Below are 95,356 nucleotides of genomic sequence, written 5' to 3'. Positions count from 1 at the left end.
TAGCAGCAACAGAAACCCCACCCAAAAACGGTGGGGTTTCTGCGTTTACGCGCCCGGAAAACGCACTGCACCCCAGAACGCACCGCCCACCACACGGCAGACCCGGGCCCAACGACCCGTTGCCGCCTTCTCGCAGCAAACCGCTGCATTCCGTCGCCTCACAGCGCCAGCTGCAGCACCCCACAACCCGCCAGCGTCCCTGTCCACAGCAGATCGAAGTTCAGCCATTTGGTACGCAGCCCGCCGACGCCGAAGTGATCGAACGCAGCTACAGCGATTACACCAGTCGTCAACAGCATCGTCGCACTGTGCAAGCACAGCGCAATCGCCGCGATCGTCGCGGTGGGCCCAGCACCAAGGTACGCAGCTCCCGACGCGTGTGACAACGCACTGCATATCGGCATCAACGCCGGGATCAACATAAGTCCGGCGCCGTGCGAACCCGCCATCAGAAACGACCAGACCGTCAGCCCAGCAAAGCCCGTCTGCATGCCGACACGCGGTCGCATGCGATGACCGCGTAGCGTGTGCCATCCCGCCCAACCGATCAGCAGGCCCCCGCACACGCGATTCAACACCGAGTGGTCGATCACCATCCCGAGCGATAGCCCTGCCATTAGCATGCTGCCGGCGGCGAGCGCGTGTCCGAGAGCGATCGGTACCAGCGAGAGCAAAACCACCCGCCGGCTGCGTCGATACAGTCCTAACGCAACTGCGAACAGCCAGCCCATTGCCGGGTTGATCCCGTGAAAGGCGCCGAGGCCGGCGACGGCGAGCCATGACCACCATGTCGAGGTCGACAGATTCATCTTCGTCAAGGATAGCAGTACGAATCCGACGAACAGTCGCCGCCTTGCAGACGGATCTGATGGGGCCGATGACCTTCCGGCCACGCCAGGAAGAACTTGTCGTCGAATGACAGGCCGCCTTCCGCACCCGCATCGAGCTTGACCATCCAGCCGTCAATCCCGTCGGGGTAGAACTGTGGATCGACCGCGCCGTACAACGAGTTGGTGAAGTAGATTCGTCTGCCGTCGCGACTCACCTCGACCATTTGCGGACCGCCGTTGAGCGCACCATTCGATGCGCCAGGATGCGTCGCCCGCGAGACAATGCCGCCAATGCGCACTTTCCCCGTCAACTTTGGCGCAAACGGGTCGGACACGTCATATTGCAGCAGATCGCCTGTACCCCAGCAGGACACGTACAGAAAACGATCGTCGAGCGATAGATCGATGTCGGTCACAAGCGGCGGGACTGCGCCGAACGATTTGAGCACCGGTGGAAGCAGTGCAGGATCTGCAGGCTCGGCGGGAATATCGATGATCTTGCGTACCGCCCACTTGTCCTTGTCGCGATACCACGTCCAGATCGACGACGACAGGTCCTTCAGGCTGATCACGCAATTGACGAAACCATGGGCTTTGGTCGGATCGTGTGCCGGACGCAGTTCGAAGACGAGTTGATATTCCAGCCCGAAGTCGATCTCCTGCAGATGCTTGCGACGCGTGAAATCCCAGAAATGCAGGCGGCGGCCATAACGCGCACCGAGCAGAATCTCGGGAATCAGACCGTTCTCGAAGGTGTCCGGCGTACCCCATTCGCTGGTCACGAGCGTATCGTAGCCGAGGTGCCACCAGCCGTCGTAGGCCAACTGCTGCGATCCGCGGTCCACCTCCCAGCGCCCGAGCGGCTCGAAGCTCTCCGGATCCAGCAGGAAAATCCCGCCGGGTGCGCCGCCTTCCGCATTGCCGAGCGCCGTCACATAGATCCCGCCCGGGCCGCAATGCACCGTGTGCGGACGGCTATAGCCGGTACGGCTCGCGATCGTCGCCGGCTCGATCACCTTGACGATGGTCGGCTTGAGCGGATCGGGTTTGGTATCGAGGATATAGATGCGCGACGAGCGCAAGCCCGGCACGACGAGGTAGCGCCGCTCGGTATGTGGATGCGGTGCGTTAGGGCAAAGACAAGACGAACACGCATTCCAGCCGAAGTGATGCAGTTCGTCGCCGGCGTGCGGCATGGCCAGATTGCCGACGATGCGCGCATAGTCCGGGGAGGCCGGGTCGACGTCGACCACCGCGATCTCATCCGGCCGTGTGCGCTCAGGATCGAACGCAGCCACATAGGCGAGCTTTTCGGGTGGCGCTTGCGCAGCCAGGCGTGGCGATGGGTAAAAGCTCGGGTCCGGCTTCCAGATGCCCATGGTGCTCCTCCTCCGTATCTATGCGACTCGGGACGACACAACCAGCCATCAAGAACTGTACTTGTTTTAACCCGGACCCAAAGCTCGATATGGAATAAGCAAATTCGCGCTAGTCATGGGGTCGGGCGCCTAACGCTCAGACGCGACACAATATGGCGCACTGCGGCGTAGAGCGAAACCAGACACGTTCGATCCGCTAATCAAACGTGCCCGCGAGGCGTCAACCAAGTCAACCGGGCTTTAATGCTCCAGTTGCTGGCCAGGTTCCATGATAGCCCCCGGATGCCCCGGCAAGATGGCCTCGAGCGGATCGACCAGCCCAACCTCGGCGAGCAGCGCTTCATCGCGGGCAATCACCTTCGGCATATGCGTGCGGAGGAATTCGACCCACGTGCGAGTCTTGGCATCGATAAACTTGCGCGATGGGTAAAGCGCGTAAATATTCATCCGCTGGAGCGTGTATTGCGGCAGAACCCGCACGAGCGAGCCGTCGCGCAGTCCGTGGATCGCGGCGTAGAGCGGCAACATGCCGATCCCCATGCCTTCGCGAATCGCCACAACCAGTGATTCCGCGATATTCACCTGCACCGGCCCGCTGACCTGCATCAACTCGCTGCCGGTGGGTCCTTCGAGCAGCCAGTCGTTGGCCGGGAAGGCCGGCGTCTGCAGGATCAGGCACTCGTGATGGGCGAGATCGCGTGGTTGCTGCGGTGCACCGTGCGTGCGCAGATAGGCGGGAGATGCGCACAAAATATTGAACGTAGCGCCCAATGGCAGCGAAACCAGGTCCGAGTTGGGCAAGCTCGATGCCGTGACGACTGCCACGTCGGCGCTGCCTTCGAACAGGTCCGGCATGCGCTGCGACAGGGTCAATTCGACCGTCACCTCGGGGTGGAGCGCGCGATAGCGCGAAATCGCCGGCAGCACGTAATGCTGTCCAATACTGGCGAAGCTATGCATGCGTAAGGCGCCGCTGGGCCGTTCGTGCGCGCAACTGGCTTCTTCTTCGGCCGTGTCGACGTCCGCGAGAATCTGCTGGCAACGCTTCAGATAGCGTTCACCCGCCGTCGTAAGCGCGAGGCGCCGGGTGGAGCGGTTCATCAAACGGGTTCGCAGGTGGGTTTCGAGTTCCGAGACCGCGCGCGACATGGCGCCGGTGGTCGAGTTGAGCGACTGCGCCGCAGCCGTGAAACTGCCGGCGTCGACCACACGGACGAACACCCGCATATTTTGTAGCGTATCCATCAGACCTTCTTGTTCGACGTATTCGAGAGAGAACCCGTATTGTCCGCCTGTCCGGCATCCCGATTGTTGTTCGATCTGGAATGGATGTTCCCGGCTTATCGCATTAATGCATGCCGCTGAGGCTCCTACAATCGGCCCCTTGCCAGCCGGTGCGCGCAGTAGGGCGTCCGGTGCCTAGTCGAATTCGAGTGACCATCCGGGGCGCGGTTTTCTTGCCATGAAACGCCAGCATCTGATCCAAGGCACGTCCGACCCGCGTCGGCGCTGGGCCGTGATGCTGCGTGCCACCGCAGCGGCCGGCCGTGACTGGGCGGCGAGCGACGGCCTCATCTGGCTGCATCTGTTCAAGACCGTCACGGCGGCGCTGCTCGCGCTGGGCATCGCCATGCTGCTCGACCTGCAGCAACCCCGCACCGCCATGACGACAGTGTTCGTGCTGATGCAGCCGTTTAGCGGTATGGTGCTCGCAAAAAGCTTTTACCGGATCATTGGGACCGTGGTGGGGACGCTTGCCGCACTCGTGCTGGGGGCGGTGTTCGTCCAGCAGCCCGAGCTGTACATGATCGGGCTGACATGCTGGGTAGGGGCCTGTATTGCTGCGGCAGTCCGGTATCGGCATTTTCGATGGTACGGCTTCGTGCTGGCGGGGTACACCGCCGCTCTGATCGGCGTTCCGACGGTCATGGAGCCGAACGCGTTGTTTCTCGCTGCGCTGACGCGTGCCTCGGAGGTCGCGCTCGGCATCGTGTGCTCGAGCGCAGTGAGTGCGTTGATCGTGCCGCAGAGGTCGAGCCTCGCGCTGCAGCGCGGCTTGCGCAAAAGATATCTCGATTTTACTGCGTTCGCCGCGCAGGTGCTGGGCGGCAAGATAGAGCGGGGTGTGTTCGAAGCGCGTTTTGCCGACCTGGTGGATGGGATTGTAGGCTTCGAGGCGACCCGCACGTTCGCGGCATTCGAAGACCCACGGATGCGCTCGCGCAGCCGGAGCCTCGCGCGCCTGAACAGCGAGTTCATGGATGCCTGCGCCCGTCTGCATGCGCTGCGGCAATTGATCAAGCGGGTGCAGACGGGAGGCCTCTACGCGGTCATGCAGGCCATCACGCCGTATTTCGAAGAGCTGTCGCGCCTGTTGGTCCGCCAGACCGCCAAGGCCTGCGACACTGCCCACGCGGCTCACGTCGCTGTCGAACTACGCGCCTTTCAGGCGATGCTGCCGCGCCGGGTGCGCGAGACGCGTCGGCCGCTGGAAACGACAGCGCCCGATCTGCTGGCCGATTTCGATACATCGGCCGAACTGCTGTATCGCTTCGTCGACGAATTCATCCGCTATACGGAAACCTACGCGTCGCTGGAGCACGGCAAGCCTGTCAAGGAGCGGCAGGCCGTACGGTACGTCAGCAAAACGAATCGGTTTGTGGTCGGGCTTACCTTTTTGCGCACGGTGGTCGTGATGGCGATCGTCGGCGCCTTCTGGATCGAAACCGATTGGCCGAGCGGCGGTTTCGCCGTAATCGGCGCGGCGCTCGCTTGTGCACTGACTTCGACATCGCCCAACGCGTCGAAACTGACCTTGCAGATGTCCGTCGGCGCAATCTTCGCGACGATGACGGGCTATCTGTTCAGTTGCTACGTCTATCCGAACATCGACGGCTTTCCGCTGCTCTGCGCGACGCTTACGCCGGTGCTGGCATTGGGCGCGTTCCTCGCGATGCGTCCCGGTGTCTCCGGTTATGGCGTGGGCTTCTCGGTGTTCTTCTGTTTGCTGGCCGCTCCCGACAATGTGGTGATTTACCAGCCCGATCTGTTAATCAATAACGGCATCGCGATTGTGGCAGCGATGCTGGTGGCGTCGCTTGCATTTGGCGTGATTTTCCCGGCGCAGATGCCATGGCTGATCGGCAAAATCAAAGGCAGTTTGCGCGCACAAGTGGTTCTTGCATGCTGCGGCGATTTGCGCGGCCTGAATCAATATTTTCAGTCGAGTACCCACGACCTGATGGCGCAATTGCGCGTGCTGTTGACGAAGCGCTCGCGTCAGCATCGCGATGCACTGCGCTGGATGCTGGTGACGCTCGAAGTCGGACACGCTGTCATCGACCTGCGCAACGAAGCCGCACACGCGGTCTACGCTGGGGCACTCGACCCGCGCTGGCTTAGCTGCCTCGAGCAGATGCGCGCCGATGTCTCAAGCCTGTTCGAGCAGCCGGGACCGTGCCCTCTGGCGCGGGCGCTGGCGTCGGTGGGCGTGACGATCGAGGCCGCGCAGACGCTTCTGCAAGCCGTTCACCCAGATCGCGAGCGGCGCCATGACATGCAGCGAATACTCGGCTGCCTGCATTTCATTCGTACTGCCTTGCTCGATAAAGACGCACCGTTTAATGCCAATGCGCGTTAATCCAGATCGCATGGCGATCTTTCTGCCAGATGGAAAGATCACTTCCAGTTGCGGCCGTTTATCTGTGTACGTGGCGGTCATATAGTTTTGTCACTGCCTCGCCGCCGCCAATCCCCAAGGGACTTCCTGCGTGGCGTAATCGTAAGCACTGGAGAAATAGATGAAAGCATTGAAGCTTGTTCTGATTGCCTGTTCCTTGTCTGCCGCTGTAGCTCATGCACAAACCGCGGCGCCTGCTGCTGAGGGACAACAGGTTGCCCAGACCACTGAGCAGCACGCGAACGGCACGCTTCAGCAAGGCCGCATGACTGCGCCGGCGAAGAAGGCTGCCGAGTGCGTGGGACCCGTGAGCTACTGCACGCTCTTTTTCGGTAGCTAAAGACAACAACACTAATCCGTCGTGACTTTTTGCGCGACGCATGCCTCGTAGCGGCGCTCTCCATCGCGAGACGCCGCTTGACGCACGACAACCCTACTGCTGATCTAGCCGCGCCGAAGACGTGCGCAACAGTAGACTGGACGGTTGATCATGGAGAGACTCAGTAGCATGTACGAAGACCGGATTCGTTGTGCCGCGGTGCGCGGCAAAGTGACGACAGCCGCAGCCGCGGCGTCGCTGATTCAGGATGGCATGCGCGTCGGCGCGAGCGGTTTCACGCGCGCGGGCGACGCGAAGGCCGTGCCCGTGGCGCTGGCCGAACGCGCCCGTCACGAAGGCAAGCCGTTGCGCATTACCTTGATGACCGGCGCATCGCTTGGCCATGACGTCGATCGCATGTTGACCGAGGCGGGCGTGCTGGCCCGCCGCTTGCCGTTCCAGGTCGACAAGACCTTGCGGGATGCGATCAACCGCGGCGAAGTGATGTTTGTCGACCAGCACCTGTCCGAAACGGTCGAGATGTTGCGCGCCAACCAGCTCGGCAAGCTCGACATCGCCATCATCGAAGCGGTGGCGATCACGGAAACCGGCGGCATCGTGCCCACCACCTCGGTGGGGAATTCGGCCAGCTTCGCGATCCTCGCCGACAAGGTGATCGTCGAGATCAACCTCGCGCAACCGCTTGAACTCGAAGGGTTGCACGACATCTGGATTCCGGGCCGCCGCCCCAATCGCGAGCCGTTGCCGATCGTTCATCCGCGCGATCGGGTCGGTACGCCGGCCATCGAGATTCCGCCGGAGAAGATCGCCGCCATCGTCATCACGAACAAGCCGGACAGCGCGTCCACGGTTTTGCCCGCGGACGAGGAAACGGAGCGCATCGCCGGCCATCTGATCGAATTCCTGCAGCATGAAGTGTCGCGCGGGCGCATGCCGGCCCGTCTGCCGCCATTGCAGGCCGGCATCGGCACGATTGCCAACGCCGTGCTGGCAGGCTTCGTCAAGTCGCCTTTCGAGGCCTTTGAAATCTATTCGGAAGTGCTGCAGGACTCGACCTTCGACCTGATGGATGCCGGTAAGGTCACGTTCGCCTCGGGCGCCTCGATTACGCTTTCGGCCGCGCGCCATGCGCAGGTTTTCGGCGAGCTGGAGCGCTACCGGGACCGTCTGGTGTTGCGCCCGCAAGAGGTCAGCAACCATCCCGAAGTGATCCGCCGCCTCGGTCTGATTGCGTTGAATACCGCGCTGGAATTCGATCTCTATGGCAACGTCAATTCAACGCATGTGGGCGGCACGCACATGATGAACGGCATTGGCGGCTCGGGCGATTTCGCGCGCAATGCTTCGTGCGCGATCTTCGCGACGAAGTCGATTGCGAAGGATGGACGGATTTCCAGCGTCGTGCCGATGGTGCCGCATTGCGACCACAATGAACACGACGTGGATGTGGTCGTCACGGAACAGGGTTTGGCTGATCTGCGCGGGCTCGCGCCGCGTGAGCGGGCCGTGTCGATCATCGAGAAGTGTGTGCACCCGCTGTATCGCGAGATGCTGCGCGATTACTACGAGGATGCCTTGAAGCATGGCGGGCAAACGCCTCACCGTCTGGAGCGGGCATTCTCCTGGCATATCCGCCTGAACGAAACCGGCTCGATGCTGGAGCCAAGCGCCGCGCGGACTTGATGGCTCGCACGGCGCTCAGGTAAGACAGCGCGCTTCAGGCGACGGGGCCGCCTGAAGCGTGAAGCGCTAGGCGCCTCGCTTGAACAGCCGGATGATAAACAGCAGAATGACCGCGCCGATCACCGCCGTGATGATCGAGCCGATCCAGCCGCCGCCGAGCGAGATGTGCAGAATGCCCGCGAGCCAGCCGCCGATGAACGCGCCGACGATCCCGACAATGATGTCGACGATCAACCCGAACCCGCCGCCCTTGACGAGCACGCCCGCCAGCCAGCCGGCGATCGCGCCGATGATGAGCCATGCAATGATGCCGTGTTCCATAATCAAGACTCCATGGTTGAGCGTGAAAAATTCACGGTGACAGAGCTTAGTCCAACGGGTTAGAGCCGTCCATATTCGGGATATGGATTTAACAATGTCTGAATGTATTGCGGCGGGGCCAGCCATGAGGCTGGCGAGAGGACGGAACAGGACGCAGCATGGCGGCAGCCGCCACGGCGGATAGGCAGAGACATCCAACGCGCAGTCGCTCGGTTCATTTCTTTCTCGGTCTCGGGCTGCACAGGCATACGGTTCATCGGTCGATACGGCGCACTCTACCATCGCTGATAGGGGACGCCGGCCGGTGTTTCGTCTACGGTTGTTATAGATGAAGCCGCCGCAGGGTGCAAGGCGCACCGCGCCGGTATGCGGGTTGGGCCGCGCAGCAGGGGCGTGGCGGCTGGCGGCGCTACTCGGGCGTCGGTTCCGCTTCTTTGGCGATCCAGCTTACGCTCGAGACGGTCGTTTCCATGCTGATGCGGCTTGCCATCAATTCGAGCTTCGACTGGTCCTTGGGGTGCAGTTTCAGGGTCGCGGTGACGCGGATGCGGCCCGGCTGCTCCGGTGCATCTTCGCTTGTAAGGCTCTGAAACGACAGGGGGGTCGAGTACATCGAATTCGACAGCGCCGTGCGAATGTGAATTTCGTCCTCTTCGCGGCAGACCACGGTCAGCACGTATTCGCGCACGAGGTCGGCGTTCGACACCGGCGTGGCGTTGATGGTGCGGCTGACTTCGCGCAGCACGGTATTCGTCAGCAACACGATGCCCGTGCCGGCCAACGCCGGTCCGAAGTGTCCCGCACCGCACAACACCCCCACTGCGGCCGAACACCACAAGGTGGCCGCGGTGTTGATCCCCTGGATGGAGCCCTTGTCGCGCATGATGACGCCGCCGCCGAGGAAGCCGACGCCGGACACCACATACGCGGCGATCTGCGTGACGCCCGCTGTGCCGTTGCCGGTCAGCACGCCTAGCGTGACGAACAGACAGGCGCCGCTCGCGACCAGCGTGATGGTACGCAGGCCGGCCGTGCGCTGGCGCATTTGCCGTTCGATGCCGATCGCGACACCGCAGGAGAACGCGGCGAGGAGCCGCCAAACAAATTCAAGCGTCATTGGATTTGTAGTCAAGGCGTACTCAGACGCATAGTTTGAACCATACGCGTGACAGCATCGCTAACGATCCGCGAGGGCCAACGCGTGACGAGGCGCGCGGGCTTCCGCTCGCGGCGCGAATGCTACGGCCGTTGCCAGGCTTCGAGCCAGGCAACGGCGAATTGCAAGCGACAAGTGCACGGGGATCACTACGGCGCGCACCGTCTGGCCGGATGGCAAGACGGCGGCAGGGATTAGGCTGGCGCGGCGAGCTTGCCGATCAGGCGATTGAGTGAATCGAAGATCGATAACTGCTACTGTCCAAGATGGAGATTCCGGTTAGACGTGTGGACGGATTTTAGGCAGTGGCACGACACGAAGTCAACCGGCGTGTTGCGCCGTGGGCAAGTCGAGCATGAGCCGGGTCCAGGCTTGAGCGCGCACCTCGCTGCGCAGCGTCGCGTTGCCTGCGACGATGCGACGGGCATCGGCGGCCGGCAGCAAGACCTCCACCGAGTCGAATGGCCGGCGCCAGTCGCCGGTCCACTCCACCATGACGGTGAGCGTTGCGGCGTCGCTTGCGACGCTGACCTTCCAGCAACCGTATGCGCCGCTGCGCCAGGCCTCCGATTCGCCGTCATCCTCGAAGCATTCGCCTTGTGCGACGCCCACGCCCCGATGCGGCGCCACCATGAAGCCGCGCTGCTCGGCAGGTTGGGCGAAGTGTTGAGGCGCGACGTTAAGCGGTACGACACTGCCTTCGCGAATCAGCATGACAGGTTGCTCCCAGGGCGCGGGCAGCGTGACCGACTGGCCGCCCGCGAATGTTTCGCCGCTCCAGTACGAGACCCATCCGGCGCCGGCCGGAAGCCACACCTCGCGCTTCGTCTGCCCCGGCTCGACAACCGGCGCGAACAGCAGCGACGTGCCGAGCATCATGTCGTCGCCATCCGCATAGCAGTGCGGATCATTCGGGAATTCCGCAAAGGTCGGGCGCAACACGGGCTCGTAGTGTTGTGTCGAGTCCCATAGCAGATGGTACAGGTACGGCAGCAGGCGATAGCGCAGCTTGATCAGATCGGAGACCTGCCGGGTCGCTTGCGGATGCATCCAGGGCTCGTTGACCGTGCCGTCGTCGTTCCACGAGTGGATGCTGAAACGCGGCATCAGGATACCGAACTGAATCCAGCGCACAAACAGTTCGGCGTTCGGCGCGGGGCCGGAGAAGCCGCCGATGTCGTGCCCGATGTTCGACACGCCCGAGAGCGCGAGTCCGAGTCCCATCTTCAGGTTGTAGCGCAGCGTTTCCCACGACGTATAGTTGTCGCCCGACCAGGTCTGCACATAGCGATGCATGCCGACCCCGCCCGAGCGCGACACGAGAAACGGCCGCCGCTCGGGCGCGTACGCGCGTTGGGCATCGCGCGAGGCGCGCATCATCAGCATGGTCTGCAGGACCTTCGCCTCGCGGGCGGGGTAGGGCTTGCCGAAGCCGTGAGCGATGGCGTCCGGGCTCCAGATTTCGAATTCGTTATTGTCGTTCCAGGTCGACGCAATGCCATGGCGCAGCAGCGCGTCGGTCACGCGCGAGCGCCACCATGCAAGCGTGTCGGGGTTTGTGAAGTCCAGATAGGCGCCGACTTCGTCCCAGAACTGCACCCAGGCGGGTTCGCCGTTGCGCGCGCGGATCAGAAGCCTGTCGCGCGCCACTTGTTCGAACTCCGGATGATCGCGCAGCAAACACGGTTTGATGTTGGCGCACAGTCGCACGCCCTGTTCGAGATAGCCCTGCACGAAGCCGTCCACGTCAGGGAACTTGTCGTGGTTCCAGTTGAACACGTAACGCTTCGGTCCGATCGACGTATAGCCCGACGACAGGTGGAACGAGTCGCACAAGATGTCGTGCTCGCGGCAGCGCTCGATGAATTCGCCCATGCGTTGCTGGGCGTCGGGCGCGTCGGTGTAGCTCATGGTCGAGCCGGAGTAGCCGAGGCCCCACTTGGGCATCAGGGCCGGGCGGCCGGTGAGCCAGGTGAAGCGGCGCACGGCGGCCAGCGGCGTCGCGGGCGAGGCGATGAAGTAGTAGTCGAGATCGCCATGCTCCGCGATGAAATGGCGATAGTGGCCGTGATAGTTGTCGAGCTCGCGGCCCATGTCGAACGTGCAGTCGGCGAGGGTATCGTAGAAGAGCCCGAAGCCTAGCGCCGCTTCACGCTGCCACGTGAGATAGAAGGGAATGTGCTTGTAGAGGGGATCGGTGCTCTTCGCGCTGTAGCCCATCGCATCGACGTTGACCATCTGATAGCGCTGGTTGGCGCGGTCGAGCGAACCGGCGCGCTCGCCCAGACCGAGGTACATCTCACCCGCTTCGCGGCGCACGTAGTGGTAGACCCGCTCGTCCCACCAGCCGAAGTTATAGGCTTGCGTGGCGCGATCCTGCAACACGCGGCGCCAGCCGTCGCCGCTACGGAGCTCCCACGTGCAAAAGCCGCCTTGCAGCGCGACGGTGAGCCTGATTTGTCCGGTTTCGATGCGCAGGTGAGCGTCGTCGGCGTGCAGGCTGAAGGGCGGCAAGCTATAGCCCGTCAGGTCGAGGCGATCGCGGCCCTCGATGGCGACGTCCTCGAGCCCCGGCGCAATCGCCCAGGTGCGCGGACCGCGAGCCTCGCCATCGGGCAGCACGCGCACGCGCACGATGTCGTCTTCGAGCACGAAGATTTCGATCACCGGTCCCGCAGCGCTGCTCAGGCGCACGAGGTTGCCCGACGGGCTGGCGGGTTCGAAAACGGGGGGATGCAACAGCGACATCATCGGACTTCCTCTGGTTGAATGGGGAGCGGCTTCAGGCCGATCAGGCATGCGCGAGCTCGCGCTCGCGCTTCGACTGGCCACGGATCAACACGACGAGCAGCGTAGCGCCGATCAGGTCGAAGGCGCCGAGGCAGGCGAACAGCGGGCCATAGCCGACCGTATCGGCGAGCGCCCCGACCACCAGCGAAAAGCTCAGGCCGCCGATCCATGCGGCCATGCCGGCGAAACCGCTGGCGGTGCCCACTTCATCCGAATCGAACACGTCGGCGCTCAAGGTGTTGACGAGCGCGGAGATCATCTGATGCGCGAAGCCGCCGACGCAGAACAGGGCGATCGCCTCATACGGCGACGCGACGAGGCCGATACAGGCCGGCCCGATCATCATGAATGCGCCGAGGATCACACCGGCGACGCGTGACCAGATCAGCGGGATACGGCAATAGCGGATCAGGAACGGCGACAGATAGCCGCCGCAGATGCCGCCGAGGTCCGCGGCCAGAAACGGCAGCCAGGCGAAGATGGCGATCTGCTTGAGATCCATGTGACGCACGGTCACGAGATAGAGCGGGATCCAGAAGCTGAAGGTCTGCCAGGCCGGTTCGGCGAAAAAGCGCGGCAGCGCGATCGCCCAGAAGCGCCGCGAGCCGAGAATTTCGCGAACCGGGCGTTGGCTGACCGGCGCGAACTGGGTCTGGCCATCCTGGATCAAGGCGAGCTCTTTGCGCGAGACACGCGGATGCTCGGCCGGCGAGCGATACAGCGCATACCAGAGGGCGGCCCAGACGAAACCGAAGGCGCCGGTCGCCATGAAGGCGGCCTGCCAGCCGAAGCGCAGCGACAGGAAGATGACGACGGGCGGTGCGAGCAGGGCGCCTAGCGACGTGCCGGCGTTGAAATAGCCGACCGCGACGGACTTCTCCTTGTCGGGAAACCATTCGGCGACCGCCTTCATGCCGGAGGGGATCGCGGCCGCCTCGAACAGACCGAGCGCGCCGCGCATCGCACCGAGCGACAGCCAGCCGGTGGCAAAGCCGTGCAGCATGCCGGTGAGCGACCAGAGTGCGGCGAACAGCGCGAACCCGAGGCGCAGGCCGATCAGGTCGACGATCAGCCCGCACACCGGCTGCATGATCGTGTAACCGATCTGGAAAGCGCCGACCACATACGAGTATTGCTTGGTCGAGAGATCGAAGACATGCTTCAACTCCGGCGCCAGCACGGCCAATGAATTGCGCGCTAGGTAGTTCATGATCGTGCCGAGACAGACCAGCACAATGATCCACCAACGTAAGCCTTTGATTGTTTTCAACGCTGTCTCCATCCTGTCTGATTCTGTTTTGATGCGGCATGGTGATTGGCTTGCCGGCACCATGTTCCTGGTACGGGGCTCGGCAGTCAATCTGATAGGTCATCGCATGACCTATTGCCGTGTCGGGCTGTCGATAAGCGATTTTTATGCCGAAAAGGGGCAAAAAGCGGCTATCGGCCTAACAAAGTTATATGACGACCGATCTCATGGTCGTCTAATCGCATCCTATGTTCGTAAACGAGCGCCGTCAAGCGTCACGCTGTTCGCTTGAACATAAAATGAACAATCTGGTCTTTTGGGGCTGGGTTGGATCGGCGTGACGCTACGGCGCCGTTGTGAGCCGGTCGCCGCCGTGGAGCTTGACGGCGGAAGCGGTAGCGCTTGACTGTGCTTTGCGTGTGAGCGAACTGAAGGGCCGTGATGGCGCGGTGTTCCCGCCGTGTTCCATATCCAGGCCGCGGCCCGGCGAAGCCGGCCAACCTGCAGTGGGGTATGCGCATCGATATGGCCTATGCTCCCCGAATGAGCGTGGCAGTAACGCCTGCGGCGCAATCAGGCGTCGGCTTCAGCCCACCTCACCCGGCACCAGACGCAGCCGGGTAATCTCCGAAGGCGCGCCAAGCCGCTTGGGCGGTCCCCAGTAGCCGGTGCCGCGGCTTGTATAAACCCACAATCCGTTTAGCCGGGCGAGCCCCGCGGTGAACGGCTGCTGGAAGCGCACGAAAAAATTCCATGGGAAAAACTGGCCACCGTGCGTGTGACCCGACAACTGCAACGTGAATCCGGCTTCGGCGGCGGCTTCGGCCGAACGCGGCTGATGCGCGAGCAGGACCTTGATGAGTATGTCACCGGGAGCGCCCGCGAGCGCCGCGACCGGATCGCTGCGATGGGTGGGGTCGAAATGGGCCGCCGAATAATCGGTGACGCCGGCGATGACCGCCCGCGCGCCTTCATGCTCCAGCACCACGTGTTCGTTGAGCAGCACGCGCAAACCCAGCCGGCGGAACTCGTCGATCCACGCATCGGCGCCGGCGTAGTACTCGTGATTGCCGGTGACCAGGTAGGCGCCGTGCCGCGCGCTCAGGCGCGAGAGCGGCCGGGTGTGATCGCGCAACTGCGGCACGCTGCCGTCGACCACGTCGCCGGTCACGGCGATCAGATCCGGTTTGAGGCGGTTCACGGCGTCCACGATGGCGTCGACGTAACGGCGCTTGATGGTCGGTCCGACATGAATGTCGCTGATCTGGACGATCGTGAAGCCGTCGAGTGCTTGCGGCAGGTCGTCGATCGGCACGTCGATCGTGACGATACGGGCGCGGCGCCGCGCGTTGATGAGACCGGCCGCCGTCGAGAGCAATGCGAGTAGCGGCACGGCGGCGGCAGAGCCGGTGCGCCAGCGCGCCATCGGGATGGTGTGCGGCCAGATCGCATCGACGGTCAGCAGCGAGGCCAGCGCCAGATCGCGCACGAAGGTCAGCACCAGCAATGACGAGAAGAAGCCCATAGCCATCAGTCCGACCCACGCGAGCCGGTCGGCCAGCGGTTGCCGCTCGATGGTCCGCGCCAGCATGCCGAGCGGAATCAGCAGGCAGGACAGTACGAGCCAGAGCGCCGCCAGCCATCTGGCGGTGGTGTCGACAGGCAGATCCGGAATGATCCGCAAACCGACATAGATGTGCAGCAGGACGCCAATGCAAATAACACGGACAAGGAACGATAAGCGGCGCATAGAGAGGGGTGGAGGCGGAAGGGAGCCGGACGCGCAGGCGAACGCGAGGGTGCGTTCGCTGCGGTTTGGCCGGCTGGCAGCCCATTCTACCGGCATGTCGTCACGCTTGCCGGAGCGCTCCGCGCGCCGTTTTTCCAGTTCCGTCCGGCCGCAAAATCAAGGCGGATCCGGCGCTGCATCGCAATGGGCAACCCGGTGCTGCCGCGTAGCGGATGCCAGGGAAAAGTCGAATTAAACAGCTTTTGAATTGTTCCTGCGCGTGGACTATTCTCAAAGGGAGCCCTGCTGCAACCGTCCCCGCCGCTGTCATCCCGTCAGGCGCAGGTTTGCTGTGGTTCCCCGGGTACAACGGTTGCATCAGATGGTTCGGTCTATCGCCCGTTTAGAGAGCGATGTGGGAGACGCATCATGAAATTGACCAGACCAGGCCATCATCCGCATCACGTCGGCTATGAGGGGAGCCATGTGATGTTGCCGATGGTGGGGTTGTCGCTGATGGCGATCGGCTTGTACTACGGCGTGCGCGGTCTCGACATTTCCGAACTCGGCCGCAATGCGCTGTTCTACGTGGTGATGGTGTTCGTGGCGCTCGGTATCGCGGGTCTCTTCGGCGTCGCCGGGGCGTGGTTGCGCTCGCGCGGCGACGAGGCCGAAGAGGGATTCTGCTTCGTCGGCGCGCTGATCGGCGCCGTCGTATTTTACGTGGCGCTGTTTAGTTGAAAGCTACAGCGCACCGGCCGGGTCAGACGATCTGCGCGGCTTCGTCGAACGTAAACCGCGGGCTGCGCGGGAACAGTTTCGACGGATCGCCATAACCGAGGTTGATGAGGAAATTGGCCTTCACGGTCGTGCCCGCGAAGAATGCTTCGTCGACCTTGGCCGCGTCGAACCCCGACATCGCGCCGGTGTCGAGTCCGAGTGCGCGCGCCGCCATGATGAGGTAGCCGCCTTGCAGTGTGGCGTTGCGAAACGCGGTGTCGGCGATGGCCTTTTCGTTGCCGGCGAACCAGCTGCGCGCATCGGCATGCGGAAACAGCTTCGGCAGGTACTCGTAGAACGCCATATCCATCCCGACAATCACCGTGACCGGCGCGGCCATCGTCTTTTCGAGGTTGCCTGCGGAGAGGGCGGGGCGCAACTTTTCCTTGGCTTCCCGGGACTTCACGAACACAAAGCGGCCGGGGCTCGAGTTGGCTGAAGTCGGTCCGAGCAGGACGAGTTCGATCAACTGCTTGAGAAGCGCATCCTCGACCGGTTTGGCTTGCCAGCCGTTGTGCGTGCGGGCGGTGCGAAACAGTTGGTCGAGTGCGTCGTCGGAGAGCGTCATGATGGTAAATCCGCTGGAGAGAAAAATTCGGAGACAGTAGAAAGAGAGCGCAAGAGCGTTGCGTGACCCGTGGTGACGGTTCACTCCATAATAGCCAAGCTTATTTCTACCCGCGCGCGCAGGCACATGCGACATGCTATCTCATGAACGATCTGTTCGACGATCTTCCCAGGCCCGATGTTCTCTGGTATCCCGACTGGCTCGCAGCCGAGGAGGCTGAACGGGACTTGCAACGGCTCATCGACGAGGTCGCGTGGAAACACGAGTCGATGGGCACGCCGGGCGGCCGCGTGCCGTTGCCGCGTCTTACCGCGTGGCAGGGTGAAGCGGAGGCGGTCTATGTCTATTCGGGGATTCGCAACGTGCCGCAAGCATGGACGCCGACGGTGGCCGAACTGAGGGCGGGCGTCGAAGCGATCTGCGGGTGCAGCTTCAATAGCGTGCTGATTAACCGCTATCGCAGCGGCATGGACAGCATGGGCTGGCACGCGGATCACGAGCGCGAGCTAGGCGCGCAACCGGTGATTGCGTCGGTGAGTCTGGGCGTGGCCCGGACCTTCGATCTGCGGCATAACAAGACGGGGTTGGTGCAGTCGTACCAGCTCAAAGGCGGCAGCCTGCTCGTCATGCGTGGCAACACCCAGGCGCAGTGGCGTCACCGGGTGCCCAAGGAGCCGCGCGTCACAGGTGAGCGGATCAATCTGACGTTTCGCTGGGTGATGGCGGGGCGTTAGCGGCCTTGGCGCGTGTGTGTCACGACGCCTGAGATCCGCCGGGTGCTGGACGGACCCTGTTCGACGCGTGGTGCAAACGCGCGCCTCTAAACCTTGCCACCCGCTCCGCTCGCTTCAGTTGACCGCGGTGACCGGGACCCGGGAGATGCTCACCAGGCGGTCCAGCACGCTGCGATTGACGAGCCGTGCGACGGCGTGGAACAGGTCCCTGCGGGGCGCCGCGACGACAATTTCGTCGCAGTCGTTTTGTTCTGCGCAATTTGCGATGGTCGGCACCAGCGGCCCGACTCTGACTTCCACCGAATATTTGACGCCTGCGTCTTCGAGAATGCGCTTGGCGCGGCTGAGTGCGGCCTCGGCATAGGCATCTTCGAGGGCGCGCAATTTCGAAAGGGGATAGAAGGCTTCAAGGCGCGTCGATTCGAGCGGGGGCTGCACATTGACCAGCACGATTTCGGATGCACATCGCTCGTTGTAGAGGAACGCAGCATGCCGGACGGCTTGAAGCGAACGCGCCGAGGGGCTTACGGGAACCAGTAGTTTCAGCATGATCGGTTGTCCATCAGTTGACTGTTGGATCTGTCCGCGGGAACGCAGCAGGATCAATTACAGCGTAGTGGCTACGGCGTACCGTTCATCTAAAGAGTGCACGCAAGTGCGTAAAAATCGCATCAAAAAAGGTATTGAAATGGGGATGGGGTGGAAAACCCCTAGCTCGCCATGACTGTGGATCGCTGGTCAGTGGATCGTCCGTTTTATATCGAAATTGGTATATGGAGACCGAGTGGAGCGAGCAGCGGGCGCAGGAGTCTTCGTCGCCGCAGATAGAAAATAAAAAATATAACTTTATGCGCATAACTTCAGAAGCAAGGGGGCAGCAGGCTGGCGTTGAGCCATGATGTAATGACCTTGTGCCTATTTTCATTCTCCAATCATTTGGCATTCCTGTGCATGTGGGATGATGAAAACGACGATTCGCAGAATGGGTCACTCCGATGCCGTACTTTCGTCGAGTGAAGTGCTTCAGCGTGCGCGCGCTGCGAGCCGGCGCCGCACGGTTGCAACCCATTGGTCGGGCGCAATGCTGCTGGTGGCGACGGCGGCTATCTCCGACCAGTTCTCGCGAACAATGTCGGTCAGCACCTGGCCCGGCGGTGCTTCAACCAGCACCGTCGCACCCATTTCGAGCATGACGGTGAGCGCGTCGAACCAGCGGACCGTGTAGCGCATGTTGGTCGCAAGATCGTCGCGAATCGCTTCCGCGCTATATAGCGCCCGGCCGCCGCGATTACCGACATAGATACCGCGCGGTGCGTGAAACGGTACCTCGCGGGCGTATTCCGTCAGTTCGGCGGCGGCATCGGCGAGCAATTCGCAGTGCGACGGTACGCTGACAGCCAGGCGCGTGGCTTTGCGCGCACCGCTCGCGAGCGCGCGTTCGATCAACGCTTCAAGCGCAGCGTCGGCACCGGCCATGACGATCTGCCGCGCAGCGTTGACGTTGCCGATATACACATGCGGCAGCCCTTCGTTGGCTTGCTCGGCGGCGAGCTTTTCCAGTTGACTCTCGGTCAGACCGGAGATGGCGGCAAGGCCATAACCTGCGGGATACGCGGCCTCCATCAACTCAGCACGCTTGCGCACCATACGCAGGGCGTCCGCGAAGCCGAGCGCGCCGCAGCTCACCGCTGCCGCGTAAGCGCCCACCGAGAGCCCCGCGCTGATATCGGGCGTGAGTCCTGCGTCTGCGAGCACGCGCACCGTGGCGACGCTCGCCACCAGAAGGCCGATCTGAACCGCTACGGTGGAGCGCAGCGCATCGGGCGTGTCGAGCGTCAGCACCTGGGTGCCGAGTACCTGCGAGGCTTCGTCGAGCGTTTCGGTCACCACAGGGTGTTGCGGCAAGCGATGCAGGAAGCCAGCCGATTGCGCCCCCTGGCCGGGAAACTGGCAGGCGAGCATCATGCTTGCGTGGGCGCCTCGAAGGGCGCTCGCACGGTCGATCGGTCCCACGGATCCGCAAGCAGCCGCGGGCCTTGCGCATGGCGCGCCATCACGCGGGCTTTTCCCGCGGCCCATTCGGCGAGGGCGATTCCGCCGGCGGGCGTTTCAAGTTGGGCGTCAACGCGGATGCCTGCACGCGCTGCATGCGTTTCGAGTTCGCTCAGCATCTGTGCGGCGGCCTGCCGCGAAAGCGTCTCGGGCATGCGGATCAACAGGTCGAGATCGCTTGTTGCCGTGACAGCCGATGTGCCGGTCGCGAGTTCGAAGCCCGCGCTGCCCGTGGGGCCCCATGAAAACGCGCGGAGCGATTGCGCGTCGTGGTGCAAGGCGGCTAGCAGGGCGAACGCGGGCAGGGCGCGGCGCGTGGCGTCCACGGGTACGCCGGCGGCGAGATCCTCGGGGCGGATCGCGGTTTCGATATCGGCGGCGTTGGCCCATGTGCCATAGCGTTGGGCGCGGCCGCTGCCGCGCACGCCTATCGCGATGAGGCCAGGCTCGGCCAAGGCCCGCCTGACCACGACGAAAGGCGCGTGGGCGAGGGCGGCGCGCACCCAGTCCGGCTCGCCGTCGAGCGAAGGCAAGCGCCGCAGATGCAGCAAGTCATGCGCTCGCCAGTTGCTGTTACTCAGGCGCTCGGAATCTTCTGTGCCAATCCCGGCGCCGGCTAGCTCGTCCAGTGGTGCTGAAACGGGCACGGCAAACGCGGCGGCGGTCCGCATCACACCGCGTCCCATTGTTCCGCCAGCCGCCGCCGCACTTCGACCGAGGCCGCGCGGGTCTTCTTCGCGGTGTCGGACTGCAGCCGATGCGACAGGCCGGATGCATCGGCACGGGCACTCTTCACCGAGTCGCTGAGCACCCGGCGCACCTGCTCGATCTGTGCAGCGCTCGGCGCATCGGCGTCGACGCCTTCGATCAGCTCATCGAGCAAGCCGAGTCTGGCGAATGAGGCCATCGAATACGACATCGGCACAATGGTCTCGCCGAGCGCTTCCAGCGCCTGGACCGTACGGCGAGTGACGCGCGCGGCGGCCTCTTTACCCATCGCGTGCACCATCGTGCCGGGAGCGTCCAGCGCGACGATGCGGTTGGCCTGGTAGCCGTGCGCGAGGAACGCGCCGGACATCGCCGGCCCGACGATCAGCGCGACCACCGGATGCCCGGCATCGCGTGCCGACGCGTACGCATCGACCGCTGCCGCGCACGCCAGATGAATGCCGAGCGTCTCTTCCCGGTAGCCATAGGCCTGACTTTTCACGTCGACGATCGCCACGATCGGACGGCGTGTCGTGCCATGCGCATCCGCGGCGATCACCTCGCGCACGGCGCGCGCGAGCAGCCAGCCTTGTTCCAGGCCGACGACGTTGTCGGTGGCGCGTGGAAAGCGGTTCTGCGGGTCGGGCACGACGGTGATGAAGCGCGCCGTGTCGTCACCGAGCGGGGCATCGCCGCTCCACACCGGCGCCGCGCTGAGCGGCTCGCCGGCAAGTGCGCGGAACCAGCGTGCGCCGCGGGTCAGAGAGGTATCGTTCACGCTTCCTCCTTTGAGGACTGCATCGCGGCGCCCTGGTGAAACACGTTCCGCATGGTTTCGGGGGTGACGTTGGCGGGGTCGGTTTGCGCAAGCCGTGCGAGATAGACCTCGACCTGTTCGCTGCGGTGTGCCGCCGGCATTCCCAGCACGAAAGCGCGCTGCACCGCGGCGCGCAGCGCATGCGGATCGTCGTCGACGAGGGCATCCGCGAAGCCCGTGAGGGCCCGCTGTTCACCGCCGATCAGTTGCCACACATGGCGCCGGTCGCTGGCATCGAGTTCGTCGATACCGGCTTCCTGTTCGATCACTTCCGGTCCGTTCATGCCGAGCCGGCCCTGTTTCGTGACGACCAGGTACGAGCACAGCGCGGCGGCGAGCGACATGCCGCCGAAGCAGCCCACCATTCCCGAGATCACGCCGACCACCGGCACATGCCGGCGCAGCGCGACGATCGCCGCCTGGATCTCGGCGATCACCGCGAGACCCAGGTTGGCTTCCTGCAGTCGGACGCCGCCGGTTTCGAACAGCACCACGGGACGGACCGGTTTGCCGCGTTCGCAATCGCGCAAGGCGAGTTCGAGCGCCGCGGCGATCTTGCTGCCGGACACCTCGCCGATACTGCCGCCCTGAAACGCCGACTCGATCGCCGCAACCACGGCAGGTGCGCCGTCGATCGTGCCGCGCGCGATCACGCAGCCGTCGTCGGCCTGGCAGACAATGCCCTGCAACGGCAGCCACGGCGATTCGATGCGGTCGAACGGTCCGAGCAGCTCGCGAAACGTGCCGGGGTCGAGCAGCGCGCGGGCGCGTTCGCGTGCCGACAGCTCGATAAAGCTATCGTGCAGCGCCGGCGCCGGTTGAGCCGTAGCGACGATGCTCATGCCCGATCTCCCTGTTCCGCTTCCTCGACCGCTTCCGCCAGCCGCAAAGCCACCACGCCGGGTGTCGCGCCGAAGTCGTTGATCTCGATCTGCGCCGCGCCGTCATAGCGCGTGAAGAAGCGGTCGAGCACGCTCTTCCAGATATGGCCGTAGCCATCGACGCTGGTGCGCACGATCACATGCGCGCTCATCCCGGCCGCCGGCGACAACAGCACTTCGAGGTCGCCCGAGCCGACCACGCCGACATGCGCACGGGTCGTGAGGGCGCGTTGCGCCGGGTAATCGAATGTCAGATGTTCCATGAGGCTTGGCTCCTGCCGGTGTCGCGACGCACCAGCATGTCGATGAAGAGGGTGGCGGCGAGCAGGTCGGCTGCGCCGCCGGGGGAGGCGTTGAGGGCGAGCAGCGCGCGTTCGAGCTCGGCGAGGGCGGTACGGCCCGCGGTGCTGGCGCTGCCGCCGCGTTCGAGCACCCGGCGTGCCCCGTGCTGGCCGGCGTGCAGGCCGGGCAGGCCGGCGCGGTGCAGCAGGCAGGTGTCGTCGAGCGAGCTCATGATCGCGAGCAGCGTGTCGAGGCGGGCGGCGTCTTCGTCGCTGCCGTTGGCGCGCGCGGCCAGCAGCGCCGGCAGCCCGACGGCGACGACATGCGGGAAGCCATCCTGCGCTTCGCGGCGCGCGCCGCCGACCTGATAGCGCTGTCGCACGCGTTCGCCGTTGCTATCCGGCGCGGCGGCGAAGCGGTCCGGGAAGCAGGCGATCTGCGCGGCCAGCGTGCAGACCTTCGCCGCAAACGCGACTCGCGGCACGGCGGCCGGGCGCGCCTGGGTAGAGCGCTCGGCGCTCGCATGGCGAGCGGCAGCCTGGGCGTCATCGCGCTGCGCCAGTGCTGCGCCCGCCACCAGCAGTCCGACGATCCAGATCGCGCCGCGATGCGCATTGCTGCCGCCGGTGGCCTGCATCATGGCGTGTTCGCCGGCGCGGCCGATCTGCGCCAGCTCCGCGCGCAAGGTGGCGGACGGAACGCTGCGGCGCGCGGCGCGCGCCAGCGCCACGAAGGTCGCTTCGAGCGCCTGCGCGGAACGCAGCATGGTGTTCAGATCGAGGTCGCGATGGGCGCCGCTGCCGCGCCGATCCACTAGCGCGGGTTTCGGCGTGAGCAGCGCTTCTTCGACCAGCGCGGTGACGGCCAGTTGTGCAAGCCATGCGTCGTCGGCCACGGCAGGGGTTTCCTGCACCGTATCTACCGTAGACGCCAATCGTGTTGCCATACATGGCGCGCCCAGCGGCGCCTCCGTCAGCGCAAGCGCAGAAGCGCTCGATCCTGCTGTGGCCAGTACCGGGCTCAGAGCGGGGGGCGCCATGACTACCAGCTCCGGAATTGCGCCGGCGGTGCATACAGGCCGCCCGACCAGGTCACGAGGTCGTCGATACTGCGCGCGGCCAGCAGCGAACGCTTCGCTTCGCCGCGCCGGATGCCGAGATCTTCAGGATACGCAACGATGCCGCGCCGGCGCAGTTCCGCGGTCTTTTCCGGCTTCGCGCGCAGACCGATCGGCGTGACGCCGGCCACGGCGGCGAGCGCCGCACGCCGTTCCTCGATGCCTTCGGCCTTGTGCAGATGCGCGATGCCTTCTTCGGTGACCACATGGCTGACGTCATCGCCGTAGATCATCACCGGCGCGACTGGCATGCCGCTCTTCGCGCCGACAGCCACGGCGTCGAGTTCGTCGACGAAGGTGGGCTCACCGCCCTTCTTGTAGGTCTCGGCGAGCTGCACCACCAGCTTCTGTCCGCGTGAAACCGGCCCCTGATCCTTCAGCAGCTTGAGCCAGGCTTCGCTCGAATGACGGCGGCCGCGTGGATCGTGTCCCATGTTCGGCGCGCCGCCGAAGCCGGCCAGCCGTCCGCGCGTGACGGTGGACGAATTCGCATCCGCATCGATCTGCAGCGTCGAGCCGATAAACAGATCGACACCGTATTGCCCGGCCAACTGGCACAGCACCCGGTTCGAGCGCAGGCTGCCGTCGCGTCCGGTGAAGAAGACGTCGGGACGCGCCTCGATATAGCGCTCCATGCCCACTTCGCTGCCGAAGCAATGCACGCTTTCGACCCAGCCCGATTCGATGGCCGGAATCAAGGTGGGATGCGGATTGAGCGTCCAGTTGCGGCAAATCTTGCCCTTCAGCCCGAGCGCCTGACCGTAGGTGGGCAGCAGCAGTTCGATGGCGGCCGTATCGAAGCCAATGCCGTGATTGAGCGAGCTCACGCCATACGCTTCGTAGATGCCGCGAATCACCATCATCGCGGTCAGCACCTGCAGGTCGCCGATATGGCGTGGATCGCGCGTGAAGAGCGGCTCGACCGCGAACGGCCGGTCGGACTCGACGACGACGTCGACCCACGAACCCGGAATATCGACACGCGGCAGTTCGTCGACGATTTCGTTCACCTGAACGATCACGATGCCATGCCGGAACGCGGTTGCCTCGGCGATGGTGGGGGTGTCCTCGGTGTTCGGCCCGGTGTACAGATTGCCGTGCCGGTCCGCTTTTTCCGCGCACAGCAGCGCGACGTTCGGCGTCAGGTCGACGAACATCCGCGCGTACAACTCGACGTAGGTATAAATCGCCCCGATTTCCAACTGGCCGTCTTCGAGCAGTTGCGCGACACGCAGGCTCTGCGGCCCGGCGAACGCGAAGTCGACCTTGTGCGCGATGCCGCGCTCGAACAGCGTCAGATGCTCAGGACGGCTGATGCTCGAGATCAGGAGATGGACGTCGTGGACTTTTTGCGGATCGGCCTTGGCGAACGAGCGCGACAGAAAATCAGCCTGCTTTTGATTGTCGCCTTCAAGGGCGACCCGGTCGCCGGGGTGGATCAGCGTTTCCAGCGCCTCGACGATGCGCTCCCGGCGCAACACGCCGTCTTCGAGCCACGGCGCGATGGCGGCAAGCCGCCGTGCCTTCTCGTCGCGCAGCGTGGTCCAGCAGCGGGCAGCCTGGGGGGAGGGTTCGGCTTGTGGATTCATCGGCGGATTCAGTTCCCGGTGGATGGAGTGCGCGCGCGCTTCTTACGCGGCCTGCGGCCGTGGGCTTGCGCGGCTTCGGCCTGCGCGCGTTCGGTCAGGAAACGGTGCAGCAGTTCGCCGGTGCCGAGCAGATGCGCGGTCACCAGCGAGCGTGCAGCGGGGATATCGCCGCGACGCACTGCATCGAGCAGCGCCGCGTGTTCGTGATCGGATTCGTCCTTGTACAAGGGCAGGCCGAATTTGAGGCGCAGATAACGCTCGCCGCGGCGATGCAGCGTGGCGATCATCTCTTCTAACTGGGGCCGCGCGGCCGGCGCATACAGGCTCATATGGAACGCCTCGTTGCGGGCCACGTAGAGCGACGGATCCAGCTCGCTCTCGGCGGCGCGGCACAGTTTGTCCGCGTCTTCCAGCGTAGCCGCGGTGTGCCGCGGAATGGCGAGGCCGATGGCCAGGCTTTCGAGCGCCGAGCGAATCTCGTAGATTTCGCGCGCTTCGTCCGCCGACAGTGGCGCGACCGTCGCCCCTTTATGCACCGCGACCTTCGCCCAGCCTTCGCCTTCCAGTTGCCGCAGCGCTTCGCGTACGGGAATCGCGCTGACCGAAAAGTGACGGGCAATCGCGTCCTGCCGCAAAGGCGCGCCGGGCGCCAGCGTGCCTTCGATAATCGCCGCCCGCAGGGCATCCGCGATAACGCGTGACGTGCTGGCCCGCGGCGCGGCCGCTACAGGCAGAAAGGAGGCGTGCGCCGGACTGTCCAGGGGAAAACCATCTGTTGCGTCGTTCATGGTTTCAAATATTATATATGAAAATCGCGTATTGCAAGGGGGCAGACCCGGAGGCCGGTCGGTTCGACGGTTGTTGGGGACGCTCCTTTACGTTCTAGCGTCTTTCTGGCGAAACGCCCGTTTTATCTGCCGCGCGCACGCTAACCCGTTGTCAGGAATACGTATTCCAACCGCAGGGCCGGAGGAGCATGATGAATTCGATCACGGACCGCGCGCAGGCCGCGCGACATCGCACGCCGCTTAACCGCTCGCAGATTGCAGGCTTCTGGGGCGCATGGGCGGGCTGGACACTGGACGGGATGGACTCGTTCATCTACGCACTCGTCCTCACGCCCGCGCTGACTGAACTATTGCCGCGCTCGGGTTACGCGGCGACGCCTGCCAACGTCGGGCTGGCCGGGTCGATCCTGTTTGCGCTGTTTCTGATCGGCTGGGGGCTGTCGTTTATCTGGGGGCCGTTGGCCGACCGCTTCGGGCGCACCAAGGTGCTGGCCGGCACGATCTTCACCTTCGCGATCTTTACGGGACTCTCGGCGACGGCTCACAACGTGTGGGAACTGGCGATCTTCCGTTTCATCGCGGGTGTCGGGATCGGCGGCGAATGGGCGCTGGCGGGCACCTATGTGGCCGAGGCCTGGCCGGAGGATCGCCGCAAGATGGGCGCGGGCTATCTGCAGACCGGTTACTACGCCGGCTTTTTCCTGGCGGCCGCGCTCAATTACACGATCGGCGTGCACTACGGCTGGCGCGCCATGTTCCTGACCGGTGCGGTGCCGGTGGTCGTCGCGATTCTGATTCTGCTGCGCGTCAAGGAGCCGGAGAAATGGCAGAAGGCGGAGGCGCGCACGGTGCACAGCAAGCCGTTGCGCGAGATTCTCGGCCCCGTGTATCGCCGCCGCACCTGGGTGGCGTGCGCGTTGTTGACGATCGCGATTATCGGACTGTGGGCCGGAGCGGTGTACGAACCGTCGGCGGTGATTCAACTTGCGACGCGCGCCGGCATGGCCAAGCCCGATGCAATCCGGACCGCGTCGATTGCTACCGGTTTGCTGTCTATTTCAACGGTGCTCGGTTGCCTCGCATTGCCGCCGCTTGCCGAACGGATCGGGCGTAAAAAGACCCTGGCGATCTATTTCGCGGGGATGGCAGTGGCGATCGTCGGCAGCTTCGGCTGGTCGTTTTATATGCCCAACGGACTGGTGCCGTTTATTTCCTGGCTGTGTGTGCTGGGGTTCTTCGGCGGGAATTTCGCGCTGTTCAGCTTGTGGTTGCCGGAGCAGTTCGAAACCCGCGTGCGGGCAACGGCGTTTGCGTTTTGCACCTCGTTTGGACGCTTCGTCGGCGCCGGTGTGAACTTCCTGCTGGGCGCAGCGGTGCTGAACATGCATACGCTCGGGATTCCGGTTGCGATCACCGCGCTCGCATTCGTCATCGGGCTTTTTATCATTCCGTTTGCGCCGGAGACCAAGGGGGAAGTGTTGCCGCAGTGAGGCAGCGTGATCGCGGTGGGCATCGTCTGTCGGGAGAAGCTGGCCAATTGGCCAGGTGGTGTCCGGCCGCAATACGAGGCATGCTTTGTTCTGGTTTGCCGGTATATCCCATCCAATTGGACCTCTTGATGTGCTGTACGGCTTTCTGTACAATGATTTCCGCACATCGGGCGCCGCCCATGGAGTGGCGGTGAGGCCCATCCGATTGATCGGTGGGCTTCACCGCCACGGGAAATACCGCTAACTTTTTTATGAGGAGCGGCCGGAGGGCAATGCCTTCGGGCCGGAAATCCAGACATGAACGTCCTTACTTACAGCGAGGCCCGTGCCGGCTTTAAGCAAGCGATGGACGACGTATGCCGCGACCACGCGCCCATGCTGATTACCCGGCAGGGCGGAGAACATGTGGTGATGGTTTCGCTCGAAGACTTCAGCGCGATGCAGGAAACCCTGTATCTGTTGAGCTCTCCGAAGAATGCCGAGCGGCTGGCACGTTCTGTCGCCCAGATCAATGCACGCAAGGGCACGCCGCGCAAACTGCTGAAAGATGAACAAACAGAAAGCCCGCAACAAGGAGGCCGTGAGGTCTGATAGCGTCTTTGTCTTCACGGATGAAGCTTGGGAAGACTACTTGCATTGGCAAAAGGTCGACCCTAACGTTTTGCGGAAGATCAACGAACTACTCGAAGAATGTCGGCGTGACCCCTTCAAGGGTTCCGGCAAGCCGGAGCCCCTGGTTGGCAATCTGACGGGTTTCTGGTCACGCCGCGTGTCTCATGCAGATCGTCTGGTCTATCTGCCGCAGGACGGATTGATCTACGTCGCGGCTTGCCGCTTTCACTACGACTAGAGCGAAACCGGGCACGACGCCCGGTTCCACCGGCCGGCTCGGCTCGCTCGGCTACGTCGGCCCGTCCGGTTCTCCCGTCTAACTCGCACCATCACATATGCCGACGCGCCGTCACCGTCAACGGACGTGAGCGCCGCGCTGCAACAGCGACACTAACGGCCAGCCGAGATTGACGCCGAGACTCGCCAGCACGATCAGCACCATGCCGGCCAGTTGCGGCGCGGAGAGGGCGCGCCCGTAAACCAGCGCATCGACGACGATGGCGGTGAGCGGATAGACGAACAGCAGCACGGCGATGATGGGCGTGGTCAGCTTAGGCAGCGCGCCGTAGATCAGCACATAGGACAGGCCGGTATGCAGCACACCCATGCCGACAAGCCAGAACCACTGCGCCGGCCCAATGTGGCCGACCGAAGCCAGCGGCGCAATAAACCCCAGGCACACCACCCCGACCAGACATTGCGCAAGCGTCAGCAGATGCGGGCGCAACTGGCCGAGGCTCTTGGCGATCAACGTCACGCTCGCATACAGCACTGAACCGGCCAGCGCCTCACCGATACCGATCAGATAACTGGCGTGCCCCTGCAGGTTTGCGTTCGCCGTCACGCCCGAGGCCAGCACCAGCCCGATAAACGCGGTCGCGATCCAGCCAAGCCGGTCGCCACCAAGGCGTTCGTGAAAGAGCGCCGCGCCCATCAGGACAACCCAGAACGGCTGCACATGGAACACCACGGTCGCCACTGCGATGCTGGTGCGGTGAATCGCATCGAAGAACCAGACCCACTGGGTCACCATCAACACACCGGAGAGCACCGCGAGCAACACCATGCGCGGCGTAAACCGCTGCGCCCTGAAGAAGCCCTTCCACGCGCAATAGCCCGCCAGCGCCAGAAAACCGAACAGGCAGCGAAAGAACACCATCGTCATCGCGTCGAGCCGCGCTTCCTCGACGAAGATGCCGATCGTCCCCATCAGCAGACCGCCGCTGGCAAGCGTGATGGCGCCCTGTTGACGTGTGGTGAGTGACATGCAAAACGCTCCGTGACGATGACGAAGTCGAGTATCGAGGACTTGCCGGGCGGCGACAAACGAATAAAATTGAGAAATTCGATAAGCCGGGCTTATAAATCATGCACCCAGAATTCGACGTGGATCTGCTGCGCACCTTCGTCGCCGTGGTCGAGACGGGCAGTTTCACGAAGGCCGCGGCCACCGTGCACCGCTCCCAGGCGGCGGTCAGCATGCAGATCAAACGGCTCGAAGGCATGCTCGGCACCACGCTGTTCGCCCGCAATACCCGCAATCTGTCGCTGACGCGGCCGGGCAATACGCTGCTCGAATACGCGCGGCGGGTGATCGATCTGCATGAGGAAGCGTGGTCGGCGATCGTGCGGCCCGAGGTGAGCGGGCGTGTCGTGCTGGGGGCGCCGGACGACTATGTGTCGTCGTTGCTGTCGCCCGTGCTGCGGCGTTTTTCGAACCTGTATCCGCATGTGGAGATCGAGATTGTCTGCGCGCAAAGCACGGCGCTCGCGCCGATGCTGGCCGACAACAAGATCGATCTTGCGTTTGTTACGCGCGACCGCAAGCTGCGCGGCGAATACGTGCGCAGCGAGCCGATGGTGTGGGTAGGGGCGTCGGAGGATACGCCGGTACTGGCGGCGTCGCCGTTGCCGGTGGGGTTGTACGAACCGGGCTGCGTGGCCCGCGCCCATACGCTTGCCGCGCTCGACGCCGCGCGGATTCGCTACCGCGCGGCCTATAGCAGCGCCAGCTTGCTCGGGCTCGTCGCGACCGTGGATGCGGGCTTGGCGGTGATTGCCCTGACTCGCTGCAGCGTCCCAACGCGCCTGGCCATATTGGGGGACGCTCAGGGATTACCGAAGATCGAGCCGCTGGAGATCGTGGTGGCGCGCAGCGCCAAATCGGATCGCCCGACTTGCGACTACCTCGCGGCTCAGATGATTCAGGATTTGTCGGTGCGCTCGCAGCCGCGCGCCTCGGCGGCTGCGGCGGCCGCAGCGTCGTCCGCTTTGCCGCGCGACGAACGCGCGTCCGGGATTCAGCCGCGCGCGTAAGCCGTCACGTCGCCGTCGATCGAGAGCCTGACGCGCTCGCCCGGGTGCGGCGTGCGATAGCCCGGCACGCGGGCACGCACCACCGTCTGTGCCGCCGACTGCAATTGCAGTGCGACGCCTGCGTCCTGCCCCTGGAAGATCACGTCCTGCACGATCGCATCGAACGAGGCCGTGCCGTCCGGGGTGGTTTCGTCCGCGCGCCACAGGCGGATCTGTTCGGGGCGCACCATTACATCGACCGCGCCGTCCCGCGCGGGCGCCGACAACGTCAGTTCGCCCAGTTCGCAGGTCACGCGTTCGCGTGCGGCTACGCCTTGCAACAACACCGCTTCGCCGATGAACGATGCGAGCTCGCGCGTCACCGGCCGCCGGTAGATGATCTCCGGCGTGGCGGTCTGGATCAGCTTGCCTTGCCACAGCACCGCGACTTCATGGCCGAGCGAGAGCGCCTCGGATTGATCGTGCGTCACCAGCACCGCGGTGGCGCCGGCCGCCGCCAGCGCGCTGGCCACCGCCTGGCGGGTTTCGAGGCGCAGCGCCGCGTCGAGCGAGGAGAACGGCTCATCGAGCATCACCAGCGTGGGGGATGGCGCAAGCGCCCGTGCCAACGCCACCCGTTGCTGCTGCCCGCCGGAAAGCTGCTGCGGCGCGCGGTCCGCGAACGAAGCCGGCAAGCCGACCAGTTCGAGCAGTTCGGCGACCCGATGGCGGGCGCGCCGCAGCGTGCGCGGCAGGCCAAACACAATGTTGTCCGCCACCGACAGATGCGGAAACAGCGCGCCTTCCTGCGGCACATAACCGATGCGGCGCCGTTCCGACGGCACGTGCAGCGCGTCGCCGGCGACCCGCCGGCCATCGATTTCCACGCTGCCGCGGTCGGCGCGTTCGAAGCCGCACAGCACGCGCAGCAAGGTGGTTTTGCCGCTGCCGGACGGACCGAGCAGGGCGAGCAGCGTGCCGCGCTCGACGGACAGATCGATGCCGTGCAGCACCGGGTTGCCGTCGAACGATTTATGCAGGCCGCAAATACGAAGTTCGCTCATGAGAATCCGAGGGGATGGCGGTAAGTTCGACGCAGTCCTAGCTGCGCTCGCCGAGCAGCGCCGAGCGGCCGAGCAGCGCAAACAGCAGGCCCGAGGCGCACAGCGAGATGCCGGTGAGCAGCGCCGCGTAGGGCGCGGCGGCGGCAAACGCCATAGTAGACGTATCGGACCAGACCTGGGTGGCGAGCGTCTGGGTCCCAATAGGGGAGAGTAACAAGGTGGCGTTGAGTTCGGTGACGACCGAGATGAACACCATCGAGGCCGCCGCGCCCAGACCCGGACCGGCGAGCGGCAGCAGCACGCGCGTGAGCGTCTGGCCCCAGCCGAGCCCGAGCGCTCGCGCGGTCTCTTCGAGACGCGGCTGCGCCTGCATTAGCGCGGCGCGCACGCTGACCAGAGCGAGCGGCAGGAACAGGATCGAGTAGGTGATGATCAGCAGCGTGGCGCTTTGATAGAGCGGCTGCAGCGCATGCACGGCGAGCGAGACGATGGCGAGCGCGATGACGAGGCCGGGGATGCCTTGCGCCAGGAACACGGTGCGTTCGAACAGCGTCGCGAGACGGCCCGGATAGCGCACCAGCAGGAACGCGAGCGGCACGGCCAGCAGGGTGGTCAGGACGGCGGCCCCAAGGCCGAAGCCGAGCGACGAAAGCGTTGCACTGAACAGCAGTTCGGGCGAGACATCGGCCGGGGTGACGGCCGCCGCGCCCGGCTGCGTGAGCCAGTAGCCGATCATGCCGAGCGGCACGCCGAGCGTGGCGATGGTCAGCGCGGCAAAGCCCGCGACCACCAGCCAGCGCCACACACCCAGGTCATAACGCAGCACGGCGCGACGTGTGCCGCGATCGACGCGTTCATAACGCGCCGCGCCGCGCACGCGGAATTCGAAGGCCAGCACGACGAGACACATCAGGATCAGCAGGCACGCGAGCAGCGAGGCGCCAGGGCCATCGAAGCTGGTGCGGTATTCGGCGTAGATTTCGGTCGTGAAAGTACGAAAGCGCAGCAGTGTGAAGGCGCCGAATTCGGACATCACGCCAAGCGCCACCAGCAGCATGCCGCCCAGCAAAGCGGGGCGCAGTTGCGGCAGGATCACGCGCAGGAAAGTGCTCCAGCGGCCGCAGCCGAGCGAGCGGGCGCTTTCTTCGAGCGCCGGGTCCATGCTGCGCAAGGCAGCCGCGACCGGCAAATAGACCAGCGGAAAATAGGCGGACGTAATGACCAGCAACGCGCCATTGAAGTCCTGCAGATCGAGACTGAACGATACCCACGCATAGCTCGTGATAAACGCCGGCATCGCGAGCGGCGCGGCCATCGCCACGGCCCAGAAGCGGCGGCCGGGCAGGTGGGTGCGTTCGACAAACCACGCCGCCGCCGTGCCCAGCACAGCCGAGGCGAGCGTGGCCGACACCGTGATCATCAGCGTGTTGACGAGCAACTCGCCAACCAGTGGCCGGAACACCAGCTCGGCCGCTTCGGCCAGACCGAAGCTCGCTGCACGCCACACCGTGAAAGCGAGCGGCAGCAACACCAGCAGCGCGCTCGCCGCCGCCGCCGCAAACAGACCACCCGGCGCGCGCTTGCGGGCACGCGCCGGTTCAGAAGCAACAGCCGGCGCAGCGGCTGACACGGCATCGCTCATTTACAGCAGTCCGGCCTGACGCAGAAGCTTGCCGGCCTGGCTGTCGTCGCCGAGCTGCTGCACCGTCAGTGCCGGCGGGTTCAGCTCGTTGAACGGCTTGAGGATCGGGTCCGGCGCGACGCCGCTATGCAGCGGATACTCGAAGTCGACATGGCCCTTCGCCATCAGCGTCTGGGCGCGTTCGCTGACCAGATAGGCCAGGAATTTCTGCGCGCCGTCCTGGTTGTGCGCGGACTTCAGCACCGCTGCGCCCGAGACGTTGACGAGTGCGCCGGCATCGCCGTTGCCGAAGTGATAGAGCGCGCTACGGGTGCCCTTGTCGCCGATTTCCGCATTCAGACGCGCCCAGTAGTAGTTGTTGATGATGCCGGTTGCGACCGCGCCGCGATTCACTGCAGCCACCACGCCTTCATCGTCGTCGAAGATCTGCGAGTTGGTCTTCAGGCCCTTCAGCCACTCCAGCGTCTGCGCTTCGCCCTTCAGCGCGATCACGGCGCTCACGAGCGGCAGGAAGTCGCTGTCGCTCGGGGCGACGCCGACCTTGCCTTTCCATTGCGGCTTGGCCAGATCGAACAGCGATTGCGGCAACTGGTCCGGCTTGACCTTGGCCGTGTTGTAGGCCAGCACGTTTTCACGCGCGGTCACGCCGACCCACACGCCGCTCGGCGAATCGAAGCGTGCCGGGATGGTCGCCAAGGTCGACGCGTCCACCTTGCCGAGCAGGCCCTTTTCTTCCAGCAGCATCAGTTCCGGCGAGTTTTCCGTGAAGTACACGTCGGCAGGCGAGGCGCCGCCTTCGGCGACGAGTTGGGCCGCCAGTGCCGGACCTTCGCCGGTACGGATCTTCACCGAGATGCCGGTCTGGCTCTCGAAGTCCTTTGCGAGCGCGTTGACGACCTGCTCGTGCTGCGCGCTATACAGCGTGATCGAGGCAGCGTGGGCGGCGAGCGGTGCTGCGCCCAGCGTCGCCAACAGAAGAGCCGCCGCGCCGCTGATGGTGCGGACACGGTTGCCAAGCCAGGAATGAGTCATGATCCAGAATTCCTTTTGTGATGGTATCGATCTTTGTCATGCGCGGCGCGCCACGAACGACACCTTGCGGGTGCCGGTCGCGGCGCCTGTCCTACGTTTTCCGCGCGTCCAGCCAAACCTGCTTCTTTACGAGCGCAGTACCCGGCGCCCGGTCTTACGTCTCGAACAGTTCTGCGCCGATATACGAACCCGGTTTGGCGCCCGGCGGGCAGGCGAACACCGCGCTGCCGACGTGCGTCGTGAACTGGTTCATCATGTCGAACTTCGAGAGCTTCTCGTTGATGGGGATAAAGCCGGTGCGCGGGTCGCCCTGGTAGGCAATGAAAATCAGGCCCGCGTCGTACTCGGTTTCCTGGCGCCATGGCGGCCAGCGCTCGATGTAGAAATTCGAGCCGTCGTTGTACGAGTACGAACGGCGCAGAATCTGTGCGCCGTTATTGGTTGCCTGGTTCGACAGCCGGACATGCGAGTTTTCCGGAATCACCGGATTGCCGTCCTTGTCCTGCGCGTCGAGATCGAGCGGATCGAACTCGTTCTTCTTGCCGATCGGCGCGCCGCTGTACTTGTGCCGGCCGAACACCTGTTCCTGGAAGTCGGCTTCGGTCATGTCCCAGTGTTCGAGCGTGATGCGGATGCGCCGCACGACGCTATACGAGCCGCCTTGCATCCACGGCGCGTCGGCGCCGTTGGCCCAGACGAACTGGTTCATCAACTCGGGCTTTTTCGTCGACGGGTTGTTGGTGCCGTCCTTGAAGCCCATCAGGTTGCGCGGCGTCTGGCCGCGCGGACCCGACACGAAGCCGGCCTGGCCCCAGCGCATCGTGGCGATGCCGTAGCTCTGGCGGACCAGTTGGCGCACGGCATGGAAGGCGACTTGCGCATCGTTCGCGCAGGCCTGGATGAACAGGTCGCCGCCGGTCTTTTCCGGCAGCAACTGGTCGCCGTTAAAGCGCGGCAGATCGACCAGCGCGGCGGGGCGGCGATTGGCGATGCCGTAGCGGTCCTTGCCGTCCGAGGCGAACAGGCCCGGGCCGAAGCCGAAGGTCACCGTCAGTCCGGCCGGGCCGAGGCCGAGCACGTCGCCCGAGTCAGGCGCGGCCTTGCCGTCGGGTCCGGGCAGCGCAGCGGCGGGCTGGCCCTGGGTCATGCGCGCGGCGGCGTCGGTCCAGCTGCGCAACAGGCCGATTACGTCTTCGCGCTTGGTCGTCGTGAGATCGAGCGCGGCAACGTAGATGTGCGACTGCGCCGGCGTGACGATGCCGGCCTGATGCTCGCCGAAGAACGGTTCGACGGCGAGGTACGGATCTTGATGCGGATTGTCGGCATGCGCCTGCGGCTTGCCGAGCGCGGCCTGGGCGACGCCGGTCGCGCCAAGGCTCGCGCCTGCAGCGACCGCCGCACCTCCCGCTTTCAGAAAGCCGCGCCGGGCAGGCCGCGTGGGGGGATTGTTATCGGTTGTCATGATTACTTCGCCAACACCAAAGTGTTTACGTCGTCTTGCACGTAGTAAAAGCCATCGCCCGCCGGCGTCATCACGATGCCGAACAGGTCGCCGTTACCCGGGGGCGACTGCGCCTTGTCGGTATCGATCCAGCGTGCGTAAATCTGCTTGCCGCTCGCCGGGTCGATCTCGACCACCTGGCCGTTCAGTGCGTTGGTCACCAGCAGGTGGCCGTTAGGCGCCGTGACCATCGCCAGCGGGCGGTGCAGCAGACCGTCGGCGGTGAGCTGGCGGCCAACGCCCGCGCTGGTATCGCGCGTCATCGGGTCTTCGATCACATTGACGCGGTTGCCGATGGCGTCCGAAACATACAGGAGTTTCTGGTCCGGCGACAGTGCCAGGCCGGTCGGCCCGACGAGGAACACGCCCTTGTCGGCCTGCGCGCCGTAGCCGCTCGCGACCACGGTTTCCTGCTTCACGACCGGCGGCTTGCCGTCGGGAATGTCGAGGTCGAGACGCAGCACGGTGGCCTGCTTGAACACCGGCGGGTCGCCTGCAGCCGAGCCGACGCCGAAGCCCGCATTGCTGACGAACAGCGTGGCGCTGTTGCCGTTGTCGACCACGGCCATGTTGCCCCAAGGGTCGTTGATGTTCTCGCTGTGGATGGTCGAGACGACCTTGCCCTGCGGATCCAGCACGATCAGGCAGCCCGCGCCCTTGGTGCCGGTCGTGCCGTCATTGCTCGGCGTGCTGCCGACGATGACCCAGCCCGACTTCAGCATGGTCATCGCGGTCGACAGGCCGATGCCACCCGGGCATTCCTTCAGGTCGCGCGGAATCGTTGCGAACAGCGACATCTGCCTGGTATCCGGGTGGTAATCCACGATGGTGCTGCCGGTGCCCTGCAGGTTGGTCGAGTTGTTGAAATTGTCGACCAGCACGTCGTCTTTCTTCACCGAGCCGGCCGAGACCGGCGCCACGACGATCGCGTACGGGTTCTGGTCGCCGTTGTCCGGCACCGTGTTGATGAGCGTGGTGTGTTTGTGCACCGTCTCGAGGAAACCTTGCGGATCGGCATACGCGGTGCCGGCCGCGACGAGAGCGGCGGCGCCTGCCGCTGCCATCAGTGCCCGCGCAGCGCGCGGCAAAGATTTGCGCTTGGGGTAATTCATGATTGAGCCTCCGTGCCTGCGCACAAAGCGGTGATTGCGGTCATGATCGAAAGCATGGTGTCCGGGTTATGAAAGCGGTCAGAACGTGATGTTGGTGCGCACGCCGACAACGAAGGTGTTGCGCAGCGGCTGGGTCGGATCGTTCGGGTTCTGCCCGGCGCCGGCGTTGAACGTGTATTGGGCGTCGGCTTGTAGTTGCCACCATGGGGTGACCTGATACTGATAGGTCGCCTCAAGCGTGGTTTCCTGGGTGCGCACGCCGTACGGACCGCCGCTGAAGGCGCGACTGTCCAGGTCGAGGTCCTGCACGCTCTTGCTGATCTTGATGTAGGTCAGTGCCAGACCCACGCTGTCGTTGTCGCGTCCGGCGAACGGCGCTTTCATCACCACGCCGAGGTTGGCGGAGAAGTCGACCAGGTTGCGGTCGCCAGGCGCGCCCATCACGCGTGCGAACACGTTGACGCTGCGCGGTTCGTCCGGATCGGGACGCCACACCATCTGGTCGGCCACCGCATAGAAGCTGTAGTCGCCGCGATGCTGCGCGGCAACGCCGGTCGATGCCGGGTTCGCCAGCGACAAACCGGTGTTGTCGTAGTGCTGGTCGGCGAAGCTGCCGGTGTTGTACCAGAAGCCGAGCTTGTAGACGCCGGGCAGGCCGGTGTTGCCTGCGCCGACCATCTGGCCGTCGCCCGGCTGGTTCAGCGCATACTGCAGCTCGCCGATATACAGCGCGCCGGTATGCAGGTTGAAATTCGTGCCGCTGATGTTGTTCGAATCGTTGCCGAGCGGGTCGCCGTCGAATACGCCCGCGAGCGCGGTCAATTGCGGCGTGATCTGGCCGCGCACGCGCACGCCGAGGTCGGCCAGCGGATAGGCGGGGCCGCCCGACGGCATGTCGTACGAGGGCAGCGCGGGCCAGCCGAACATCGTGTTGACGAACAGGCCGGCGCTCTGGCTGACCATGAACTCCTGGTCGATACTCTGCTGGCCGACCTTGATGTCCATCTTGTTGCCGAGCAGGGATTGCTGGTACCACAGTTCCCACAAACGGGTCGTGTCCTGCGCTTCGATGCCGCTCGCGGTGTTCAGCGTGCCGAGATTGTCCGCGCTCAGGTTCTGCCCGTGGATGTTCAGCGCGCTCACGTTGAAGAGGCCGCCCTGCAGGCCGAATGCCTTCTTCGTATCGACCTGGACCGTGGCCGTCGTCAGGCCGTCATAGGTGCCGCCGGTGTGCAGGCCGCCACGCAGGTTGTCCAGGTATTCGCTGGTCTCGGTGAGGGAGAAGGTGACGCCATATTTGCCGAGCCACGGACGCAGGCCGCCGATATCGCCGAGCAGGTTCCCACGGTTCCACACGCCGGTCCACTGGCTGGTGGGTTTTGCCTGAATGCTCAGGTCGGCTTCGGGCGTATCGTTCGGGGTGGCGTCGGGATTGGTCTCGGCCATCGCGGTGGCGGCCGTCAGCGACGCCCATGCGAATGCCGTATAAAGCGCCACGCTGCGAATCGAGGGCAGGCGTAGCGTGCGAGCGGCGCGACCGCGCGATGTGGCATTACCGGATGGACGCACGTTTGGCGCGAGTCCTTTGGACTGGGCGAACTTCATCGAAATCCTTATTGTGTTGTATCGACTGTCCCGGCTATCCACGTTCAATGGCGATAGCCGGGCTTCCCGTGTATTGCCGCAGCGGTTCGCGACGCCTCAAGCAGCAATGCCGAGATCGTACGCATACTGAATAAGTGCGTCAATACAAATGAGAACGATTCGCAACAATATTACTGAGGTGAAATTCTCAATATTACGTAAGCCGTTCTTTATCTGGATATTAGTTATGTAAAAGTAATTTAAATGAAAGTAAAAAGCATGCTGACGAGATGCGTTTTCTCGACTGTTACCCGTGGCAGCGAATCAGCGGTGAGCTTTTCCAGGAGGCTCGCGTGAGTCAGTTGTCTTGCCAGTCAAGGCGCATGCGGCAAATGAGTCGAACCCGCGCCGGGGCAATTGCAGTCGCTGACGTCCACGCGGAGCCAGGCGGTGCAGTTCGCGTCGAGTCACGGCATCAGCGCGCAGTCGATCGCCACCTCGGTGCTCAGGGGCGGCTTGTAAGCGCCGGCTATAAGCGCGGATACTGACGGGCAGCGCCTTGACCGGTCTTGACCGGATCGTGCGTGAGAGGCGCCGCGGCGATGATCGCAGGTGCTCCTGGAATTACTCACCTTTATATCCATGCCAAACGCACTCGACCTCGACCTGTATTTCACCCGCATCGGCTATCAAGGCCCGCGTGCCGCGACACTCGCGGTGCTAAGCGAACTGCATGCTTTGCATCCACTGGCGATTCCGTTCGAAAATCTCGACCCGTTGACCGGGCGCACCGTCTCGCTGGAGCTGCCGGCCATCGCGGACAAGCTGCTCGCCCGCCGCCGCGGGGGCTATTGCTTCGAGCAAAACGCGCTGTTTGCCCGCGTGCTGATGCAACTGGGGTTTCGCGTGACACCGCTGATCGCGCGCGTGTTGTGGGGTGCCGAGGCGGGTGCGGTGACTGCACGCACCCACATGGTGTTGCGCGTGGAGATCGACGACACGGCGTGGCTCGCCGACGTCGGTTTCGGCGGTGTGACGCTCACAGCGCCCTTGCGGCTCGAAGCGGGCTTGCCGCAACGCACGCCGCTGGAAACGTTTCGTCTCGCCGATGCGTCGCACGGCGCGCTCGACCTGGAGGTTCAAGCGGGCGATAGCTGGGCGAAGGCTTATCGCTTCGACCTGCAGCGCGTCGAATGGATCGACTATGAGGTGGCGAACTGGTACACGTCCGCCTGGCCGCAGTCGAAGTTCGTCAACCACCTGATTGTCTGCCGGGTCTTGCCGCATGGGCGCCTCGCACTGTTCAACCGGCGCCTGACGGAACGCGCCGCGAACGGCGCGATCGTCAGCGAGCGTGTGCTCGACGACGCCGGCGAGCTCGCGGCATGTCTTGGCGAGCGGTTCGGTCTGGCGGTGGGCGAGATCGATGTGCCGCGTCTCTTCGAGCGGCTACCGCGAGAGTAACGGGGCAAAGAGGCGACACCGAAACGGCACGAAAGGTACATTGACGTGTCCCTTGAACGATCAATCTTGCGGAGCCTGATGCGATGATCACGCGGCTTCTCGTGCAAATGACGGCCTGGCTCGTCTTCATGGCGGTCGTGCTGTTCGGTGCGGCAGGCACGCTCGATTGGGCGCGCGGCTGGTGGTTTCTGCTGGAACAGGCCGTGTTGGGTCTCTGGATCGGCCTGTGGCTTGCGCACTCCGATCCCGCGTTGCTGAGCGAGCGGCTAAAGTCGCCCGTTCAGCGACAACAGAGTCGCTGGGACCGCATCTTCATGGCCTGCACTGGCGTAGTCTGGGTCGGCTGGACGATCCTGATGGGGCTCGACGCGGGGCGCTTTCACTGGTCGGCTGTGCCGGTCTGGCTGAGCGTGGTCGGCGCACTCGTTATCCTTCTCTGCTACTACGCCTGCCTTCATGTGTTCCGCGCCAACAGCTTTGCGGCGCCGGTCGTCAAGATTCAGTCCGAGCGCGGTCACACGGTCAGTGACACCGGTCCCTACGCCTACGTTCGGCATCCAATGTACGGGGCCGCGATTCTGTTTCTCGTCGGTGAGCCGCTGTTGCTCGGCTCATGGTGGGGACTCGCCTGCGTGCCGCTGCTGATCGCCGGTCTCGGTTATCGCGCGGTGCAGGAGGAGCGCCTGCTCGCCGCGCAACTTGAAGGCTATGCCGGGTACGCGGCGCGGGTGCGCTACCGGTTCGTGCCTTATCTCTGGTAGCGGCGTTTCCTCTCGCAACCACGCCGCGAGGTCACTCCCCCCGCCTTCGTGCGACGCCCGCACGCCGTTGCACCGCCAAGGTGCGTCCCGCCTCGTTTCGCAAACCTGTCTAGACAAAATGCACCAAAGCAGCGTGCCGACGCGCTTCTTTCGGGTCTGCTCAAGTCTGCGAAATTCTTCTGAAAGCCTTGATATATAGGGCTTACCCGAAGATTTATGCGAAATCCCATAATTCTACTTGCGACGATTTTTTTACTCATGCAGACTTGTCTAGTCAATTTAGGCGAGTGAATAGATCGCTCGACTAGCTGGATGGTGTTCCCTCAATCAAAGGAGTTTCGACGTGAAGGTAAAGCGCACTACGTTGGCTAAAGCATTGATTGGCGCCGTCCTCGGCGCAGCGACCATTCTCTCGGCGCCGGTGCAGGCGAAAGAATGGAAATCGGTGACGATTGCGCTGGAAGGCGGCTATGCACCGTGGAATCTGACGCTGCCTGGCGGCAAGCTGGGCGGCTTCGAACCGGAACTCGTGGCGAATCTGTGCGCGCGTATCCAGTTGCAGTGCAACCTGGTCGCGCAAGACTGGGACGGCATGATTCCGGGCCTGCAGGCTGGCAAGTTCGATGTCCTGATGGACGCGATCTCGATCACGCCGGAACGTGAAAAGATCATCGCTTTCTCGCGTCCTTATGCCGCCACGCCGGCGAGCTTCGCCGTGACCGACACCAAGATCCTGCCGAAGGCCGGCCCGACCAGCGCCGTCCTCAAGCTGACGGGCGACCCGAAGACCGACCAGCCGACTGTCGACGTATTGCGTAAAGAACTGAAGGGCAAGACCATCGGCATCCAGTCGGGCACGGTCTATACCAAGTTCATCAACGACGGCTTCAAGGACGTCGCCACCATCCGCGTCTACAAGACCTCGCCCGAGCGCGACCTCGACCTGGCGAACGGCCGCATCGACGCCTCGTTCGACGACGTGACCTACTACGCCGCCAACACCGACAAGAAAGAGACCGCCTCGATCGTGATGGCCGGACCTAAGATCGGCGGTCCGATCTGGGGTCCGGGCGAAGGCCTCGCTTTCCGCAAGCAGGACGCCGACCTGAAGACGAAGTTCGACACCGCAATCGCCGCGGCGCTCGCCGACGGCACCGTGAAGAAGCTTTCCCAGAAGTGGTTCAAGACCGACGTCACGCCCTGAGCGATGCATGCGCGCGGCGGCTGTGCCGCCTCGCGCATGATGCCGTAACCGGTATGCAGTAACGGTGTGCCTGGCCGTGCGTCACGCGTCGCATGGCCAGGCGGACTGATCCAACGGAACAGACGAGGGGTAGGGTATGGCTCTGATCGGGATGCTCGGCTTCGGGCCGGATGGCTGGGGCGGCGTCGTGCTGCTGGCGGCCTTGATGACCGTCGCGCTGACGCTCGCGGCGCTTGCCGTCGGCGCGGTGTTCGGGGCACTGGTGGCGGCAGCCAAGCTGTCGCGCTTTCGCAGCTTGCGCGTCGTCGGCGATTTCTACACGACGGTGTTTCGCGGCGTGCCCGAACTGCTCGTGATCTACCTGTTCTATTTCGGCGGCTCGACGCTGGTGACGACGATCGGCCAGTGGTTCGGCGCCGACGGCTTCGTCGGCGTGCCGCCCTTCGTGATCGGCGCGCTCGCGGTGGGGATGATCTCCGGCGCTTATCAGGCCGAGGTTTACCGCGCGGCGGTGCTGGCGGTCTCGCGCGGCGAACTGGAAGCGGCCCGTTCGATCGGCATGTCTACGCTGACGATGGCGCGCCGCATTCTGATCCCGCAAGTGCTGCGCTTCGCGTTGCCGGGTATCGGCAACGTCTGGCAACTGAGCCTGAAGGACTCCGCACTGATTTCGGTCACAGGCCTGGCCGAGCTGCTGCGCGTGAGCCAGGTGGCGGCAGGCTCGACCCATCAATACTTCACCTTCTTCGTCGTGGGCGGCGCGCTGTATCTGCTGATGACAAGTATCTCCAACCGGGTCTTCAATCACGCGGAAGCGCGTGTGGGCCGGTCCTTCCGCCGCAATTTCGCGCGTAACTGACGAGGCATCCGGTCATCATGCATATCGACTTCGACTTTCTGCTCGACACGCTGCGCCAGTTGCTCGCCGCCGTGCCGACCACGCTGGGACTGTTCTTTTCCTCACTGGTGCTCGGCGGACTGCTGTCGCTCGTGATCGTCACGATGCGTATCTCACCGCACTGGCTGCCGAACCGCTTCGCGCGTGCCTACATCCTCGTGTTTCGCGGCTCGCCGCTTCTGATCCAGATGTTTCTCGTCTACTACGGGCTCGGCCAGTTCGGCGTGATCCGCGAGAGCTTCCTGTGGCCGGTGCTGCGCGAACCGTATATGTGCGCGGTGCTGTCGCTCGCGCTGTGTACCGCCGGGTATACCGCCGAGATCATCCGCGGCGGCTTGATGGCGGTGCCGGTCGGGCAGATCGAAGCGGGTTATTCGATCGGCCTGTCGGGCTTCGCGCTGCTGCGCCGCGTGATTGGACCGATTGCGCTGCGCCAGTGCCTGCCCGCGTATTCGACCGAAGCCGTGCTGCTGGTCAAGTCGACGGCGCTCGCGAGTCTCGTCACCGTGTGGGAAGTCACCGGCGTCGCACAGCAGATCATCCAGCAGACCTATCGCACTACTGAAGTGTTTATCTGCGCCGCGTTGATCTATCTGTTCCTGAATTTCGTCATCGTGCGCCTGCTGGGGTGGCTCGAAGTGCGTCTGTCGCGCCATCTGCGCGCGGCGCCCACCCAGCCCAAAGCGCGCCCGGTTTCCGCCACCACCGAAGCACGCCGGGCACATCGGGCCGCTCCCTGAACGGCCGCTCATCCTGGACAGTCTGGAGAATCACATGAACGCTACGGCACCCGTTGCATTGTCGGTCAAGAACATTCACAAGTCGTTCGGCGACCATCACGTTCTGAAGGGTATCTCGCTCGACGCGCATCAGGGCGACGTGATCTCGATCCTCGGCGCGAGCGGTTCCGGCAAGAGCACGTTTCTGCGCTGCCTGAACCTGCTGGAGACGCCCGACGACGGCTCGGTCGCGCTGGCCGGCGAAGAACTGAAAATGAAGCGCCGCGGCGACGGCAAGCTGCAACCGAGCGACCGCCGCCAGGTGGACCGCATCCGTTCGCAACTCGGCATGGTGTTCCAGAACTTCAACCTGTGGTCGCATATGACGGTCCTCGAGAATCTGCTCGAAGGTCCGATGCGCGTGCAAAAGCGCAGCCGCGCCGAAGCGGTCGAAGAGGCCGAAGCGCTGCTTGCCAAAGTGGGGCTGGCCGAAAAGCGCGGCCACTATCCGGCGCATCTGTCGGGCGGTCAGCAGCAGCGCGTGGCGATTGCGCGGGCGCTGGCGATGCACCCGAAGGTCATGCTGTTCGACGAGCCGACCTCGGCGCTCGACCCGGAACTGGTCGGCGAAGTGCTGCGCGTGATGCGCTCGCTGGCTGAGGAGGGCCGCACGATGCTGGTCGTCACTCATGAAATGGGCTTTGCGCGTCATGTGTCGAATCGCGTGATGTTCCTGCACCAGGGCGAAGTCGAAGCGGACGGCACGCCCGACGAGGTGTTCGGCGAGCTCAAATCCGAGCGCTTTAAACAGTTCGTTTCGAGCCACCATCACCGCACCACGAACTGAGCAACATCATGACCGTTATCATCCGTTCCGAACGTCCTCTCGACTGGCGTCAGATTGCGGCGGTGGCCGCGGGCACGCCACTCGAGCTTTCCGCCGATGCACGCGCACGCATCGCAGCGGCCCGCCTGCTGGTCGAACAGATCGTCGAGCGCGGGATTCGCGCCTATGGCGTGAACACCGGGGTGGGCGCACTGTGCGATGTGATTGTCTCGCCGTCCGAGCAGCGTAGCTTGTCGCGCAACATCCTGATGAGCCATGCAGTCGGCGTCGGCACGCCGCTCGGCAGCGCGGAAACCCGCGCGATCATGGCCGCTGCGCTCAACAATTTCGCCCATGGCCATTCGGGCATCCGGCTTGCCGTCGCCGAGCGGCTGGTCGCGCTGCTCGACGCCGATTGCCTGCCCGAGGTGCCGGCGTTCGGCTCGGTCGGTTATCTGAGCCATATGGCGCACATCGCGCTCGTCTGTATCGGCGAAGGCCATGCCCGTTATCGCGGCGAGCGCCTGAGCGGCCGCGAAGCGTTACAGCGCCTGGGGCTCGAGCCGCTCGTGCTCGAAGCGAAGGAGGGGCTCAGTCTCGTCAACGGTACGCCCTGCGTGACCGGGCTGGCGGCGCTCGCGCTGGCGCGCGCCGAGCGCCTGCTCGACTGGAGCGACGCGGTCGCGGCAATGAGCTTCGAAAACCTGCGCGGCCAACTGGCTGCATTCGACGCCGAGTCGTTGGCGTTACGGCTCTCGCCGGGCTTGACTGTGGTCGGCGCAAGAATGCGCGGCGCGCTGGCCGGCAGCGGCATCCTTGCGGCAGTGGTCGGCCAGCGCACGCAAGACCCGCTCAGCATGCGGACCATTCCCCACGTCCACGGCGCGGCCCGCGACGTGCTCAGCGCGACGGCCGAAGTCGTGAACCGCGAACTGGCGTCGATCACCGACAATCCGATCGTCGCCGGCACGCCCGAGGCGCCGCGCGTCTATTCACAGGCCCATGCGGTGGGCGCTTCGATCGCGCTGGCGATGGACAGCCTCGCCACCGCGATCGCACAGGTCGCGGCAATGGCCGAGCGGCGTCTGGACCGCCTCGTCAATCCGCTGGTGAGCGGCCTGCCGGCGTTCCTCGCCGAGCAGGGCGGCACCTGTTCCGGTTTCATGATTGCGCAGTACACGGCGGCTTCGCTGGTGGCGCAGAACCGGCGTCTCGCGATGCCTGCGAGCCTGGACGGCGGCATCACCTCCGCCCTGCAGGAGGACCATCTGTGCCACGCGACCCCCGCGGCGCTGAAGGCGCTGGAGATCGTCGACAATGCCGGCCGGATTGTCGCCATCGAACTACTGGCGGCTACCCAGGCTTACGACCTGCAGACGCTCGATGCGCCACGCGCGCCGTACACCGATTCGTTGTGGCAAAACGTGCGCAGGGCGGTGCCGAGCTATCGCGACGACCGGCCGCTCGCCGGGGACATGGCGCTGGCGTTCCGGATGATTGCCGATAGCGTGCCGCCGCCGCTGCCGAACCCTGGTATGATGCGGCCAGCAGTCGTCAGCGCCGGGGGAGATACCGGTCCTGCAGCGGCCGCCGGAGCGAGCCCTGCAGCACCACCCACTACGCCTGGCGTCGCCGCCTGCGATCTGCAATCGGCGGCATGACCGGGTCTATCGACCCGCCAGCCGGTTCGGCCGGCTTACCCGCCGGGCGCATTGGCGTATTGCGTACCACCCACGAGGTCGACGTGAATATGAATATAAACAACACGCCATTCGAAACTACCGAGGACCGCGCCGGCCACGCCGGCGAAGCGCCGACCAGGGAGCTAGCCAAGGAGCCGGTGAGGGAGCCGGCAAAGGCGACGCCCGCCTACGAGCAGATCAAACGCTATGTGGTCAAGCGGATCGCCGAAGGGGACTGGAAGCCGGGCGGACTGATTCCATCGGAGACCGAACTGGTCAAGGAATTCGGCGTGGCGCGCATGACCGTGTCGCGCGCGCTGCGCGAGCTGACTGCCGAGCGGGTACTCACGCGCGTGCAGGGCTCCGGCACCTTCGTCGCGCCGCAGCGCTATGAATCGACGGTACTGGAGATTCGCAACATCGCCGACGAGATCGCCGCGCGCGGCCACCGCCATATGGCCCACGTGCTGGCGCTTGAACCGAGCGAGGATCCGCAGGCGCTCGACGCGCTCGGTCTTGCCGCCGGGCCGGCGTTTCATTCGCGCATCGTGCACAGCGAAGAGGGCGAGCCGATCCAGTACGAGGACCGCTACGTCAATCCCACGGTATTCCCCGAGTATCTGCAACAGGACTTCACGGTCGAAACACCGAATCACTACATGGTGCGGCTGGCGCCGATCCAGCGTGCGGAGTTTCGCATCTACGCACAGAAGCCCGACGCGCATGTGCGCCGCCATTTGCGCATGGAGATCGGTGAGCCGTGTTTGCTGCTATGGCGCCGCACGTGGGTCGGCGAAGCGGTGGCGACCTCGGTGCAGTTGTGGCATCCCGCCTCGCGCTTTCATCTGGCGGGCAACGTCTGAGCGCGGCGCCGGCGGGCCGCTCGGCCCGCCATGCTCAACCTTGGCGCTGCGAGATGTCCGGCGTAAACCGGCAGCCCAGCCGGTAGCGCGAACCAGGATGCACGAAGCGGGCGAACGTCACCGCCACGCCGCTGGTCCATGTCCGGCGCACCAGCGTCAAACACGGCTCGTGCGCGCGGATTTCGAGTAATCCGGCTTCGGCTGCGCTCGGCAGCCCGGCATCGACGACGTGTTCGACATCGTGGGCCGGCACGACGTTATAGAGGTACTCGGACGGCCGGATTGCCGCGAAGTCCTGCTGCAGAAACTCCGGTGCAGTCGCCGGATTCACATAGCGGTCTTCGAGCTGCACCGGCAAGCCGTTTTCGCGGTGCACGCAGATCACATGAAACACCGAAGCGCCCGGCGCCAGACCCAACGCATTCGACACCACGACCGGCGCGGTCTCGCGTTGCTTAAGCAGTGTTTCGTAGCTGTATTCGTGGCCGCGCGAGCGGATCTCGTCGCCGATATGGGCGATCATCAGCAAGGTGGATTGCGGCTTGGCCTCGGCGACGAAAGTGCCTACCCCGGAGATCCGCGTCACCAGCCCTTCGCCGGCGAGTTCGCGCAGCGCCCGGTTGACGGTCATGCGCGACACGCCCAGTTCCGCCACGAGGTCCAGCTCCGACGGGATGCGGTCGCCGGGTTGCCGCGCGCCCGATTCGATGGTTCTGCGGATGTGACTCTTGACCTGTTCGTAGCGCGCGGTGGGATGGTCGGCAATGTCGAGCGCGCTGAGCGCAGCGCCGGTTGTCTCGCGGGACTTCTCGTCGGCAACCGCGCGGGCCGTGGCAGCACGCGTTGCCGGTCGGCGGGCCGTGCCGCGGACGGCGCGCGCGCTCATGCCGGGTCCGCTTCGTCGGCGCCCTGGGTCCAGAAGGCGTTACGATCGAAGTAATTCTGCAGGAACTGGCGCAGGCGCGGCTGGCCGGCATCGTGAAAGACTTCGCGCGGCTTGCCTGCCACGGCGATGCGGCCCTGATCGATAAAGACCACCTTGTCGGCCACTTGCGCGGCAAAGCCCATTTCATGCGTGACGACCGCCATCGTCATACCGTCGCGCGCCAGTTGCTTCATCACCTGCAACACCTCGCCGACCAGTTCGGGGTCGAGCGCCGAGGTGGGCTCGTCGAACAGCATGATGTGCGGCTCCATGGCGAGCGCCCGCGCAATCGCGACCCGTTGCTGCTGGCCGCCCGAAAGTTTCACCGGATACGCGTCGGCCTTGTGACCGAGGCCGACCGTTTCCAGCATCGCGTGCGCGCGGCGGCGCGCTTCGTCGCGCGACAGATGGCGCACCCGCAACAGCGCTTCCATCACGTTGCCGAGTGCGCTCATGTGCGGCCACAGATTGAACTGCTGGAACACCATGCCGACATTGCGCCGCACGCGGTTGATCTCGCCCTGCGGGGCGCGCACGCGGCGGCCGTTGCGCTCCGTGTAGCCGAGCAGTTCCCCTTCGATGCGCACGTCGCCCTGATCGTAGGTTTCGAGCGCGGCGAGACAGCGCAGCAGCGTGCTTTTGCCGGAGCCCGACGGCCCGATGATGCAGACCACTTCGGAGCGGGCGATCTGCAGATCGACGCCGCGCAGCACCTCGGTCTCGCCAAAGCGCTTGCGCAGGTCGCGTACCTCGATCAGCGGCGCGCTGCGGTCCGGGGCTGCTGCGGCAGGGGTGGGTTCGGAAGTCGGCATGTCGGCAAGGGCGTTCATCGATAGGTCCGGAATCTGTTCATGCCATGAAGCGCGCGATACGGGCCTCGGCCCACATGCCGGCACGCGAGGTGAGTTCGACGAGCGCGAGATAACAGACGCACAGCGCCAGCAGCGTCTCGACGAAGGCGAAGGTGGCCGAGCCGATGCCGGTCAGCACGAAGGTCAGTTCGGGCACGGTGACGATCGACAGCACGGCCGTCTCCTTGCTGAGCACGATGATCAGGTTGGTCAGCGCGGGGACGATCAGCACCAGCATCTGCGGCACCTGGATGCGCAGCACCGCTTGCCAGCGCGACAGGCCGAGACAGGACGCCGCTTCGAGATGGCCGGGCGGCACCGACTGGAAGCCGGAGCGGAACGCCTCGGCAAAATAGGCGCTGCCGTACAGGCCCAGGCCGAGGATGCCGGCGGTCATCGGTTCGAGCGTGAGGCCGAACGAAGGGCCGCCGTAGTAAAGCAGGAATAGCTGCACGAGAAACGGCGTGCCGCGAAACAGTTCGATATAAAAGCGCAGCAGCCCCCGCACCCAGCGTCCGCAAAAGAGTTGCAGCACCGCAATCAGAAAACCGATCAGCATGCCGATGGCGACACCGGCCGCCCACGTGCCGATGGTCGTCGCGAGACCCGCCGCAATCGGCTGCAGGTTGTGAGTGATGACGGTGGGATCGAATTGCTGCATGACTGGGGACTCGGCTTGCGCGCTCAGGCTTGCTGCAAACGGTGTTCGGCGCCGTGCGCGACGAGCGCGAGCGTGCCGCAGATGACGAAATAGATCAGCCCGGCGGCGAAGTACGCTTCGAGCGGACGATAGGTGCTGGCGGCGATGTTCTGCGCGGTGCGGGTCAATTCCGCCACGCCGACCACCGAGATCAGCGACGAAGCCTTGATCAGCAGCACCATTTCGTTGACGAGCGAGGGTAGCGTGAGCCGGAAGGCTTGCGGCACCTGGATGCGGCGCAACATGTCGAACGGCGACATGCCGAGCATGCGCGCGGCCTCGATGTGCCCCGGCGGAATGCTCAGAAAGCCGCCGCGCAGAATCTCGGCGATATACGACGCCGAGCACAGCGACACGGCGCTGATGGCCGCAACGAGCGGCGAGACGTTGATGCCGACGAACGGCAACAGGTAATACACGAGCAGCAGTTGCACGAGCATCGGCACGCCGCGAAAGAAGAACACATACGCGCCGCCGAACAGGCGCGCGGCGCGATGCGCCGAGAGCCGTGCCGAGCACACGCCGATCGCCACAAAGAAACCGATCATGAGCCCGGTGAGCGAAATGCCGACCGTCGCCATGGCCGCGTGCAGCAGCAAGGGCAGACCCTGCAGAAAGACCGTCAGGCTGAACATGTGTCGGGCACCCGCTGGAAGACAGGGCAACGCGCGGCAGCGCAGCGTCGCGCCGGCCGCACGCTGCTTAACGCATCAGTAGTTCGGGGTAGGCATGGTGGTCGGCGCGTCCATCGCGACGCCGAACCACTTCTTCTGCAAGGCGGCCAGACGCCCGTCGTTGTGCATCTTGACCAACGCGGCGTTGAACGCATCGTCGAGCGACTGGCTGTCCGGGTCCTTGCGCATGCAATAAGCGAAGTACACCTTGGCGCCGAACGGCGGCTGCACCACAGCGAAGGTGTCGGGCCGCTGCTTCGCCACATAGGCGATGTTCGTCATCGAGTTGGCGACCGCGGCGATACGGCCGGCGGCGAGGTCGGCATAGGCCTGGTTGTTGTCGACGTATTCGCGCACTTCAGGCGGCTTCGGCAGCGTGGCGATATACGACTTCAACTGGTCGAGCTGGGCCGAGCCCTTGCCCGCGCCGACCGTCTTGCCGGAGATATCCGAGGATTGCTTGAGCGAAGTGTCGCCGGCGCGTTTGAGCAGTGCGTCGGTGGCGTCTGCGATCGGCAGCGTGTAGGTGTAGCGCTCCATGCGCGCCTTGGTCACCGTCAGCGGGCCGCCGACCATGTCGAACTTGCCGGCTTCGAGACCCGGCAGCACACTCGGCCAGGGCAGGTCGATGAAGCGCACCTTCACGCCCAGTTCCTTGCCGACCTCGGCGAACAGGTCCTTGTTGAAACCGGCCTGTTGCCCATTGTCGAGGAAGTCGAACGGCGCGAACTGCATCTCGGTGCCGACCACCAGTTCGCCCGCCTGCTTGACCTTGGCAAGCTGATCCGCGTGCGCCGCGAGGCTCGCCGTGCACAACGCCAACATCACTAAACGACACTTCCAGCCTGCAAGGATGCTCATACGATTCTCCGGTTGGCAAAGCGGTGTCGCGCGGGATCAAGCCGGGGCGCGAGGTATGCGAGGCAGTATATACCGCGGTTTTTGCGCAAAATAAATAATCGTGTTGTGCGCTGCAAGGCGCAAGGCCCGCGCTCGATCGTGCACTGAAACGCTGCTTGCGAAGGGGCTTTTGGCGGTATATACAACTGGGGAAACTGGGAACACGCGCCGGCCGCTGCGTATTTCGCAAGGTGTTCGAAGTATCGGCGGCGCGCGCATTCGTCAGCTCATTTATCTGTCTTATCTGCTTTGCCTTTCAGGAGCATTGCAATGCCGCCGGTTACCCGCATTCCGCTCATCGACCTTGCCGGCGTGCGTGCCGGCGATCCCGCCGCCATGGCGCGGGTCGGCCGCGAGATTCACGACGCCTGCACGACGATCGGCTTTTTCTACATCGTCAACCACGGTGTGCCGCAGGCGCTCATCGACGCTGCCGAGCAGGCGGCCCGTAGGTTCTTCGCGTTTCCGGTGGAGACCAAACGGCGCGCGGCAGTGAATCAGCGACATCGCGGCTTCAATGCGTTGGGCGACGCCACCATGTATCAGGCGAAACGTCCTGACTACAAGGAGTTTTTCAGCGTCGGCCTGGAGTTGCCCGAGGACGACCCGGATGTGCTCGCGGGCCAGGCCTTGCGCGGGCCGAACAACTGGCCGGATTTCATGCCGGAATTGCGCCCGGCGCTCTACGGTTACTACGAGGCGGTGGCCTTGTGCGGCGCCGATCTGCTGCGCGCGGTGGCGGCTGGCCTCGGCGTCGATGAGCAGTTCTTCGCGCCGCGCTATACCAAGCGGATGCAGCGCACCCAGATGGTCTACTACCCGCCGCAGCCGCCGCAATCGGATGCCGACCAGTTCGGCGTCGCACCGCATACCGATTATGGGTGCATCACGCTGCTGTGGCAGGATCAGGTGGGCGGCCTGCAGGTGCGCGAGATCGCCAACGATACGTGGGTCGAAGCGCCGCCCATCCCTGGCAGCTTTGTCGTCAACGTCGGCGATCTGCTCGCGCGCTGGACCAATGACCGCTTTCGCTCGACGCTGCACCGCGTCATCAACGCGTCGGGCCGCGAGCGCTATTCGATCGCGACGTTCTATGATCCGACCTATGGCGCGCTGGTCGATCCGCGCGAGCTCGGCGCCAGCGAGGCGGAACTCAAATATCAACCGGTCGCGGCGGGCGACTACATTCTTGGCCGTATCAACGATTCCATGGGTTACCGAAAGAAGCAGGCGGCGCAGGGGACGGCGGCATGACGAGTGCTGCTTCCGTTGCGTTTGCCACGACGCTCGCGGCCCTGCGCGAGGCGCTGGGCGATGATGCGGTGCGCGTCGGCGCACAGATCGGCGAGCGCTCGATGACCGACTGGACGCGTCACGAGCCGACGCGCGCAGCGGCCTTGCTGCTGCCGCGCACGACCGCGCAGGTGGCGCAGGCGCTGGCGATCTGCCACGCCGCGCATCAGCCGGTAGTGCCGCAGGGCGGCATGACCGGTCTCGCGGGCGGGGCGATTCCGCGCGCTGCCGATATCGCCTTGTCGCTCGAACGGCTGAGCGGCATCGAGGAAATCGACCCAGCCTCTGCAACGATGACGGTACGCGCCGGCACCACTTTGCAGAGCGCCCAGGAGGCGGCCACGCAAGCGGGTTTCGAACTCGCGCTCGATCTTGGCGCACGCGGCTCATGCCAGATTGGCGGCAACCTCGCCACCAACGCGGGCGGCAATCGCGTCATCCAGTCGGGTACGGCGCGTGACCAGGTGCTCGGCCTGGAAGTGGTGCTGGCCAACGGCGCCGTCTTGAGTTCGCTTGGCAAGATGGTCAAGAACAATACCGGCTACGACCTGAAGCACTGGTTTATCGGCTCGGAAGGCACGCTCGGGGTGATCACGCGCGCCGTGTTGCGCCTGCATCCGCCGCGCGCCGCCCGGCACACGGCGCTGGTCGCGCTCGACCACTACGATGCCGCGGTCGGCCTGCTGCGGCGGCTGGCGACGCGCTTCGGCAACGACATCGGCGCGTTCGAAATCATGTGGCCGGACTTCTACGATTTCGGCGTCGCGCTGACCGGCACGCGTTCGCCGTTCGGCGAAGCGCATCCGCTGTACGCGTTGATCGAACACGCCAGCTTCGATGCAGCCGATGACGGCGAACGCTTCGCCGCCGCATTGACCGACGCGCTCGGCGCGCATGCCATCCGCGATGCGGTGATCGCGCAATCGCTCGCTGATGCGCGGGCCCTATGGGCAGTGCGCGAATGCACCGCCGAGTTTCCGGTGCGGCTCGACCCGATCAACTTCGATGTGAGTTTGCCGATCGGGGAGATCGGCACGTTTGTCGAGCGCTGCCGCGCCGCGCTCGATCGTCAATGGCCGGGAAACCGCTCGTATTTCTTCGGCCATATCGGCGATTCGAATCTGCACCTTACCGTGGATGGGCATTCGGTGCCCGGCGTCGAGCATCACGCCGTGTATGCGTTCGTCTACGAGATGCTCGGACCGCTGCACGGTTCGGTTTCGGCGGAGCACGGCATCGGTTTGCTCAAGCGCGAGTTCTTGCCGATCTCGCGCTCACGCGAGGAACTGGCCGCGATGGCCGCGATCAAGCAGGCGCTCGACCCGCATGGGATTCTGAATCCGGGCAAGCTCTTCTAACGAACTGGGGCAACTGGGCTGCCCCCAGCTTATTGCGCGCTCGGCGAGGCGTTCCCGGGCATGGGTTCGGCCGTGTGGCGCAGCAGCTCGTTGGCGTAGCGCCGGAACATCCATGCCAGGGTCGCGGCTGACAGCACGGCTATCACGGCCTGGAACAGCGCTTGCACCAGCGCAAGCGGGACCGACTCCTGCGGATTGGCGAGCGGCAGACGCGCGATGACCAGCCAGACCACGAACTCGATGACGAGGAGCGGCAGATAAACGACCACTCCCACGCCCATGATGCTCCAGAAATGACCGCGCGTGTCGTTCCACGCGGCGCGTAACTTCAGGCTGCTGCCGAGCGCAATGGCCGGGTAGAGCAGGCTCAGACGAACGACCGAAAACAGGTACACGCCACACACGAGTATGGCGACGGCGGCCGTCATTTTCGGAACCAGACGGGAGAGCATCACGAACGCCAACGCCAATATGCCTATCGCCATCGCGAGGCCGAGCCAGAACAGCGAGCGGACTAGCGGCCTGCCATTGAGCGGCACGAGCGGTTGTGTGCCTTCTCCCAGCAGCACGAAGCGGCTGACCTTGATGATGAGCGAGCTATAGGCGAAGAACTGCAGAAACATCAGTGCCAGCCGGATGAACGCGTGACCGAGTACCGTTGACGGAGTGGCCTCGGCGGCTTCGAGTGCGGTTTGCTGGAACGAACCGAGCAGCAGGATGACGCAGGTGAAGACGGCGCACGTTCCGATGATCAGGCCGGGCATCCGCATGATGGCCTGTGCGGCGCTGATCCAGGTTTTCTTGACGCAGGTGCCGAAGCTCAGTTCTTCCATAGGGTGCTTTGTAATTGTCGAAAGGGGGTAAGGGGCATGGCGGATCGAATGGTCGGATCATAAACCAGTCAGCAACATCGCGAATTCGTTTTCCGGCACCGGCGTTGAAAACAGGTAACCCTGCCCATAATCGCATCCCACCGAGGTCAGCAGCTCGAGCTGCTCCTGCGTTTCGATCCCTTCGGCCACTACCTTGATGCCGAGCTTGTGCGCCATGACGATAATCGCTTCGACAATCGCACGGTCGCCCGGATCGCTGGCCATGTCGCGCACAAAAGAATGGTCGATCTTGAGGTAGTCGATCTCAAAGCGCTTAAGGTAGGCCATGGCGGAATAGCCGGTCCCAAAATCGTCGAGCGAGATCTGGATGCCCGCCGCCCGGAGCTTGCGCAATTTCTCGAGTACTTCCGGATGTTCGTCCAGCAGCAGTCCCTCGGTGATTTCAATCCCGATGCATTCGGCAGGTAGATCGGCCTGTTGAAGGTGCTCGACCCAGGCCTCGTGTGTGCTGCCGGTCAGGAACTGGCGCGGCGACTTGTTAATGCTGATCTGCAGCAGGGGGCCTGGGTGACCGTCACTACCGTCGCGAGTCAGTGCGGCGAAGCGCTTCGCCGCACTGACTGCCTGTGTGAATACCCAGTCGCCGATCTCATTGATCAGGCCGAGGTCTTCCGCAACGGGGATGAATTGCGCCGGACTCACCATGCCGCGCCGCGGATGGTGCCAGCGCAGCAGCGCCTCGGCCTTGACGATGCGGCCGCTCGTCAGATCGAGGATCGGCTGGTAGTAAACCTCGAGCTGGTGCAGTGCGACCGCCTGGCGCAAGTCATGGCCGATCTGCAGCCTGTCCATCGCCGCAGCCTGCAGCGCGGGCATGAAATAGCTGAGGCGGTTCTTGCCATTGAGCTTCGCGTGGTACATCGCCTGGTCGGCGCTGGTCAGCAGCGTATCGAGATCTCGCGCATCTGTGGGATAAAACGCGATGCCGACGCTAGCCGAAACATAGGCGACCTCGACGCCGAGATGGAACGGCTGCTCCAGCGCATGGATAATCGAGCGTGCCACCTGGCCGACATGCGCCGCTTTGGTGGTGTCCGGCAGGATGACTGCAAACTCGTCGCCGCCCGTTCGTGCCACGACATCGGATTCACCCAGGCAAGCGGTGATGCGGCTGGCCACCGTCACCAGCAGCTCGTCGCCGCTGCGGTGGCCGAACGTGTCGTTGACTGCCTTGAAGCTGTCCAGATCAATGAGCAGCAGGGCGATTGATTCGCCCGAGCGGTTCGCCTCTTCCATTTTCTGTTGCAGCCGGTCGAGAAACAGGCGGCGGTTGGGCAGTTGCGTCAACTGGTCGTGATTGGCCTCGCGCCAGATGGCCTGTTCGCTGCGTTTGCGTTCGGTGATATCGAGGATGACCCCGACCAGACCGCCCAGACTGCCATCGGATTTGTCGAAGGTCGCCTTGTAGAACACCACGTCCCTGCGACTGCCGTCGGCGGTTTTCACCAATGCCTCGTAAGTCTGCACGCCGGGATTGTCAAACAGGAGCTTGTCAGCGGCAGCGTAGCGCTCCGCCAGTTCGCTCGGCGACAGATCGAAGACCGACATGCCGATGATGTCGTGACGGGGGCTGCCGAGATATTGCTCGAACGCGCGGTTACAGCCCAGATAGCGGCCGTGCTCGTCCTTGTAGAACACCGGATTGGGGATGGCGTCGACGAGCTGGGTCGTGAAGTAAAGTTGCTCCTGCACCTCAAGTTCGGCTCTGTGACGATCCGTGTTGTCGATCATCAGCCCGATCAGCGACACGCGTCCTTCAAGTCTCGTAGAGGTGCAGAACAGCTCGACGAATACCCTGCCGCCATCCTTGCGCAGGCCTTCAAACGAGTAGCGGCAATTGCCGGTGTCGTGCTGGACGCACCGCTCGATTTCCTGCCTGGCAAGCGGACGATATTCGGGCGCGGTCAGATCGTATAAACCCATCCCGGCACACAGTTCTTCCCGGGTGTAACCGAACAGGTTTGCGAGCCGTGGGTTGACGTAGCGCAAACGCCCATCCCGGATAACGCAGACGCCAACCAGGTCGTTATCCAATAAGCGGGGAAACAAGCCGCAAGCCTCGCGCCCGAGGTCCTGGAGCAACGGATCGAGCTGTAAATCCGGCGCTCTCTCACTGTCTCTTGCGGCCTCCTCGCCTGACGGTTCGGTCCACCGGGAGGCGTTGTCGTGCTCGGCATCGGCAGGGTCAGGAGCGTTCTGCTGTTCCGGGTAAAAACGTACTCTTCTGGCTGTCATTGCGGTTCGTTCGCGATATCGTTGGCGGTCATCAGGCGACCCGTCGTATCAATACCGCGATGCCATCGCGCTTGTTTCAGCCCGCCCTAAACGTATTATCGGCCATTGACGGAGAAGATTGAGGGCGCCGTGTCAGGCGCCCGATTGTCGGACTCAATGCGCGTTCAGATACCGCGTCATCACCGGAAACACATCCCGCGCCGCGTTCTTGCCGAAAATGCAGTCGAGATGCCCATACCCGGGAATCACATGCCGCTCGTAGTGGGCAGCGCCGAAACGCTCCACCAGCAGGTTGAAGGTGGTCTCCGTACTCACCGGCAGATAGCACCGGTTCTCGGCGCCATGAATAAAACCGATCGGCAGGTTCATGCCGTCGAGATTGGGCAGATAGACGTTCTCGCCCCGCGCATCCACCACGTGGCCTGCGCGCACCATTGCCGCCAGTTGGCTGAAAAGCTCGACGTCATGCACGCCGAACAATTCCTGCAGGTTGGCGTGAAGCTGCTCGCCGAGTTGCGCGTGTTCATAGAGCAAGCCGTAAAGAAAGGTCGCCCGATGGCAAAGCGCATTGCCGCAGCCCTCGTCATGTCCGACCGGATACACACGTAGCGCCTCGTCGAGCAGGTTGTGCGGCCAGTTGCCGGCGCGCGTGAGCACGCTCAGATCCTTCACGCCGAGATGCCCGAGCATCTCCGGCATATGCAACCCGGCCTTGATCCGCTGCAGTGCGCTGGGAACCAGATGCGCGGACACCTGCGACAGCAGCGCCGAGCGCACGCCCTTGAGCCCCGACAGCAAGGACATGGTGACGGCCACCGCGCCGAAGCAGTGCGCGACCACCTGGATCTGTTCGGCGCCGGTGATCAGCCGGACCTGCGCGACGGCGGCGGGAATGTCCTCGCGGGCGATCGCATCGGCGGTGGTCGGCTCGAGTGCGCTCGGCAATTCGATGCTCACGCGCAGATCGACCAGCCACACGTCGTAACCCGCGGCGCACAGAAACTCGACGAGATTGGTGTCGATCAGGTCCGTCGCGAAGATCCGGCTCGACACGCCCGAACCGTGCACCAGCAGCACCGGCCCTTTGTCGCCCGCATGGTAGCGCGTGAGCTTCAGGGTCTTGCCGTCGGGTCCGGGTGTCTTGAACCACGTCAGCTCAGGGGCCGGCGCGCGCAGCGAGCGCTTGAGGCGCGGCGCAGCGGTATCCGGACCGGGAAACTGCAACGGCGCCGCCACGCCGCCGTATTCGGTAAACAGCACGCCGCCGAAGAACCTGCCGAATTTCAGCATCCATTCGAGCCGCGTTTCGAGATCGGGCGCGTTGGTCACCTCGATCGTGCGCATCTGCTTGAGGAAGTTCTCGGGCGTGATGATGAGCGTCGCCTTGCCGATGACGGGGGCATCCGCTGCCTCGGAAGCGCGGATCTGCGCGTATAGGGTATTGGTTTGCGGCCACAGCTCGAGCAGCGACGAACGGGTGATGATCTTCTGTCCGAACAGGAAGTAGCGGGTGCCTTCCACCGCTTCGAGCGTCATCCGGTAGTTCATGTCGCGGCGCTCGACCTGGGTCTCGTCGACCACGAACAGATTGAAGCGTCCGTCGGCGATGGTCAGCGGTTGCGCCGACAAAGCCGGGCAAGTCAACGTGCCGATCGTACGCGCGGCGTGCTGGGGATTGTCGAGCATCTCGGCCAGGTCATCGGACTCCACCGTGAGCGTAAAGCTGATCGGACTGGCGTCTTGCGACGCGCCATCCGCCGGCGTGCTCGACTGGTAGTTACCGACCATGGTCTCGGTGAAGCGCAGGCCGATCTTTGGCGGCGCGGGCGGTGCGGCATGGCCCGGCGACGCGTAGTCGATCGACCAGCCGCGCGCGGCCGCGAGCTGCGCGCAGTTGCGCTCGGCCAGCGCCGAGATGGTCAGCAGCGGATTCACGCCGAGCGAGATCGGCATGACCGCGCCGTCCATCACATACAGGCCGTCATGCACGGCGCTTCCTGTCGTGCCCGAAAACACGCGCCCGGCCTGATCGACGACGCCGTTTTCCGCCGCATCCGCCATTCCGCAACCGCCTAGCGGGTGCACCGTCACCAGACGATCGCCGAGCAATCTGGCGGAGATCGGATCGCGCAGGTACTCGCCGCCCAGTGCGACGGTGGCCGCTTCGAGGGTCTTTTCGATGGCGCCGTAGATCGGCTGCTGGCCGGCGTTGGGCCAGCGAATCCGCGGACGGCCTTGCTCGACGAAAATCTGTCCGCTTGCGTCGTCGTGCGCCATGACGAGGTACGTCTGCGTGTGATTCATCGCGCCGTGATACGGGCCGCGCAGCAGGCTTTCGAGAATGCGGGCGTCGGCGTCCAGCGAGCGCGTGGGCGACGGCGGCTCGGGCACTGTCACGCCTTCGGCCGGCGCGGCGATTCCCAGCACGCCCATCATGCCGATGCCCACCGCCCCGGCGAGCGAGCCTTCCTCGATCACGAAGCCGTCCCTGACGTCGGGGGTATCGCGGTGATCGATCAGGCCGCAGATGGTCGGCCCGACCGGCGCAATCTCGCCGCTCCTGTGCGGGCCCCAGCCGATGCCGTTGATCGGTTCATCGGTGTTGAAGGCAAACGCGAGCACGTCGCCGTTGCCGGTAAAGTGCTGGCCGAGTTGCGCGGACACCGGGAGTCCGGCATCGCGCGAGCGCAACAGAATGGCGCTCGAACCGAGCGTGCCGGCGGAGAGGATCACGATATCCGCCGTGATGGCCAGATCCGGCGCGCCGTAGCTTTCCCGCCCGAGCGCCACTGGCTGATAGCGCACGCGCCATTGCCCAGCCGTTGTGTCGCGCACCACCGAGTGCACCGCCACCCCCGTGAAAATCTGCGCGCCATGCGCGACGGCGTCGGGCAGATAGTTCATGTGGGTGGAATTTTTGGCCTCATGGTTGCAACCCGAGTTGCAATCGCCGCAGCCCACGCAGCGCTTCTGCTCGACCCCGGCCGCATTCGGGCCGTCCTTGAAGGTGACCGTGATAGGCGGCCGCGAAAAGCGTGGCGTCATGCCGAGCGCCTGCGCCGAACGGGCCAGCGCATCGAGCTTGGGCAGCGGCGGGAAATCGGCGGGCACCGGCGAGGGTTGCAACATCGCCTCGGCGCGCGCATAGCCGGCGGCAAGGCCAGCCTCGTCGGCGCGCACCGCGGCGGGCCAGCGCGGGTCCTGCCACAGCCTTGGATCGGGTCTGAGCGCAACGTTGGCGTTGATCAGCGAGGTGCCACCGAGACCGCAGCCCACCACCGCGTCGACTTCCTGATTGACGTGCACCTCGAGCAGCGCGAGCGGCGAGCCGAGCTGGGCGGGCCCGGTGTTGTACTGCACCTGGCTGGCGCCTTCGAACTGGGTGGCAGGAAATTCTCCGGCCATGAATTCGCGGCCGCGTTCGAGCAGGCAAACCTCGCGGCCTGCGCGCGCCATCCGGCTCGCCGCGATGGCGCCGCCGTAGCCGGAACCGACCACCACGATTTCGTAATGCGGCTGCATTGCCTCAAGGGCGCTGGATAAGCGGTTCATCGTGACCACCTGTCGATTCGAGTGTGACCAGGGCGGGGGAGTCCTGGCTCGTGAGGATGACTGAGCGCTGCGCGGCCTCCTTATCGTAGGCGGTGCGCGCCGGCAAACAAAGCAGGATCGTGTGCGAGCGGAAGGGGCGGCGCCGAAACCGATGGCGTCCCAAGGTGCTCAGCGGCGGCACAGCGCAATTAGGCAGCCGCTTCATTCATTTCGCTGTCGCTCGATTCGGCGGCGAGCAGGTTGAGCGCAATCAGAATCGCCGCGCGGTTTTCCACCTCGATCTCGATCCCGAGCACCTCGATCAGCCAGTGGCCGATCTTCGTATTGGAAAAATCGCTGGCGTCGCTCGTCTTTTTCATCGTGACGCCGAGTTTGACCGCGCGATAGTGATACGAGGGAACGCGATGCTGCGCCGCCACCGCCGAGAGGCCGCCTTTGCATTCGGAGCACCAGCCGAGACTGCCGGCCAGCACGATGCGCTCGGGTTCGTCGAGGCCGTCGATAAAGATGCGCGCCGCGGCACGCACGCGCGCTTCATCGAGACCGTATTGCAGCAGCACCCCTTCGACCGGGTCTTCGAGCGCGTGGGCATGCAGGTCGATTTCCTGCTCCATGCCTTCGTTTTCCATCGACACGTTGCGCTGATGGCCCGCGCTGCGCAGGCAGTCGATCAGATAGCGGCGGAAGTAGGCGCACAGCGCGTAGCCGTTGGACGGTGCGCTTTCCGCACACGCATGCGTGTCGGAATGGCCGGGGGCAAGACGCAGCACCCGCGCGAAGATGAACTGGGCGACCAGTTCTTCCTTGTCCTCGCCAAGCGCCTGCAGTTCGAGCGGATGGTAGGTCCGCAGCGCCCGCTTCACAAGGTCCACCATCGACACCATTTCGTCACCTGACAGTTGCGTGCGGCGGCGCCACAGATCGGGGAGGATCGCGTTATCGAGGTTGCGGATGAATTCGCGGCTGGGTACGGCGCCCATGGAAGCCTCCGTCGAAGGATGGGGCAGGGGGAGCGCGGCCGGCCACGGAGTGGGGCGGCGGTGGCCGTCCGGGAGGAGCTTGGCTGCGCGCTGGAAAGTGACGCCAGTATGGTTTTTGCGCGCGCCGTCGCCTATATGGATTAAGTGATAGCTGACAGGTAAACTGCCGGGTAAACCGTCGCATGCACCATTTCGGACATCGCGTGGCGCGAACCCGGTTTCGCCTTTCGCCTCACAGCACTACGCCATCGAACATCGAAACTGCCGGACCCGGCAGCAACAATCTTGCATGGGACCGGAGTAGCGCGCGAAAGCGCCAACTCCAGTCGACAATGGAGACCGCACGATGCGGGCTGATCCTATCCAGCGGGCGATCGACGAAGACCTGGTGCGCGTGCTGTACGCGCAAGACCCGATAGCGTTTTTCACGCACTGGTTTGCGATTGCGGTGCTGGTGTCGATCTATTGGGTCGACATGCCGTATCCGCATCTGTTCGCGGCGTGCTTCGGGTTCTACGCGGCGGCCAATTGCGCCGCGTTGGCGTTCTGGTTCTGCCGGCGCCGCTGGCCCGATGCGCTGACGGCGCGCAACTGGATCAGGTTGCACGCGCTGCGCGGAGCACTGCTATATAGCGCGCCGGGGCTCGCCATCTGGTTCGCGTTCCATAGCCACCAGGCCGATCTGCCGGTATTGCACACCGTGATGCTGGTGACGCTGGCCGCGGGTGTGTTCATGTCGAATGGCTTCGATGTGCTGAATTTCTCGACCGGCATCATCTTCGTGCTGCTGCCGGCCATCGTGCTGCTGTTCGGCAGCCACACGTTCGACCGCACCATTCTCGCCATCGTGCTTGCCTTCTTCTTTTGTGCGATCAACGTCTACGCGATGAGCTATCGCAAGCTGTTCCAGCGCGTCGTGCATGCGCGGGTCGACCAGCAACATCTGGCGGAATCGCTAGCCGAGCAGAAGCAGGTGGCCGAAGAAGCGAGTCTCGCCAAGACGCGCTTTTTTGCCGCCGCCAGCCACGATCTGCGCCAGCCGTTGCATGCCGTCGGCCTGCTGGCCGCCTCGCTCAACGACGCTTCGGTGACCCCCCAGCAGCATGCCAAGACCGCCGATCACATCGTGCGCAACGTCGAAGCGCTCAACCAGTTGTTCAACCAGGTGCTCGATCTGGCGCGGCTGGAAAGCGGCGTCACGCAGGTGATCCGGCTGCATTTCCGGCTCGGCGAGCTGTTCGAGCGGGTCGGCAGCCAGTACCGGCCGCAGGCGGCGGCCAAGGGACTGGCGCTGCGCATCGCGCCCACTACGCTGGTCGTCCACGACGATCCGGTGTTGCTCGAACGGGTGCTGAGCAATCTGCTCTCGAATGCGGTGCGCTATACGGAGGACGGCGCGATCTGGATGGGTTTGCGGCGCGCGGGACGGCGCGACGGCGGCTATATCGAGGTGCGCGATTCCGGTATCGGCATTCCTGCGCAGGAGCAGGCGCGCATCTTTGAGGAGTTCTATCAGGTGGCCAATCCGCAGCGCGACGCGCGTCAGGGTCACGGGCTAGGCTTGCCGACGGTCAAACGCCTCGTTGATCTGCTGGGCGGAGAATTGCATCTGCGCTCGGCGCCGGGGCGCGGTTCCGTGTTTCGTTTTACGGTGCAGGCGGGCGACCCCGGCGGGATCGTGGCGAGCCTAAGCGATACGGTGGTAAGCGGCCCCTCCGTGCAGGGAAGGCGGGTGCTTTGCATCGACGACGAGCCGTCGATTCTCGAAGGCCTGACGAGCCTGCTCAGACGTTGGGGCTGCGTGGCGCGCGGCGTGCGCGACGAGGCGCTGGCGTTGCAGGCGCTCGCCGACGGTTTTGTCCCCGATGCGGTGTTGTGCGACTACCAGTTGGCGAACCACCACACCGGCGCGCAGGCGCTCTCCGCGGTGCGCGACGCGTTGCGGCGCGCGGGGCACGACGGCGCGGTGATGCTGCTGATTACCGGCGACATGGCCTCGGGCGAACTGGCGACGCTCGCCACGCAAGGCATTCCGGTGCTGCACAAGCCGGTCACCCCGGCGCGCTTGCGGCGCACGCTGGAGATGTTGTGGCAGCAGGCGGAACTGGATGGCGCACGGACGGCGCTAGCCGGCGAAGGGCTGGGACTGGCGATCGACGGGCAGCGCAAGGTGTCGTGAGCGGGAGTTGCCTTCGGAGTTTTACCAGCGCGCCGCGATCCCTTGTAAACCTGTCCGACAATTAGTCCCTCACGAAGCATGAGTCTGAGGTGATCGTCAATCTGCTGTCCCGTGTAGCCGTCGATACTGAATCCGTCTGGAACAGTCACCTCCTCATAGTGCGGTTGGACCAGCAACAGCTCTTCAGGCTGCTTTGATGCTTCCTTGCCCTGCAGCTAGACAAGCAGTGCTCGAACCAGATTCGCGTCCCGTTGCATCTCAATCTCCATCCGAATCAGATTCAGTTTTCGCTTGGCCCGTGGAGCTTCCCTGACTAACCTGCAGCTCCGAGGCGCGTTGCAGCAGCCGCTCGATCTCATCTATCGTGCGGGCCTCGGCCTCGATGTCACCGACCTTCAACCGCACCTTGCGCCCTGAACGCCCACTGACCCAAGCGCCAACGGCGGTGCCGATCACTCCGATGGCTGCCGGCCCTAGCTCCTTGATGATGAACTCGGCCAGCGGGTAGCCCACCGCTGCCGCCGAGTCGAATGCTATCGCCCGCTGCAAATAGCGGATGCCCGCCGAATGCAGTGTCGAACTGACTGCACGGAGCTCGCCCTGAAAAACCGGATCGCGTTCGGCCGGGTCATCGGGCGCCCGCTTCAATCGGATCTCGATTTCCTGCACGTTCTTGCTGTCGTTCGTGCCCACGCGATGACCTCCTTTATATTTGATACGGGACATTATCATGCATGTAAACGTGCGCTTATGATCGGGGGCGAATTTCTTCCTAGCACCAGACCGCCGGTTTTCTGCTCGAAACTGGCGCATGGCAGCCTGAGAAGACTGGGTGGCCTTCGTCAGGCGTTTGGCTGGCTTCGCGATATATTATCGCTTCACTTATTTCACTTGTTGCATTTAATTCGTTTACCAGCTAAGCTTGCTTTCGCATAGGCGAAAGCAAGCTTAGCTGGTGAGCTAGGCGCAAATCTGAGTGAGACAAAGGAAAAATCATGCGAACCCTCGACCGAATCCGCGAGGTAACCCCGCCTCCGCTGAATGAGCGCGAGCTTGAGATGGCTCGCGTCGCACAGCGTTGCATCATGGAGGCCCTGGATCATTCCCGGGCGGCATCGATCACCCTTACGACTGACAAGGGTGAACACCCGCAGGTTGAAGTTCCCCCTGCGGCGCTAAAACTCATCGGCCAACTGCTCGGTGCAATGAGCGAGGGCCGTGCGATTACTGTCATGCCGGCTAACCACGAATTCACCACGGTCGAGGCAGCTCATTTTCTTAACGTATCGCGGCCGTTCGTCATCAAGGAAATCGAAGAAGGCAGATTGCAGCATCGCATGGTCGGTACACACCGACGGATCGCTTTTGACGACTTGGTGACGTACGCAAACAAGATGCGCGAGAAGCAGGCTAACGCACTTGAGCGCATGGCTGACAATGCGCGTGACTTAGGATTGGACTACTGAGATGGCCGGCAACGCACGTTACACAGCCCTTTTGGACGCGTGCGTCCTCTATCCGATCGCGATGACCGACTCATTGATGAGTCTGGCTACCGTCGGACTTTTTGCCGCGAAATGGACAACAAGGATTGAGCAGGAATGGATCGCTGCGCTCGAAGAGCGCCGACCAGATCTGAAAGGCAAGCTCGAGTTTCGACGAGACTGCATGCGCGAAGCGGTGTCGGACTGGGAGGTTCCGGAGATTGCGTGGACGCCGCTCGTTTCAGGATACGAACTTCCGGATCCGGACGACAGGCATGTTCTCGCAGCCGCCGTTGCTGGCCACGCTGACTGTATCGTGACCGCGAACCTTCGTGACTTCCCGTCCGAGATCGTCAATGCGTATGGTATCGAGGTAATTGATCCCGACCGGTTCATTATCAACCAGTGGGATCTGGACCCGCTTGTTGCCATGGCTGCATTCAAACACATGCGTGCCCGCTGGAAGAATCCGCAGGCCACCCCGGAGAATTTCGCCCGGGCGCTCGAGCAGGGTGGCCTACCGGCCACTGCCCAACGAATACGTGACGCAGCGGAGTTGATCTAGCGCACCCATTGGCATGCTGCACCGATCCGGAAAACGCATTAAAGCTGACGTATGCTCAATGCTCAGACCCTTCGAAGGAGTCCCATGGTTTACGACACCAATGTCGACCAGCTGCTGCGCGCCTTGGACGGGAACCGTCCGGCCGCCGGGACCTTGGGCGGGCTGCTTTCCCCGGAGTCGGCACTGACGCCTCAGTATCCCGAGAATTTTGGTCTGGGGGCGTCCCTCGCATCGTTAAGTGCGCTCGGTACACTCCCGGCCTACCGGCCGCTCTGCTGGGTCGCAGTACGGCAACGCTTCGAGCAGTTTCATCGCAATCTCGCCCTGACGCCGCTCCAGTGGCTGGACGGGGTCAACAAACGAGCCAACGTGGTGAGCTGCCTGAACCGTGCCTATTACGGCACGTCCTCGGGCACTGATCACAGCTTTTACGTGGGTTCATGGAGCAAGGACACCGCCATACGGCCGCCACGTGACGTCGATGTATATTTTTTACTGCCGGACGAGGTCTACTACCGCTTTCAGGCCTACACGTGGAACCGGCAGTCGGCGCTCCTGCAGGAAGTGAAAGCCCGGCTGGCGCAGACCTATCCGAACACCGACATGAGCGGTGACGGCCAGGTAGTGCTCGTCAACTTCGGCAGTTACAACGTGGAGGTAGTGCCAGCCTTCGTACTCACGACGCCCGGGCGTTACTGGATCTGCGACACCCACAACGGCGGCTCGTACAAGGAAACCGCACCTTGGGACGAGGTGCGCGCGCTGGAAGCGGCAGACAGTGCGAACGCGCGGAACCTGCGTCCGCTCATCCGCATGCTCAAGGCCTGGCAATCCTGCTGCTCGGTACGGATCAAATCCTTCCACCTGGAACTGCTCGCGGCCGAATTCATCGCGCAATCGCCATGGCGTAGATATGACTGGTTCTATTTCGACTGGATCGCGCGCGACTTTTTTGCATTTCTCTACCACCGTGCGAATGGCTTCGTAGTGGTGCCCGGTACCTGGGAGGTGATGGCCTTGGGTGACGAATGGCGAAGCCGTGCCGCGACGGCTTATCACCGGACCGTGAAGGCCTGTGAGTACGAATACCAGAACCGCGTCACGGATGCCGGCGATGAATGGCAAAAGATTTTCGGTACTGACATTCCGCGGACCGTGTGATGGATGAGCGCACTCAAAATCTCATTGCCGAGTGCGGGCGCCAAGAAGAATCCTGCCACTACATGTCCACACTGCTCTTCGAGTGGTTAAAGTCGCTACGCCGATGGCGGGCTGGCTTCGTGGTCGGGCCGATTATTCTTGGAGGGGTGGCAAACTGGTCACTGCTCACCAATCTACCAGAGCTCAAGTGGGTAGTTGGCGGTTGTGCATTGCTTGCCGGCCTAGCCCCTGCAGTCTACAAGGCGCTCGATCTTGATGTGAGCCTCGGGGCGCTGGCTAGCAGCGCACACCAATTCAAGATACTGCAGGACAGGTTCCGCCAGGCGCGGTCCGTCACCGCTCTCGGCCCGTTCGAGGATTTCAAGGCCGAGTTCGACAACCTGATGGACCGCATGGATGCCGCGCGCGAGGGCAGCATCACCGCACCGGAACGGTTCTTCAAGAAGGCGCAGAAGAAAATCAGCAATGGCGACTACGCTTTCAGCATTGATCTGCGAAATTCAAGTGACCGCCCCGTTTGAGTGATGCGCGTGGTATTAGCTCCTAGCCTCTCCGTGCCTTTGACATAAGGCCTGATCTCGAACGCAAAGCGAACAACCAATGGATTGGCGCCTTATAGCGGCCGCTTTGGAACGAAGTTATGGCGCTTGGGGAAAACAAACTGAAAGGCAGGAACGGGTCGCGAGGTGCAGGCTGCGGATGCCATTTGGATGAGGCGACACGCGGCCAGCAAAGGCCGTTCGACTCCAGCAGCTAGATCGACGACAATTGAATATGCGGCTCCGTCGATAGCCGACCCGGAAAATCAGAGATCGCCTGTCAAACGAAAACAAACGTAGTGCGTGGAGAGAACATGTCCGTAGCTAATGTCGAATACCACGTAGTCCGCCCCATCGACGAAGCCGCATACAAACAATTTATGACAGATCTTTTCGCAGAAGGGCTATCGGTGCTTCCAGATCGGGGCACCGGACCTGCGGACGAACAATGGGCAGAGTTTTTCAAGCGCCGAAGGAGCGAGCACTCCGTCTTATTCATCGCTGAACACGAAGGAAGGCTTATCGGCGGGGGCGGCGTCGGTCGTATTGAGCAGCCAAATCGCGAGCATTCAGTGTCACTTGCCCTCAACGTCTCGAAGGAATCGAAACCAAGGGGTCGGACGGGCGCTGTTGCGGCATACGCTCCGATGGGCAAGCGCAGCACCCGCTGTCGAGCGGATCGAACTTGAGGTGACTGCCAATAATCCGGGGGCTATCCACCTCTATGAGAGAGCTGGTTTTCGGGTTGAAGGTGTCAAGCGCGATGCCTTAAAGAAGGGCAATTTGGTTCTCGACATCGTGCAGATGGCAATCGTTGGTAGCGATATTCGATCTCCAAAGTTATAAATCCTGCAACGGCCAGCCCATTGCACTCCACCGCTGATCAGCGGCAGAGTGCGGCCAAACTGAGTCATTCGCGGTCACTCGCGCGCGGACATTCGACTGTCCGATTCGACCTCCGAAGCGGTCGATGAATCGATGCGGGTCATTTAGGCTGCTCATTCCTGAGATACATTTACGGACCCGCTTGTACTAGCAGGCCATCGATAATGCCGTTATCTGCGAGATGAATACGCCAGATGGCAGATCCAGAAGCATGTGTAACCTGATATATGTCCCAACCTTGGCTGCCAACACCCAAAAACCGGACACTTTCAATAGGACCCCATCTAGTCATTTCTTCGGCCATTCTGGGCAGTTGCTCGCGTGTTGCGTCCTGTAAGCCAGGAGACATTTCGGAGTATCTCGGGTGTCCCGACTGCAAGCTGTCGATATTCCGGCGCAATGCAGCTTCGCTCCCCGGAGTGGCAGTCTGGCTCTTGACCTTCGCAGCGAGAGTCGCCTCGATCCTCTCCGCCTCGGCAGTATCGATTCGTGGAAATGTGCGGTCGTGACCGTTCTGATGATGAATCAAGGCAGTAACATGTCCTTGATCGTCAACCACAAACGTCTGGGTTACTTTGAGGACCTTCATAAAAAACGCTGTATCACTCATGGGAAACTCTTCAATCCATCCTTGCCCCGTAACTCTCGACGCCAGGTGGTCACCTTCGCGTCGAATGTTCATCACAGCTGTATCAGAGATACTGTACGCGCCAACGTATCGATCCAGAATTTCAGCAGATACCGGCACTTGAGTATGTTCGTTCGAAGCATCGTTCATGATTGGTGGGCTCACTTGTGCGGCCAGAGTAGCCAGCGTGATTGACATGCATCCGAGAAGTACTACAACCAGCAATTTCCGCTTGACAGGCTTTCGCAACATCAGCTTTAGACGTCGCTCCAAAAAAGATCTGGACTCGGACATACCGGCTACCGATCCGATATATCGCGATTGCCTTTCTCCCACCGCGATCAGCGTTTCGCCATAAACAGCAACTTTGCATCCAGCCTTCAGGACTCTCGCGTCGCAGTCGACCTCAATAGCACACCTGAGTCGTCGCAACTGCCACCAAAGTGGCAGGTTCCATGGCATGAACGCAATCAGGCAGAGTGCGATCGTAAGGAGAGCCGGGTCATGGGCATCTATGTGCGATCTTTCGTGCGCGATAACGGCAGCCTGTTGCTCTAGGGGCGAATCTAGAAGCCAGGCTGGAAGAACAATCCGTGGACGGAAAAGACCGATAACCGCAGGACCGACGTCGGCCGACAAATACACTGAAACGTCGCAGACAGATGCCGTAGCCCACTGCCGTTTGCGCCACTGCAAATGCGTTGCGGTGATCAGCAAAATCAAAGTCATCAACATTGATGCGGCATACCACACGTCTTTCGCATGGAATTGAACGTGCTGGAACGTCGAGGAACTACCGTCGTGGTTCTCAATCCAGACTGCGGGCGATAGATGCGTGGATGTGATCTCATGCAGGGCGATCACATTCTGAGGCACTGACGGCCTCAGCTCTACGGGGATTTCGATTGAAACCGACGTCATAGCCGCCGGAATCGCCAGTGATGCAACGATCGCGAGAAGCCAGAACCATCTGCTGGACGATCGCCGTTGTCGAGCGGAGTATTCGGCAATGAGCGCCGCCGCAGATAGAACCGTCGATACCGACACAACATAAATCATCCACGTCAGCATCGCGATTACTCCTCGCCAGGTCTCTCTTTCAGTAGCTCGCGCATACGACGAATTTCCTTCGGCGTGAGATTTTTGTCGGCCACCAGCTGCGCAAATAGCAACTCTGTCGATCCTGCGAATAACTTGCTCGTGAGGTGCCGCAAAGCACTTTTTCGGGCCGCCTGCTGCTGAACGGCGGCTGCATAGCGATGCCCACGACCTTCTTCTACGTGAGTTACATAACCCTTGCTCTCCAGCGTACGAAGGATCGTCAGAACCGTCGTATAGGCGAGGTCATCGGTAAGTCCATCACGAACCTCACTCACAACTGAGGGGCCGCGCTCCCACAGTATCTGCATGACGTCGGCTTCCCGGTCAGTCAGCGAGATGTCCAAAATGCCTCCTACTAAAGGATTAGTAGATCGTAGGATCGAAGTGGTGAACTGTCAACTATTCTTTTAGTTGATGTGAGTGCGAAGCTTAGTGACGGAAGCAGAGGCGTCCGGAATTGCGACCGCTGGAATTTGGAGCGCTTGACGACTTTCCATCGTCGATTCTCCCTGAGGGGCGCCATGCGAGATAGATGCGGAACGGCTGCTGTACTTTGCGGATTCAACCGGTCCGATGCGTTGCCCGAAACCAGTCACCCGTTGTGACTGTAGTGCGACCGCCTGCGGCGGCCGATCATTTCCCGATCGGATTCCTCAAATATTCGAATTTCGAATCGACCGCGCCGATCGTCAGTCCTCCGGACTGGCGATCCAACTACTCGCCCCCACTTGCGGCAGTCAGCTCGACAGTTTGTCGGGCTCTCGCGGCATTAGCTGTCCGTGCATCTCGTCCGTCTTCCCCGTTATCAACCAAAACGCGTACTGCGGCCAAACTCTGCCAAGTGCTTCAAGCATTTCATCATTGGCACGCTGACGACCGCGGTCGACATTTTGCCATCGGTAGGCCGTAATGCCGGTGAGTGCAGCCATATGAGGGCGAGTGTCGCTGCTGAACCCAGGGTGGGTTCGTGCCGCTAGTGCAAAGTTACCACCCCTAAAGCGTTTTCCCTGCTTCCAGCCAGCCGTTGATCACCGCAATTGCGGTAGAGCGGTTGTGGACCCCCAGCGCCCGGAAAATCACCGACAGATGCACCTTCACGGTTCCCTCGGCCACGCCCAGCTCACGGGCGATCATCTTGTTGGTCCAGCCGCGATGCACCAGCCGCATGATGTCCTGTTGCCGCGGCGAGAGGTTTTCCAGCAGATGCTGTTGATGCGGCTGCAGCGCGGCGACCTGGTGGGCCAGCGGTTCGGTCAGCGCGGCAGACTGTGCGCCGGCTGGGCCGGCCGTGCCGGGGGCATCCGCAGAGCCTGCGGCGCTACCCGCTGCGGCGCTCGCCGCATGCGCCGCTTCGCGCGCGCCGAGCAGGCTGAGCGCCTCCATCGGTACGTATGCGCCGCCCGACAGCACCAGCTCGATTGCCTTGAGCATGACGCTGGCCGGCTGGCGCTTCGGCACGAAGCCGAGCGCGCCAGCCGCGAGGACTGCGCGCATTTCGTCGGGCGATTCTTCCGCGGAGAGCACGACCACCGGCAACGCCGGGTTCGCTTTCAGCAGCATGTCGAGCGACGCCGCACCGCTCATGCCGGGCATGTGCAGGTCGACAATCGCCAGATCGTGATCGGCGTCGGGCCGCGCAGCGGCAGCCAGCGTTTCCCAGCTATCGGCTTCGTCGAACTGGGCCTGCGGGTCGAGTCCACGCAGCAATCCCTTGACGCCCTGGCGGATCAGTTCATGGTCGTCGGCCACTAGAAACTTCATGATGTCTCCGCGTGTCGGCACTGCGCGTTGGTCGTTTTCACCGTTGTTTCGCCGATGCCGGACGCGGATGGCGCCCCCCGCGATGCGCCATCCGTCCCGTCAGGCCGGCTCTGCGAGCGCGGCCACGTCTACCCGCTTGCCTCTTCGATAGAAAGGCTTATGTTGGATTGCTGTTGCTGCCGTACCTCATGCTGCGATCATATGCTTGATCGGCGGCATCAGGTGTTTCTCTCAGGTGCGCTGCAATACGCTGAACGACTGTGTGGGCTGCGGCCTGCTACATAGACGCGCAAGCCCGCGGGATTTTGAAGCGCCCTGTGCAAGGGGTAACCCGCGCCGCGAGGCCGCTGTTGCCCAGGCGTTCCCGCGGTGGTCTAGGCCTTCACTTGACGGCGAACAGCGTCAGATTCATCAGAACCTTGAACGCGAAGCCAAGCGACATCGCGCCGCCCACACCGACGCACCATAGCGCGATAAACCAGACCCAGCCCGGCAGCGCGCGCCGCATGGGACGAACGGGGCGAGCGGGCGCCGCCGCGGGCTTAGTGATAGTGATGTTGGTCGTCATGGCGCACCTTGCCGCGAAATACCCAGTAACCCATCGTCGTATAGCTGAGGATGATCGGAATGATCACCGCCGCGCCCACCAGCGTGAACATCTGGCTCGAACGCGGCGCAGCGGCTTCCCAAAGCGTCATGCTCGACGGGATGGCATACGGCCACAGGCTCACCAGCAAGCCGAGATAGCCGATCAGCACGAGCGCCAGCGCCAGCACGAAGGGTGTCTTGTGATGCCGCTCACGCACCGCCCGGCGCATCAGCAACGCGCAGACCGCGACGAGGAACGGCACCGGCAGCAAGCGGTAGAACAGGCCCGACGCAAACCAGCGCTGCGCGATATTCGCATCCTGCAGCGGTGTCCAGAGACTGACCAGCGCGATGAAGCCGAGCAGGATGATCGTCAGCGGCCACACGACGCGATGCAGACGCCGTTGCAAGTCGCCTTCGGTCTTGGCGACCAGCCAGCAGCAGCCGAGCAGCGCGTAGGTGAACACGAGGCCAAGACCCGTCAGCAGGCTGAACGGCGTGAGCCAGCCGAACGCGCTGGCGGCATAGCTGCCGTCGGCGACCGGGATACCTTGCAGGAACGCGCCCAGCACGATGCCTTGAAAGAACGCTGCACCGGTCGAGCCGCCGATAAACGCCAGATCCCACAGATGCCGGGTCCGGTTCGCCTTGGTGCGCAGCTCGAACGACACGCCGCGGAAAATCAGGCAGGCGAGCATGAAAACCAGCGGCAGATACAGTGCCGACAGCACGGTCGAGTAGACCACCGGGAACACCGCGAACAGACCCGCGCCGCCGAGCACGAGCCATGTCTCGTTGCCGTCCCAGACGGGCGCGACGGTATTCATCATCAGATTGCGCTCTTTCTCATCGGGAAAGAACGGAAACACAATGCCGATGCCCAGATCGAAGCCGTCGAGCACCACATACATGAAGAGGCCCAGCGCGATGATCGCGGCCCACACTACGGTGACATCCATTTTCTAACCTCGGTACGGTGTGATTCAGGCTGCATCGATCAACGGATCGGCGGCCGGCATGGGACGCGCCGCGGAGCGGCCGGGTAGCGCGTCAGGCACGCCGTGCGGCGTACTCCCCGGCAACGCCGGACCCGAGCGCATCAGCTTGAGCATGTAGTAGACGCCGGTGCCGAAGACGAGGAAGTAGACGATCACGAACGCCATCAGCGAGATGCCCACTTGCTGCGTGGTGAGCGGCGAGACCGCTTGCGAGGTGCGCATGACGCCATACACGACCCACGGCTGGCGCCCGGCCTCCGTCGTTACCCAGCCGGCCAGCAAGGTGATGAAGCCGCTCGGCCCCATCGCCACGACGAGCTTCTGGAACCACTTCGCGTCATACAGCTTGCCGCGGCGGCGCAGCGCCCAGGCGGCGACCGACATGACGATCATCAGCACGCCGAGTCCGGCCATCACGCGAAAGCTCCAGAACACGATGGTCGAGTCCGGCCGGTCCTCAGGCGGGAATTCCTTGAGACCGCGAATTTCGCCGTCCCAGCTATGCGTGAGAATCAGGCTGCCCAGGTGCGGAATCGACACCGCGTAGCGGGTGGTCTCCGCCTTCATGTCGGGGATGCCGAACAGGTTGAGCGCCGTGCCGCCTTTTTCGGTGTCCCACAGACCTTCGATGGCGGCGATCTTGGCGGGCTGATACTTGCGCGTGTTGAGACCGTGCTGGTCGCCGACGAAAGCCTGGATTGGCGTGAGGATCAACAGCAGCCACAGCGCCATCGAGAACATCTTCTTCACGGCCGGGTCGCGCCGGCCCTTGAGCAGATGCCATGCGCCGACCGCGGCCACCGCCAGCGCGCCGACGATGAAGGCGGCGAGCGCCATATGCGCGAGCCGGTACGGAAACGACGGGTTGAAGACGATCTTGAACCAGTCGAGCGGCACGACATGGCCGTTCTCGACCGTGAAGCCTTGCGGCGTCTGCATCCAGCTATTGGAGGCAAGAATCCAGAAGGTCGAGATCAGCGTGCCGATGGCGACCATCAACGTCGCGCCGAAGTGCGCGCGCGGGCTCACGCGCTGCCAGCCGAACAGCATGATGCCGAGGAAGCCCGCTTCGAGGAAGAACGCGGTCATGACCTCGTACATCAGCAGCGGGCCGGTGATCGGACCGGCGAAACTCGAGAAGCCCGACCAGTTGGTGCCGAACTCGTAGCTCATCACGACGCCGGAGACGACGCCCATGCCGAAAGCCACTGCAAAGATCTTCGACCAGAACAGGCACAGATCTTTGTAGTAGGCCTTACCGGTTTTGAGCCAGCGCCACTCGAGCACGGCGATGAAACTGGCGAGCCCGATGCTCAGTGCGGGAAACACGATATGAAACGAGACCGTGAACGCGAACTGAATGCGCGCCAGGTCGAAGGCGGAAATTGCGGATGCGGGGTTCATGGCTCTTGACGCCGAAAACAAGCTACGCGTGTCGACCGCTGTCGGCGCGCACTGCGGTGTGCAGATGGCGCAAGAGTAGGGGAATGCGGTGAGTTTTGCTGCGCCGCGCCGTGCGTCGAAAAGACGCGCAGAAAACAAGGGAGCAGCGATTTTTAGATGATAAACCGTTGATCGGTATCAATTTTTTATCGAACGGCGGATTGGCTCGATACGACCCCTGAAGCAAAAACTGCGTCAATACACCGCGCTGCAGCAGCGCGGTGGCGACACTCGCACGAGACAGTCTATTGAGCCAGGCAGGGCTGCCGAACAACGGCTGCGGCAACAGCCGCGACGCGACGGCAGCACTGCAACGCAGCCTTCCATCACGCGATAGAAATAAACAGCTTCTTGCCGCAAGCGGCGGCATATTTACGCAAGGTGTCGATGGATGGCGAGTGCTGCCCCGAGGCGAGCGCCCGTTCGAGCCGCGTGACCGCCGGCGCCTGGGTGCCCATGCGCTCGGCCACTTGCGCCTGGCTCAAGCCGGCGGCGTGACGCGCCGCAAGCATCTGATCGAGCAGGGCGAATTCTTCGCGATTCAGCCGTTCATATTCCGCGCGGACTTCGGGGTCTGCGAGAGCCGCTTTCCGCAATTCCTTATACGTTGCCACGTTTGACCTCCAGCAATCTTTTACGAGCCACATGCAGTTCGTTTCGAGGCGTGTCGCGCGACTTCTTCACGAACGAGTGAAGCATGACGACGCGGCATTCGACGACCGAGCAAAAGAATACTCTGGCAATGCCTTCCGCTCCCTTCAGACGCATTTCGAAGAGACCGCCGCCCATGGATTGCGTATGCGGTTCACCGAGATTCGGCCCATATTGTTCCATGCGGTCGGCCAGCGCGATAAAGCGTGCCAGCAGCGTCTTGGGCAGCGAAGCGACTTCGATTTTGACCTTCTCGCTATAGAAATCGATCTGAAATGCCATTGGTCCTCATCATAACAAATATGTTATCAAAGCGCAAGCGACGCAACGCTCGATTGACAGGATCGTCGTGGCATCGGCACTACACGAAAACATCAGGATAACGGAGGGATTTCGCGCCGGACATTGGCCGGATGGCCAGCTTTGCGCAACAGGGAGTCGTAAGAAGTGTTTGAATCTGTAAATTGACAATTCGCGCTGGCGCGATGAAGCAAAAGTCAAATGACCGTGCGATGCGGAAGTCGCTGAAGTGGGTTTTTCTGCAGACGTAAGAGCTACCTGGCAGTGCGTTACAAACGAAAATATTTCGTCTTGAAGCGCTTGGGCGGCGTGGCTATCTTGAGGACACTCGTGTGGTCGACCCCGACACGCGAGTGTGGTCTTGACGGCGTCCCGCGTCCAAAGCGGCGGCGCCGTTTTTTTGTCCGCCGGTCAGTCCGGCGGACCTGTTTGCGCTCTACGGTAAACGCAGACGCTAAGCTTCGCTCCAGAGCTTGCCGCCTGTGGCCCAGTTCTCGCGCTTCACGTCGGTGAGAATGATCTCCACCGAACCCGGCTCGACACCGAGCGACTCGCAGGTCGCTTTCGTAATGGCTTCGACGAACTGGCGCTTCTGCTCGAGCGTGCGGCCTTCGAACAGTTCGATGTGAAACGTGGGCATGTCACTTCTCCGTGGGTTAAAAACTGATGATCTGAAAACGAAGCCGCGCCGCAGTGACCACCGCAGTGACCACTGCGCTCAGCGCTTCAGTCACGAAACGCGCGGTCGATGCGGTCCAGCTTGCGCAGCAGCGCCGGCCATTCCAGGGCGCCTTCTATGGCGCCGCCGTCGAGCAGTTGCTCGGCCGTGCGCGCTGCCACCGCGGCGGACGGCAGCACCAGTTCCATGCCGCCGGCCTGCGCCTGAAGCTGGATCTCGCAGGCCTTGATGAGCGTCGCCATCAGCACGTAGGCCTCGGCGACCGTACGGCCTGCCGTCAACGTGCCGTGATTGCGCAACAGCATCGCAGGCTTGTCGCCGAGATGGGCAACAAGCCGCTCGGCTTCCTTGGGCGTGAACGCCAGTCCTTCATAGTCGTGGTAAGCAAGCTGGCGATGAAAGCGCAGCGCATGTTGCGACGCCGGCAGCAATCCTGCCGGCTGCAGCGATACCGCAATCCCCGCGGTGTTGTGCAGGTGCATGACGCAGACCGCGTCGGCGCGTGCCGCGTGGACGGCGGCATGAATGGCAAAGCCGGTGGCGTTGACCGGATGCTCGCTGGCTCCGACGAGGTTGCCTTCGATATCGATCTTCACCAGATTGGACGCACAGACTTCGTCGAAGGCGAGGCCGAACGGATTGATCAGAAAATGGCCGGGCTCGTCGGGGACGCTCGCCGAAATGTGCGTATAGACGAGGTCGTCCCAGCCGTTTAGCGCGGCGAGCCGGTACGCGGCGGCCAGATCGATGCGGGTCTGCTGTTCCGCGGCGGTGCAAGGTCCGGTTGCGGCGATGCGTCCAGAGGGTGTGTGAGTGAACGACATGGTTGTTTCCTTGTATAGCGGCTTTGGGCTCGCTCCTAACCGGTGCGCGTCGGCGAGCGAGGCGAACGGCGCAGGGCAGCAGGCTTGTCGGTCGCGCCTCGCGGGCTGGCGGGACGGCGTTGCCGCAGGCGCTGCACGGTCCACGTGGCGGCGACGAACGGCGCGCTCATCACAGGCAGCCCGTAGCGGCCGGCCATCTGTTGCAGAACCACAGACAGCAGGATACCGCCGAGCGCCGCTACCCAGCCACATTCGGCCAGCGCGAGCGCGGTGAGTGCGCCGTTGAATCCTGGCAGGCCCGCGTCGAACGAGGCGAGATCCGCGCCGAGCAGCAGGTGCAGCGCACCGGCGATGCCCGCGCCCGCCAGCGCCCATGCTGCATGCCGCAGCGAAGACGCGGCGATGCCCGCCAGCACCAGCAGACCGGGCACCGCGCCCGACGCAAAGCCTGTTTGCGCCACTCCTGAGAGCACGCCGTTCGCAAGGTGGGCGAAGCCGGCGAGGTGAAGCGGCGGGGCTGTTATCACCGCACGGCGCGTGATCAGCGGCAGCCAAAGCCACGTGACGATCAGGCAAGGGCTTGAATAAACGCTCAAGCCACGCGCGTGCAACCAGCGCGACCATGGCCCGAGCCCCCAGGCGGTGGCCATGCCCGCGAGAATCGCGACTGCGGAGGCGGTGACATCGTCGCCAATGAAGGTGAATGCCGCGAGACCGGCCAGGGCGCCGTTGAATCCATGCAGGCCGTCACGCGTGTGGGCCTCGTCGTAGCCGGCCAGCACGGCCCCGACATTCGCCGCCACCGCACCGGTCAGCGCCGCGCAGGCGAGACGCGGGTCGCATGCAAGCCAGGCCGCGAGCAGGCAGGCGCCTGTTACGGCGTTGGACTGCAGGACGATCTGGCCGAGGCTGCGCAGCAGCGTGCGCAGCGCGGCGGATTCTACTTCGTTGGATGCGGCATGCATGGTGGCGGGACGGGATGGAGGGGGACGTGGGCGAGGGCGCCGCGCCCGGTTCCTGGCGAACCGCGAGCATAGGGCACCTTTGCCGCGCCGGGCATCCCAGCGCGATGATAGTGGCTATTTGTGCGGCGCCCGGCGTGGGCGCTGCAGTGGGCGTGGTATCGGCAAGCGCCGCATGCTCTTGCTACGATAGAGCGCCAGGTTGCGAGCCGGGCCGTGCGGCCGCCGGCGAATCCGCACACCGTGCATCCTTACAAGGAGGAAAGGCCATGCGTGAAGTACGTTGGGCATCGGAGGAAGGCGACGGCGTCGAACATCTCGTGTTCGATGCGCGCGATGACGGTTTTTTCGTCGAAAGCGCCGTCGTCGGGCAGCGGTATGGAAAGGGCTATGGGCTTTACTACACGCTGCGCTGCGATCCGCGCTGGCGGGTCACTTACGCATTCCTGAGAATCATGGGCGGCGGCGAACTGGAATTGCACGGCGACGACGAGGGGCATTGGCGCGACGGCAATGGCCAGGTGCTGAGTACAATCGACGGTTGCATCGACATCGATATTGCCGCAACGCCGTTTACCAACACCTTGCCCATCCGCCGTCTGCAACTGGCCGAGGGTGAGCGGCAGCCGATTGCGGTGGCGTATATCTCGACGCCCGACCTGCAAGTCACACGCGTCGAGCAGGCGTACTCCTGCATCGCGTTGAACCGCGAATACCGCTATGAAGGGATCTTTCGCAACTTCAGCGCCAACATGCAGATAGACGAAGACGGTCTCGTGATCGACTACCCGACGCTATTCACGCGCTTGCCACGAACGCGCTGACGCCGTTCACGCGGCTCAACGCAGGATGCTGCGCGGCAAAGCGGTCGATGCTCGCGGCAACCTCGACGGGATCGCGCAGCACGACCCAGTGGCCGGCGTCGAGCGTTTCGCGCGTGTAATCGCCGAGCCATGCTTCGAGCCCTAGAGACAGCGCGGGTCCCACGTAGAGATCGCGCAGCGGCACGAGGAATTGCACCGGCGCATGAGCCGCGCGGTTGCGTGGACGAAACAGCCGGTTGATGAAATTGGCGCGGTACAGGTTCAGGCCGTTGAGCGCATTGCGTAGCTGGGCCGGATCGCGGGCAGGGCGGACCCGTTCGGTGAGTCGCAGCCACAGCGGCCATGCGCGTGCGCCGCCGCAGCGCCAGACGAGTTCCGGCACGAGCGGCAGATGAAACAGAAAGATGTACCAGGACTTGAGGGTTTGCCGCAGACCGCTCGCGAACGGCCGCGCGGAAAGCTGCACGCTGGTTTTGCCCGGAGCGTGCCCGCTATCGTCGTTATTGCCGCGGCTGCCGCGGCTGCCGCGCAGCCCCAGCGCCGCGTGGTCGAGGCAAGGCCCGGAGATCGACGTGAACGAGGCAATGCGGCCCGCGAATGCGGCGCCCGTTACGGCTTCCCAGCTCTGGATCGAGCCCCAGTCGTGCCCGACCAGATGAAATGCCTGGCCGCCGCAGGTTGCGTCCACGACCGCGGCCAGGTCGGCCGCGAGCCGCTCGAGACGGTAGCCGGCCCGGCCGGCGGGTGCGTCCGACGCGCCTGCGCCGCGTACGTCGTAGGCAATCACGCGGTAGCGCCCGTCCAGTTGCGCACGCAGCGGTTCCCATACCGCGGCCGAATCCGGGTAGCCGTGCACCAGCACCAACGGCGGCGCTTCGCGCGGCCCGCTCACGTACACCGCGATGCGGACGTCGCCCGCGTCGACGACAAGCGTGTCGCGGATCACGCCGCCGCCCGCACGCCGCGCCGGCTGGTTTTCAGCGCGGCCGGATTGGCGGCATTGGCCGAATCGACCGCGGCGACAAGTCCGTCGATCCGCGCCAGTTGCGCACGGTTGTCGTGATCCCACGGATGGAAGCCCGGTTTGAAAAAGCGCAGCCATTCCAGTGCAATGCCCGGAAACACGCCGTGCTTCGGTCCGTACAGGAACTTGACGACCCGCCACATGCCGCGCAGATGAGCGCCGCGTTTGCGATCGGCGATCAGCAGGCGCACGTGGAAGTCGAAGACGATCAGCCAGAACACCACGGTCACGGTCAGCATGGTGCCGGTGCGCAGCAGGTAGCGGGCGGGGCCCGGCTTGAGCACGGTGTTCCAGACGTCGAACGAGACAGCCTTGTGTTCGGTCTCCTCGAGCGCGTGCCAGGTCCACATCTGTGCATAGCCTTCGACCGATCCGCCCACTCGCGTATCGTCCTCCAGCAGCAGCCCGGCGAGCATCGCCGTGTAGTGTTCGAGCGCGACGGTCATCGCGAGCTGGAACGATTTCGGCATCTTGCGGTTGAGGTTGAGAAACGCCGCGAGGCGACGGTCGAGCTTGTGCGCGGGCAATCCCGCGGCCTCGAGCAGATCGTTGTATTCGATGTGCTCGCGGGTGTGCATCGCTTCCTGGCCGATAAAGCCGAGCACCTGCTTTTTCAGCACCGGGTCCTCGATGCGGTCGCGGTAGTTGCGCACGCTGTCCATGAAGAAGCGCTCGCCCGCGGGAAACAGCAGCGACAGCGCGTTGAAGAAGTGCGTCACATGCGAGCCTTGCTGGTGCCAGTCGCAGGCACGCTCGGGCGGCAAGGCAAAACGAAGGTCGCGGCGAATCGGCATCATGGCCTTTCTCCTTTTGATCTTGAGGGTTCAGGCGCGCTTGCCGGTGGACTGGGTTGCCGCGGCGGCGCGGGCGCGCTTGTGCGCAAGCCGTTGCATGCGGCGCGTCTGCATCACCACGAGCGCCTGGTAGGCTGCCGGCAGGGTGCGGGCGAGCCAGTCGGCGGCGCGCGCGTCGCGGCCGATCAGCACGCGCCGCCGGTTGTGGCGCACGCCGTCGAGAATGACGCGAGCCGCTTCGTCGGCGGTGGTGATGAAGAATTTTTCGAAGTCGTCCTTGCCTTGCTGTTCGCTCTCGAGCATGAAGCCCACCATGTTCGAGGCGATCCGGCTCGATTGCGCGATGCTGGTGCGGATGCCGCCGGGATGTACGCAGGTGGCCGAGACGCCGCACTTCATCAGGTCGAGCTCCTGGCGCAGCGCCTCGGTGAAGCCGCGCACCGCGAACTTGGTGGCGTTGTAGCCGCTCATGCCTGGTTGTGCGAACAGACCGAACACGCTCGAGGTGTTGACGATATGCCCTTCGCCCGTAGCCTTCAGGTACGGCAGGAACGCCTTGGTGCCATGCACCACGCCCCAGAAGTTGATTCCGACGATCCATTCGAGATCGGCGTAGTCCATGCCGTCGATCCGGCTGGAGAGCGCTACGCCCGCGTTGTTGAAGACGAGATTCACGCGCTCGTGTTGGGCCGCGGTTTCGGCCGCCCAGTCGAACATGGCCGCGCGATCCGCCACGTCGAGCACTTGCGTCGTTATGCGCAGCGGCGCGCCGACCATCTGCGGCGCCTCGGCCTGGGCGAGCCTTGCTGTTTCGGCGAGGCTTGCTGCGTTGCGATCGGCGAGCGCCAGATGACAGCCTTCGCGCGCCAACTGGATGGCGAGCGAACGGCCCATACCCGAGCCCGCTCCGGTGATGGCGGCAACCCGGTTGGTGAAATTCTTCATTGCGTCTCTCCTGTCGAGGCGACCGAGACAGTGGCAAAAGCGGCGCCCTGCGTCGCGGCAAGCGCATACCTGTTCGGTACGGTGTCCGGCTGGTCAGCAGGCGCAGGTGCATAGGCAAAGTAATCGTTCATGCTGAACGTGCTGGTCGCCTGGCGGAAGCGGAACGCGAATCCTGGCCACAGCGTGGTGTTCCTGCCGGTCTTCGGATCGAGGTACCAGCTCTTGCAGCCGCCCGTGGACCAGATTGCGCGGCCGAGCTTCTGCTGGATCTGCTCGTTGTAGGCGATCTCGACCTGCGGCCGCACCTCGATCGCGGCGGCGCGTTCGCTTTGCATCGCCTGCAGCCCGCGCAGGATGTATTCGACCTGCGACTCGATCATGTACACCATCGAGTTGTGGCCGAGTCCCGTGTTCGGGCCGACGATCATGAAGAAGTTCGGATAGCCAGGCAGTGCCGTGCCGAGATACGCATGCGCGCCGTTGCGCCAGGTATCGACGATATCGACGCCGCCTTTGCCCCGCACCACCCCGCGCGGGAACGGATCCGCGACCTGGAAGCCGGTGCCGAAGATCAGGCAGTCGGCCGGATGGCGCACGCCGTCGGCCGTGACCACGGCGTCCTCTTCGATGCGCACGATGCCGCTGGTCAACACCGAGACGTTCCGGCGTGACAGAGCGGGGAAGTAATCGTTGGAAATCAGAATCCGCTTGCAGCCCATGGTGTAGTTGGGCGTGAGCGTGGCGCGCAGTTGCGGATCGGCCACCTGGCGGTGCAGATGGCGCACCGCGACTTTCTGCGCGGTCTTCATCAGCGAAGGATGAATCGCGAAACCGAAGGCGCGCGATTCCAGCATGCAATAGAGACCCGCGCGCAGGATCTTCTGCGTGAAGGGCAGGTGACGGAACAGCCACTGTTCGAATGGTTTCACCGCCCGGTCGGCCTTCGGCATGATCCACGGGGGAGTGCGCTGGAACAGGTTCAGGTGCGCGACGCGCGGCGCGATCTGCGGCACGAACTGGATCGCGCTCGCGCCCGTGCCGATCACGGCAACGCGCTTGCCTTCGAGCGCATAGCTATGGTCCCAGTTCTGCGAGTGGAAGGTCTTGCCCTTGAAGCTGTCGAGCCCTGCAATCTCCGGCAGCGCGGCCCGCGACAGGCCGCCCATGCCCGACACCAGCACGCGCGCCGACCATCGCTGGCCGTTGGCGAACAGCATCTGCCAGCGATGGCGCGCCTCGTCGTAAGTGGCGCTCAGCAGTTCGTGGCCGAAGCGAATGTGCTTGCCCACGCCAAAACGCTGGGTGCATTCCTCGAGATACGCGCGGATTTCGGGCTGGCGCGCGAACATGCGGCTCCAGCGCGGATTCGGCGCGAACGAGAACGAGTAGACATGCGATTGCACGTCGCAGGCGCAGCCGGGGTAGTGGTTGTCGCGCCAGGTGCCGCCGACCGAATCGGCCTTCTCGGCAACCATAAAGTCGGTCAGGCCGGCTTGCCGGAGCCGGATCGCCATGCCGAGACCGGCAAAGCCCGAACCGATGATCGCGATATCGGTTTCGAGGGGCGCCGACGCGTCGGGGGGCATCGTACGTGCGTTCATCCGATCCGTCTCCTTTTTTATTCACTCTTAACTGTGACATTGAGTGATGTAACGATAGAGGCTGAGATCGGATCGCGCAAGAAGCGGTTTAGATGGCGGACTCTATGGGGCGGGGAACGGTGTACGGGCTGGCGCAGGGCCGGGAAGTGGACGCCGTCCCTCGATGAGGGAGGCATCCAGGTGAGGCGGGAGCGGCCAAAAGCGGCCGGATGATGCCGACCGCCTGACCGGTTACTGCGTAGCGGCCGTTGAGGTTTTTGATACCACCGCGCTACGGCCAGGCGCCGCAGTCGCCGCTTCGCTCGCGTCGCGGCTCTGCACGATATGCAATTCCCGCGTGCGCAGAGGCAGGCTGCATTGCGCGTCGTTGAGTGTCTGCCGCACCTGGCGGGCGAGATCCCAGCGCATGTCCCAGAACGCGTCGATATTCGCCCAGACGCGGATATTCAGCACCACGGTGCTGTCGTCGAAGCGGCTCACCATGACTTGCGGCGCGGGCGTTTGCAGGGCGCGCGGGTCGGCGGCGGCGAGCGTGCGCAGTGCGGCGAGCGCGTGATCCACATCGTCGCGCACGGAGATTTCCACTTCCAGATCGAGACGGCGGCTCGGATTGCGGGTGTAGTTGCGGATCGCGTTGCTCCACAGCGCGCTGTTCGGCACGTATTCGCAAATGCCGTCAGCCTTGGTGAGGCGCGTGGTGAACAGGCTGATTTCTTCGACCGTCCCCGCGACGCTGCCACCGCCGCCTTCGATCCAGTCGCCCACCTTGAAGGGGCGCAGCAGCAACAGCATGATGCCGGCTGCGATGTTCTGCATCGTGCCTTGCAGCGCGAGGCCGATGGCAAGTCCGGCGGCGCCCAGTACGGCGACGATGCTCGCGGTCTGGATACCCAGTTGCGACAATGCGCCGATGATGGCCACCACGCGAATGCCCCACAGGCTGGAGTCGCAGAGGATCGGGCGCAGCGTGGCGTCGATGCGCTCCTGACGCGACAGCAGACGGTTGAGCGAGCGCGAGACGCGGCGGGCGACCCACCAGCCGGCCAGCAGGATCAGCGCGGCGGCGCACAGGTCCATCGCGATGGTAGAGAGTGCGTTCCAGAGAAAGCTCCACTGGTTTGGATGGATCTGGGCGAGAAGGTTTTGCATGGCCTTGACGGTCCTTGTTTTCAGGCGGTGGCGAGCGAGCGCCGCCGCGATGGTTCATAAGAGGCAATGGGCGCCGGCGTGCTCGCGCGAGGCGAGTGCCAACCCGCAGGAGCGGGACAACCCGAAGAACGACGCTTGAGAGCATCGTGGAGAAGGGACCGCCGGCAGAAGGGAAAGTTCTACCGGTATAACGTTTTTGACAGTCGGTGTTTCGAGGATGGAGACGGGCAGACGCACATGAGGCACGCCCCGCCGGCCGGCTTATTTCGCTGCGAGACTTGCCGCTACGTCGCGGTTTTGCCAGACGTTGTCGCGTACGGTGATCTTCTGCGGAATCAGATGCGCGCCATAGAACGCGTCGGCGACGCTTTGCTGTGAACGGACGATGTCGTCGGTGACCGCCGAAGTGCCGTACGGGTAGCGGCGCACCCATGTCTCGACCAGTTGCAGATCGAGACCGACCTTCGGTGCAATCAGCGCGGCGGTTTCGTCGGGATGCTGGTTGACCCACTGGCCCGTCGTGCGCAACTGGCCGAGAATCGCACCGATCACATCGGCGTGCTGCTGAGCGAAGCCGCGGGTCGCTTCATAGAAGCTGTATGCGGTGTTGAGGTTCGAATAGTCCACCAACGTGCGCGCTTTCAGCGTTTCCTGCGCGGCTGCATAGTAAGGATCCCAGATGACCCACGCGTCGACGTCGCCGTTCTCGAAGGCCGCGCGCGCGTCGGCGGGCGGCAGGTAGACCGGGCGGATGTCCTCGTAGCGCAAGCCCGCTTTCTGCAACGCTTCGAGCAGCAGGAAGTTCGAACTCGAGCCCTTTTGCAGCGCGACGCGCTTGCCTTTCAGCTCGGCGATCGTATGCAGCGGCGAATCGGGCCTGACGATCACCGCCTCGGTATGAATGCCCCCGGGCTCCGCGCCCACGTACACGAAGCCGACGCCACCTGCCTGGGCGAACACCGGCGGCGGCGCGCCCGTGTAGCCGAAGTCGATGCTGTTGGCGTTCAGCGCTTCGAGCAGTTGCGGACCGGCCGGAAACTCGAACCACTTCACGCTGTAGCCGAGCGGCTTGAGCTTCTGCTCGAGCGAGCCTTGCGCTTTCAGGATCGCGAGCAAGCCGGATTTCTGATAGCCGATGCGCAGAACCTTGTCCGTGGCGCTGCTGGTGTCCTGAGCGAAGGCGCCGGCAGGCGCCAGCAGGGTCGCTGCGCCTGGCGCGGCGAATGCGGCGCATGCCGCGAGGGTGCTGAGGAGCGCGCGGCCTGTGAATGCGGCGGGGAGTGATGCGGGCCGACGAGCGCGGCGGGTCGGTTGGCTTGCCATGCGGAAAATCTCCATGCGTGCGGTCGATGCAGCAGCCATGCTCGCCGGCTTCACTCCAGCTTGCGGGACGTATGCCGGTGCGGCTTAAAGGACGTTGCTGCTGCGGTTGAAGGATCGTCGCATGGACGTGCCGCAGCGCAAACGAAGCAATGGAGATTTGGATATGACGGGGGCGCAGACTGCACCCGCTCTGTGCGGCGGGTTTACTTCTTCGCTTTGGGCTTGTGCGCGCTGACGTGCCGCGCGAGGCCGGCTTCGGCGTGCCTCGCGTCGGCGGCGGATACGGAGGCCGGCGGCGTGTCGCCATGCGCGCCGCCGAGCTTCTTTTCCATGATCGCCGCGACGCGGTCGCCGAGATAATCGCCGGATGCTTCTTCGAGCGCGCGGTTCATCTCGGTTTCGACCAGCACCATGGCCAGCGGCCGGACCCGCCAGATGGCCTCGACCAGCGCCGGCACATCCGCCGGCGGCGGCAGGGCGTCGGCTTCATAGCGGTCGAGCTGGCGCACCACCAGGTCGACCAACGCCTTGGCGACGGCATTGAAATGCGGACGCGAGATGCGCACGGCGTCGAGCAGATCGGTGAGGGCGATGCCCTCGTGCGCCATGGTCGCGCCCGCCGACAGCGCAGTGGGACTATTGGCGACGAACGACAGGCCATTGCGTTCGAGCAGGCCGAGATCGACGGCCTTCGAGAGCGCGCTGGGCGAGGCCTTGTCGCCGAACATTTGCAGCAGTTCGAGCAGTGAATACTTCTTCGGCCGCTCGCGCGACCAGCGGCTGCCGATCGCCGTTTCCAGACCGAGAATCGAGCGCAGGTCGTGGCCTTCGTCGACGGCCATGATCAGGTCCTGGATGTTGGCGAGCGTGTAGCCGCGGGCGAGCAGATGGTTGATGAGCTTCAGGCGTGAGACGTGCGTGTCGTCGTAGACGCCCACCCGGCCGCGCTTCTCGGGCGGCGCGAGCAGGCCGCGGTCCTGATAGGCGCGCACGTTGCGCACGGTGCTGTCCGTCACCCGTGCGAGTTCGTCGACGGTGTATTCGTTGCGTGGCGCAGAGGACGCAGGAGGCGCCGCAGGGGCAGAGGGGAGCGTTTTCGGCATGTTGGGGATTTTAGCGCGACGGCGGCTCCGCATCCCCGGCGCCGAGCGTGCGCTGCATCAGCGTGGTGTCGAGCCAGCGCCCGTGCTTGAAGCCCACCGCCCTCAGCGTGCCGACCAGCTCAAAGCCGAGGCTGCGATGCAGCGAGAGCGAGCCGCCGCTGCCGCCGTCCGCGATCACCGCCACCATCTGCCGCCAGGGACCGGCCTCGCAGCGCGCAATCAGCGCTTCGAGCAGGACCCGGCCAAGGCCGCGGCCGCGAAACGCGTTGTCCATATAGATCGAATCCTCGATCGTGTTGCGATAGGCCGCACGCGGCCGGTAGGGCGTGGCGTAGCAATAGCCCGCAACTTTGCCGTCGATCTGCGCGACCATGTACGGCAGGCCGTGGCTGTGCACGGCTGCGAGGCGCTCGCGCAACGTGTCGACCGACGGCGGCGTTTCTTCGAACGAGGCGACGCCGTGCAGCACGTGGTGCGCGTAGATCGCCTGGATGGCGGGCAGATCGGCTTCGGTGGCGTCGCGCAGCACGGGTGCTGCGCGGCTTTCGGTCGACGGATTTTCGCTGGTTTGACTGACGCTGCTCATGGGTCTTCCTGTACGTGTTTTTGTTCGCGTGCGGGCTTGCTTGCCGGCGCTGCCCGGGACGCATTTCACTATGCCTTTGGTCGGCGTGAAATTGAAGCCGTTCAAAATTGCCGGCGGCCTCATCTGCTTCATCTGCCTCATCCACCTGATCCGCCGCCTCAAATCTGATCGCCGGCATCCCGCACCGCTTCAGCGAGAGCGTCGGCCACCGCCTGCACGCGTGGCGAGCGCCGCACATCGGGATGCACTGCGAGCCAGATTTCCCGCTCGACGTCGCAAGCCGGTTGCGTTGCGATCTCCAGCAACGAGTCGTCGCCATTGGCGATAAAGCGCGGCAGCAGCGCGACGCCCATGCCCGCCTGGCATGCGCGATGAATCGAGACGAGGTCGTTGGCGATCAGGGCGAACGGGCGCGCCTCGGCGAAGCGTGCGAGCCATTGCTGTTGCGGTGCGTCCGCCAGCGTCTCGTTGTAGCCGAGGAATTCCCATTGCTCGCTGCTGCGTGCGGCCCACGCGGCCGTGCCGTACAGCGCAAAACGCATCGTCCCGAGCCGCCGGCCAGCCAGCCCCGGTTCCTGGGGGCGCGACAACCGCACCGACAGATCCGCCTCGCGGCGAAACAGATTGGCGGCCCGCGTTTCGCCGACCACGTCGAGCAGCACGCCCGGATAGGCGCGCCGGAATCCGGCCAGGCGCGGCACGAAAAAGTGACTGCCGAACACCGGCGGCACCGACAGGCGCACCGTGCCGTGCAAGCTCACCGCGCCACGTGCGGCGCGGGCGAAACCGTGCGCCTCCTCTTCGATGCGCTCGGCGCGTTCAATCAGCGCGCGACCTTCTTCGGTGATCGGCCAGCCGCGCGGCAAACGGTCGAACAGGCGCATCCCGAGGGCCTGCTCCATCGCGTCGATGCGGCGGGCCACGGTGGAATGCTGAACCCCCAGCGTGCGCGCCGCCTCGGAGAGGCTACCGCCGCGCGCGACGGACAGGAAATAGCGGATGTCGTCCCACTGCAGTGCGGCGCCCGGTTTTGGCGCGTCGGTCGAATTTTGCACAGTAGTTGATAAGGAATGGGGAATTCCATTCGATTATGCTCGAAACCTACACTCGCTTGTCATCGCTTAACTGAGACAAGGAGTGCAGCAATGGATCGAGAAGCCGCTTATCAAGTCGGTATTGAAGCCTATGGCGACGCAAGCGCGCTGCAAGTCTTCGCGCAGCAGGTGGCGCCGCCCGCGCCGGGCGAAGTACAGATCAGGCAGAGCGCGGTCGGGGTCAACTTCGTCGACATCTACTTCCGCGCGGGGCTGCATCGCCTGCCGCAATTGCCCGGCGTGCTGGGCGTCGAGGCGGCCGGCGTAGTGGCCGCGCTCGGTGCGGGCGTGAGCGGCTGGCAGGTCGGCGAGCGGGTCGCCTATGCGGGGTTGCCGTGCGGGAGCTACTCGAACCTGCGCAACTTGCCCGCCGAGCGGCTGGTGCGGGTGCCGGACGGCGTGAGCGAAGAGACGGCGGCTGCGGCCCTGCTGCGCGGCGCGACCGCCTATATGCTGCTGCACCGCGTGCGGGACATCAAACCGGGCGATACGGTGCTGGTGCATGCCGCAGCAGGCGGCCTGGGCCTGATCGTGGTGCAGTGGGCGAAGGCGCTGGGCGCGCGGGTGATCGGCACGGTCGGCACGCCTGCCAAGGCGGCACTGGCGCGTGCGCATGGGCTCGATCAGGCGGTGCTGTATCGGGACGAAGACTTCGTCGAAGCGGCGCGCGAGTTCGGCGGTGGAGCGGGCGTCGATTTGGCGGTTGACGGTATCGGCGGTGCGACCTTGCGGCGCACGCTCGGCGCGGTGAGGCCGTTTGGGGTGGTGGCGAGCATCGGTGAGGCCGAAGGGGCGATCGAACCCATTGCGCTGGACGAGATCGGACCGGCACGCTCGATTGCACTCGCACGGCCTAGCGTGCTGGGGATGATGCGGGACAGCGGCGCCTATCGACTGGCGGCGCAGCAGGTGTTCGACCGGATCGGGGCCGGCTTGCACATTGAGGTGGGCGAGCGCTTGCCGCTCGTCGACGCTGCGCAGGCTCACCGCCGGCTGGAGACCGGGCAGACGACGGGGTCGGTGATTCTGATTCCTTGAGCGATGCGCGGTGGGTGCCAACAGGCGAGCGCGATAACGCGGTCACCGGCCGGCACTTCCGGCCGCCGCGAAAGCCGCGGCGGAGGCAGGATCTCCTGCTGACACCGACGTGTCGGCCTCAGCTATGGGAATACATATCCGGGTTCGATGCGTGGCGCGTGCGGCGCTTGTGATGGGTGGCCGCACGCTTCGGCTTGGCCTTGGCGGGAGTCTGAGCGTGCTGCGGCTGGGCGCCCTGCGAGGGGCGCGCATTCGTAGCATGCGGCGTGCTCTGGCCTTCACCGAACGTATAGGTCTGCGAGGTTTGCGCATATGCGCTGATGGACAGCAGCAGCGCCGCGCATCCAAGACAGGTCGAAAGCTTCATGGATCCTCCTTCTGAACGAGCGCGTGAGCATACCGCAATACGCCGGACAGCAGCGCGTCCCGGTTCGCGCGCTCGGTTCGATCGCGGAGCGGATCGTTCTTCATGGTCGAGCAGAACGCGAGCCTTGCACTGGAGATCGCGCACTACGGTTACGCGCCGCTAACCGGCCTGGCGCGCCGGCACGGTTCGCGCAAAGCGCCGCGCCCCCGCGACACACGCCACCACGATCACCGTGACGACGATCATCACCGGCGGCACCTGCTCGTGCAGCAGGAGGCCGGCCAGCACCAGCCCAAAAAACGGCTGCAGCAACTGCAACTGTCCGACGCTGGCGATGCCGCCCAGCGCGAGGCCGCGATACCAGAACACGAAGCCGATCAGCATGCTGAACAGCGAGACATACGCGAGCCCCCACAGGGCGGCCTGACTGACGCCTTCGAACGAAGCGGGCCGTGCCCACCAGGTGAGAGGCAGCATCACCGGCAACGACAATACCAGCGCCCACGAGATCACCTGCCAGCCGCCGAGGTGCCGGGACAGCCGCGCGCCTTCCGCATAGCCGAGTCCGCAGACGACGATCGCGGCCAGCATCAAGGCATCGCCGAGCGGCGCTGCATTAACGCCGTTGCGCACGGCGAAGGCGACAACCGCGCAACTGCCGAGCGCCGAAAACAGCCAGAAGGCCGCTTGCGGACGCTCGCCGCCGCGTAGCACGCCGAAGATCGCTGTCGAGAGCGGCAACAAGCCGATGAACACGACCGCATGCGCCGAGGTGATATGGCGCAGCGCGAGCGCGGTCAGCAAGGGAAAACCGACCACCACGCCGAACGCGACGACCACGAGCGGCAGCAGGTCGCGCCGGGCGGGGCGGGCTTCGCGGAAAACCAGCAGCAGGATGAGCCCGAGCGTGCCCGCAATCGTGGCGCGGGCGACGGTCAGAAAGATCGGGTCGAGCCCCTGCACGGCGATACGGGTGGCCGGCAGCGAGCCGCTGAAGATCAGCACGCCTAGCAGGCCGCTGAGCCAGCCGTCGGCGGCCCGGCTGTTGGTGGACGTTTGCATCGGGATTTCCATGAGCGCGATAAAACGCTCAGCATCCTCTGCGTCGGCTAAAAGTGTAAGCTACGGATCAGTACAATTTGTGCAAACTGTACCGAACGTGGAGCAGTACAGATGGCGGAAGCAAGCAGAGACAGCCAGGACAGCCGGAACAACCCGGCGGTGTCGCGCACCCGGGTTGAAGTCGTGATGGACGCCTTGCGCGAACGCATTGCGAGCCGTGCGCTGATGCCGGGCGCACGCGTGCCGTCGATCCGGGTGATGACGGAAACGCTCGGCGTGTCGAAATCGACCGTGGTCGAGGCGTACGAGCGGCTCGTCGCGGAGGGCGCGATTGTCGCCCGGCGCGGCTCCGGGTTTTTCGTCTCGGGCCATGCGCCGCCGCTCGCATTGGCCGATCTGGGACCACGCCTCGACCGCGCGGTCGATCCGCTATGGCTCACGCGGCAGTCGCTCGAAGCGGGGCAGAAGGTGCTGAAGCCGGGCTGCGGCTGGCTGCCGGCGGCATGGTTGCCGGAAGACGGCGTGCGGCGGGCGCTGCGCGCGGTGGCGCGCGACCCGCACGCGCTGCTCGCCGACTACGCCACACCGCCCGGCCTGCCCGCGCTGCGTCAGCAGCTTGCCTGGCGGCTCGCCCAGTACGGCGTCGATGCGCCGCCCGAGCAGATCATCCTGACCGACGGCGGCACCCATGCGCTCGATCTCGTGTGCCGCTTTCTGCTCGAACCGGGCGACACCGTGCTGATCGACGATCCGTGCTATTTCAACTTCCAGGCCTTGTTGCGCGCTCACCGGGCACGCATCGTCAGCGTGCCCTATACGCCGAACGGGCCGGATCTCGCCGCTTTCGAACGGGCGCTCGTCGAGCACCGCCCGCGCCTCTATGTGACGAATTCGGCGATCCACAATCCCACCGGCGCGACGCTCGCGCCAGCGGTGGCGCATCGTCTGTTGAAGCTGGCCGGCGAGCACGATCTGCTGATCGTCGAAGACGACATCTTTGCGGATTTCGAGGACGAAGCCGCGCCGCGTCTTGCCGCCTTCGACGGGCTCGCGCGGGTGGTGTCGATCGGGAGTTTTTCGAAGACGCTGTCGGCGGCGGTGCGCTGCGGCTTCATCGCGGCGCGGGCGGACTGGATCGAGCCGCTGATCGACCTGACGCTCGCGACCACCTTTGGCAACGGCCAACTGGCGGCGGGCGTCGTGCATCGCCTGCTGGTGGACGGCGCCTACCGGCGGCATCTCGAAGGGCTCAGGGCGAAACTCGCGGATGCGATGGGCGAGACGATCCGGCGCCTGACCCAGGCGGGACTGGACGTGTGGACCCGGCCGCGCGCCGGGATGTTCGTCTGGGCGCGGCTGCCGGATTCGCTGGACGCGACCGAGATCGCCCGCCACGCGCTGGCCGACAACGTCGTGCTGGCGCCGGGCAATGTGTTCAGCGTGGCGCAGTCGGCGGCGGGATACCTGCGCTTTAACGTCTCACAGTGCAACCGGCCGAAAGCCTATGAGGCGCTGCTGCGCGCCATGGACCTCGCGCAGACGCACGCATGATGCAACCGGTGGCAGGTGCGTTGGCCGCGTGGCTGGAAGTAGCACCCGGCCGCCACGTTAGCTCTCATACGGGGCGTCCCACTCTCGGCCACCACGTTAGCGGCCGCACGGGTCGTCCCACTCCCGGCGCCCATTAACCGCCGCACTCATTTACACAGCATCAGCACGCGCGCTTCATCCGTGCAATTCGACTTCGGAGGCGTCTTGTCGGCGGTTTGCGCGGGCGCCGCGGTCGTCATCCCCGCGGTACGGCGGGCGACACAGGCGCGCAGATGTTTCTCCACCGGCGGATAGTACTGCCATCCTTTGCCGAGACTCGGCAACTCCATCTTCACTTGCTTCCACTTGGGATGGCCGTGCTCCTGCAGGTTGTCGAAATTGCTACACAGGGAATCGGCGAAGCGATTGAGATTGACGACCGTATCGCGCAGCCCGTAATCGTAGGTGACGAGAAAGGCCTTCACGGTGAAGGTCGGCACGTCTTCCTTTAGCCAGTCCGGATAGCTGGCCGTGTGAATCGTCGCTGGAAAATAAGTCTGTTTCGCGCGCGCCGTTTCGGGTGCGTTGGGATCGACCCGCAGCAAGCGAAGCTGCTGCAGCAACTCCGGGTTCATGTCGGTAAACAGCTTGGCGGGCTGGCCGACCACGATCACCGCGACATCGACCTTCTTGACGATCAGCGCGGCGAGCGCGTCCTCGTTGCTCAGGTGCTGGGCGTTCTGATCGGCAATCGGCGCGCCGAACATCAGGTGATAAATCGTGTTGGCGGACTGCGCCGTGCCGCTGCCGAGCAGGCCGACGCTGATGTTCTTGTCCTTGATCTCGTTGATGGTCTTGAGCGACGAGTCGGCCCGCACGACGAAATTGATCTCCTCGTCGTAGAGCGGCATGATGAGCCGCAACGGCCGGATCGCCTGGCCGGCATCGGCATTGCCGGCGTTGGCCATGTCGACATAGGCCTGATACACGTCCGACTGCACCAGCGCGAGCTTCACGCCCGGTTCGTAGCGCAGCCGCTGGACATTCTCCGCCGAGCCCTTCGAGGCGATTACATCGAGATCGATGCCGGCCGGCCCGGCGACCCATTTCGCCAGGTCCGCGCCGATCTGGATATAGGTGCCGCGTTCGGGGCCGGTGACGATCTTGTAGTGCGCGGAATCGGCCAATGCGACCGACGCCAGCATCAGTCCGAGCCACCCCGCCAGAATTGTCTTGAGCATGGTCTTTTCACCTATCGGTCTGGTTTGAACAGGCTTTGCGCGGCGAGCCGCGCGAAGCATCGGTGAATCAGTTGTGCAACTTCGAGGTCTTGCGTGTTGCGAGGTGCGTGAAGACGGGTTTCGACTGCCTGGGTCGGGGCCTGCTCAATGCGCCGGCGCCGCCCCCGATGCGGGCGCCGTCGCCGTGCCGGCGGCCGGCGAATTTCGCCAGCCCGATTGCGCGATGGCCCGAGCCTGCGCGTCGGCACTGCCAGGCGCGGGAGCGATCGGCTTTTCGCTAACGAAGGGCGCAGCTTGCGCGGACGGCGGGGGTTGCGGTACCTGCGCGTTGTGCGCGACCGGCGCGTTGTGGCTGCCGAGCGGCGCCCAGCCGGTTTCGACGATCGCCTGTTGCAGCAGCGTTTTGGCTTCAGGGCTGCCGTTGTCGATGGCAAGTGCGTCGCTGGCGCTATGCGCCACGCAGTTCCACAAGTGGTCCTTGACGCAGACGTGGGCCGTTTGCAACGCGGCGTCGCGGCGCTGTTCGAGCGGCGTCAGTTCGTGCTGGATCACTTGTGCATCGGCGTTATCGGGTTCCATCTGGAATGCGGCGTTGACAGCGGCCTGCGCGCCGGACAGATCGTGGGCGTCCTCGTGAGCCCGCGCCGCGTGCAGGCTTTCGGAGAGATCGCGATAATGCGGCACGACGACCGGTTGAACCGCTGCCGGTGGCGGCGCTGCGGCCCGGTTGGCGGCGTGAGCGCCAGCTCCGCCATTCGCCGTCGTCTGCGGCGTGTACGGGGCGATTGCGCCGGCCGTTGATTTGGTGTCCTGCTCATCGTATGCGGCAGGAGCCGTGTGATGATCGCCCACAAGTGAATATGCGCCATAACCTAGTATCAGGACGCCAAGCGCGATCAGCCCGCGTGTGAGCAGCCATCGCGAGCCAAGCGGCGCGCCGAGCGGCAGATGGCTGAGCGGAGGAATCGGTGTATCCGGCGAGGCGAGATTCGGCGCCCGCGGATCGCCGCGGCCATCTGTGGAAACCGGCCGGTGCAGCGCTCCGCCGGCGCCCGGAAAACCTTTATGGGCGGGTGCGGCGAGCGGATGAGGCGCGCCGCAGTAAGGGCACAGGTCGGCGGGCTGGTACAACACCCCGCCGCAGCGCGTGCATTGCGCCGGGAAGCTCTGGCCTGGAGTGCTTTGGGTGGACATGTTGTGCCCCACCTGCGATAGGCTATGCCGTTACGGCATGCTTCGGATCGTGGTCGGGGCAGCTTGTTGTCGCTGCGCGAATCGCGATCCGCATGCGCTGGAGAGCAGCGCTTGCAACGTTGAAAAATTGCGACGCCGCCACGAACAATATGTGAGCTTTCGCAGTGAACGTCAATCGACGTTCGCCCCTACCGCGTGTGCGAAAACACGTTGGCGGCAGAGCGAAATGCTGCACCTGTCGGCAGAACGAACGGAAGGGAGACTTTTTGCACGGCGCGTGTAGGCACGCGCCGGCAGGCGGATTGATCGGATGAAACGCTTCACGAGACACCGCATGGAGAGGCGAACTCGCGAAGCGTGGATTTCAATGCTCGCGCAACGGATGATCCTTCAGCAGCCAGGCAAGGGCGAACGCCAGTACGACGACGCAGGCGGCCGAAAGATACACCGTATGCAATGCGCCGGCAAAGGCCTGCAGATAGTCGTCGCGCAGCGCCGCGGGCAACTGGTGAATTGCCGCCGGTCCGAGCGAGCGCGGCAGTTCGGTGTCCGGCGGAATCAAGGTTTGCAGGCGCGCGGCGAGACCGTTCGAAAACACTGCGCCGAAGGCCGCCACGCCGACTGAACCGCCGATCGAACGAAATAGCGTGGCGCCCGAGGTTGCCACACCCATATGCCTGAATTCCACGGTGTTCTGCACGGCGAGAATCAGCACTTGCATCACCATGCCGAGGCCGAAACCCAGAATGCCCATGTACAGATACATCACATGAATCGGTGTGGAAATCTGCAGCCGCGCCAGCAGCGTCATCGCCACGCCGACGAGGAACGTGCCGCCGATCGGGAACATGCGGTATTTGCCGATCTTGCTGATGACGCGCCCGGTGATCACCGACATCACCAGCAGGCCGCCCATCATCGGCAGCATCTGCATGCCGGCCTCCGAAGGCGTCGACCCTTTGACGACCTGCAGGTAGAGCGGAATGAACGTGACCGAGCCGAACAGCGACACGCCGATAATGAAACCGATCAGGCTGCTCAGCAAAAACGTGCGTTGCCTGAAGAGTTCGAGCGGCATGATGGGTTCGGCCGCGCGCTGCTCTTCGTAGATGAAGCCGGCGATGCAGACGACGCCCATGACCAGCGTGAAC

88 protein-coding genes (1 of these 88 only partly in view) are annotated in these 95,356 nt (G+C 64.0%); 28 read left to right on the top strand and 60 right to left on the bottom strand.

The window, feature by feature from the left end; translation table 11 throughout:
• Nucleotides 1-158: 158 nt before the first annotated feature.
• The 3 genes from AC1ECK_RS24835 to AC1ECK_RS24825 all read right to left on the bottom strand — a co-directional run bounded on the left by AC1ECK_RS24835 (nt 159) and on the right by AC1ECK_RS24825 (nt 3,454).
• The gene (locus AC1ECK_RS24835; RefSeq protein WP_480323800.1) at nt 159-809 is read right to left on the bottom strand and encodes a hypothetical protein; all 651 of its coding nucleotides are present in this window, start codon (nt 807-809) and stop codon (nt 159-161) included.
• 5 nt (nt 810-814) lie between these two features.
• Nucleotides 815-2,209, bottom strand: a complete 1,395-nt coding sequence (locus tag AC1ECK_RS24830) for a selenium-binding family protein (protein ID WP_480323773.1) — start codon at nt 2,207-2,209, stop codon at nt 815-817.
• Nucleotides 2,210-2,449: 240 nt separating this feature from the next.
• The gene (locus AC1ECK_RS24825) at nt 2,450-3,454 is read right to left on the bottom strand and encodes a LysR family transcriptional regulator (protein ID WP_480323771.1); all 1,005 of its coding nucleotides are present in this window, start codon (nt 3,452-3,454) and stop codon (nt 2,450-2,452) included.
• A gap of 217 nt (nt 3,455-3,671) precedes the next feature.
• Between AC1ECK_RS24825 and AC1ECK_RS24820 the strand changes: the two genes are divergently transcribed.
• From AC1ECK_RS24820 to AC1ECK_RS24810, 3 genes are all read left to right on the top strand, one after another.
• Nucleotides 3,672-5,849, top strand: a complete 2,178-nt coding sequence (locus AC1ECK_RS24820) for an FUSC family protein (protein ID WP_480323769.1) — start codon at nt 3,672-3,674, stop codon at nt 5,847-5,849.
• A gap of 160 nt (nt 5,850-6,009) precedes the next feature.
• The gene (locus tag AC1ECK_RS24815) at nt 6,010-6,228 is read left to right on the top strand and encodes a hypothetical protein (RefSeq protein ID WP_480323767.1); all 219 of its coding nucleotides are present in this window, start codon (nt 6,010-6,012) and stop codon (nt 6,226-6,228) included.
• Nucleotides 6,229-6,396: 168 nt separating this feature from the next.
• Nucleotides 6,397-7,911 (top strand): acetyl-CoA hydrolase/transferase family protein, encoded by a 1,515-nt coding sequence (locus AC1ECK_RS24810; RefSeq protein ID WP_480323798.1) that lies wholly within the window; start codon nt 6,397-6,399, stop codon nt 7,909-7,911.
• 66 nt (nt 7,912-7,977) lie between these two features.
• Here the strand turns inward: AC1ECK_RS24810 and AC1ECK_RS24805 are convergent, their stop codons facing one another.
• The 5 genes from AC1ECK_RS24805 to AC1ECK_RS24785 all read right to left on the bottom strand — a co-directional run bounded on the left by AC1ECK_RS24805 (nt 7,978) and on the right by AC1ECK_RS24785 (nt 15,177).
• On the bottom strand, nt 7,978-8,232 hold the full coding sequence (locus tag AC1ECK_RS24805; protein WP_480323765.1) for a GlsB/YeaQ/YmgE family stress response membrane protein: 255 nt from the start codon (nt 8,230-8,232) through the stop codon (nt 7,978-7,980).
• A 409-nt stretch (nt 8,233-8,641) separates the two neighbouring features.
• Nucleotides 8,642-9,349, bottom strand: coding sequence for an MgtC/SapB family protein (locus tag AC1ECK_RS24800; RefSeq protein WP_480323796.1), 708 nt, complete (start codon nt 9,347-9,349; stop codon nt 8,642-8,644).
• Nucleotides 9,350-9,709: 360 nt separating this feature from the next.
• Complete coding sequence (locus AC1ECK_RS24795) at nt 9,710-12,136, bottom strand: glycoside hydrolase family 31 protein (protein WP_480323794.1); 2,427 nt, start codon at nt 12,134-12,136, stop codon at nt 9,710-9,712.
• A gap of 43 nt (nt 12,137-12,179) precedes the next feature.
• Nucleotides 12,180-13,448, bottom strand: coding sequence for an MFS transporter (locus AC1ECK_RS24790; RefSeq protein WP_480323763.1), 1,269 nt, complete (start codon nt 13,446-13,448; stop codon nt 12,180-12,182).
• A 565-nt stretch (nt 13,449-14,013) separates the two neighbouring features.
• Entirely contained in the window at nt 14,014-15,177 is a 1,164-nt protein-coding gene (locus AC1ECK_RS24785; RefSeq protein WP_480323761.1) for a metallophosphoesterase, read from the bottom strand.
• Between the two features lie 408 nt (nt 15,178-15,585).
• Here AC1ECK_RS24785 and AC1ECK_RS24780 point away from each other — a divergent pair, with 408 nt between their 5' ends.
• A complete protein-coding gene (locus AC1ECK_RS24780; RefSeq protein ID WP_480323759.1) occupies nt 15,586-15,897 on the top strand; it encodes a hypothetical protein in 312 nt (103 codons plus the stop codon).
• A gap of 22 nt (nt 15,898-15,919) precedes the next feature.
• Here the strand turns inward: AC1ECK_RS24780 and AC1ECK_RS24775 are convergent, their stop codons facing one another.
• Nucleotides 15,920-16,504, bottom strand: coding sequence for a malonic semialdehyde reductase (locus AC1ECK_RS24775; protein ID WP_480323757.1), 585 nt, complete (start codon nt 16,502-16,504; stop codon nt 15,920-15,922).
• Nucleotides 16,505-16,647: 143 nt separating this feature from the next.
• Between AC1ECK_RS24775 and AC1ECK_RS24770 the strand changes: the two genes are divergently transcribed.
• On the top strand, nt 16,648-17,238 hold the full coding sequence (locus AC1ECK_RS24770; protein WP_480323755.1) for an alpha-ketoglutarate-dependent dioxygenase AlkB family protein: 591 nt from the start codon (nt 16,648-16,650) through the stop codon (nt 17,236-17,238).
• Between the two features lie 114 nt (nt 17,239-17,352).
• Here AC1ECK_RS24770 and AC1ECK_RS24765 read toward each other — a convergent pair whose 3' ends face one another.
• From AC1ECK_RS24765 to AC1ECK_RS24725, 9 genes are all read right to left on the bottom strand, one after another.
• Nucleotides 17,353-17,787 (bottom strand): universal stress protein, encoded by a 435-nt coding sequence (locus AC1ECK_RS24765; protein ID WP_480323753.1) that lies wholly within the window; start codon nt 17,785-17,787, stop codon nt 17,353-17,355.
• Nucleotides 17,788-18,261: 474 nt separating this feature from the next.
• A complete protein-coding gene (gene mdcH, locus AC1ECK_RS24760) occupies nt 18,262-19,200 on the bottom strand; it encodes a malonate decarboxylase subunit epsilon (protein ID WP_480323792.1) in 939 nt (312 codons plus the stop codon).
• Nucleotides 19,200-19,961: a malonate decarboxylase holo-ACP synthase gene (locus tag AC1ECK_RS24755; protein WP_480323751.1), complete on the bottom strand. Its 762-nt coding sequence runs from the start codon at nt 19,959-19,961 to the stop codon at nt 19,200-19,202. Before AC1ECK_RS24755 ends, mdcH begins: the two co-directional genes overlap by 1 nt.
• Nucleotides 19,961-20,776, bottom strand: a complete 816-nt coding sequence (mdcE, locus tag AC1ECK_RS24750; RefSeq protein ID WP_480323749.1) for a biotin-independent malonate decarboxylase subunit gamma — start codon at nt 20,774-20,776, stop codon at nt 19,961-19,963. Before mdcE ends, AC1ECK_RS24755 begins: the two co-directional genes overlap by 1 nt.
• On the bottom strand, nt 20,773-21,657 hold the full coding sequence (locus tag AC1ECK_RS24745) for a biotin-independent malonate decarboxylase subunit beta (protein ID WP_480323747.1): 885 nt from the start codon (nt 21,655-21,657) through the stop codon (nt 20,773-20,775). Before AC1ECK_RS24745 ends, mdcE begins: the two co-directional genes overlap by 4 nt.
• Nucleotides 21,654-21,959: a malonate decarboxylase subunit delta gene (locus AC1ECK_RS24740; RefSeq protein WP_480323745.1), complete on the bottom strand. Its 306-nt coding sequence runs from the start codon at nt 21,957-21,959 to the stop codon at nt 21,654-21,656. Before AC1ECK_RS24740 ends, AC1ECK_RS24745 begins: the two co-directional genes overlap by 4 nt.
• Nucleotides 21,947-22,924, bottom strand: a complete 978-nt coding sequence (locus AC1ECK_RS24735) for a triphosphoribosyl-dephospho-CoA synthase (protein WP_480323790.1) — start codon at nt 22,922-22,924, stop codon at nt 21,947-21,949. Before AC1ECK_RS24735 ends, AC1ECK_RS24740 begins: the two co-directional genes overlap by 13 nt.
• 95 nt (nt 22,925-23,019) lie before the next feature.
• Nucleotides 23,020-24,684 carry a malonate decarboxylase subunit alpha gene (gene mdcA / locus AC1ECK_RS24730; RefSeq protein ID WP_480323743.1) on the bottom strand — a complete coding sequence of 555 codons (1,665 nt, stop codon included), beginning with the start codon at nt 24,682-24,684 and terminating at the stop codon, nt 23,020-23,022.
• A gap of 8 nt (nt 24,685-24,692) precedes the next feature.
• The gene (locus AC1ECK_RS24725) at nt 24,693-25,472 is read right to left on the bottom strand and encodes a GntR family transcriptional regulator (protein WP_480323741.1); all 780 of its coding nucleotides are present in this window, start codon (nt 25,470-25,472) and stop codon (nt 24,693-24,695) included.
• A gap of 191 nt (nt 25,473-25,663) precedes the next feature.
• On the opposite strand from AC1ECK_RS24725, the gene AC1ECK_RS24720 reads away from it, so the two are divergent.
• From AC1ECK_RS24720 to AC1ECK_RS24710, 3 genes are all read left to right on the top strand, one after another.
• Nucleotides 25,664-26,962 (top strand): MFS transporter, encoded by a 1,299-nt coding sequence (locus AC1ECK_RS24720; protein WP_480323788.1) that lies wholly within the window; start codon nt 25,664-25,666, stop codon nt 26,960-26,962.
• A gap of 297 nt (nt 26,963-27,259) precedes the next feature.
• Nucleotides 27,260-27,553, top strand: coding sequence for a type II toxin-antitoxin system Phd/YefM family antitoxin (locus AC1ECK_RS24715; protein WP_480323739.1), 294 nt, complete (start codon nt 27,260-27,262; stop codon nt 27,551-27,553).
• On the top strand, nt 27,510-27,812 hold the full coding sequence (locus tag AC1ECK_RS24710; protein WP_480323737.1) for a Txe/YoeB family addiction module toxin: 303 nt from the start codon (nt 27,510-27,512) through the stop codon (nt 27,810-27,812). Before AC1ECK_RS24715 ends, AC1ECK_RS24710 begins: the two co-directional genes overlap by 44 nt.
• Nucleotides 27,813-27,929: 117 nt before the next feature.
• Here the strand turns inward: AC1ECK_RS24710 and AC1ECK_RS24705 are convergent, their stop codons facing one another.
• Nucleotides 27,930-28,841: a DMT family transporter gene (locus AC1ECK_RS24705; protein ID WP_480323735.1), complete on the bottom strand. Its 912-nt coding sequence runs from the start codon at nt 28,839-28,841 to the stop codon at nt 27,930-27,932.
• 101 nt (nt 28,842-28,942) lie between these two features.
• Between AC1ECK_RS24705 and AC1ECK_RS24700 the strand changes: the two genes are divergently transcribed.
• A complete protein-coding gene (locus AC1ECK_RS24700; RefSeq protein WP_480323733.1) occupies nt 28,943-29,890 on the top strand; it encodes a LysR substrate-binding domain-containing protein in 948 nt (315 codons plus the stop codon).
• On the opposite strand, the gene AC1ECK_RS24695 is transcribed toward AC1ECK_RS24700, so the two are convergent.
• The 6 genes from AC1ECK_RS24695 to AC1ECK_RS24670 all read right to left on the bottom strand — a co-directional run bounded on the left by AC1ECK_RS24695 (nt 29,875) and on the right by AC1ECK_RS24670 (nt 37,825).
• A complete protein-coding gene (locus AC1ECK_RS24695) occupies nt 29,875-30,933 on the bottom strand; it encodes an ABC transporter ATP-binding protein (RefSeq protein ID WP_480323731.1) in 1,059 nt (352 codons plus the stop codon). The two genes, AC1ECK_RS24700 and AC1ECK_RS24695, sit on opposite strands and share 16 nt — an antisense overlap.
• Before the next feature lie 37 nt (nt 30,934-30,970).
• Nucleotides 30,971-32,575 carry an ABC transporter permease gene (locus AC1ECK_RS24690; protein WP_480323729.1) on the bottom strand — a complete coding sequence of 535 codons (1,605 nt, stop codon included), beginning with the start codon at nt 32,573-32,575 and terminating at the stop codon, nt 30,971-30,973.
• Nucleotides 32,576-33,607, bottom strand: coding sequence for an iron ABC transporter substrate-binding protein (locus tag AC1ECK_RS24685; RefSeq protein ID WP_480323727.1), 1,032 nt, complete (start codon nt 33,605-33,607; stop codon nt 32,576-32,578).
• A 154-nt stretch (nt 33,608-33,761) separates the two neighbouring features.
• Nucleotides 33,762-35,069: an iron uptake transporter deferrochelatase/peroxidase subunit gene (gene efeB / locus AC1ECK_RS24680; protein WP_480323725.1), complete on the bottom strand. Its 1,308-nt coding sequence runs from the start codon at nt 35,067-35,069 to the stop codon at nt 33,762-33,764.
• Between the two features lie 2 nt (nt 35,070-35,071).
• Nucleotides 35,072-36,220, bottom strand: coding sequence for an SMP-30/gluconolactonase/LRE family protein (locus AC1ECK_RS24675; protein ID WP_480323723.1), 1,149 nt, complete (start codon nt 36,218-36,220; stop codon nt 35,072-35,074).
• Nucleotides 36,221-36,298: 78 nt separating this feature from the next.
• Nucleotides 36,299-37,825 carry a carbohydrate porin gene (locus AC1ECK_RS24670; RefSeq protein WP_480323721.1) on the bottom strand — a complete coding sequence of 509 codons (1,527 nt, stop codon included), beginning with the start codon at nt 37,823-37,825 and terminating at the stop codon, nt 36,299-36,301.
• Between the two features lie 621 nt (nt 37,826-38,446).
• Between AC1ECK_RS24670 and AC1ECK_RS24665 the strand changes: the two genes are divergently transcribed.
• The 8 genes from AC1ECK_RS24665 (at nt 38,447) to hutC (AC1ECK_RS24630) (ending at nt 46,221) form a co-directional block, all read left to right on the top strand.
• On the top strand, nt 38,447-39,268 hold the full coding sequence (locus AC1ECK_RS24665) for an arylamine N-acetyltransferase family protein (protein ID WP_480323719.1): 822 nt from the start codon (nt 38,447-38,449) through the stop codon (nt 39,266-39,268).
• 83 nt (nt 39,269-39,351) lie between these two features.
• A complete protein-coding gene (locus tag AC1ECK_RS24660) occupies nt 39,352-40,029 on the top strand; it encodes a methyltransferase family protein (RefSeq protein WP_480323717.1) in 678 nt (225 codons plus the stop codon).
• Nucleotides 40,030-40,372: 343 nt separating this feature from the next.
• Entirely contained in the window at nt 40,373-41,233 is an 861-nt protein-coding gene (locus AC1ECK_RS24655) for a transporter substrate-binding domain-containing protein (RefSeq protein WP_480323715.1), read from the top strand.
• A 136-nt stretch (nt 41,234-41,369) separates the two neighbouring features.
• Nucleotides 41,370-42,092, top strand: a complete 723-nt coding sequence (locus AC1ECK_RS24650) for an ABC transporter permease (RefSeq protein ID WP_480323713.1) — start codon at nt 41,370-41,372, stop codon at nt 42,090-42,092.
• 17 nt (nt 42,093-42,109) lie between these two features.
• Nucleotides 42,110-42,871, top strand: a complete 762-nt coding sequence (locus AC1ECK_RS24645; RefSeq protein WP_480323711.1) for an ABC transporter permease — start codon at nt 42,110-42,112, stop codon at nt 42,869-42,871.
• Between the two features lie 34 nt (nt 42,872-42,905).
• Complete coding sequence (locus AC1ECK_RS24640; protein WP_480323709.1) at nt 42,906-43,697, top strand: ABC transporter ATP-binding protein; 792 nt, start codon at nt 42,906-42,908, stop codon at nt 43,695-43,697.
• 8 nt (nt 43,698-43,705) lie between these two features.
• Complete coding sequence (locus tag AC1ECK_RS24635; RefSeq protein ID WP_480323707.1) at nt 43,706-45,337, top strand: HAL/PAL/TAL family ammonia-lyase; 1,632 nt, start codon at nt 43,706-43,708, stop codon at nt 45,335-45,337.
• 89 nt (nt 45,338-45,426) lie between these two features.
• The gene (gene hutC / locus AC1ECK_RS24630; RefSeq protein ID WP_480323787.1) at nt 45,427-46,221 is read left to right on the top strand and encodes a histidine utilization repressor; all 795 of its coding nucleotides are present in this window, start codon (nt 45,427-45,429) and stop codon (nt 46,219-46,221) included.
• Nucleotides 46,222-46,255: 34 nt separating this feature from the next.
• Here the strand turns inward: hutC (AC1ECK_RS24630) and hutC (AC1ECK_RS24625) are convergent, their stop codons facing one another.
• The 5 genes from hutC (AC1ECK_RS24625) to AC1ECK_RS24605 all read right to left on the bottom strand — a co-directional run bounded on the left by hutC (AC1ECK_RS24625) (nt 46,256) and on the right by AC1ECK_RS24605 (nt 50,232).
• Nucleotides 46,256-47,107: a histidine utilization repressor gene (gene hutC, locus AC1ECK_RS24625; RefSeq protein WP_480323705.1), complete on the bottom strand. Its 852-nt coding sequence runs from the start codon at nt 47,105-47,107 to the stop codon at nt 46,256-46,258.
• Complete coding sequence (locus AC1ECK_RS24620; RefSeq protein WP_480323703.1) at nt 47,104-47,976, bottom strand: amino acid ABC transporter ATP-binding protein; 873 nt, start codon at nt 47,974-47,976, stop codon at nt 47,104-47,106. Before AC1ECK_RS24620 ends, hutC (AC1ECK_RS24625) begins: the two co-directional genes overlap by 4 nt.
• Before the next feature lie 19 nt (nt 47,977-47,995).
• Nucleotides 47,996-48,658 carry an amino acid ABC transporter permease gene (locus AC1ECK_RS24615; protein ID WP_480323701.1) on the bottom strand — a complete coding sequence of 221 codons (663 nt, stop codon included), beginning with the start codon at nt 48,656-48,658 and terminating at the stop codon, nt 47,996-47,998.
• A 23-nt stretch (nt 48,659-48,681) separates the two neighbouring features.
• Entirely contained in the window at nt 48,682-49,332 is a 651-nt protein-coding gene (locus AC1ECK_RS24610; protein WP_480323699.1) for an amino acid ABC transporter permease, read from the bottom strand.
• A 75-nt stretch (nt 49,333-49,407) separates the two neighbouring features.
• Nucleotides 49,408-50,232 carry a transporter substrate-binding domain-containing protein gene (locus AC1ECK_RS24605; RefSeq protein WP_480323697.1) on the bottom strand — a complete coding sequence of 275 codons (825 nt, stop codon included), beginning with the start codon at nt 50,230-50,232 and terminating at the stop codon, nt 49,408-49,410.
• 309 nt (nt 50,233-50,541) lie between these two features.
• Here AC1ECK_RS24605 and AC1ECK_RS24600 point away from each other — a divergent pair, with 309 nt between their 5' ends.
• Nucleotides 50,542-51,525, top strand: coding sequence for an isopenicillin N synthase family dioxygenase (locus AC1ECK_RS24600; RefSeq protein WP_480323695.1), 984 nt, complete (start codon nt 50,542-50,544; stop codon nt 51,523-51,525).
• Nucleotides 51,522-52,922, top strand: a complete 1,401-nt coding sequence (locus AC1ECK_RS24595) for an FAD-binding oxidoreductase (RefSeq protein ID WP_480323693.1) — start codon at nt 51,522-51,524, stop codon at nt 52,920-52,922. Before AC1ECK_RS24600 ends, AC1ECK_RS24595 begins: the two co-directional genes overlap by 4 nt.
• 29 nt (nt 52,923-52,951) lie before the next feature.
• On the opposite strand, the gene AC1ECK_RS24590 is transcribed toward AC1ECK_RS24595, so the two are convergent.
• The 4 genes from AC1ECK_RS24590 to AC1ECK_RS24575 form a co-directional block, all read right to left on the bottom strand.
• Nucleotides 52,952-53,755, bottom strand: a complete 804-nt coding sequence (locus AC1ECK_RS24590; protein ID WP_480323691.1) for a hypothetical protein — start codon at nt 53,753-53,755, stop codon at nt 52,952-52,954.
• A gap of 57 nt (nt 53,756-53,812) precedes the next feature.
• A complete protein-coding gene (locus AC1ECK_RS24585; protein WP_480323689.1) occupies nt 53,813-56,050 on the bottom strand; it encodes a putative bifunctional diguanylate cyclase/phosphodiesterase in 2,238 nt (745 codons plus the stop codon).
• Nucleotides 56,051-56,203: 153 nt separating this feature from the next.
• Nucleotides 56,204-59,602, bottom strand: coding sequence for a GMC family oxidoreductase N-terminal domain-containing protein (locus AC1ECK_RS24580; RefSeq protein WP_480323687.1), 3,399 nt, complete (start codon nt 59,600-59,602; stop codon nt 56,204-56,206).
• Nucleotides 59,603-59,790: 188 nt separating this feature from the next.
• On the bottom strand, nt 59,791-60,582 hold the full coding sequence (locus AC1ECK_RS24575) for a hypothetical protein (RefSeq protein ID WP_480323685.1): 792 nt from the start codon (nt 60,580-60,582) through the stop codon (nt 59,791-59,793).
• 346 nt (nt 60,583-60,928) lie between these two features.
• Between AC1ECK_RS24575 and AC1ECK_RS24570 the strand changes: the two genes are divergently transcribed.
• Entirely contained in the window at nt 60,929-62,761 is a 1,833-nt protein-coding gene (locus tag AC1ECK_RS24570; RefSeq protein WP_480323683.1) for a hybrid sensor histidine kinase/response regulator, read from the top strand.
• Nucleotides 62,762-63,019: 258 nt separating this feature from the next.
• Here the strand turns inward: AC1ECK_RS24570 and AC1ECK_RS24565 are convergent, their stop codons facing one another.
• A complete protein-coding gene (locus tag AC1ECK_RS24565) occupies nt 63,020-63,454 on the bottom strand; it encodes a hypothetical protein (protein WP_480323681.1) in 435 nt (144 codons plus the stop codon).
• A gap of 302 nt (nt 63,455-63,756) precedes the next feature.
• On the opposite strand from AC1ECK_RS24565, the gene AC1ECK_RS24560 reads away from it, so the two are divergent.
• The 5 genes from AC1ECK_RS24560 (at nt 63,757) to AC1ECK_RS24540 (ending at nt 67,356) form a co-directional block, all read left to right on the top strand.
• Nucleotides 63,757-64,227, top strand: a complete 471-nt coding sequence (locus AC1ECK_RS24560) for an excisionase family DNA-binding protein (RefSeq protein WP_480323679.1) — start codon at nt 63,757-63,759, stop codon at nt 64,225-64,227.
• 1 nt (nt 64,228) lies between these two features.
• Nucleotides 64,229-64,810: a VapC50 family PIN domain-containing toxin gene (locus AC1ECK_RS24555; RefSeq protein ID WP_480323677.1), complete on the top strand. Its 582-nt coding sequence runs from the start codon at nt 64,229-64,231 to the stop codon at nt 64,808-64,810.
• A gap of 84 nt (nt 64,811-64,894) precedes the next feature.
• The gene (locus AC1ECK_RS24550; RefSeq protein ID WP_480323675.1) at nt 64,895-65,971 is read left to right on the top strand and encodes an SMODS domain-containing nucleotidyltransferase; all 1,077 of its coding nucleotides are present in this window, start codon (nt 64,895-64,897) and stop codon (nt 65,969-65,971) included.
• Entirely contained in the window at nt 65,971-66,492 is a 522-nt protein-coding gene (locus AC1ECK_RS24545) for a hypothetical protein (RefSeq protein WP_480323673.1), read from the top strand. The genes AC1ECK_RS24550 and AC1ECK_RS24545 overlap by 1 nt, the downstream gene beginning before the upstream one ends.
• A 564-nt stretch (nt 66,493-67,056) precedes the next feature.
• Complete coding sequence (locus AC1ECK_RS24540) at nt 67,057-67,356, top strand: GNAT family N-acetyltransferase (protein WP_480323671.1); 300 nt, start codon at nt 67,057-67,059, stop codon at nt 67,354-67,356.
• A gap of 169 nt (nt 67,357-67,525) precedes the next feature.
• On the opposite strand, the gene AC1ECK_RS24535 is transcribed toward AC1ECK_RS24540, so the two are convergent.
• The 11 genes from AC1ECK_RS24535 to AC1ECK_RS24485 form a co-directional block, all read right to left on the bottom strand.
• On the bottom strand, nt 67,526-69,094 hold the full coding sequence (locus AC1ECK_RS24535; protein WP_480323669.1) for a M56 family metallopeptidase: 1,569 nt from the start codon (nt 69,092-69,094) through the stop codon (nt 67,526-67,528).
• Between the two features lie 5 nt (nt 69,095-69,099).
• Entirely contained in the window at nt 69,100-69,468 is a 369-nt protein-coding gene (locus AC1ECK_RS24530) for a BlaI/MecI/CopY family transcriptional regulator (protein ID WP_091015989.1), read from the bottom strand.
• A gap of 649 nt (nt 69,469-70,117) precedes the next feature.
• Nucleotides 70,118-70,885 (bottom strand): response regulator, encoded by a 768-nt coding sequence (locus AC1ECK_RS24525; protein ID WP_480323667.1) that lies wholly within the window; start codon nt 70,883-70,885, stop codon nt 70,118-70,120.
• Between the two features lie 382 nt (nt 70,886-71,267).
• A complete protein-coding gene (locus AC1ECK_RS24520; RefSeq protein ID WP_480323665.1) occupies nt 71,268-71,453 on the bottom strand; it encodes a hypothetical protein in 186 nt (61 codons plus the stop codon).
• A complete protein-coding gene (gene cydB / locus AC1ECK_RS24515; RefSeq protein WP_480323663.1) occupies nt 71,428-72,432 on the bottom strand; it encodes a cytochrome d ubiquinol oxidase subunit II in 1,005 nt (334 codons plus the stop codon). The genes AC1ECK_RS24520 and cydB overlap by 26 nt, the downstream gene beginning before the upstream one ends.
• Before the next feature lie 24 nt (nt 72,433-72,456).
• Nucleotides 72,457-73,875 carry a cytochrome ubiquinol oxidase subunit I gene (locus AC1ECK_RS24510; protein WP_480323661.1) on the bottom strand — a complete coding sequence of 473 codons (1,419 nt, stop codon included), beginning with the start codon at nt 73,873-73,875 and terminating at the stop codon, nt 72,457-72,459.
• Between the two features lie 365 nt (nt 73,876-74,240).
• Nucleotides 74,241-74,528: a helix-turn-helix domain-containing protein gene (locus tag AC1ECK_RS24505; RefSeq protein ID WP_480323659.1), complete on the bottom strand. Its 288-nt coding sequence runs from the start codon at nt 74,526-74,528 to the stop codon at nt 74,241-74,243.
• Nucleotides 74,515-74,847, bottom strand: coding sequence for a type II toxin-antitoxin system RelE/ParE family toxin (locus AC1ECK_RS24500; protein ID WP_480323657.1), 333 nt, complete (start codon nt 74,845-74,847; stop codon nt 74,515-74,517). Before AC1ECK_RS24500 ends, AC1ECK_RS24505 begins: the two co-directional genes overlap by 14 nt.
• Before the next feature lie 472 nt (nt 74,848-75,319).
• Nucleotides 75,320-75,559: a 4-oxalocrotonate tautomerase gene (locus tag AC1ECK_RS24495; RefSeq protein WP_480323785.1), complete on the bottom strand. Its 240-nt coding sequence runs from the start codon at nt 75,557-75,559 to the stop codon at nt 75,320-75,322.
• A gap of 32 nt (nt 75,560-75,591) precedes the next feature.
• The gene (locus AC1ECK_RS24490; RefSeq protein ID WP_480323655.1) at nt 75,592-76,368 is read right to left on the bottom strand and encodes a class II aldolase/adducin family protein; all 777 of its coding nucleotides are present in this window, start codon (nt 76,366-76,368) and stop codon (nt 75,592-75,594) included.
• Nucleotides 76,369-76,403: 35 nt separating this feature from the next.
• Nucleotides 76,404-77,333 carry an urea transporter gene (locus tag AC1ECK_RS24485; RefSeq protein ID WP_480323653.1) on the bottom strand — a complete coding sequence of 310 codons (930 nt, stop codon included), beginning with the start codon at nt 77,331-77,333 and terminating at the stop codon, nt 76,404-76,406.
• A gap of 266 nt (nt 77,334-77,599) precedes the next feature.
• On the opposite strand from AC1ECK_RS24485, the gene AC1ECK_RS24480 reads away from it, so the two are divergent.
• Complete coding sequence (locus AC1ECK_RS24480; RefSeq protein ID WP_480323651.1) at nt 77,600-78,154, top strand: putative glycolipid-binding domain-containing protein; 555 nt, start codon at nt 77,600-77,602, stop codon at nt 78,152-78,154.
• Here AC1ECK_RS24480 and AC1ECK_RS24475 read toward each other — a convergent pair.
• The 9 genes from AC1ECK_RS24475 to AC1ECK_RS24435 all read right to left on the bottom strand — a co-directional run bounded on the left by AC1ECK_RS24475 (nt 78,129) and on the right by AC1ECK_RS24435 (nt 87,695).
• Nucleotides 78,129-79,100: an alpha/beta fold hydrolase gene (locus AC1ECK_RS24475; RefSeq protein WP_480323649.1), complete on the bottom strand. Its 972-nt coding sequence runs from the start codon at nt 79,098-79,100 to the stop codon at nt 78,129-78,131. The two genes, AC1ECK_RS24480 and AC1ECK_RS24475, sit on opposite strands and share 26 nt — an antisense overlap.
• Complete coding sequence (locus tag AC1ECK_RS24470) at nt 79,097-79,975, bottom strand: metal-dependent hydrolase (RefSeq protein ID WP_480323647.1); 879 nt, start codon at nt 79,973-79,975, stop codon at nt 79,097-79,099. Before AC1ECK_RS24470 ends, AC1ECK_RS24475 begins: the two co-directional genes overlap by 4 nt.
• A 27-nt stretch (nt 79,976-80,002) precedes the next feature.
• Entirely contained in the window at nt 80,003-80,917 is a 915-nt protein-coding gene (locus AC1ECK_RS24465) for an SDR family NAD(P)-dependent oxidoreductase (RefSeq protein WP_480323645.1), read from the bottom strand.
• Nucleotides 80,914-82,518: a flavin-containing monooxygenase gene (locus AC1ECK_RS24460; protein WP_480323643.1), complete on the bottom strand. Its 1,605-nt coding sequence runs from the start codon at nt 82,516-82,518 to the stop codon at nt 80,914-80,916. Before AC1ECK_RS24460 ends, AC1ECK_RS24465 begins: the two co-directional genes overlap by 4 nt.
• Nucleotides 82,519-82,749: 231 nt before the next feature.
• Nucleotides 82,750-83,667 carry a mechanosensitive ion channel family protein gene (locus tag AC1ECK_RS24455; protein ID WP_480323641.1) on the bottom strand — a complete coding sequence of 306 codons (918 nt, stop codon included), beginning with the start codon at nt 83,665-83,667 and terminating at the stop codon, nt 82,750-82,752.
• A gap of 261 nt (nt 83,668-83,928) precedes the next feature.
• A complete protein-coding gene (locus AC1ECK_RS24450) occupies nt 83,929-84,990 on the bottom strand; it encodes a sulfonate ABC transporter substrate-binding protein (protein ID WP_480323639.1) in 1,062 nt (353 codons plus the stop codon).
• Nucleotides 84,991-85,193: 203 nt separating this feature from the next.
• On the bottom strand, nt 85,194-86,093 hold the full coding sequence (locus AC1ECK_RS24445; protein WP_480323637.1) for a MerR family transcriptional regulator: 900 nt from the start codon (nt 86,091-86,093) through the stop codon (nt 85,194-85,196).
• A gap of 10 nt (nt 86,094-86,103) precedes the next feature.
• Nucleotides 86,104-86,679: an N-acetyltransferase family protein gene (locus AC1ECK_RS24440; RefSeq protein ID WP_480323635.1), complete on the bottom strand. Its 576-nt coding sequence runs from the start codon at nt 86,677-86,679 to the stop codon at nt 86,104-86,106.
• Nucleotides 86,680-86,837: 158 nt separating this feature from the next.
• Nucleotides 86,838-87,695 carry a LysR family transcriptional regulator gene (locus tag AC1ECK_RS24435; RefSeq protein WP_480323783.1) on the bottom strand — a complete coding sequence of 286 codons (858 nt, stop codon included), beginning with the start codon at nt 87,693-87,695 and terminating at the stop codon, nt 86,838-86,840.
• A 129-nt stretch (nt 87,696-87,824) separates the two neighbouring features.
• On the opposite strand from AC1ECK_RS24435, the gene AC1ECK_RS24430 reads away from it, so the two are divergent.
• Nucleotides 87,825-88,811 (top strand): quinone oxidoreductase family protein, encoded by a 987-nt coding sequence (locus AC1ECK_RS24430; RefSeq protein ID WP_480323633.1) that lies wholly within the window; start codon nt 87,825-87,827, stop codon nt 88,809-88,811.
• 118 nt (nt 88,812-88,929) lie between these two features.
• On the opposite strand, the gene AC1ECK_RS24425 is transcribed toward AC1ECK_RS24430, so the two are convergent.
• Both AC1ECK_RS24425 and AC1ECK_RS24420 read right to left on the bottom strand, forming a co-directional pair.
• Complete coding sequence (locus AC1ECK_RS24425) at nt 88,930-89,178, bottom strand: hypothetical protein (RefSeq protein WP_480323631.1); 249 nt, start codon at nt 89,176-89,178, stop codon at nt 88,930-88,932.
• A gap of 159 nt (nt 89,179-89,337) precedes the next feature.
• Entirely contained in the window at nt 89,338-90,240 is a 903-nt protein-coding gene (locus AC1ECK_RS24420) for a DMT family transporter (RefSeq protein ID WP_480323629.1), read from the bottom strand.
• 111 nt (nt 90,241-90,351) lie between these two features.
• On the opposite strand from AC1ECK_RS24420, the gene AC1ECK_RS24415 reads away from it, so the two are divergent.
• On the top strand, nt 90,352-91,791 hold the full coding sequence (locus AC1ECK_RS24415) for an aminotransferase-like domain-containing protein (RefSeq protein ID WP_480323627.1): 1,440 nt from the start codon (nt 90,352-90,354) through the stop codon (nt 91,789-91,791).
• Nucleotides 91,792-91,937: 146 nt separating this feature from the next.
• Here AC1ECK_RS24415 and AC1ECK_RS24410 read toward each other — a convergent pair whose 3' ends face one another.
• The 3 genes from AC1ECK_RS24410 to AC1ECK_RS24400 all read right to left on the bottom strand — a co-directional run.
• Nucleotides 91,938-93,011 (bottom strand): TAXI family TRAP transporter solute-binding subunit, encoded by a 1,074-nt coding sequence (locus tag AC1ECK_RS24410; RefSeq protein ID WP_480323625.1) that lies wholly within the window; start codon nt 93,009-93,011, stop codon nt 91,938-91,940.
• A gap of 144 nt (nt 93,012-93,155) precedes the next feature.
• Nucleotides 93,156-94,205, bottom strand: a complete 1,050-nt coding sequence (locus AC1ECK_RS24405) for a zinc ribbon domain-containing protein (protein ID WP_480323623.1) — start codon at nt 94,203-94,205, stop codon at nt 93,156-93,158.
• Between the two features lie 364 nt (nt 94,206-94,569).
• Nucleotides 94,570-95,356, bottom strand: the 3' portion of a protein-coding gene (locus tag AC1ECK_RS24400; protein ID WP_480323621.1) for an MDR family MFS transporter. Its footprint extends 722 nt past the window's final position; the window shows 787 of its 1,509 coding nt (coding positions 723-1,509); the start codon falls outside the window, past its right edge — the gene reads right to left on this strand; it ends in the stop codon at nt 94,570-94,572.

The organism is Paraburkholderia sp. SSBN10T (genome assembly GCF_056619545.1).
This window is presented reverse-complemented; position numbering and strand designations above follow the sequence as displayed.

Bases quoted from the DNA above. Each gene is read 5' to 3' on its own strand.
- AC1ECK_RS24535 (WP_480323669.1), bottom strand. From the start codon at position 69,094: ATGCTGACGTGGATGATTTATGTTGTGTCGGTATCGACGGTTCTATCT.
- AC1ECK_RS24695 (WP_480323731.1), bottom strand. From the start codon at position 30,933: ATGAGCGAACTTCGTATTTGCGGCCTGCATAAATCGTTCGACGGCAAC.
- AC1ECK_RS24605 (WP_480323697.1), bottom strand. From the start codon at position 50,232: ATGAGCATCCTTGCAGGCTGGAAGTGTCGTTTAGTGATGTTGGCGTTG.
- AC1ECK_RS24640 (WP_480323709.1), top strand. From the start codon at position 42,906: ATGAACGCTACGGCACCCGTTGCATTGTCGGTCAAGAACATTCACAAG.
- AC1ECK_RS24755 (WP_480323751.1), bottom strand. From the start codon at position 19,961: ATGCGGACCGCCGCCGCGTTTGCCGTGCCCGTTTCAGCACCACTGGAC.
- AC1ECK_RS24710 (WP_480323737.1), top strand. From the start codon at position 27,510: ATGAACAAACAGAAAGCCCGCAACAAGGAGGCCGTGAGGTCTGATAGC.
- AC1ECK_RS24490 (WP_480323655.1), bottom strand. From the start codon at position 76,368: ATGTCGTTCACTCACACACCCTCTGGACGCATCGCCGCAACCGGACCT.
- AC1ECK_RS24725 (WP_480323741.1), bottom strand. From the start codon at position 25,472: ATGAACGACGCAACAGATGGTTTTCCCCTGGACAGTCCGGCGCACGCC.
- AC1ECK_RS24720 (WP_480323788.1), top strand. From the start codon at position 25,664: ATGAATTCGATCACGGACCGCGCGCAGGCCGCGCGACATCGCACGCCG.
- AC1ECK_RS24690 (WP_480323729.1), bottom strand. From the start codon at position 32,575: ATGAGCGATGCCGTGTCAGCCGCTGCGCCGGCTGTTGCTTCTGAACCG.
- AC1ECK_RS24705 (WP_480323735.1), bottom strand. From the start codon at position 28,841: ATGTCACTCACCACACGTCAACAGGGCGCCATCACGCTTGCCAGCGGC.
- AC1ECK_RS24815 (WP_480323767.1), top strand. From the start codon at position 6,010: ATGAAAGCATTGAAGCTTGTTCTGATTGCCTGTTCCTTGTCTGCCGCT.
- AC1ECK_RS24500 (WP_480323657.1), bottom strand. From the start codon at position 74,847: ATGGCATTTCAGATCGATTTCTATAGCGAGAAGGTCAAAATCGAAGTC.
- AC1ECK_RS24580 (WP_480323687.1), bottom strand. From the start codon at position 59,602: ATGAACCGCTTATCCAGCGCCCTTGAGGCAATGCAGCCGCATTACGAA.
- AC1ECK_RS24795 (WP_480323794.1), bottom strand. From the start codon at position 12,136: ATGTCGCTGTTGCATCCCCCCGTTTTCGAACCCGCCAGCCCGTCGGGC.
- AC1ECK_RS24770 (WP_480323755.1), top strand. From the start codon at position 16,648: ATGAACGATCTGTTCGACGATCTTCCCAGGCCCGATGTTCTCTGGTAT.
- AC1ECK_RS24555 (WP_480323677.1), top strand. From the start codon at position 64,229: ATGGCCGGCAACGCACGTTACACAGCCCTTTTGGACGCGTGCGTCCTC.
- AC1ECK_RS24410 (WP_480323625.1), bottom strand. From the start codon at position 93,011: ATGCTCAAGACAATTCTGGCGGGGTGGCTCGGACTGATGCTGGCGTCG.
- AC1ECK_RS24445 (WP_480323637.1), bottom strand. From the start codon at position 86,093: ATGCCGAAAACGCTCCCCTCTGCCCCTGCGGCGCCTCCTGCGTCCTCT.
- AC1ECK_RS24665 (WP_480323719.1), top strand. From the start codon at position 38,447: ATGCCAAACGCACTCGACCTCGACCTGTATTTCACCCGCATCGGCTAT.
- AC1ECK_RS24560 (WP_480323679.1), top strand. From the start codon at position 63,757: ATGCGAACCCTCGACCGAATCCGCGAGGTAACCCCGCCTCCGCTGAAT.
- AC1ECK_RS24610 (WP_480323699.1), bottom strand. From the start codon at position 49,332: ATGTTCAGCCTGACGGTCTTTCTGCAGGGTCTGCCCTTGCTGCTGCAC.
- AC1ECK_RS24715 (WP_480323739.1), top strand. From the start codon at position 27,260: ATGAACGTCCTTACTTACAGCGAGGCCCGTGCCGGCTTTAAGCAAGCG.
- AC1ECK_RS24595 (WP_480323693.1), top strand. From the start codon at position 51,522: ATGACGAGTGCTGCTTCCGTTGCGTTTGCCACGACGCTCGCGGCCCTG.
- AC1ECK_RS24810 (WP_480323798.1), top strand. From the start codon at position 6,397: ATGTACGAAGACCGGATTCGTTGTGCCGCGGTGCGCGGCAAAGTGACG.
- mdcA (WP_480323743.1), bottom strand. From the start codon at position 24,684: ATGAATCCACAAGCCGAACCCTCCCCCCAGGCTGCCCGCTGCTGGACC.
- AC1ECK_RS24635 (WP_480323707.1), top strand. From the start codon at position 43,706: ATGACCGTTATCATCCGTTCCGAACGTCCTCTCGACTGGCGTCAGATT.
- hutC (WP_480323705.1), bottom strand. From the start codon at position 47,107: ATGAGCGCGCGCGCCGTCCGCGGCACGGCCCGCCGACCGGCAACGCGT.
- AC1ECK_RS24455 (WP_480323641.1), bottom strand. From the start codon at position 83,667: ATGCAAAACCTTCTCGCCCAGATCCATCCAAACCAGTGGAGCTTTCTC.
- AC1ECK_RS24700 (WP_480323733.1), top strand. From the start codon at position 28,943: ATGCACCCAGAATTCGACGTGGATCTGCTGCGCACCTTCGTCGCCGTG.
- AC1ECK_RS24510 (WP_480323661.1), bottom strand. From the start codon at position 73,875: ATGAACCCCGCATCCGCAATTTCCGCCTTCGACCTGGCGCGCATTCAG.
- AC1ECK_RS24575 (WP_480323685.1), bottom strand. From the start codon at position 60,582: ATGGGCGCCGTACCCAGCCGCGAATTCATCCGCAACCTCGATAACGCG.
- AC1ECK_RS24735 (WP_480323790.1), bottom strand. From the start codon at position 22,924: ATGGCAACACGATTGGCGTCTACGGTAGATACGGTGCAGGAAACCCCT.
- AC1ECK_RS24775 (WP_480323757.1), bottom strand. From the start codon at position 16,504: ATGACGCTCTCCGACGACGCACTCGACCAACTGTTTCGCACCGCCCGC.
- AC1ECK_RS24800 (WP_480323796.1), bottom strand. From the start codon at position 9,349: ATGACGCTTGAATTTGTTTGGCGGCTCCTCGCCGCGTTCTCCTGCGGT.
- AC1ECK_RS24440 (WP_480323635.1), bottom strand. From the start codon at position 86,679: ATGAGCAGCGTCAGTCAAACCAGCGAAAATCCGTCGACCGAAAGCCGC.
- AC1ECK_RS24820 (WP_480323769.1), top strand. From the start codon at position 3,672: ATGAAACGCCAGCATCTGATCCAAGGCACGTCCGACCCGCGTCGGCGC.
- AC1ECK_RS24480 (WP_480323651.1), top strand. From the start codon at position 77,600: ATGCGTGAAGTACGTTGGGCATCGGAGGAAGGCGACGGCGTCGAACAT.
- AC1ECK_RS24645 (WP_480323711.1), top strand. From the start codon at position 42,110: ATGCATATCGACTTCGACTTTCTGCTCGACACGCTGCGCCAGTTGCTC.
- AC1ECK_RS24465 (WP_480323645.1), bottom strand. From the start codon at position 80,917: ATGAAGAATTTCACCAACCGGGTTGCCGCCATCACCGGAGCGGGCTCG.
- AC1ECK_RS24415 (WP_480323627.1), top strand. From the start codon at position 90,352: ATGGCGGAAGCAAGCAGAGACAGCCAGGACAGCCGGAACAACCCGGCG.
- AC1ECK_RS24405 (WP_480323623.1), bottom strand. From the start codon at position 94,205: ATGTCCACCCAAAGCACTCCAGGCCAGAGCTTCCCGGCGCAATGCACG.
- efeB (WP_480323725.1), bottom strand. From the start codon at position 35,069: ATGACAACCGATAACAATCCCCCCACGCGGCCTGCCCGGCGCGGCTTT.
- AC1ECK_RS24520 (WP_480323665.1), bottom strand. From the start codon at position 71,453: ATGACGACCAACATCACTATCACTAAGCCCGCGGCGGCGCCCGCTCGC.
- AC1ECK_RS24785 (WP_480323761.1), bottom strand. From the start codon at position 15,177: ATGCGCCGCTTATCGTTCCTTGTCCGTGTTATTTGCATTGGCGTCCTG.
- AC1ECK_RS24430 (WP_480323633.1), top strand. From the start codon at position 87,825: ATGGATCGAGAAGCCGCTTATCAAGTCGGTATTGAAGCCTATGGCGAC.
- AC1ECK_RS24805 (WP_480323765.1), bottom strand. From the start codon at position 8,232: ATGGAACACGGCATCATTGCATGGCTCATCATCGGCGCGATCGCCGGC.
- AC1ECK_RS24620 (WP_480323703.1), bottom strand. From the start codon at position 47,976: ATGAACGCCCTTGCCGACATGCCGACTTCCGAACCCACCCCTGCCGCA.
- AC1ECK_RS24650 (WP_480323713.1), top strand. From the start codon at position 41,370: ATGGCTCTGATCGGGATGCTCGGCTTCGGGCCGGATGGCTGGGGCGGC.
- hutC (WP_480323787.1), top strand. From the start codon at position 45,427: ATGAATATAAACAACACGCCATTCGAAACTACCGAGGACCGCGCCGGC.
- AC1ECK_RS24590 (WP_480323691.1), bottom strand. From the start codon at position 53,755: ATGGAAGAACTGAGCTTCGGCACCTGCGTCAAGAAAACCTGGATCAGC.
- AC1ECK_RS24745 (WP_480323747.1), bottom strand. From the start codon at position 21,657: ATGAGCATCGTCGCTACGGCTCAACCGGCGCCGGCGCTGCACGATAGC.
- AC1ECK_RS24615 (WP_480323701.1), bottom strand. From the start codon at position 48,658: ATGCAGCAATTCGATCCCACCGTCATCACTCACAACCTGCAGCCGATT.
- AC1ECK_RS24780 (WP_480323759.1), top strand. From the start codon at position 15,586: ATGAAATTGACCAGACCAGGCCATCATCCGCATCACGTCGGCTATGAG.
- AC1ECK_RS24545 (WP_480323673.1), top strand. From the start codon at position 65,971: ATGGATGAGCGCACTCAAAATCTCATTGCCGAGTGCGGGCGCCAAGAA.
- AC1ECK_RS24485 (WP_480323653.1), bottom strand. From the start codon at position 77,333: ATGCATGCCGCATCCAACGAAGTAGAATCCGCCGCGCTGCGCACGCTG.
- AC1ECK_RS24550 (WP_480323675.1), top strand. From the start codon at position 64,895: ATGGTTTACGACACCAATGTCGACCAGCTGCTGCGCGCCTTGGACGGG.
- AC1ECK_RS24835 (WP_480323800.1), bottom strand. From the start codon at position 809: ATGAATCTGTCGACCTCGACATGGTGGTCATGGCTCGCCGTCGCCGGC.
- AC1ECK_RS24425 (WP_480323631.1), bottom strand. From the start codon at position 89,178: ATGAAGCTTTCGACCTGTCTTGGATGCGCGGCGCTGCTGCTGTCCATC.
- AC1ECK_RS24675 (WP_480323723.1), bottom strand. From the start codon at position 36,220: ATGAATTACCCCAAGCGCAAATCTTTGCCGCGCGCTGCGCGGGCACTG.
- AC1ECK_RS24460 (WP_480323643.1), bottom strand. From the start codon at position 82,518: ATGAACGCACGTACGATGCCCCCCGACGCGTCGGCGCCCCTCGAAACC.
- AC1ECK_RS24570 (WP_480323683.1), top strand. From the start codon at position 60,929: ATGCGGGCTGATCCTATCCAGCGGGCGATCGACGAAGACCTGGTGCGC.
- AC1ECK_RS24470 (WP_480323647.1), bottom strand. From the start codon at position 79,975: ATGATGCCGATTCGCCGCGACCTTCGTTTTGCCTTGCCGCCCGAGCGT.
- AC1ECK_RS24450 (WP_480323639.1), bottom strand. From the start codon at position 84,990: ATGGCAAGCCAACCGACCCGCCGCGCTCGTCGGCCCGCATCACTCCCC.
- AC1ECK_RS24825 (WP_480323771.1), bottom strand. From the start codon at position 3,454: ATGGATACGCTACAAAATATGCGGGTGTTCGTCCGTGTGGTCGACGCC.
- AC1ECK_RS24585 (WP_480323689.1), bottom strand. From the start codon at position 56,050: ATGACAGCCAGAAGAGTACGTTTTTACCCGGAACAGCAGAACGCTCCT.
- AC1ECK_RS24420 (WP_480323629.1), bottom strand. From the start codon at position 90,240: ATGCAAACGTCCACCAACAGCCGGGCCGCCGACGGCTGGCTCAGCGGC.
- cydB (WP_480323663.1), bottom strand. From the start codon at position 72,432: ATGGATGTCACCGTAGTGTGGGCCGCGATCATCGCGCTGGGCCTCTTC.
- AC1ECK_RS24765 (WP_480323753.1), bottom strand. From the start codon at position 17,787: ATGCTGAAACTACTGGTTCCCGTAAGCCCCTCGGCGCGTTCGCTTCAA.
- AC1ECK_RS24685 (WP_480323727.1), bottom strand. From the start codon at position 33,607: ATGACTCATTCCTGGCTTGGCAACCGTGTCCGCACCATCAGCGGCGCG.
- AC1ECK_RS24670 (WP_480323721.1), bottom strand. From the start codon at position 37,825: ATGAAGTTCGCCCAGTCCAAAGGACTCGCGCCAAACGTGCGTCCATCC.
- AC1ECK_RS24525 (WP_480323667.1), bottom strand. From the start codon at position 70,885: ATGAAGTTTCTAGTGGCCGACGACCATGAACTGATCCGCCAGGGCGTC.
- AC1ECK_RS24600 (WP_480323695.1), top strand. From the start codon at position 50,542: ATGCCGCCGGTTACCCGCATTCCGCTCATCGACCTTGCCGGCGTGCGT.
- AC1ECK_RS24660 (WP_480323717.1), top strand. From the start codon at position 39,352: ATGATCACGCGGCTTCTCGTGCAAATGACGGCCTGGCTCGTCTTCATG.
- mdcH (WP_480323792.1), bottom strand. From the start codon at position 19,200: ATGCTCGCCTGCCAGTTTCCCGGCCAGGGGGCGCAATCGGCTGGCTTC.
- AC1ECK_RS24830 (WP_480323773.1), bottom strand. From the start codon at position 2,209: ATGGGCATCTGGAAGCCGGACCCGAGCTTTTACCCATCGCCACGCCTG.
- AC1ECK_RS24740 (WP_480323745.1), bottom strand. From the start codon at position 21,959: ATGGAACATCTGACATTCGATTACCCGGCGCAACGCGCCCTCACGACC.